Annotated in this window: 109 protein-coding genes and 3 tRNA genes (1 of these 112 running past the window's edge); 48 read left to right on the top strand and 64 right to left on the bottom strand. The window is 70.1% G+C overall.

All coding sequences use genetic code 11. The annotated features are described in order from the left end of the window. Positions 1-9 precede the first annotated feature (9 nt). Positions 10-426: a molybdenum cofactor biosynthesis protein MoaE gene (locus M1L60_RS32395; protein WP_308208573.1), complete on the top strand. Its 417-nt coding sequence runs from the start codon at positions 10-12 to the stop codon at positions 424-426. Here M1L60_RS32395 and M1L60_RS32400 read toward each other — a convergent pair. From M1L60_RS32400 to M1L60_RS32415, 4 genes are all read right to left on the bottom strand, one after another. Further along, on the bottom strand, positions 413-1627 hold the full coding sequence (locus M1L60_RS32400) for a glycosyltransferase family 87 protein (protein ID WP_253241359.1): 1215 nt from the start codon (positions 1625-1627) through the stop codon (positions 413-415). The genes M1L60_RS32395 and M1L60_RS32400 overlap by 14 nt on opposite strands. Positions 1628-1806: 179 nt before the next feature. Then, on the bottom strand, positions 1807-2370 hold the full coding sequence (locus tag M1L60_RS32405; RefSeq protein ID WP_253241360.1) for a DoxX family protein: 564 nt from the start codon (positions 2368-2370) through the stop codon (positions 1807-1809). A gap of 29 nt (positions 2371-2399) precedes the next feature. Continuing rightward, the gene (locus M1L60_RS32410) at positions 2400-3611 is read right to left on the bottom strand and encodes a DUF8462 domain-containing protein (RefSeq protein WP_253241361.1); all 1212 of its coding nucleotides are present in this window, start codon (positions 3609-3611) and stop codon (positions 2400-2402) included. A gap of 120 nt (positions 3612-3731) precedes the next feature. Further along, positions 3732-4391 carry an LppU/SCO3897 family protein gene (locus M1L60_RS32415; protein WP_253241362.1) on the bottom strand — a complete coding sequence of 220 codons (660 nt, stop codon included), beginning with the start codon at positions 4389-4391 and terminating at the stop codon, positions 3732-3734. A 134-nt stretch (positions 4392-4525) separates the two neighbouring features. On the opposite strand from M1L60_RS32415, the gene M1L60_RS32420 reads away from it, so the two are divergent. Next, positions 4526-5131: a prepilin peptidase gene (locus M1L60_RS32420; protein ID WP_253241363.1), complete on the top strand. Its 606-nt coding sequence runs from the start codon at positions 4526-4528 to the stop codon at positions 5129-5131. On the opposite strand, the gene M1L60_RS32425 is transcribed toward M1L60_RS32420, so the two are convergent. The 5 genes from M1L60_RS32425 to M1L60_RS32445 all read right to left on the bottom strand — a co-directional run bounded on the left by M1L60_RS32425 (position 5118) and on the right by M1L60_RS32445 (position 11875). Beyond that, positions 5118-8252 (bottom strand): UvrD-helicase domain-containing protein, encoded by a 3135-nt coding sequence (locus M1L60_RS32425; RefSeq protein ID WP_253241364.1) that lies wholly within the window; start codon positions 8250-8252, stop codon positions 5118-5120. The two genes, M1L60_RS32420 and M1L60_RS32425, sit on opposite strands and share 14 nt — an antisense overlap. A 75-nt stretch (positions 8253-8327) precedes the next feature. Then, positions 8328-9542, bottom strand: coding sequence for a metallophosphoesterase (locus M1L60_RS32430; protein ID WP_253241365.1), 1215 nt, complete (start codon positions 9540-9542; stop codon positions 8328-8330). A gap of 127 nt (positions 9543-9669) precedes the next feature. Continuing rightward, the gene (locus tag M1L60_RS32435; RefSeq protein ID WP_438862177.1) at positions 9670-9918 is read right to left on the bottom strand and encodes a MoaD/ThiS family protein; all 249 of its coding nucleotides are present in this window, start codon (positions 9916-9918) and stop codon (positions 9670-9672) included. A gap of 2 nt (positions 9919-9920) precedes the next feature. Beyond that, positions 9921-10943 carry a GTP 3',8-cyclase MoaA gene (gene moaA / locus M1L60_RS32440; RefSeq protein WP_253241499.1) on the bottom strand — a complete coding sequence of 341 codons (1023 nt, stop codon included), beginning with the start codon at positions 10941-10943 and terminating at the stop codon, positions 9921-9923. Positions 10944-10996: 53 nt separating this feature from the next. Next, complete coding sequence (locus M1L60_RS32445) at positions 10997-11875, bottom strand: fructosamine kinase family protein (protein ID WP_253241366.1); 879 nt, start codon at positions 11873-11875, stop codon at positions 10997-10999. 56 nt (positions 11876-11931) lie between these two features. On the opposite strand from M1L60_RS32445, the gene M1L60_RS32450 reads away from it, so the two are divergent. Then, entirely contained in the window at positions 11932-12435 is a 504-nt protein-coding gene (locus M1L60_RS32450) for a GNAT family N-acetyltransferase (RefSeq protein ID WP_253241367.1), read from the top strand. Between the two features lie 84 nt (positions 12436-12519). Then, a complete protein-coding gene (locus M1L60_RS32455; protein ID WP_253241368.1) occupies positions 12520-13500 on the top strand; it encodes a DUF4192 domain-containing protein in 981 nt (326 codons plus the stop codon). A 63-nt stretch (positions 13501-13563) separates the two neighbouring features. Here M1L60_RS32455 and fdhD read toward each other — a convergent pair whose 3' ends face one another. Next, positions 13564-14391: a formate dehydrogenase accessory sulfurtransferase FdhD gene (gene fdhD / locus M1L60_RS32460; RefSeq protein WP_253241369.1), complete on the bottom strand. Its 828-nt coding sequence runs from the start codon at positions 14389-14391 to the stop codon at positions 13564-13566. 138 nt (positions 14392-14529) lie between these two features. On the opposite strand from fdhD, the gene mobA reads away from it, so the two are divergent. From mobA to M1L60_RS32475, 3 genes are read left to right on the top strand one after another with little or no spacing between them, the layout of a single operon-like run. Beyond that, complete coding sequence (mobA, locus tag M1L60_RS32465; RefSeq protein ID WP_253241370.1) at positions 14530-15129, top strand: molybdenum cofactor guanylyltransferase; 600 nt, start codon at positions 14530-14532, stop codon at positions 15127-15129. Further along, positions 15126-15371, top strand: coding sequence for a DUF6457 domain-containing protein (locus tag M1L60_RS32470; protein WP_253241371.1), 246 nt, complete (start codon positions 15126-15128; stop codon positions 15369-15371). The genes mobA and M1L60_RS32470 overlap by 4 nt, the downstream gene beginning before the upstream one ends. A 58-nt stretch (positions 15372-15429) precedes the next feature. Beyond that, a complete protein-coding gene (locus tag M1L60_RS32475; protein ID WP_253241372.1) occupies positions 15430-16518 on the top strand; it encodes a T3SS (YopN, CesT) and YbjN peptide-binding chaperone 1 in 1089 nt (362 codons plus the stop codon). Positions 16519-16583: 65 nt separating this feature from the next. Here M1L60_RS32475 and M1L60_RS32480 read toward each other — a convergent pair whose 3' ends face one another. Together M1L60_RS32480 and M1L60_RS32485 are read right to left on the bottom strand one after the other, a co-directional pair. After that, positions 16584-18407 carry a beta-propeller domain-containing protein gene (locus M1L60_RS32480; RefSeq protein ID WP_253241373.1) on the bottom strand — a complete coding sequence of 608 codons (1824 nt, stop codon included), beginning with the start codon at positions 18405-18407 and terminating at the stop codon, positions 16584-16586. A gap of 39 nt (positions 18408-18446) precedes the next feature. Next, entirely contained in the window at positions 18447-18905 is a 459-nt protein-coding gene (locus M1L60_RS32485; protein ID WP_253241374.1) for an Lrp/AsnC family transcriptional regulator, read from the bottom strand. Positions 18906-18972: 67 nt separating this feature from the next. On the opposite strand from M1L60_RS32485, the gene ddaH reads away from it, so the two are divergent. Both ddaH and M1L60_RS32495 read left to right on the top strand, forming a co-directional pair. Continuing rightward, positions 18973-19800, top strand: coding sequence for a dimethylargininase (ddaH, locus tag M1L60_RS32490; RefSeq protein WP_253241375.1), 828 nt, complete (start codon positions 18973-18975; stop codon positions 19798-19800). Between the two features lie 69 nt (positions 19801-19869). Continuing rightward, positions 19870-20436 (top strand): bacterial proteasome activator family protein, encoded by a 567-nt coding sequence (locus M1L60_RS32495; protein ID WP_438862178.1) that lies wholly within the window; start codon positions 19870-19872, stop codon positions 20434-20436. On the opposite strand, the gene M1L60_RS32500 is transcribed toward M1L60_RS32495, so the two are convergent. The 4 genes from M1L60_RS32500 to M1L60_RS32515 form a co-directional block, all read right to left on the bottom strand. After that, the gene (locus tag M1L60_RS32500; protein ID WP_253241377.1) at positions 20433-21233 is read right to left on the bottom strand and encodes an HAD family hydrolase; all 801 of its coding nucleotides are present in this window, start codon (positions 21231-21233) and stop codon (positions 20433-20435) included. The two genes, M1L60_RS32495 and M1L60_RS32500, sit on opposite strands and share 4 nt — an antisense overlap. After that, entirely contained in the window at positions 21233-22045 is an 813-nt protein-coding gene (locus tag M1L60_RS32505; RefSeq protein WP_253241378.1) for an HAD family hydrolase, read from the bottom strand. Before M1L60_RS32505 ends, M1L60_RS32500 begins: the two co-directional genes overlap by 1 nt. 108 nt (positions 22046-22153) lie before the next feature. Next, positions 22154-23416 (bottom strand): serine--tRNA ligase, encoded by a 1263-nt coding sequence (serS, locus tag M1L60_RS32510; RefSeq protein ID WP_253241379.1) that lies wholly within the window; start codon positions 23414-23416, stop codon positions 22154-22156. Positions 23417-23472: 56 nt separating this feature from the next. After that, positions 23473-24258 carry a hypothetical protein gene (locus M1L60_RS32515; protein ID WP_253241380.1) on the bottom strand — a complete coding sequence of 262 codons (786 nt, stop codon included), beginning with the start codon at positions 24256-24258 and terminating at the stop codon, positions 23473-23475. Between the two features lie 66 nt (positions 24259-24324). On the opposite strand from M1L60_RS32515, the gene M1L60_RS32520 reads away from it, so the two are divergent. Genes M1L60_RS32520 through M1L60_RS32530 form a run of 3 tightly spaced genes read left to right on the top strand, consistent with a single transcriptional unit; the run spans position 24325 to position 25953 of the window. Then, positions 24325-24753 carry an OsmC family protein gene (locus M1L60_RS32520; RefSeq protein WP_253241381.1) on the top strand — a complete coding sequence of 143 codons (429 nt, stop codon included), beginning with the start codon at positions 24325-24327 and terminating at the stop codon, positions 24751-24753. A 49-nt stretch (positions 24754-24802) separates the two neighbouring features. Further along, complete coding sequence (locus tag M1L60_RS32525; protein WP_253241382.1) at positions 24803-25162, top strand: metallopeptidase family protein; 360 nt, start codon at positions 24803-24805, stop codon at positions 25160-25162. A gap of 53 nt (positions 25163-25215) precedes the next feature. Then, complete coding sequence (locus M1L60_RS32530) at positions 25216-25953, top strand: AIM24 family protein (RefSeq protein WP_253241383.1); 738 nt, start codon at positions 25216-25218, stop codon at positions 25951-25953. Here the strand turns inward: M1L60_RS32530 and pheA are convergent, their stop codons facing one another. From pheA to M1L60_RS32555, 5 genes are all read right to left on the bottom strand, one after another. After that, positions 25954-26901, bottom strand: coding sequence for a prephenate dehydratase (gene pheA, locus M1L60_RS32535; protein WP_253241384.1), 948 nt, complete (start codon positions 26899-26901; stop codon positions 25954-25956). Between the two features lie 31 nt (positions 26902-26932). Continuing rightward, entirely contained in the window at positions 26933-27547 is a 615-nt protein-coding gene (locus M1L60_RS32540) for a hypothetical protein (protein ID WP_253241385.1), read from the bottom strand. Positions 27548-27583: 36 nt separating this feature from the next. Continuing rightward, entirely contained in the window at positions 27584-27973 is a 390-nt protein-coding gene (locus M1L60_RS32545) for an ACT domain-containing protein (protein WP_253241386.1), read from the bottom strand. Positions 27974-28059: 86 nt separating this feature from the next. After that, positions 28060-28521: a PAS domain-containing protein gene (locus M1L60_RS32550; protein ID WP_253241387.1), complete on the bottom strand. Its 462-nt coding sequence runs from the start codon at positions 28519-28521 to the stop codon at positions 28060-28062. Between the two features lie 104 nt (positions 28522-28625). Next, positions 28626-29363, bottom strand: coding sequence for a hypothetical protein (locus tag M1L60_RS32555; protein ID WP_438862179.1), 738 nt, complete (start codon positions 29361-29363; stop codon positions 28626-28628). A 313-nt stretch (positions 29364-29676) separates the two neighbouring features. Between M1L60_RS32555 and M1L60_RS32560 the strand changes: the two genes are divergently transcribed. Continuing rightward, positions 29677-30876: an arginine deiminase gene (locus M1L60_RS32560; protein WP_253241388.1), complete on the top strand. Its 1200-nt coding sequence runs from the start codon at positions 29677-29679 to the stop codon at positions 30874-30876. A 1-nt stretch (position 30877) separates the two neighbouring features. Here M1L60_RS32560 and M1L60_RS32565 read toward each other — a convergent pair whose 3' ends face one another. From M1L60_RS32565 to M1L60_RS32605, 9 genes are all read right to left on the bottom strand, one after another. After that, entirely contained in the window at positions 30878-31627 is a 750-nt protein-coding gene (locus tag M1L60_RS32565; RefSeq protein ID WP_253241389.1) for a glycoside hydrolase family 16 protein, read from the bottom strand. Positions 31628-31630: 3 nt separating this feature from the next. Beyond that, complete coding sequence (locus M1L60_RS32570; protein ID WP_253241390.1) at positions 31631-32509, bottom strand: DUF5926 family protein; 879 nt, start codon at positions 32507-32509, stop codon at positions 31631-31633. 211 nt (positions 32510-32720) lie between these two features. After that, a complete protein-coding gene (locus tag M1L60_RS32575; RefSeq protein WP_253241391.1) occupies positions 32721-33914 on the bottom strand; it encodes a sensor histidine kinase in 1194 nt (397 codons plus the stop codon). Between the two features lie 46 nt (positions 33915-33960). Next, positions 33961-34752 carry a glycerophosphodiester phosphodiesterase gene (locus M1L60_RS32580; protein ID WP_253241392.1) on the bottom strand — a complete coding sequence of 264 codons (792 nt, stop codon included), beginning with the start codon at positions 34750-34752 and terminating at the stop codon, positions 33961-33963. An 11-nt stretch (positions 34753-34763) separates the two neighbouring features. Beyond that, complete coding sequence (locus M1L60_RS32585) at positions 34764-35099, bottom strand: rhodanese-like domain-containing protein (RefSeq protein ID WP_253241393.1); 336 nt, start codon at positions 35097-35099, stop codon at positions 34764-34766. 19 nt (positions 35100-35118) lie between these two features. Next, positions 35119-36321, bottom strand: coding sequence for an LCP family protein (locus M1L60_RS32590; protein ID WP_253241394.1), 1203 nt, complete (start codon positions 36319-36321; stop codon positions 35119-35121). A gap of 132 nt (positions 36322-36453) precedes the next feature. Beyond that, the gene (locus tag M1L60_RS32595; protein WP_253241395.1) at positions 36454-38127 is read right to left on the bottom strand and encodes a monocarboxylic acid transporter; all 1674 of its coding nucleotides are present in this window, start codon (positions 38125-38127) and stop codon (positions 36454-36456) included. Further along, a complete protein-coding gene (locus tag M1L60_RS32600; protein WP_253241396.1) occupies positions 38127-38507 on the bottom strand; it encodes a DUF485 domain-containing protein in 381 nt (126 codons plus the stop codon). Before M1L60_RS32600 ends, M1L60_RS32595 begins: the two co-directional genes overlap by 1 nt. Positions 38508-38633: 126 nt before the next feature. Next, on the bottom strand, positions 38634-39140 hold the full coding sequence (locus M1L60_RS32605) for a flavin reductase family protein (protein ID WP_253241397.1): 507 nt from the start codon (positions 39138-39140) through the stop codon (positions 38634-38636). Positions 39141-39229: 89 nt separating this feature from the next. Between M1L60_RS32605 and M1L60_RS32610 the strand changes: the two genes are divergently transcribed. Further along, positions 39230-39472: a hypothetical protein gene (locus tag M1L60_RS32610; RefSeq protein ID WP_253241398.1), complete on the top strand. Its 243-nt coding sequence runs from the start codon at positions 39230-39232 to the stop codon at positions 39470-39472. Here M1L60_RS32610 and M1L60_RS32615 read toward each other — a convergent pair. From M1L60_RS32615 to M1L60_RS32645, 7 genes are all read right to left on the bottom strand, one after another. Continuing rightward, on the bottom strand, positions 39456-41072 hold the full coding sequence (locus M1L60_RS32615; RefSeq protein WP_253241399.1) for an ABC transporter permease: 1617 nt from the start codon (positions 41070-41072) through the stop codon (positions 39456-39458). The two genes, M1L60_RS32610 and M1L60_RS32615, sit on opposite strands and share 17 nt — an antisense overlap. Further along, a complete protein-coding gene (locus M1L60_RS32620) occupies positions 41063-41842 on the bottom strand; it encodes an ABC transporter ATP-binding protein (protein ID WP_253241400.1) in 780 nt (259 codons plus the stop codon). The genes M1L60_RS32615 and M1L60_RS32620 overlap by 10 nt, the downstream gene beginning before the upstream one ends. Positions 41843-41885: 43 nt before the next feature. Then, complete coding sequence (locus tag M1L60_RS32625; protein WP_253241401.1) at positions 41886-43508, bottom strand: sodium/solute symporter; 1623 nt, start codon at positions 43506-43508, stop codon at positions 41886-41888. After that, positions 43505-43897 carry a DUF485 domain-containing protein gene (locus M1L60_RS32630; protein ID WP_253241402.1) on the bottom strand — a complete coding sequence of 131 codons (393 nt, stop codon included), beginning with the start codon at positions 43895-43897 and terminating at the stop codon, positions 43505-43507. The genes M1L60_RS32625 and M1L60_RS32630 overlap by 4 nt, the downstream gene beginning before the upstream one ends. 27 nt (positions 43898-43924) lie before the next feature. Then, positions 43925-45445, bottom strand: a complete 1521-nt coding sequence (locus M1L60_RS32635) for a DUF4153 domain-containing protein (RefSeq protein ID WP_253241403.1) — start codon at positions 45443-45445, stop codon at positions 43925-43927. A 70-nt stretch (positions 45446-45515) separates the two neighbouring features. Next, positions 45516-46601 carry a HAMP domain-containing sensor histidine kinase gene (locus tag M1L60_RS32640; RefSeq protein WP_438862180.1) on the bottom strand — a complete coding sequence of 362 codons (1086 nt, stop codon included), beginning with the start codon at positions 46599-46601 and terminating at the stop codon, positions 45516-45518. After that, complete coding sequence (locus M1L60_RS32645; protein WP_253241404.1) at positions 46598-47284, bottom strand: response regulator transcription factor; 687 nt, start codon at positions 47282-47284, stop codon at positions 46598-46600. The genes M1L60_RS32640 and M1L60_RS32645 overlap by 4 nt, the downstream gene beginning before the upstream one ends. A 132-nt stretch (positions 47285-47416) precedes the next feature. Between M1L60_RS32645 and M1L60_RS32650 the strand changes: the two genes are divergently transcribed. Next, positions 47417-51430 carry an NACHT domain-containing protein gene (locus tag M1L60_RS32650; RefSeq protein WP_253241405.1) on the top strand — a complete coding sequence of 1338 codons (4014 nt, stop codon included), beginning with the start codon at positions 47417-47419 and terminating at the stop codon, positions 51428-51430. 91 nt (positions 51431-51521) lie between these two features. Here the strand turns inward: M1L60_RS32650 and M1L60_RS32655 are convergent, their stop codons facing one another. Then, entirely contained in the window at positions 51522-52265 is a 744-nt protein-coding gene (locus tag M1L60_RS32655; RefSeq protein ID WP_253241406.1) for a LytR/AlgR family response regulator transcription factor, read from the bottom strand. Then, on the bottom strand, positions 52262-53455 hold the full coding sequence (locus M1L60_RS32660) for a sensor histidine kinase (protein ID WP_253241407.1): 1194 nt from the start codon (positions 53453-53455) through the stop codon (positions 52262-52264). The genes M1L60_RS32655 and M1L60_RS32660 overlap by 4 nt, the downstream gene beginning before the upstream one ends. Positions 53456-53602: 147 nt before the next feature. On the opposite strand from M1L60_RS32660, the gene M1L60_RS32665 reads away from it, so the two are divergent. Further along, positions 53603-54472 carry a poly(ethylene terephthalate) hydrolase family protein gene (locus M1L60_RS32665; RefSeq protein WP_256517604.1) on the top strand — a complete coding sequence of 290 codons (870 nt, stop codon included), beginning with the start codon at positions 53603-53605 and terminating at the stop codon, positions 54470-54472. A 598-nt stretch (positions 54473-55070) separates the two neighbouring features. Here the strand turns inward: M1L60_RS32665 and M1L60_RS32670 are convergent. The 3 genes from M1L60_RS32670 to M1L60_RS32680 all read right to left on the bottom strand — a co-directional run bounded on the left by M1L60_RS32670 (position 55071) and on the right by M1L60_RS32680 (position 58332). Further along, positions 55071-55709 carry a ribonuclease FAU-1 family protein gene (locus M1L60_RS32670; RefSeq protein ID WP_253241409.1) on the bottom strand — a complete coding sequence of 213 codons (639 nt, stop codon included), beginning with the start codon at positions 55707-55709 and terminating at the stop codon, positions 55071-55073. Between the two features lie 24 nt (positions 55710-55733). Then, positions 55734-57323, bottom strand: coding sequence for a sugar transferase (locus tag M1L60_RS32675; protein WP_253241410.1), 1590 nt, complete (start codon positions 57321-57323; stop codon positions 55734-55736). A gap of 148 nt (positions 57324-57471) precedes the next feature. Continuing rightward, a complete protein-coding gene (locus M1L60_RS32680) occupies positions 57472-58332 on the bottom strand; it encodes an Fpg/Nei family DNA glycosylase (RefSeq protein ID WP_253241411.1) in 861 nt (286 codons plus the stop codon). Between the two features lie 25 nt (positions 58333-58357). On the opposite strand from M1L60_RS32680, the gene M1L60_RS32685 reads away from it, so the two are divergent. The 4 genes from M1L60_RS32685 (at position 58358) to M1L60_RS48010 (ending at position 62515) form a co-directional block, all read left to right on the top strand. After that, positions 58358-59506, top strand: a complete 1149-nt coding sequence (locus M1L60_RS32685) for a glycosyltransferase family 4 protein (protein WP_253241412.1) — start codon at positions 58358-58360, stop codon at positions 59504-59506. 46 nt (positions 59507-59552) lie between these two features. Then, positions 59553-61052 (top strand): arylsulfotransferase family protein, encoded by a 1500-nt coding sequence (locus tag M1L60_RS32690; RefSeq protein WP_253241413.1) that lies wholly within the window; start codon positions 59553-59555, stop codon positions 61050-61052. 76 nt (positions 61053-61128) lie between these two features. Further along, a complete protein-coding gene (locus tag M1L60_RS32695; RefSeq protein WP_253241414.1) occupies positions 61129-61962 on the top strand; it encodes an alpha/beta fold hydrolase in 834 nt (277 codons plus the stop codon). Continuing rightward, a complete protein-coding gene (locus tag M1L60_RS48010; protein ID WP_253241415.1) occupies positions 61955-62515 on the top strand; it encodes a TetR-like C-terminal domain-containing protein in 561 nt (186 codons plus the stop codon). Before M1L60_RS32695 ends, M1L60_RS48010 begins: the two co-directional genes overlap by 8 nt. On the opposite strand, the gene M1L60_RS32705 is transcribed toward M1L60_RS48010, so the two are convergent. From M1L60_RS32705 to M1L60_RS32715, 3 genes are read right to left on the bottom strand one after another with little or no spacing between them, the layout of a single operon-like run. Beyond that, entirely contained in the window at positions 62512-63249 is a 738-nt protein-coding gene (locus M1L60_RS32705) for a CDP-alcohol phosphatidyltransferase family protein (protein WP_253241416.1), read from the bottom strand. The genes M1L60_RS48010 and M1L60_RS32705 overlap by 4 nt on opposite strands. Further along, positions 63224-64285 (bottom strand): iron-containing alcohol dehydrogenase family protein, encoded by a 1062-nt coding sequence (locus M1L60_RS32710; protein ID WP_253241417.1) that lies wholly within the window; start codon positions 64283-64285, stop codon positions 63224-63226. The genes M1L60_RS32705 and M1L60_RS32710 overlap by 26 nt, the downstream gene beginning before the upstream one ends. Continuing rightward, on the bottom strand, positions 64273-65004 hold the full coding sequence (locus M1L60_RS32715) for a phosphocholine cytidylyltransferase family protein (RefSeq protein ID WP_253241418.1): 732 nt from the start codon (positions 65002-65004) through the stop codon (positions 64273-64275). The genes M1L60_RS32710 and M1L60_RS32715 overlap by 13 nt, the downstream gene beginning before the upstream one ends. 113 nt (positions 65005-65117) lie before the next feature. Here M1L60_RS32715 and M1L60_RS32720 point away from each other — a divergent pair, with 113 nt between their 5' ends. Together M1L60_RS32720 and M1L60_RS32725 are read left to right on the top strand one after the other, a co-directional pair. Then, a complete protein-coding gene (locus M1L60_RS32720) occupies positions 65118-66212 on the top strand; it encodes an aminotransferase-like domain-containing protein (protein ID WP_253241419.1) in 1095 nt (364 codons plus the stop codon). Between the two features lie 152 nt (positions 66213-66364). Further along, positions 66365-67411, top strand: coding sequence for a magnesium and cobalt transport protein CorA (locus tag M1L60_RS32725; RefSeq protein WP_253241502.1), 1047 nt, complete (start codon positions 66365-66367; stop codon positions 67409-67411). A 58-nt stretch (positions 67412-67469) separates the two neighbouring features. Here the strand turns inward: M1L60_RS32725 and M1L60_RS32730 are convergent, their stop codons facing one another. After that, positions 67470-68063: a hypothetical protein gene (locus M1L60_RS32730; protein ID WP_253241420.1), complete on the bottom strand. Its 594-nt coding sequence runs from the start codon at positions 68061-68063 to the stop codon at positions 67470-67472. A 158-nt stretch (positions 68064-68221) separates the two neighbouring features. Here M1L60_RS32730 and M1L60_RS32735 point away from each other — a divergent pair, with 158 nt between their 5' ends. Both M1L60_RS32735 and M1L60_RS32740 read left to right on the top strand, forming a co-directional pair. Beyond that, complete coding sequence (locus tag M1L60_RS32735; protein WP_253241421.1) at positions 68222-68752, top strand: peptidylprolyl isomerase; 531 nt, start codon at positions 68222-68224, stop codon at positions 68750-68752. A 14-nt stretch (positions 68753-68766) separates the two neighbouring features. Beyond that, positions 68767-69681: a rhomboid family intramembrane serine protease gene (locus M1L60_RS32740; RefSeq protein ID WP_253241422.1), complete on the top strand. Its 915-nt coding sequence runs from the start codon at positions 68767-68769 to the stop codon at positions 69679-69681. On the opposite strand, the gene M1L60_RS32745 is transcribed toward M1L60_RS32740, so the two are convergent. Further along, positions 69667-70080 (bottom strand): PH domain-containing protein, encoded by a 414-nt coding sequence (locus M1L60_RS32745; RefSeq protein WP_253241423.1) that lies wholly within the window; start codon positions 70078-70080, stop codon positions 69667-69669. The genes M1L60_RS32740 and M1L60_RS32745 overlap by 15 nt on opposite strands. Positions 70081-70115: 35 nt before the next feature. On the opposite strand from M1L60_RS32745, the gene M1L60_RS32750 reads away from it, so the two are divergent. Together M1L60_RS32750 and M1L60_RS32755 are read left to right on the top strand one after the other, a co-directional pair. Then, positions 70116-71246, top strand: coding sequence for an acetyl-CoA C-acyltransferase (locus M1L60_RS32750; protein WP_253241424.1), 1131 nt, complete (start codon positions 70116-70118; stop codon positions 71244-71246). Positions 71247-71304: 58 nt separating this feature from the next. Further along, on the top strand, positions 71305-71742 hold the full coding sequence (locus tag M1L60_RS32755; protein ID WP_253241425.1) for a hypothetical protein: 438 nt from the start codon (positions 71305-71307) through the stop codon (positions 71740-71742). 4 nt (positions 71743-71746) lie between these two features. Here the strand turns inward: M1L60_RS32755 and M1L60_RS32760 are convergent, their stop codons facing one another. Both M1L60_RS32760 and M1L60_RS32765 read right to left on the bottom strand, forming a co-directional pair. After that, the gene (locus M1L60_RS32760; RefSeq protein WP_253241503.1) at positions 71747-72616 is read right to left on the bottom strand and encodes a transketolase family protein; all 870 of its coding nucleotides are present in this window, start codon (positions 72614-72616) and stop codon (positions 71747-71749) included. A gap of 9 nt (positions 72617-72625) precedes the next feature. Continuing rightward, on the bottom strand, positions 72626-73306 hold the full coding sequence (locus M1L60_RS32765; protein ID WP_253241426.1) for a thiamine pyrophosphate-binding protein: 681 nt from the start codon (positions 73304-73306) through the stop codon (positions 72626-72628). A gap of 45 nt (positions 73307-73351) precedes the next feature. Between M1L60_RS32765 and soxR the strand changes: the two genes are divergently transcribed. Further along, positions 73352-73792 carry a redox-sensitive transcriptional activator SoxR gene (gene soxR, locus M1L60_RS32770; RefSeq protein ID WP_253241427.1) on the top strand — a complete coding sequence of 147 codons (441 nt, stop codon included), beginning with the start codon at positions 73352-73354 and terminating at the stop codon, positions 73790-73792. 274 nt (positions 73793-74066) lie between these two features. Continuing rightward, the gene (locus M1L60_RS32775; protein WP_253241428.1) at positions 74067-74756 is read left to right on the top strand and encodes a hypothetical protein; all 690 of its coding nucleotides are present in this window, start codon (positions 74067-74069) and stop codon (positions 74754-74756) included. 300 nt (positions 74757-75056) lie between these two features. On the opposite strand, the gene M1L60_RS32780 is transcribed toward M1L60_RS32775, so the two are convergent. Beyond that, a tRNA-Ser gene (locus tag M1L60_RS32780) sits at positions 75057-75141 on the bottom strand. A 215-nt stretch (positions 75142-75356) separates the two neighbouring features. Between M1L60_RS32780 and M1L60_RS32785 the strand changes: the two genes are divergently transcribed. From M1L60_RS32785 to M1L60_RS32800, 4 genes are all read left to right on the top strand, one after another. Further along, positions 75357-77207: a ricin-type beta-trefoil lectin domain protein gene (locus M1L60_RS32785; protein WP_253241429.1), complete on the top strand. Its 1851-nt coding sequence runs from the start codon at positions 75357-75359 to the stop codon at positions 77205-77207. Positions 77208-77283: 76 nt separating this feature from the next. Then, positions 77284-78243, top strand: a complete 960-nt coding sequence (locus tag M1L60_RS32790; protein ID WP_253241430.1) for an NAD(P)H-quinone oxidoreductase — start codon at positions 77284-77286, stop codon at positions 78241-78243. Positions 78244-78503: 260 nt separating this feature from the next. Next, positions 78504-79013, top strand: a complete 510-nt coding sequence (locus M1L60_RS32795) for a DUF4352 domain-containing protein (protein WP_253241431.1) — start codon at positions 78504-78506, stop codon at positions 79011-79013. Positions 79014-79249: 236 nt separating this feature from the next. Next, positions 79250-80302, top strand: coding sequence for a C40 family peptidase (locus tag M1L60_RS32800; protein ID WP_253241432.1), 1053 nt, complete (start codon positions 79250-79252; stop codon positions 80300-80302). A gap of 28 nt (positions 80303-80330) precedes the next feature. Here M1L60_RS32800 and M1L60_RS32805 read toward each other — a convergent pair whose 3' ends face one another. After that, positions 80331-81527: a sensor histidine kinase gene (locus M1L60_RS32805; protein WP_253241433.1), complete on the bottom strand. Its 1197-nt coding sequence runs from the start codon at positions 81525-81527 to the stop codon at positions 80331-80333. 321 nt (positions 81528-81848) lie between these two features. Between M1L60_RS32805 and M1L60_RS32810 the strand changes: the two genes are divergently transcribed. Next, positions 81849-82379 carry a YbhB/YbcL family Raf kinase inhibitor-like protein gene (locus M1L60_RS32810; RefSeq protein WP_253241434.1) on the top strand — a complete coding sequence of 177 codons (531 nt, stop codon included), beginning with the start codon at positions 81849-81851 and terminating at the stop codon, positions 82377-82379. A gap of 69 nt (positions 82380-82448) precedes the next feature. Here M1L60_RS32810 and M1L60_RS32815 read toward each other — a convergent pair whose 3' ends face one another. Further along, the gene (locus tag M1L60_RS32815) at positions 82449-83165 is read right to left on the bottom strand and encodes a class I SAM-dependent methyltransferase (RefSeq protein ID WP_253241435.1); all 717 of its coding nucleotides are present in this window, start codon (positions 83163-83165) and stop codon (positions 82449-82451) included. Positions 83166-83471: 306 nt separating this feature from the next. On the opposite strand from M1L60_RS32815, the gene M1L60_RS32820 reads away from it, so the two are divergent. Next, positions 83472-85391, top strand: coding sequence for a DUF6311 domain-containing protein (locus tag M1L60_RS32820; protein WP_438862181.1), 1920 nt, complete (start codon positions 83472-83474; stop codon positions 85389-85391). A 178-nt stretch (positions 85392-85569) separates the two neighbouring features. Here M1L60_RS32820 and M1L60_RS32825 read toward each other — a convergent pair whose 3' ends face one another. Both M1L60_RS32825 and M1L60_RS32830 read right to left on the bottom strand, forming a co-directional pair. Then, complete coding sequence (locus M1L60_RS32825) at positions 85570-86073, bottom strand: hypothetical protein (RefSeq protein WP_253241437.1); 504 nt, start codon at positions 86071-86073, stop codon at positions 85570-85572. A gap of 49 nt (positions 86074-86122) precedes the next feature. Then, positions 86123-86923, bottom strand: coding sequence for an IucA/IucC family C-terminal-domain containing protein (locus M1L60_RS32830; RefSeq protein WP_253241438.1), 801 nt, complete (start codon positions 86921-86923; stop codon positions 86123-86125). Between the two features lie 292 nt (positions 86924-87215). Between M1L60_RS32830 and M1L60_RS32835 the strand changes: the two genes are divergently transcribed. Next, positions 87216-88745, top strand: coding sequence for a peptide deformylase (locus M1L60_RS32835; RefSeq protein ID WP_253241504.1), 1530 nt, complete (start codon positions 87216-87218; stop codon positions 88743-88745). A gap of 4 nt (positions 88746-88749) precedes the next feature. Here the strand turns inward: M1L60_RS32835 and M1L60_RS32840 are convergent, their stop codons facing one another. Further along, on the bottom strand, positions 88750-89862 hold the full coding sequence (locus M1L60_RS32840; RefSeq protein WP_253241439.1) for a globin domain-containing protein: 1113 nt from the start codon (positions 89860-89862) through the stop codon (positions 88750-88752). 95 nt (positions 89863-89957) lie between these two features. Between M1L60_RS32840 and M1L60_RS32845 the strand changes: the two genes are divergently transcribed. Continuing rightward, entirely contained in the window at positions 89958-90725 is a 768-nt protein-coding gene (locus M1L60_RS32845) for a CPBP family intramembrane glutamic endopeptidase (RefSeq protein ID WP_253241440.1), read from the top strand. On the opposite strand, the gene M1L60_RS32850 is transcribed toward M1L60_RS32845, so the two are convergent. Further along, positions 90686-91357: a hypothetical protein gene (locus M1L60_RS32850; RefSeq protein ID WP_253241441.1), complete on the bottom strand. Its 672-nt coding sequence runs from the start codon at positions 91355-91357 to the stop codon at positions 90686-90688. The genes M1L60_RS32845 and M1L60_RS32850 overlap by 40 nt on opposite strands. Before the next feature lie 1430 nt (positions 91358-92787). Between M1L60_RS32850 and M1L60_RS32855 the strand changes: the two genes are divergently transcribed. From M1L60_RS32855 to M1L60_RS32890, 8 genes are all read left to right on the top strand, one after another. Beyond that, positions 92788-92878 (top strand) — tRNA-Ser (locus M1L60_RS32855). Positions 92879-92914: 36 nt separating this feature from the next. Beyond that, a tRNA-Arg gene (locus tag M1L60_RS32860) sits at positions 92915-92987 on the top strand. A 279-nt stretch (positions 92988-93266) separates the two neighbouring features. Then, positions 93267-94079 carry a carboxypeptidase-like regulatory domain-containing protein gene (locus M1L60_RS32865; RefSeq protein ID WP_253241442.1) on the top strand — a complete coding sequence of 271 codons (813 nt, stop codon included), beginning with the start codon at positions 93267-93269 and terminating at the stop codon, positions 94077-94079. A gap of 484 nt (positions 94080-94563) precedes the next feature. Beyond that, positions 94564-95610, top strand: a complete 1047-nt coding sequence (locus M1L60_RS32870) for a hypothetical protein (RefSeq protein ID WP_253241443.1) — start codon at positions 94564-94566, stop codon at positions 95608-95610. After that, positions 95597-97846 (top strand): sensor histidine kinase, encoded by a 2250-nt coding sequence (locus M1L60_RS32875; RefSeq protein WP_253241444.1) that lies wholly within the window; start codon positions 95597-95599, stop codon positions 97844-97846. Before M1L60_RS32870 ends, M1L60_RS32875 begins: the two co-directional genes overlap by 14 nt. Before the next feature lie 14 nt (positions 97847-97860). After that, positions 97861-98307: a roadblock/LC7 domain-containing protein gene (locus tag M1L60_RS32880; protein ID WP_253241445.1), complete on the top strand. Its 447-nt coding sequence runs from the start codon at positions 97861-97863 to the stop codon at positions 98305-98307. A gap of 38 nt (positions 98308-98345) precedes the next feature. Then, positions 98346-98744 (top strand): DUF742 domain-containing protein, encoded by a 399-nt coding sequence (locus M1L60_RS32885; RefSeq protein WP_253241446.1) that lies wholly within the window; start codon positions 98346-98348, stop codon positions 98742-98744. Between the two features lie 89 nt (positions 98745-98833). After that, entirely contained in the window at positions 98834-100417 is a 1584-nt protein-coding gene (locus tag M1L60_RS32890; RefSeq protein ID WP_253241447.1) for a hypothetical protein, read from the top strand. Positions 100418-100433: 16 nt separating this feature from the next. Here M1L60_RS32890 and M1L60_RS32895 read toward each other — a convergent pair whose 3' ends face one another. Continuing rightward, positions 100434-100991 carry a type 1 glutamine amidotransferase domain-containing protein gene (locus tag M1L60_RS32895; RefSeq protein WP_253241448.1) on the bottom strand — a complete coding sequence of 186 codons (558 nt, stop codon included), beginning with the start codon at positions 100989-100991 and terminating at the stop codon, positions 100434-100436. 126 nt (positions 100992-101117) lie between these two features. Here M1L60_RS32895 and M1L60_RS32900 point away from each other — a divergent pair, with 126 nt between their 5' ends. Further along, positions 101118-102335: a WD40 repeat domain-containing protein gene (locus tag M1L60_RS32900; RefSeq protein ID WP_253241449.1), complete on the top strand. Its 1218-nt coding sequence runs from the start codon at positions 101118-101120 to the stop codon at positions 102333-102335. A 50-nt stretch (positions 102336-102385) separates the two neighbouring features. Here the strand turns inward: M1L60_RS32900 and M1L60_RS32905 are convergent, their stop codons facing one another. The 3 genes from M1L60_RS32905 to M1L60_RS32915 form a co-directional block, all read right to left on the bottom strand. After that, complete coding sequence (locus tag M1L60_RS32905; RefSeq protein WP_253241450.1) at positions 102386-102697, bottom strand: hypothetical protein; 312 nt, start codon at positions 102695-102697, stop codon at positions 102386-102388. A 139-nt stretch (positions 102698-102836) separates the two neighbouring features. Continuing rightward, on the bottom strand, positions 102837-103652 hold the full coding sequence (locus M1L60_RS32910; RefSeq protein WP_253241451.1) for a hypothetical protein: 816 nt from the start codon (positions 103650-103652) through the stop codon (positions 102837-102839). Further along, positions 103649-104293 carry a hypothetical protein gene (locus M1L60_RS32915; protein WP_253241452.1) on the bottom strand — a complete coding sequence of 215 codons (645 nt, stop codon included), beginning with the start codon at positions 104291-104293 and terminating at the stop codon, positions 103649-103651. The genes M1L60_RS32910 and M1L60_RS32915 overlap by 4 nt, the downstream gene beginning before the upstream one ends. Positions 104294-104438: 145 nt before the next feature. Between M1L60_RS32915 and M1L60_RS32920 the strand changes: the two genes are divergently transcribed. Together M1L60_RS32920 and M1L60_RS32925 are read left to right on the top strand one after the other, a co-directional pair. Continuing rightward, complete coding sequence (locus M1L60_RS32920; protein WP_253241453.1) at positions 104439-105500, top strand: glycoside hydrolase family 19 protein; 1062 nt, start codon at positions 104439-104441, stop codon at positions 105498-105500. A 169-nt stretch (positions 105501-105669) separates the two neighbouring features. Next, positions 105670-107232, top strand: coding sequence for a methyl-accepting chemotaxis protein (locus M1L60_RS32925; RefSeq protein ID WP_253241454.1), 1563 nt, complete (start codon positions 105670-105672; stop codon positions 107230-107232). Here the strand turns inward: M1L60_RS32925 and M1L60_RS32930 are convergent. Together M1L60_RS32930 and M1L60_RS32935 are read right to left on the bottom strand one after the other, a co-directional pair. Next, on the bottom strand, positions 107229-108170 hold the full coding sequence (locus M1L60_RS32930; RefSeq protein WP_253241455.1) for an aldo/keto reductase: 942 nt from the start codon (positions 108168-108170) through the stop codon (positions 107229-107231). The genes M1L60_RS32925 and M1L60_RS32930 overlap by 4 nt on opposite strands. A gap of 23 nt (positions 108171-108193) precedes the next feature. Continuing rightward, positions 108194-109060: a helix-turn-helix transcriptional regulator gene (locus tag M1L60_RS32935; protein ID WP_253241456.1), complete on the bottom strand. Its 867-nt coding sequence runs from the start codon at positions 109058-109060 to the stop codon at positions 108194-108196. Positions 109061-109181: 121 nt separating this feature from the next. On the opposite strand from M1L60_RS32935, the gene M1L60_RS32940 reads away from it, so the two are divergent. Continuing rightward, a complete protein-coding gene (locus M1L60_RS32940) occupies positions 109182-110192 on the top strand; it encodes an alcohol dehydrogenase catalytic domain-containing protein (RefSeq protein ID WP_253241457.1) in 1011 nt (336 codons plus the stop codon). Here M1L60_RS32940 and M1L60_RS32945 read toward each other — a convergent pair. Further along, positions 110152-111144, bottom strand: coding sequence for an FAD-dependent oxidoreductase (locus M1L60_RS32945; protein WP_253241458.1), 993 nt, complete (start codon positions 111142-111144; stop codon positions 110152-110154). The genes M1L60_RS32940 and M1L60_RS32945 overlap by 41 nt on opposite strands. A 92-nt stretch (positions 111145-111236) precedes the next feature. Next, positions 111237-111587, bottom strand: the end of a protein-coding gene (locus M1L60_RS32950) for an SCO2525 family SAM-dependent methyltransferase (protein ID WP_253241459.1). The gene runs 486 nt beyond the window's last position; 351 of the gene's 837 nt are visible here — the last part of the coding sequence; its start codon lies beyond the right edge, outside the window — the gene reads right to left on this strand; it ends in the stop codon at positions 111237-111239.

The following is a 111587-nucleotide window of genomic DNA, read 5'->3' on the forward strand; positions in this document are numbered from 1 at the left end:
GGAGCGCCCGTGATTGCCATCGCCGAGGTTCTCGACACTCCGCTCGACCTGGCCGCCCACGAGAAGGCGGTGGCCGACCCGCGGGCCGGGGCCGTCGTGTCGTTCCAGGGCGTGGTGCGCGACCACGACGACGGCCGCGGCGTGACCCTGCTCGAGTACGAGGGCCACCCCAGCGCGGCCGCCGTGCTGCGCGAGGTCGCGGCCGAGATCGCGGCCGACCCCGACGTCTACGCCGTCGCCGTCTCGCACCGGATCGGCACGCTGGCGATCGGGGACGTCGCGCTGGTGGCCACGGTCAGCACGGCCCACCGGGCGGCGGCGTTCGCGGCCTGCGCCCGGCTGGTCGACGAGGCCAAGGCCCGGCTGCCGATCTGGAAGCGCCAGGTGTTCGCCGACGGCACCGAGGAATGGGTCAACTGCCCCTAGGCCCGGGGATGGCCGGCACCCGCGCGGGCCCGGCCGGTCGGCGCACCGGCGTCCGGACCGGCACCACCGCGGGTCGCCACGGCAGCGCGTTCATCAGGACAATCACGGTGAAGGCGTACGCGTTCCAGCCGATCGTCCACTCTGGAGGAACCAGGACGAGCAAGTAGATGGCAGCGGCCCCCGCCGCATAGCCGGCCCCGGTGAACCGTCGCGGCCGTGGCCGCCGCCGGACCCGCAACCGGGCCGCCGCGTCGACCAGGATCAGCACCGCCGGCAGCACCCAGACCAACTCATGGCTGGTCGTCACCGGTGCGATCGCCGCCCCGGTCAGCCCGACCAGGGTGAACGCCGCGATCTCGTCACCGTCGGCATGCGCCGCTCGGGCCCGGATGAGACCCACCGCCAGCAGGAGCGCCGCGAACGACAGCCAGACCAGCACCGGGGTGCTGGTCGAGTCGTAGAGGCGGGCCAGCAGACCGGCGAGCGACTGGTTGGCCGGGTCGCCGATCGTCCGGGTGCGGTCGACGAGCGGGACGAGGAACCCGCGCGGGTCGACGAGCAGCCCGGCCAGCGTCAGCGTGACCGCCGTTCCGGTCGCGATCAGGGCTGGTCGCCACCGCCGGATGACGAGCAGGTACAGGATGAACAGGGCCGGGCCGACGGCCAGGGCGGTCGCGATCCCGATGCCGGCGCCGCCCCAGGCCCCGGTCGACCACCAGCGCCGCAGCAGGTCGAAGCGGCCGCGTGGGGGACCGGAGGCGGCCGGGCCGGGCCACCAGGCCGCTCGTCGGCGGGCCCAGGCCGCGCGGCGCAGGGCCACCACGTCCGCCACGATCAGGCCGAAGACCACCACATCGAGGTGTCCCAGGCCGAGGGCCGCGCGGACCGGCTCGGCCAGCAGGGCCAGGACGGCCGCCACCAGCGCGGCCGGGCCCCGGGAGCGTCCGTACCGGCGGGCCACCGGGCCGGCCAGGGCGAACGCGGCCAGCACGAGGGCGGCCAGGCCGACCAGGGCGAGCAGCCAGGCCGCCATCGGGACCGGGAGCGCGGACAGCGGAGCCAGCAGAGCAGCCGTCGACGGAGGATGGTCGGACGGCTCGGCCGGGAGCGCCTGACCCCCGTACGCCTGAAGGAACCACCCGACCGCCCACAGTGCCCCCAGGCACCCGAGCCCGACCACCGCGGACCTGTGATTCCGCATGTACTGCCCCAACGCCGGCATGGCGCGACCCCCGTCGCTCTCGTCCTCCGGGCACGGCGGAGCCATGCCGGCCACGAAGCCGGAGAGCGGCGTCGAGGCGGGACGGGCCGCAGCCTAGAAGGCGCAGGCCAGTAGCGCGGCCCCTCGTCCGCTTTAACGCAAAGATCGCAAGGAGGTTGTTAGCCGGGCAATCTGCGCGCGGCGGCCGCGCTCATCGCGGCGATCTTGGCCTCGCGCTTGGCCGTGCGGACGGCCCGCTTGACCGAACGCCGGGACCGCTCGATCGAGTGCTGCGAGCGGTCGACGGCGTGGCTCGCGCGGTAGCCGAGACCGGGCCGCCCTTCGGTGTCGACCGCGGCCAGCAGCAGACCGCCGAGCAGGCCGAGGTTCTTGAGGAAGTGGCCCTGCTGCTCCTTGGAGTCGGGACGCGAACGGTCCCAGAACGGGTGCTCGGCGATCGTGGCCGGCACCAGGTTGGCCGCCAGCACGAGCGCGGCGGGCCGGGTGAAGTGGCCCGTGGCCAGGGCGAGCCCGGCGATGACGTCGCTGGCGCCCTGGATGCGGACAAGCGTGCGGGTGTCGGTCGGGATGCGGGGGTCGACCTTTTCCAGGAACGGCTTGAGCGGCTCGGCGACCCGGGCCGCGGGCTCCTCGAACGCCTCGGGCTTCAGTAGGGACCGGACCCCCTGGACGACGAAGATCGACGCGAGCATCGCGCGGGCGGCAGTGCGTACGGGCTTCATGTCTATGGGTTATACCCGTCCGGCGCGGATCACACCGGCTGTGTGCGCAGGTAACGGCCGAAATGCGGCACGGTGAAAGCGACCGTGCCACGCTCCCCCGAGTAGATGAGGCCCTTCTTGATCAGCGCGTCGCGGGCCGGCGAGAGGCTGGCCGGTCGGCGGCCCAGGGCGGTGGCGATGTCGGCGGTGGGCACGGCCGCGTCCATGTCGTTGCCGGTGTCGCCCTCGCCCGAGAGCACGGCCATGGCCCGCATGTATTCGCGCTCGGCCGGGGTGGCCCGCTCGAACCGGGAGCCGAAGAAGCCCACGGCCAGTTCGGCCTCGGCCTCGGGGGCGGCCACGCGGACGTCGGCGTCGGTCACCGGGGACTGCGGCGCGTGGTCCCAGGTCGCCTTCCCGTACGCCTGCACGAAGTACGGATACCCGCCGGACTTCTCGTACAGCAGGTCGAGCGCCTTCGCCTCGTACTCCACCTCTTCCCGCGCGGCCGGCGCACAGAGCGCGAGGTCGGCCGCGACCCGGTCGAGCCGGTCGATGCGCTGGTAGCGGAAGAGCCGCTCCGAATACGACTTGGCCGCCGACAGCACCGCCGGCAGGTGCGGCAGCCCGGCCCCGACCACGATCAGCGGCGCCCCCAGCTGGGACAACTCGTGGCAGGCGGCGCACAGCGCGGAGACGTCGGCCGGACCCAGGTCTTGCATCTCGTCGATGAACAGCGCGATGCCGGTGCCGACGTCGGTGGCGAGCGAGGCGGCGTCGGTGAACAACTCGACCAGGTCGATCTCGATGTCGCCGGAGTCGGCCCGGCCCCGGGCCGGTGGCACGTCGATGCCGGGCGCCCAGCGGTCGCGCAGCTTGGCCGAGCTGTCGTTGGCCCGCAGCGCGAACGCCTTGAGCACGGCCAGCACGTCGTCGACCCGGTCGGGGTCGCGGTGGTGGGGCGCGAGCTCGCGGATGGCCATGTGCAGGGCGGCCGAGACCGGGCGGCGCAACGACTGGTCGGGCCGGGCCTCGATCTTGCCGGTGCCCCACAGGCGGCCGATGGCGGCCGAGCGGAGCGTGTTGAGCAGCACGGTCTTGCCGACACCGCGCAGGCCGGTGAGCACCAGGCTGCGTTCGGGGCGGCCGCGGGCGATCCGCTCGAGCACGACGTCGAAGGCGTCGAGCTCGCGGTCACGACCGGCCAGCTCGGGTGGGCGCTGGCCGGCGCCGGGGGCGTACGGGTTCCTCACCGGATCCACGCATTGCACCGTATCGGGTCGTCTAGCGAAATGGCTAGAGTCCGCTAGCAAGACCTCGCGAGGGGAGTCGAGGGCGGTCTACCGGTCTCTAGCAATAGAGCTAGAAAGGGCTAGAGCGAGCTAGGAGGCCCGGTGCTCCTTGAGGCACAGCACGAAGTCGAGGTCGTCGAGCGGGCTGTCGTAGAAGAACCACTTCGTGTAGCCGGTGACCTTCGAGCACTTGCGCTCGGCGTCCTTCTCGCCCGTGGTCTTGCCCTTGATCCGCTCGAGCACCTCGTAGGAGCCGCTCACACAGACCGTGGCCCGCATGTTGGGCTCGCCGTCGGTGCCCTCGTTGACCACGCAGTCGCCTTTTTTCACATAGAAGCGGGCGTCCTCGCTGCCCTGCGGGGCCGGGCCGGCGACCGGGGTGGTGGCCGACGGGTCGGGCGCGGCCTGCTTGTCCTTGTTCTGGTTGCGCTCGTTGAGCAGCCACGCCGTCGCGCCCAGGCCGACCACGATGAGCAGCCCCAGCGTCACCACCAGGGCGATGATCGGGGTGTTGCGTTTGGGCGGGGGCGGCGGCTGTCTGTCCCAGGAGGACTCGTGGGCGACCGGGCTCATGGGCGCGGAGTGGTAACTCACCGGCTGCTGCGGGATCGACGGCGGGTGACCGCCCCAGGAGGGCTGGTCGGACACGGGAGCGCCGTGATCACCCCAGGGGTCGGCCGGCTCCGCATACGGCTCGTCGGAGCTCCCGTGCGACCACGGTGGGCCGGAGTACGGGCCGTTCTGGGACATGAGGATTTCCTCCGGAAGCGGATGACGCTGCTGCCACCGTAGCGTGCGGGGCCGACACAAACCCGGACGGAATCGCCGCTGGTGTCGGTAACACGACCTGCGCACCGCTCGTCCGGCTACTACGGTGCCGATCCGTGTCCGTACCCCTGGTGATTCTCGCCGCCGTCTTCGGCGGTTCCGCGACCGCGTTCCTGCCCCGCCTCGCCCGTCAGTGGGCCGCCCCCGCCCATGACCGGCGTTTTGTGTACGCGATGACGACGCTCTCCGGCGCGGCCGCGAGCACCTTGCTGGCCGCCACCCTCGGCCCGTCGCCGCTGCTGCCGGTGCTGCTGCTCGCGGTGGTCCCTGGTCTGCTGCTGGCCCTGATCGACCTGCGCTGCCTGCGACTGCCGGACCGGGTGGTCGGCGCCCTGGCGATCGTTCCCGTGCCACCCCTGGCGGTGCTACGACCCGAGCGCCTGGGATCAGCGCTCCTGGGCGGGGCGCTGGTCCTCACGACGTACCTGGTGATCGCCCTGCTGCCGGGCCGGGGACTCGGGCTGGGCGACGTCAAGCTGGCCGCGGTGCTGGCGACGATCCTCGGCTTCCTCGGTTGGCCCGCGGTCCTGGCCGGACTGGTCGTGCCACACCTGATCAACGGGCCCATCGCGTTGGCCCTGCTGCTGGCCCGGCGCGGCCGCCCGCTCCCGTTCGGCCCGGCACTGCTGGCCGGCGCCCTGATCGCCGTTACAGCAGTCTGAGCTGACGGTCCTTGGGCCGGGAAGGCACCGTGTCGCCGAGCCGCTCGAACAGCCCGGAATCGATCACGTCGAGGAACGGGCTCGGCTTCTGCTCGCGCTCGCTGCCGTGCCGGAAACGGCGGGCCGCGTGCGTGACGTACAGCCTGTCCTGGGCCCGGGTCAGGCCGACGAAGAACAGCCGGCGCTCCTCGGCGATGTCGTCGTCGGTGGCCGGACTGCCCGGCCAGCGCAGCGGCAGCAGGCCGTCCTCGCAGCCGACCAGGAAGACCACCGGGAACTCGAGACCCTTGGCGGCGTGCAGGGTGAGCAGGTTGACCGCCTCGGCCCGCGGGTCGAGGGCGTCCACCTCGGCCCCGGTGGCGATCTCTTGCAGGAAGCGGGGCAGGTCGTCGCCGACCCGCTGGGCCAGCGGGCGCAGCAGGTCGGCCGCGGTCCAGATGTCCTCGGGGGCGAGCTGGTCACCGTCCAGGGTGGGCGCGGCGAAACGCTGGGCCAGCACCTGCGCGGTCAGCTTGAGCCGGGCCGCCAGCGAACCGCCCGGCGCGTCGGCGTGCTGCAACTCGCGGGCGATCTGCTGGACGCCGGGCCGGTCGCGCAGGCGGTTGTGCGAGCGCTTCTGCACCGGCACGCCGGCCCGCGACAGGGCGTCGACGATCACGCCCGACTGCGAGTCGGTGCGATAGAGCACGGCAACGTCCGAGAAGGACAGGTTGCCGGCCGCGACCGAGCGCGAGTCGACCCGGCCCGAGTCGAGCGACCGGTGGGACAGGCCGCCGACCAGGTCGTCGATCGTGCGGACGACGAAGTCGGCCTCGTCGGCCGCGCTCGCGGCCGGATAACGACCGACCAGCGGCGCCTCCGGATCGAGCCGGGCGGGGTCGAGGCGACGGCCGTTGACCAGCGAGGACGGGGCGATGGCCTGCACCGCCGCGGCCAGGATGGGCGCCGACGAGCGGTAGTTGCGGGTCAGCCGCACGAGCCGCGCGTCCACGAAGTCCTCGTTGAAGCGCAGGAAGTACTTGACGTCGGCGCCGCGGAACGAATAGATGGCCTGGTCGGGGTCGCCGATCGCGCAGAGGTTGCCGTCGGCCGGGCTGAGCAGGCGCAACAGCTCGTACTGGGTGTCGTCGACGTCCTGGTACTCGTCGACGAAGATCCACTGCCAGCGGCGGCGGTACTTCTCGACCAGGGCCGGCTCGTCGCGCAGCAGGTCGACCGGCATGGTGATCAACTCGTCGAGGTCGACCAGATCCTGCTGGCGCAACAGCTTCGCGTACGCGTGGTCGTCGTCGCCCGCCTGCTCCCGGGCCTCGGCCCGTTCGCCCTCGTCGGCGATCCGCCAGTGCGCGCCCAGCCCGGCCGCCCGCGCGTTCTCCTTCAGGATGGTCAGCCCGACCGAGTGGAACGTGCCGACGGTGATGTCCTCACCGTCCGGCCCGAGCAGCGCGTCCAGCCGCTCCCGCAGTTCACCGGCCGCGCGGCGGGTGAACGTGATGGCCAGGCACCGCTCGGGGAAGACGCCCAGCTCGGCGCAGAGGTAGGCGATGCGGTGGGTCAGGGTGCGGGTCTTGCCCGTGCCCGGACCGGCCACGATCAGCAACGGCCCGCCGGGCGCCGACGCGGCCACCCGCTGCATGGCGTCGAGGCGGTCGAGCAGCCCGGTGCCGACCTCTTCCATGCCGGCCAGCATCGGCTCGAACGGTTCGTGCGGGCTGGCGGGCGGGGTGATGGGCGGCGCTTTTTGCGGGGCCTTGGTGGGCTTAGCGGCCTTCGCCGGTTTTTGTTTCGCCGGTTCCGGCTTCCGCTGCTGCGGCACGTCGAACAACGTCTCGACCTGCGGCGCGCTCGCCCGGTTGCGCAGCTCGCCCTGGTCGAACAGCGTGATCATGCCGTACTCGCCGTCGTAGCCCGGCACCCGCCGCACGTCACCGCGACGCAGCCGGGTGATGCCCTCACGCAGCTCGTCCCCGCCGGCCTGGCCGATCGCGTCGACCGGCACCTTGCGCAGGATGTCGAGTTCCGAACCGAGCGTGGCCACCAGGTGGTTGAGCTGGGCCTCGACGGTCTTCGACTTCGGGCCGACGCCGTTGATCTCGCCCAGGATCTCGTGCAGCTGGATCAGGTGCTCGACGTGGTCGTCGCGCCGGAAGTCCTCGGGCCGGTCGGCCAGGTCCTCGACCCGGCTCAGCACGCCCACGGTGAGCGGCTTGCCGCACTCGGGGCAGCGGCCGCCGTGCTCCCGGGTGCGCTTCGGCTCCCAGTTCACGTTGCAGGCCCGGTGCCCGTCGGCGTGGTACTTGCCCTCTTCAGGGAAGAACTCGAGCGTCCCGGCCAGACCGAGCCCGTCGCGCACGGCGGCGTAGTCGGGTTCGCCGGTGAACAGCGTCGCCTCGCGGGCCAGCGCGGCCGGCGAGTGGGCGTCCGAGTTCGAGACCAGGCGGTAGCGGTCGAGGCTGGAGACCCGCCAGTTCATCGCCGGGTCGGAGGACAGGCCGGTCTCGACCGCGGTGACGTGCTCGGCCAGGTCGGCGTAGCAGTCGGCGATCGCGTCGAAGCCCGACTTCGAACCCAGGGCCGAGAACCACGGCGTCCAGATGTGGGCCGGCACGAGGTAGCCGCCCGCCTCCAGGGTGATCTCGAGCAGGTCGCGTGAGTCCAGCCCGAGGATGGGGCGGCCATCGGCGGTCAGGTTGCCGATGCGGCCCAGCGCGGTGTTGAACCGGGCCGCGGCCGCGAAGTCGGGCATGTAGATCAGGTGGTGCACCTTGCGCGTGCGGTCGTCGCGCTTGTAGATCGTCGAGATCTCGACGCTGAGCATGAACGCCGCCGCCGGGCTCGTCTGCAGCGAGCCCGGCAGGCGCTTGGTGACCTCGGCCTCCTCGGCGTAGCCGAACAGGCCGGTGCCCTTGTCGATCAGGTTCTCGCGCAGGTGGTCGAACCAGGCCGGGTGGGTGAAGTCGCCGGTGCCCAGCAGGGCGATGCCCTTGCGGCGAGCCCACCAGGCCAGGTTGGGCAGGGTCAGATCACGGCTGCAAGCACGCGAGAAGCGCGAATGAATGTGGAGGTCCGCGACGTACGTGTCCGCGGCAGAACCTGCGTGGTCCGAGGGCACGCGCTGCATCCTGTCACGCCCTCCACCGCTCGCACGAATCGCCACGCTTGACGAACTTACGGATCTTGATGCCTCCGGGCGCGCTTATTTCGTACGCAGCTCCAGCACGCTCACCTGAGGCGGCGCCCCGACCCGGACCGGCGGCCCCCAGAAACCGGCACCATTCGTGACATAGACCGGCACACCGTCGACCTTGCCCAGCCCCGAAACGACCGGTTGTTCCAGCTTGACCAGCAGGTTGAAGGGTGCCATCTGGCCGCCGTGGGTATGACCGGAAACTTGAAGATCAACCCCGAACGGGGCCGCGTCGCGGGCGGCGATCGGCTGGTGGGCCATGAGCACGACCGGCCGAGCCTGATCGCGGTCGCCGAGCGCTTTCGCGAAGTCGGGTGGGTCACCCGCGTCGGCCCCGCCCAGGTCGTTGACGCCGGCCAGGTCGAGGCCGCCGAGTTCGAGGCGCTCGTTGCGCAGCGGCCGGATGTTGAGGCGCGCGACCTCGTCGACCCACTCCTGGAAGCCCGAGTAGTACTCATGGTTCCCGGTCACGAAATACGCCCCCTGCCGCGACTGGATGTCGGCCAGCGGCGCTGCGAACCGTCCCAGTTCCGCCACGCTGCCGTCCACAAGGTCACCGACGACGCACACGATGTCCGCCTGCACCGAATTGATCACGTCGACGATCCGCCGGGCGTGATTGACGCCGGTCAGCGGCCCTAGGTGAATGTCGGAGACGACGGCCAGGCGGGTGCCGTCCAGGGCCCGGGGGAGTTTGGCCAGCGGCACCTGGACGCGGTCGATGCACGGACCGCCCAAGGCCGTCTTCACGCCGTAGCCGGTGACGCCGGCCGCGGTGAGCCCGGCGAAGATGGCCGCGCCGCGAGCCAGCACGAGCCGCCGGTCGATCCCCGGCTTGTCGTCGACCACCGGTGGTTTCTCGGCGGTCAGCACTGCCGCCGGCTCGGCCGGCGCCGGGCTGACGGTCGCGGCCGCTTTTTCCGTACGCCGCTGCGAGCGCCACGCCAGCGTCAGGGCGAGCCGGGGAATCTCGAGCACGGCCAGCGTGACCAGCAGGTAGAACATGAGCGCGATCCACAGGTAGCCCGGCCAGGCCAACCACGGAAGGGCCCCCGACCGCACACCGATCATGGTGGCCGGCGCCAGCACGGCCAGCCCGACGACGACCACGGCCCCGATCCGGCGGGCGCGCTTACCGGGCAGCGGATCCTTGACGAGCCGCTTCCACAGATAGAAATGAATCAGGCCGATGACCACAACGATCAGCCCGACGAATACCACCAAGACGTCCTCCCCCAGCCACTTTTCCCCGGTAAGTGTCCTGGTCCTTCCTGAGAGCAGACTGACGAACCCCGCGATTCAGCCGCGATGGTTCCGCAGAGCGGCATCTCGGGGCCCGTGCGTCCGGGCTTCAGCCGCCGGCGAAGGGCGGCAGGATGTCGACGGTCGCGCCGGTCGGTAGGGGTGCCGACTGGTCGTGGCAGGTCAGGCCGTCGACCAGGAAGCTGGCCGCCTTGAGCACCACCCCGAGCCGCTCGCCGTGCCGGTCGGTCAGCAGAACCTTCAACTCGTCGAGCGTGGCCGCGTCGACCGCCTCGTCGCGGGTGCCGTTGGCGGCCGCCCGCGCCCCGGCGAAGTAGCGAACAGTCAGGGTCGGCAACGTCAGCCTCCGATGGCGGACATGGGACGGGCCGGCTGCAGAAAGGTCGGGTCGTCGATGCCGTGGCCGGCCCGCTTGCCGCTCATGGCGACCCGCCACGCCTCGGCCACCTCGTCGTCACCGGCGTCCTCGCGCAGCAGCTTGCGCAGGTCGCTCTCCTCGGTGGCGAACAGGCAGTTGCGCACCTGGCCGTCGGCGGTGAGCCGGGTGCGGTCGCAATCGCCACAGAAAGGCCTGGTCACACTGCCGATGACCCCCACCCGGGCCGGTTCGCCGGCCGCGTCGACGTGACCGGGGACCAACCACGTCTCAGCCGGCGCTGTTCCACGTGAAACCGGGTCGGGTTGCAGATCGAACGGCGCGAGGCCGGCCAGGATCTCTTCGGCCGTGACCATCGTGTGCCTGTCCCACTGGTGCTGGGCATCGAGCGGCATCTGCTCGATGAAGCGCAGCTGATAGCCATGGTCGAGAGCGAACCGCAGCAGGGCGGGCGCCTCGTCGTCGTTGATGCCGCGCATCAGCACCGTATTGATCTTCACCGGAGTCAACCCGGCGGCGGCCGCGGCACTGAGCCCTCGCAGCACATCGGCCAGGCGATCGCGCCGGGTCAGGGCCTGGAACCGTTCCGGGTCGAGGGTGTCGAGCGAGACGTTGATCCGGTCGAGCCCGGCGTCGCGCAATGGCGCCGCGAGCCGCTCGAGCCCGATGCCGTTGGTCGTCAGCATCAGCGTCGGTCGTGGCGCCAATCGGGCCGCCGCCTCGATGATGCCGACCAGACCCCGGCGCAGCAGCGGCTCGCCGCCGGTGAAGCGCACCTCGCGGATGCCGAGTCGCTCGACCGAGACGCGGATGAGCCGGATCACCTCGTCGTCGGTCAGTTGCTGCTCACGGGGGAGCCAGGCCAGGCCCTCCTCGGGCATGCAATAGGTGCAGCGCAGATTGCAGCGGTCGGTCAGGGACACGCGCAGATCGGTCGCCACTCGCCCGAACCGGTCGGCGAGCGGGATCACGGCCCCACCACGCATGCTCACCGATCGAATCTATCCGCTGAAACCGATCTTGACCTCAACCGAATCCGTCACAGCGCGCGCAGAGCCGACGAAGCGGCCGAGCGGACCGAGTGGCGGTAGCTCTCCCCGAACGCCGCCGTGTGCACGAGCAGAAGGTGCAGCTGATGCAGCGGCACGCGCTCCGGCCAGCCCGAAGCCAGCGGATAGGCCTCGTTGTAGGCGCCCAGCACCGTCGTCAGGAACGGGGCCCCGCCGAACAGGGCGAGCTCGGCCAGATCAGTTTCGCGGTGACCCCCGTGTGCGGCCGGGTCGACCAGCCAGGCCCGGCCGTCGGCGCCCCACAGCACGTTCCCCGGCCAGAGGTCGCCGTGGGTGCGGCTGGGCTCACCTTCGTCGTACGCCTCGAGACTCTGGCAAACGCTCTCGACCACCTTGACCTCGGCCGAGCTCAGGGCACCCCGATCAACTGAGATCTTCAGGTACGGCCGGAGCCGTCGCTCGGCGAACCAGGGCCCCCAGGCGCCGGTCGTCGGGGTGTTGTCGAGCCCGAGCGGCCCGATGTACCCGTCCCAGTCGGCTCCGAACGACGCCGCGTCCGAGCGATGCAGCGCGGCCAGATCGCGTCCGAGCTGCTCGGCGCCCGCGCGGGTCGGCTCCCCGGGCTCGATCCACTCGGTCGCGATCATCGAGGGCAGTGCGACGAGGACCTCGGGCACCGGCGCCCCCGCCTCGGCCAGCCACCGCGAACCGGACGCCTCGGCCGTGAAGAACCCCGCCGGCGCCTCACCCGTGGTCCACGTCTTGGCGAAGACCGAGGTGCCGTCGTCGAGCGTCAGCCGGCTCGCGGTCGACACGCTGCCGCCGCCCACCGGCGTCTCACGAAGGCGCTGATGGGTGAGAAATGTCGGGAGATGCTCGGGGTGCGCGCGCAAGTACGCCTGGTCCACTGCCTTATCTTCCGCTTCGGCTTACGCCTGTCCGAAATCGGAGTCAAAATGTCGGCATGAGCCCTGTCACAGTCCGTTCGTACCGTCCGAGTGACCACTCCGCGGGCCGACGCCTGTGGTCCGAGCTGACCAACCAGCACAACCGGATGTACGGCGTGCCCGACGAGGACGCCGGCGAGGGCTTCGAGGAATACCTCACCCGGCTCGATCTGGGCGGGCTGTGGGTGGCCGACCACGCCGACGACGGGGTGATCGGGCTGGTCGGGCTCGTGCTCCGGGGCCGGGCGGGCGAGGTCGAGCCGATCGTGGTCACCGTGTCCCACCGGCACAAGGGCGTGGGTCGCAAGCTGCTGCGGCATGTGGCCGGCGAGGCCCGCCGCCGGAACATGACCGCGCTGACCATCTCACCCGAGTCGCGCAACGTCGATGCGATCCGCAGCCTGCACGCGGCCGGTTACGACGTCGTCTCGTCGTTCGAGCTCACCCTCGACCTCAACCGATCCCCCCACGAGTGGCAGCAGGAGGGCCTGGAGCTGCACGAGCTCCCGTTCCGCTCATAAGCCTGCTGTGGATAACCCGCGTGTCGTCCACAGGCCCGCGGCTTGGCACTCGCGGAAGGTCGCCGGTGGGCCACTCTGCCCGGCATGAACCCCGAGTGCACGATCGTCGTCCGTAGCCCCGCCGACCTCATCGCCGTCACGCCCTACCTGCTCGGCTTCCATCCGGCCGACAGCCTCGTGGTGATCGGCACGCAGGGCCGCGCGGTCACCTTCGTCGGCCGGCACGATCTGCCCCCGCCCGGCGTCGACGACAGCGACGCGATCGCGACGATGGTCGCCCGGCAGGCGGCCCAGTCCGTCTCGCTTCTCGGCTTCGGTCCGGCCGACCCGGTGAACCGTCTGGTCAGTTCGCTCGCCACCGCCCTCACCCGGGTCGGGGTGCAGCTGCGCGACCAATTGCGGATCACGGCCGGCCGCTGGTGGACGCTCGACTGCGCCGACCCGGCCTGCTGCCCGCCCGAGGGCCGCCCGGTGCCATCGCCGCACAGCCCGATCGCCGCCACCGCGGTGTTCCAGGGGCAGGTCGCGCTGCCCAACCGGCAGCAACTGGTCAGCCAGGTGGGCCCGGTCGAGGGCGACGAGCGCCGCCGGATGGCCGCCGCCACGGCCGCCCTGAACTTCCGGTTCGGCGACGGCCTGCCCCGCACCATGATGGGCCGGGCCGGGCGCAATGCGGTGATCAGCGCGGAGAAACGCCATGCGTCGGGCCGGTCCCTCACCTACGACGAGACGGCCTTGCTCGGGGCCCTGCTGGTCGGCCGGACGGCGTTCGACTTCGCGCTCAACCGCATCGGCGACGAACCCTGGCAGCTGCGGCTGTGGACCGAGACGACCCGCCGGGTCGAGGTCCCCTACGTGCCTGGTCCGGCCGCTCTGCTGGGTTACGCGGCGTGGCGGGTCGGGCTGGGCCCGCTGGCCCGGGTCGCGCTCGACCGTGCCCTGAACCACGACCCCTATCACCACTTCGCGATGATTCTCGATCGGTTGCTCGCCGCCGGCATCAGCCACGAGGCCGTCCAGGATTTCGAACCGCCGGCGGGTTCGATGCGGAGAAAGGCCGCATAAATGTACGAGCCATGGCCGAAAGCCGAAGGCGGTGCTCAGCCCCATCGCGCCGGGCCGGCCGGGTCAGACGATGATCCGCTCCGGCGCCGTGTAGACGTTCATGCTCTGGCCCCGCAGGAATCCGACCAGAGTCAGCCCCGCCTCGTCGGCCAGCTCGGCGGCCAGCGTGCTCGGCGCCGACACGGCCGCGAGCAGCGGGATCCCGGCCATCCAGGCCTTCTGGGTGAGCTCGAAGCTGGCCCGCCCCGACACGAGCAGCACGTGCCCGGTCAACGGCAGCCGCCCCTCGCGCAGCGCCCACCCGATCACCTTGTCGACGGCGTTGTGCCGTCCCACGTCCTCGCGCAGCACCAGCAGCTCGCCCTCGGCGGTGAAGAGCCCGGCCGCGTGCAGGCCGCCCGTGCGGTCGAAGGTGCGCTGGGCCGCCCGCAGCCGGTCGGGCAGCTCGACCAGCGTGCGCGCGGGAATGCGGAGCGGGTCGCCGGCGACGTCGAACTGCGAGCGCGTGCGCACGGCGTCGATGCTGGCCTTGCCGCACACCCCGCACGAGCTGGTGGTGTAGAAGTTGCGGCTCGGGTCGGTGTCCGGCGCCGGCACCGAGGCCCCGAGCACGATGTCGACCACGTTGTAGGTGTTGGGCGTGTCGGTGCCCGCGCACAACTGCGCGGTCACCACGTCGTCGGCGTCGCGGATGATGCCCTCGGTGAGCAGGAAGCCCATGGCCAGGTCGATGTCCTGCCCCGGGGTGCGCATGGTGACCGCGAGCGGCGCCTTGCGGACGCGGATCTCGAGCGGTTCCTCGGCGGCGAGGTCGTCGGGGCGGCGGCGCGGGTCACCGGTCGTCTCCAGGTTGATTTTCACGACCGGCCGCCGGGTCATCGTCCTCGCCATGTGTCGAGCGTAGGCCGTTCGGCGCGGTCCGGCCCGGGTCGCGTGGGGTGCGGCGATACCCGGGGGACACAGAGTGATCAACGACTGGTAACTGAGCGCGCGGTCACGCTCGACACGTGGTCGGGATACGGTACGTACGTGGGGGGATATGCGGCGGTGGTGCTGGCCGGCGGAGCTGCGCGGCGGATGGGTGGTGCGGACAAGCCGACCCTGACCGTGGCCGGGCAGTCCATGCTGACCCGGGTGCTGGCCGCGGTGCACGACGCCGACCCTCGGATCGTGGTCGGCCGGGTGCCGCCCGATCTGCCCGTGCAGGTGCACTCCACCAGGGAGGATCCGCCCGGCAGCGGCCCGGTGGCGGCGACCGCGGCCGGGCTGGCGCTGGTGCCCGAGGACGTCTCGTACACGGCATTGCTCGCGGCCGACCTGCCGCTGCTCACCGGCGAGGCCATCGACGTGCTGCGCCTGACCGCCGAGTCGGCGCCGATGCAGGGTGCGGTCTACCGTGACGCCGAGGGCCGGCGGCAGATGCTGTGCGGCGTGTGGCGTACGGCCGCCCTGCGCGAGGCGCTCGACCGCGTGATCGAAGACAGGGGCCGCCTCGACGGCGCCTCGGTCCGCGAGCTCATGAACCACCTGCGGGTGGCCGAGGTCTCGTGGCGGCGGCCGGGCCCGCCCCCGTGGTTCGACTGCGACACCGACGACGACCTGCGCACCGCCGAAGAGTGGGCTCGATGACCGACCTCCAGGCCTGGCTCGCGGCGGCCGGCCCGGCGGTCGGTGTCGATCCGGCCGAGATCCCGTCCGGCCTGGTGCTCGACCTGGCCCGTGACGTCGCCCACGGCGTGGTGCGGCCCGGCGCTCCGGTCACCGCCTACTTGCTCGGACTGGCCGTGGGCCGGGGCGCCGACCCGTCCGTGGCCGCGGCCCGGCTGAGCGAACTGGCCCTGTCCTGGCCGGCGGAACCGCCCATCCCCTGAGAGAGGGGCGAGGGGGCGGACGCCGCTCGATAGGGTGGGCGGAGCGGAGGTGACGATCATGACGGCACAGAGCGCCGAGGGCAGCGATTCCACCGAGGGCGTGCTCCTCGACGAGCCGACCACGGCCGACCTGCGGGCAAAGGTCGGTGAGGCGTGGCGGGAGTTCGCGCGGGCCCTGGCCGGCCTGCTGCCGACCCTGGCCCCGGGCGCGCACGTCGACCTGACTCTCGACCCGACGGCGTCGGGCACCGGCATCGCCGTGTACTCGGTGAGCATCCGGGTGCTCGAGGGCGGCGTCGTCGAGGCGCTCGCGATCGGCAACGCGGGTCTGCCCGAGGGCTACCGGATGGACCGCGGGTCGATCGCCGACCTGGTCGCGCTGGGCTGGTCGCCGCCGGGCGTGCTGCCCGGCTCGGGCGACTCGTTCGGTCTGAGCTCCACTCAGGACAGCTCGAACCGCCTGGCCACCGTGGTCGCCCGCACGTTGCGCGACGTCTACGGCGCGCCCCACCCGGCCTTCCTGGTCTACCTGGTGCACGACGAGAACGACGAGCCCATCGACACCGTGCCGCTGGCCACCGCCCGCCACGAGCCGAGCATCGACGACGAGCTGAGTCTCGACGACCTCGCTGAGGACGGCGTGCTCGCGGCTGCGCTGGCCGACGCGGCCGACGAGGTCGTCCCGCTCGACGAGCGGGTCCGCACGGTGGTCGCCACCATGTCCAAGACCACGGTCGACCAGCTGCAGGTGGATGCCGACGGCGACATCGGCATCCGGGCCGGGTCGGCCATGGTCTTCGTGCGGGTGCGCGACAACCCGCCCCTGGTCGACGTGTTCTCGCCGATCCTGACCGAGGTCGAGCCGACCGAGACGCTCTATGTGAAGCTGTCCGAGCTGACCAACCGCATGCCGATCGGCCGGCTCTACGCCGCGCAAGACACAGTGTGGGCGTCGATCCCGGTCTTCGGCCGCAACTTCCAGGCCACCCACCTCATGCTGGCCGTGCAGGTGATGACCGGGCTGGCCGACGAGCTCGACGACCGGCTGCACGGCGAGTTCGGCGGCAAGCGGTTCTTCGGCGAGGGCGACAAGCCGGCCCCGGCCAAAGAGCCGGTCGACGACCACCGCACCGGCATGTACCTGTAGCAAAGGCGGGGCCGGCCCAGCCGGGCCGCGGGGCTGAGTGCGGACCGGCCGGGCCGACCCCAGTCTCAGGTCAGGCCGACCCAGGCGACCTGGTCCAGGGTGGACAGGTTCGAGGCGAGCACGCCGCGGTCGGTGACCGACCACAGCACGCCGCCGACCACCAGCGCCCGGCGCATCGGGCCTGTGTTCTCGGCCGTGGGGGCGAGCCGGGTGGTCTGTTCGATCCGGTCACCGGTCACCCGCAGGGCCAGCGCGCCGTCGGCCCGGGCGTCGGCCACGGGCAGCACCATCAGGCCATTGTCGGGCCACCAGAGGATCGCGTGCGGGTCCGACTCGGCCTCCGAGTAACCGCCCGGCACCAGGTGCTGGTCGAGGCGCCGGGGGTCGGCCGGGTCGGTGACGTCGAACAGCGACACCTGCGTACCGGTCGGCCGGCCCTGGGTCGTCGCCTCCTGCCCGATGCCGATCAGCCGGTTCTCGCCCACCGGCTGCAGGTGGGCCGAGTAGCCGGTGATCTTCAGTTCGCCCGTGACCCGGGGCCTCTCGGGCACGGCCAGGTCGAGGCTGTACAGCGGGTCGGTCTGGCGGAAGGTCACGACGTAACCGCGGGGCCCGATGAAGCGGACGGAGTAGATGCGCTCACCCTTGCCGAGCCCTTCGGCCGCGCCGACCTCGACCAGCTTGCCGTCCTTCTCGCGCAGCACCCGCACCGCGGACGCGTCGTCGGTCCAGCTCGTGGTGGCCACCCGCAGGTGACCGTCGTACTCGGACATCGAGTACTGATTGAGCAGCCGCCCCGGCACCCGGCCCGACGCCACGTAGGCGGGCTGCCCGACGGGCGGCAGGCTGAACCGGTAGATGTCGGTGCCCTCCGGCGGGGCCCCGCGGCCGGTGGCGTTCATCCGCCACATCTGGTTGTTGGCGATGTAAAGGCTGCCGGCACTGCCATAGACAGCGTCCCCGTCCGCGACGACCGCGACCGGGTCGCCGTCGCCCAGGGCGGTCGCGTTGAGGTCGAACGAGAGCACCCGCAGCATCGACAGGCCCGAGAACGACTCCGGCCGGCTGACCGCCGAGCAGTCGAGCCGCCCGCGGGCCGTCGCCCCGCCGGTGGTGATCTGCCAGGTCGGCAGCCACGCCTCCATCGGCGCCCGCTCGATGTTGCCGCGGTCGTCCTGCATGACGTTCTCGGGCTCGGGATCGCCGCGGTACGGGAACTGGAAGTCGGGGCTGCTGCTGATCACGACGCGGGCCACGCTGCCGTGCTGTCGCGCGTCGACCAGGCGGCCGTCGCCGCGGTAGCGGCTGAGCAGCCGGGGCGTGTCGCCGGCCAGGTCGACGAGCAGCACCTCGGAGCGGCCGTTGCCGGGGCGCATGATCCGGGAATCGTCGCGCAGCGGATGATGTCTACCCCCGTCAGCCAGCACGAGCGCGTGGTCCCCGGACAGCAGCAGCTGGGGCTCGCCGAAGGCTTCGAGTTTCAGGTCGAGCTTGCCCGTCTGCTTGCGGGCCACCGTGTCGACCACACGCAGCACGCCGCCCGAGACGGTGACGATCCGCCGACCGTCGTTCTTCACTATGTCGGGTTCGTCGACCCCCACCTCGTGCACGTTGGTGCCGGAGGACTCGGACTTGGCGGCCTTGGGCGTCGAGGCCATGTCGCCGCGACCCACGGCGCGGGCGTTCTCGGGTATCGGCGGCGGCGCGACGTAACTCTTCTCGGCCGCCGTCCGCAGTTCCTTCTCGAGCTGGGCGCAGGAGTCGAAGGCGACGAGCTTCAGGGCCGGCGCGGACCCCGGCCGGGGCGGTTCGGCCGATGGGCCGGACGCGGTGCAGGCGGCCAGCGGCAGAACCGCCAGCGCGGAGAAGAGCCAGGATCGACGCGACATGTCCGGTTGGACGCGCCCGTCGGCGACCGGGTTCCCGGCCTATTCCAGGGCCGGCACGGGCGTGGGCGTCTCGACCAGCCGGGACAGAACGATCATGCTGCGGGTGGAGGTGACGAACGGCTCGGCCCGCAGGCGTTCCAGCACCTGCTCGAGGTGACCGATGTCGGCCGCCCGCAGGTGCACGAGGGCGTCGGCCTCACCCGAGACCGTGTACGCCCCCACCACCTCGGGATGGCGCCGGGTGGCCACGGTGATCTGGGCCGGGGTGGTGCGCCCGGTGCAGAACAGCTCGACGAACGCCTCGGTCGTCCAGCCCACGGCGGACGGCTCGACCACTGTCGTGAAGCCCTTGATCACCCCGCTCGATCGAAGCCGGTCGACCCGTCGCTTGACCGCCGGAGCGGACAGCGAGACCCTCGCCCCGATCTCGGCGTACGACGAACGTGCGTCGGCCACCAGCAACGCAACGATTCGCTGATCCACGGCGTCCAGTTGCAACGATTCGCCCCCAACAGACAAGATTTCTAGCTGTTTCGTGCATCGCAGCCTACCTACGCTCTAGCTCATGAACCACACGGAGCGCCAGCCGCGGAACCGGACATACCTCATGTGTCCGCCGCAGCACTTCACGGTCGAGTACGCGATCAACCCGTGGATGGACACGACCCTCCCGGTCGACGCCGCCCTGGCCCTCAAGCAGTGGGAGGTGCTGCGCGACACGCTGGGCGATCTCGGCCACCGCGTGCACGTGCTCGACGCCCGGCCCGGCCTGCCCGACATGGTCTATGCGGCCAACGGCGCCTTCTCGGTCGACGGCATCGTCTACGGCGCCCGTTTCCTGTACCCGCAGCGCGGGGCCGAGGCCGACGCCCACCGCGAGTTCTACACCACCCCGGGCTGGACCTTCGCCGGTCCGCAGCACGTCAACGAGGGCGAGGGCGACTTCGCCTACCTGCCCGGGGCGTACGGCGGTGTGGTCCTGGCCGGCTTCGGTTTCCGTACTGACCCGGCTGCCCACGCCGAGGCGCAAGAGGTGCTCGGCCGCCCGGTCGTCTCGCTGCGCCTGGTCGACCCGGCGTTCTACCACCTCGACACGGCCCTGGCCGCCCTCGACGACCGGCACGTCACGTACTACCCCGATGCCTTCTCGCCGGCCTCCCAGCGCGTGCTGGCCCAGCTCTTCCCGGACGCGGTGCTGGCCGACCGGGCCGACGCCGAGGCGTTCGGCCTCAACCTGGTCAGCGACGGGCGCCACGTCGTCCTCAACACCGAGGCCACGGCGATGGGCGACAAGGTGCGCGCGGCCGGCTACCAGCCCGTGCACGTCGACCTGTCCGAGCTCAAGCGCGGCGGCGGCAGTGTGAAGTGCGTCGTAGCTGAGCTGAGGCAGTGACCTCGGACACTGCCAAACAAGGCATGGGTGCTGGCGGATGAGTGGAGGCCGTGCGAGAAGATGGTTCGCATGACCGACGAACAACGCAGCGTCAAGCAGGACGACGGTTCCGTCATCGTGGTCGGCCCCGACGGGCGTCCGCTGGGAACCATGGACGCCGACGGGACGGTCAACCCGGAGGAGCCCGGCAACCTGATCGAGCAGCCGGCCAAGGTCATGCGGATCGGCAGCATGATCAAGCAGCTGCTCGAAGAGGTCCGTGCGGCCCCGCTCGACGAGGCCAGCCGGGGCCGGCTCCGTGAGATCCACCAGCGCTCGATCACCGAGCTCGAAGACGGCCTGGCCCCCGAGCTGCGCGAGGAGCTCGAGCGCCTGTCCCTGCCGTTCGAGGGCGAGACTCCGCCCAGCGAGCCCGAGCTGCGCATCGCGCAGGCCCAGCTGGTCGGCTGGCTCGAGGGTCTCTTCCACGGCATCCAGGCCGCGCTGGTCGCCCAGCAGATGGCGGCCCGCCTCCAGCTCGAGCAGATGCGCGGTGCTCAAGGCGGTCGCCCGGCCCTGCCCATGGGTGCGATGCCCGGCATGCCCGGCCCGCGCGACGGCGGCGCCGAGGGCGGCCGCACGGGGCAATACCTCTAGAGCTGGTAGAGCTCCGCGAGATAGTTGGCCACCCCGTCCTCGTCGTTGCTGAGGCCGACCTCGTCGGCCACGGCCTTGAGGGCGGGGTGCGCGTTCGCCATCGCCACCCCGTGCCCGGCCCAGCTCAGCATGGGGATGTCGTTCGGCATGTCACCGAAGGCGATCACCCCCGACTTGTCGATGCCGTGGCGCTCGCAGTGCCAGGCCAGACCGGCCGCCTTGGTCACGCCGGCCGCGCTGATCTCGACCAGGGCGCTCGACGACGAGTGGGTGGCCGTGGCGATGTCGCCCAGGGTGCGACTGACCAGCTCGAAGAAGTCATCGGGCCCGTGGTGGGCCGAGCGTGCGAGCAGCTTGACGGCGGGGGCCGAGGTCAGCTCCTCGGGGGTGGCGAGAACTCGTACCGACGTGCCGTCGCCCTCCCAGCGCACGGGCCAGGCCTCCTCGTACCAGAAGGCCCGTCCGTCCTCGACCTCGACCGCCAGCGCGACGTCGGGCACCGCCTCGCGCAGCCGCTTGGCCACGTCGAGCAGCAGCTCGACCGGGAGCGGATCGGCCCGCAGCACCTCGTCGCGGTCGGCGTCGTAGATCACCGCGCCGTTGGCGCAGATCGCCGGGACCGGCGCGGCCATCTGGTCGAAGAGCTGCCGGAGCCAGCGCACCGGGCGGCCGGTGACGACGACGAAGGGAACGGGGAGCGCGTCGAGCACCTCGATCGTGCGGGGGCTGAGCGTGCCGTCGGTGCGGATGAGCGTGCCGTCGATATCGCTGGCGACGAGCTGAAAGGGCGAGGACATCACCTCGACAGTAGCCGGTCGAGATAGATCGCCACGCCGTCCTCGTCGTTGGTCAGCGTGACCTCGTCGGCTACCGCCCGCAGCTCGGCGTGCGCGTTGCCCACGGCCACCCGGCCCCACCCGGCCCAGGCGAACATGGGCAGGTCATTGGGCATGTCGCCGAAGACCAGGACGTCGGCCGGGTCGACCCCGACGGCTTGGGCGACCACGCCCAGGCCGGTCCCTTTGTCCACGTTCGCCGGGCAGATCTCGACGTAGTCGAGGCCGGCCTGGGTGACGGATGCCACCTCGGGCGGGACGATCCGGCGGGCCACTGCCAGCAGTTCGTCGACGTCGTAGGCGAACGAGCGCGCAAAGGCCTTGATCACGTCGGTGGTGCAGCACTCGGCGCGGCTCCGGCGCTCCAGGACAACCGGGTAGCGCCAGGTCGGGTCATAGTCGCCCCAGAGCGGCGAGTCGTCGTGCTCGAGCGCCTCGACCATGACCGACAGCTCGCCCACCTCGGCCTCGAGCTCGGTCAGTACGCGCTCGAGCGTGGAGCCGGGCAGCCGCGACTGCAGCAGGTACGTGGAGTCGGCCTGGTCGAGCACCCAGCCGCCCTGGGCCATGACCAGGAAGTCGGCGTCACGGATGTCGTTGCGGGTGAGGGTGGTGAGCCGCGGGCCGCGACCGGTGGCGCCGACGACGCGGATGCCGGCCGCACGGACCCGGCCGAGCACCTCGTGGGTGTAGTCGGACACCGTGTCGTCGCTGCGGACGAGGGTGCCGTCGAGATCGGTGGCGATCAGCTTGGGGAGGCCAGGCTTGACCATCGTTACCTCCGAGGGTTTGCAAACCCCCGCGGAGGGCGGAAGGAGAACGGTACACCTGCGCGGCTACCAGCGGCTATGACTTCTGGTAGCCGCGCGGTGTATTGATAGTTAGCGCGCGGGCTCCAAGATGTCGCGCCCGCCAACGTACGGTTGCAGCGCCTTCGGAACCCGGACAGAACCGTCCGGCTGCTGGTGGTTCTCGAGGATCGGAATCAGCCAGCGGGTGGTCGCGAGCGTGCCGTTCAGCGTGGCCGCGGTCTGCGGCTTGCCGTCGGCGTCGCGATAGCGGATGTTGAGCCGCCGCGCCTGGAACGTGGTGCAGTTCGACGTCGAGGTGACCTCGCGGTAGCGGCCCTGCGACGGCACCCAGGCCTCGCAGTCGAACTTGCGGGCCGCGCTGGAACCGAGGTCGCCGCCGGCCACGTCGATCACCCGGTACGGGATCTCGACCTTGGCCAGCATCTCCTCCTCCATCGCGAGCAGGCGCAGGTGCTCGTCGGCCGCCTCTTCCGGCTTGCAGAAGGCGAACATCTCGACCTTGTCGAACTGGTGCACACGCAGGATCCCGCGCACGTCCTTGCCGTACGACCCGGCCTCGCGCCGGTAGCAGGACGACCAGCCGGCGAAGCGTTCCGGCCCGCCCTCGAGGTCGAGGATCTCGTTCGAGTGGTACGCCGCCAGGGCGACCTCGGACGTGCCGACCAGGTAGAGGTCGTCGGCCTCGAGCCGGTAGACCTCGCCGGCGTGGGCGCCGAGGAACCCGGTGCCCTCCATCGACTCGGGCTTGACCAGCGACGGGGTGATCGACGGGATGAACCCGTGCTCGACCGCCTGGGCGATCGCCATCTGGAGCAGGCCCAGCTGCAGCAGCGCGCCGACGCCGGTGAGGAAGTAGAACCGCGAGCCCGACACCTTGGCCCCGCGCTCGGTGTCGATCGCCCGCAGCGCCTCACCGATCTCGAGGTGGTCCTTCGGGTTCTCGATGGCCGGAATGTCGCCGACCTCGCGCAGCACGACGAAGTCGTCCTCGCCGCCGGGCGGAACACCGTCCTGCACCAGGTTGGGCACGGCGAGGTGGGCCTGGCGCAGTGTCTCGTCGGCCTGCTTAGTCGTGGCCTCGGCCTCTTTGACCTCGGCGGCGAGCTCTTTGGTGCGGGCGAGCAGCGTGGGTCGCTCGTCGGCCGAGGCCTTGGGCACCTGCTTGCTCAGCGACTTCTGCTCGGCCCGCAGCGCCTCGAAGCGCTGGGTGGACGATCGACGGGCCTCGTCGGCGCGCAGCAGGTCGTCCACCACCTCGGTGGACTCGCCGCGCAGGCGCTGGCTGGCACGGATCCGGTCGGGGTCTTCGCGAAGCAGACGCAGGTCAATCACGATTGCCGAGCCTACCGACCGCACAGTCCGGTCAGCACCCCGATATCCCCCGATGGTCAGTTCGGGCGATCGCGGTCGTCGTTGAGCGACGTGAACGGTTGCGAGGGCGCGACGGTGAGATCGAGCGACTCGTCGCCGGAGCGGTCGGCCTCGGCGCTCGACGGCCGGCGCCACGACCAGACCGGATCCAGCTCGGGCTCGCCGATCGGCGCCGCCTCGGGCGAGGGGGCAGTGGTGGCGGCGGGCAGGTGCCGACCGGCCAGGTAGAGCGCGGCCATGATCAGCAGCACGCCGGCGAAGGCGCACCACAGCCCCCGGCCGTACGCCAGGGTGGTCTCGGACTCGTCGACGGCGATGCGATAGACCGGGTCGATCACGTAGCTCTGCGAGCCGACCGCGGTGGCCGTGGCGACGAGCAGGCCCAGGTGCGTGCCGGCCACGCTGAGACCGGCCAGCCGGGCGTAACGGCGGCCGGCGGGCGGGCCGAACAGGGTGAGCACCACGGCCGGAACCAGCAGGAACAGGCCCACCACGTAGCCGATGCCGAACGTGCCCAGGTCGTCGAGGCCGATGGGCAGAATCCGCTCGCCCCCCTCACCGCCCAGGGTGCCCGGGTCGAGCGTGGTGACCTGCCACTCGGACAGCAGCGAGACGAGCGCGGCCAGGGCGGCCAGGGCCGCCGTCAGCGGCACCGTGCGCCGGTCGGCCAGCAGGTCGCGGCCGAGCCCGGACGAGCTCCAGCGGGACCGGCGGGGCTCGTCGGACGAGCCGAACTCGACCACCGCCTCGGGCGGGGTCACGTCGATCTCGAGCGGCGTCGGCTGCTGCTGCGGCGCGGGCATGGGAACCATGGTGCCCTGTGCCAGGTCGCCCGGCCAGCAGTCGTCGCATGGACTAGCGTTCTGGTCATGCCTATTCGCACCGCAACCGCTCGCTGGCAGGGGAACCTCACCGAGGGTTCCGGCACCATCAAGACCGGCAAGGGCGGCATCCAGGGGAACTACTCGTTCAAGTCCCGCTTCGAAGAGGGCGAGGGGACGAACCCGGAGGAGCTGATCGGCGCCGCGCACGCCGGCTGCTACTCGATGGCCTTCTCGAAGGCGCTGTCCGACGCCGGCTTCACGCCGACCTCGGTCGACACCGTGGCCAAGGTCCACATGGACAAGACCGACGCCGGCTTCAGCGTGACCCGCATCGACCTCGAGACCCAGGGCGACGTCCCCGGGGTCGACGAGGGCACGTTCCAGAAGATCGCCGAGGACGCCAAGGCGAACTGCCCGATCTCGCGGCTGCTCTCCCCGGGTGCCGAGATCACCCTGAGCGCCAAGCTCGCCTGATCCGCTCCGCACCACGTGCCCCGGCCGCTCGCTGAGCGCCCGGGGCACAATGGCATCTGTGCCGGTCGAGATGAGTCGGGAACAATTCGAGGAACTGGTCGGCGAGGCCCTCGACGAGGTGCCCGCCGAACTCCTGAAGGTCATGGACAACGTGGTGATCGTCGTCGAGGACGACCCGCCGGACGGCGAGGATCTGCTCGGCCTGTACGAGGGCACGGCGCTGACCGAGCGCGGCTGGGACTACGCCGGCGTGCTGCCCGACCGGATCACCATCTATCGCAACCCCACGCTGCGCGTCTGCGACACCGAGACCGACGTCATCGACGAGGTCGCGATCACCGTGGTCCACGAGATCGCCCACCATTTCGGCATCGACGACGCCCGTCTGCACGAACTCGGCTGGGGCTGAGAAAAACCTGAAAGGCTGACAACGCGTTTGTAACGCACTCCTACCCTGAGGCCATGCGTAGCGAGCTCTTCAATGCCGACAACCTCGAGAAAGAGTCGGCCCAGCCCGGACTCCGGCTGCAAAATTCCAAGCTGCTCAAAGCCGAACTGAACGGCGAGTTCATGGCCCGCGTCGGCTCGATGGTCGCGTACCAGGGGCAGGTGCAGTTCGAGGCGCTCGGCTCGGGCGGCATCGGCAAGTTCCTCAAGCAGAAGCTCACCGGCGAGGGCGTTCCCCTGATGCGCGTACGCGGTCACGGCGACGTCTTCCTGGCCGAGAACGCGGCCGACATCCACCTCATCGACCTCGAGCAGGGCGACGCGCTCTCGATCAATGGGGCCAACGTGCTCGCGTTCGACTCGTCGCTCAACTACGACATCAAGATGGTGCAGGGTGCCGGCATGATGTCCAACGCCGGCCTGTTCAACTGCGTGTTCACCGGTCACGGCCGCATCGCGGTCACCACCAAGGGCACGCCGGTGGTGCTCAGCGTCGACCAGCCCACGTACGTCGACCCGCAGGCCGCGATCTGCTGGTCGGCCAACCTGCAGACCGGCTACCACCGCGCCGAGCAGCTGGGCCTGGGCACGCTGCTGGGCCGCACGACCGGCGAGCGGTTCACGATGAGCTTCGCGGGTCAGGGCTTCGTTGTCGTGCAGCCCTCCGAGGAGCCCCCGGGCGGTCGCATGGCCGGCACCGGCAGCGGCGGCCAGCAGCAGGAAGGCATCCTGGGCAACATCTTCGGCAATTAGTTAAGCCAGCTCGCCCGCTCGGATCTGGGCGAGCCAGGCGGCGGAGTCGGCGAAGTCGGTGTTCGAGAGGCCCCGGGGGGATGCCACCGGGGCCTCCGGCGTGAGCCGGTGGCGGGGGTAGCTGCCCAGGAAACGCACCTCGGCGCAGATGCGGCGCAGGCCCTGCAGGGCCTCGCCGAAGCGGGGCTCGGCCACGTGGCCGGTGCAGTCGAGCAGGAAAACGTACGTCCCCAGCTGCTCGCCGGTGGGCCGGGATTCGATGCGGGACAGGTTGATGCCGCGCACGGCCAGTTCGGTGAGCACCGACAGCAGCGCCCCGACCTGATCGTGCCGGATCCACAGGGCCAACGAGGTGACGTCGTCGCCGGTTGGTTCGGCCGGCGGCCCGGGCCGGGTGAGTAGCGCGAACCTGGTCACCGCGTCGGCGCGGTCGGCCACCTTGTCGGCCAGCACGGTCAACCCGTTGCGGGGCACTCCGATCGGCGCGCAGAGCGCCGCGTCGTGCTCGCCGCGGGCCGCGCTGATGGCCGCGGTCGCGTTCGAGAGCACGTCGACGACGACCGCGTCGGGCACGTTGGCCGAGAGCCAGCCGCGACACTGGGCCGAGGCCTGTGGGTGAGCAGCGATCGACCGGATCGCGGCGAGCGGCGTCAGCGTCCGGGCCGCCAGCACGAACTCGACGGGGATCACGACCTCACGCGTGATGATCAGCGGGCTGCCGGTGATCAGTTCGTCGAGGGTGACCGGCACCGCGCCGCCGACCGAGTTCTCGAGCGGGACCAGCGCCGCGTCGGCGTCACCGGCGCGGACGGCCTCGAGCGCCTCGGGCACGCTGCGCGCGGGCGTCCGCAGCCCGTGCTCGGCGGCGGGGATGGTGCGCAGGGCGGCCTCGGTGAAGGTGCCCTCCGGACCCAGATAGACGTAGCGCGTGGGCGGCGTTCCCGGCATGGGACGAGTCTAGGGCGTACCCGCTGGATCGCTAGAAGCCACAGGCCAGCACCCTTATCCCCGGTGGGGCCGAGGTCTGCACCCGATCGATGCAGACGTCCGAACCGGCCGCGACCAGGGCCAGCGTGGTGCCGGCGCCGGTGGCGACGACCATCAGGGGATCCAGTTCGTCGGCATCCGTGCCGGTCACCTCGACCGTGGCGAACGACCAGGAGCCCGAGCAGAACGGCCCCTCCAAGACCCGGAGCGGCTTGTCCGGTATGCCGGGCCGGCCGGTGATCAGGGCCAGGATCTGGGGGCGGGTCGGCTGAGCGGCGCACCGGGCGGCGTGCGAGGGCGTCGGGGTGGCCGGCGTAGTCGTGGTCGGCGGTGTGGTGGTGGGCACCGTGAAGGTCGGCGTCGGATAGGTCGGATAGGCGGGGGTGGGATAGGCCGGACCGGTCGGGTACGGGACGGTGCCGGTGGGCAGCCCCGGGGTGAGCGCGGTGGGCAGCGGGAGGTCGAGTGAGGGCCCCAGCGAGATCGGGGCCGCGCTCGGCGACACGTAGGGCGGGGAGGTCGGCAGGGCGCGCGGCGGCTCGCCACACGCGCTCAGCAGAGCCGCGGCAGCGACCGTCAGGACCAACACGGATGTGCGGGGGGACACGCGGACATGCTATGTCCCGCTGGTCCCGATGTGACCCTAGGAAGCGATGCGGTGCCCGGCGGCACGCAGAGTGTCGATCGCCTCGCTGAGCCGCACCGTGGGCACGAGCAGGTAATCGGTCGAATACGTCGAGAACGTGACGATGTTGACGCGGGCGTCGGCCAGTGGCCCGATCAGCGAGGCCAGCACGCCGGTCAGCGCGAGGTCGAGCGGCCCGACCACTCGCAGGCAGCGCCACGCGGTGTCGACGTCCGCCCCCGCGGGCACCCGGTCGACCGGGCAGATGATCGAGAGCTCGTCGGCGTCCCAGCTGAGCGAGATCACGCTCTTGTCGTCCGGACCCGCGCTGAGCGAAGCCGGGATCGGGGAACCGGCCGGGAGCCGGCACACCGCGTACTCCGCGGGCAGCAGGTCTAGATCGAGCATGAACGCAGACTACGGTTCGAGATCAGGGTTGCCCAATGCCCCGGGGGTGCGTCAAACGCCACAGCTCGGACATGGGCCCGAAACCTTCAGTAGCGAACGGCGGAGAAGAAGGTCATCGAGCCGGCCACCCGCTCGTTGTCGAACAGCGGGGTGGCGATCGCATCGACGGTCAGCGGGGTCTCGCCGGGCGCCGGGACGACCCGCAGCAGCCCGCGGGCCAGGCGCTCGCTGCGCAGGGCCAGCAGCGGCGGGATCTTGTCGGCGTCCGATTCCTCGAGCTCGCCGGCGCCGGCCGTGAAATCGATGAGGTGGAGCACCGAGCCGAGCGGCTTGCCCAGCACCTCGGGCGGCTTGCCCAGGCCCAGCAGGTCGCCGCACGAGACCGAGACGGCGACGATCGCGGTCGTGGTGTCGATGATGAGGCAGGGTTCCGAGGCCGAGGCCACCGTCGAGGTCCACCGGTCGAGGCTCGGAACGAACTCGGCCTCGGACGGTGTGCGCGCCTGCGGCACGAACGCGCCCGAGAGTGAGAGTTCGACGTGAGCCACCCGATCCTCCTCGCACCTGCGGATCGACGGCCACGCCGCGGCGACGCCCGGATCTCCCGAGCGGGCCGCGGCGGTGAAGCCGTCGACTACAACCGGAAGGAACGTTACCGGCGTGCTGTCCGCTTGTCAGCGGCCGTTTGTCCGTCGGCGTGCCAACGGTAGTCGCCGGCCGGCCGGTACGGAGCGTTTGCCCAGGTAGCGGGATGGTTGGCCACGGCCGAAAGCTTGCCCGCGGTGGCCGGCGAGATGCGAGCGCCCCCCGCGATCAGCAGCCTGTCAAGCTCTTTGTCGGTGGCGACCAGGACCTCTTTCGGGAGGCCGTGCACGCTGATCACGCCGTTGCCCACGAACGTGAGCACGGGCGTCACCGGCACACTCAGGCCGACGGCGGCGGAGAGCGCCTTGCTCGCGCGGCGGGCCTCACGACGGGCCTCGGCGACGTAATGCGGGCGCTTACCGTTGATCTGCACCACGTCACCGGCGATGAGCACCCGGGCGCGGCCATGATCGGCGACGGTCACCGCGTAGACGCCGCCCGGACCGATGGCCAGGAAGCCGGCGCGGTCGTCGGCGGGGTCGGGCTCGTAGTAGCCCAGCGCGTCGGTGCGCGGCCAGTCCACGATGTGCCAGTTGGGTCCGAGACGGTCGAGGCGGGTGAGCGCGCGTGCGCCGGCGGCTTCGAGACGACGGGCGTCCTTCTCGGCGCGGCGGCGGCGGGCCCACTCGGCGGGTGTCGTGGTGCGACCGGGCGCCTCGAGAGCGGCGGGGCTGCCCAGGCGACGGTCGATCCGTTGACTGTTCGGAGTGGCGGGTAGAGCAGGGCGTGCTGGGAAGACAGTCACTGCGACCTCCGGCAAAAGGTCCTTCGGGCTCTCTTTTCACTACCGTAAGTGCTCGACCCCCTACGGAAGCAAGACACGGTGGTGGAAGAAAGTGGAATGATTAGGGGATGAATGCCGCATTCACGCATCGCTACTTCTTGCGGATGGTGCATCTCGGCGCCTGATCCCCTGTTCGACAGTTTCCATGGACAAAGTTAGTCCGCGCGCCGCGCTCGTGCACACATGTCTCATGATCTAGGCAGAACGTCATCGGCCGATCGCGTTCAGTGCCCGGTGGGTGCCGCGAGATCGACGGGTGGGCTACGGTCGCTTCGTGGTGCACTACGTCGACAGTGAAGTCGGACAGCTGCGTACGGTGCTGCTGCACCGCCCCGGCGCCGAGCTGGCCCGCCTGACCCCTCGGAACAACGACAGCCTGCTCTTCGACGGTATCCCGTGGGTGAGCCGGGCCCAGGAAGAGCACGACGCCTTCGCGGCCGCCCTGCGCGAGCGGGGGGTCGAGGTGCTCTATCTGGGTCAGCTGCTGGCCGAGACGCTGGCCGTGGCCGACGCCCGCACCGAGCTGACCGAGACGGTGCTCGCCGACCGCCGGCTGGGCGACACCCTGCGCGAGAGCGTGCGCCGCTACCTGGCCGACCAGGACCCGAAGCGCCTGGCCGAGGTGCTGATGGCCGGGCTGGCCCACGAGGAGCTCAAGCCCGGGCCGGGCGGCCTGGTCTACGAGATGATGGACAGGCTCGACTTCGTGATCGACCCCCTGCCCAACCTGCTGTTCACCCGTGACTCCTCGGTGTGGGTGCGCGACCGGGTGGCGGTCACCAGCCTGGCCATGCCGGCCCGCAGTCGCGAGACCACGCTGACCCGGGCCATCTACCGGTACCACCCGCGTTTCGCCGGCTCCGAGCTGCTGTACGACCCCGAGCTGGAACGGCTCGAGGGCGGCGACGTGCTCGTGCTGGCGCCCGAGGTGCTGGCCATCGGGGTCGGCGAGCGCACCACCCCGGCCGGGGCCGAGCGGCTGGCCCGCCGGGTCTTCGCAGCCGGTCTGGCCCGCACGATCCTGGCCGTGCCGATCGCCCAGGAACGCGCCACCATGCACCTCGACACCGTGTGCACGATGGTCGACGTCGACGCGGTCGTGATGTATCCGAACATCGCTGACACCCTGCGGGCGTACACGGTGACCGCCGACGCCGATGGTGAGCCCCGCGCTTCGGCGCCGCGCCCGTTCCTCGAGGCCGCGGCCGAGGCGATGCGGATCGACCGGTTGCGGATCATCGACACCGGGCTCGACCCGGTCACGGCCGAGCGCGAGCAGTGGGACGACGGCAACAACACCCTGGCCATCGCGCCCCGGTTGTGTGTGGCCTACGAGCGCAACGTCGAGACCAACGCGCAGCTCGAGCGGGCCGGCATCGAGGTCGTCCGGATCAGCGGCAGTGAACTCGGCAGCGGCCGGGGCGGCCCGCGATGCATGAGCTGCCCGATCGAGCGAGCGCCCTGGAGCGCGTGAATCACGCCGCCGGGCGACCCCTCACGTGTGAGACGACCAGCTCGGGGACGGGCGTGGCCCCGTCCACCAGATGGGCCCGGTCGGGGAAGTCGAAAACGGCGATCTCGAGCTGTACGGGGTAGTCCGGGGCCTGGCCGACCCGCTGCACCACCTCGCCGTCGATCGTGAACTCGAGAGAGTTGGGGCGCCATTTCACGCCGTACGTGTGAAAAGCGGCAACGTCGATCGGCCGGGTGACCGTCCCCCACTCCTCCGTGAGCTGTGGATCGCGGAAGCGGTGCAGCCCCATCCCGATCGCCTGCGGGTCGGTGCCGAAGACCTCCATGACGCAGATCTCGCCGGAGAGCTCGGGGGCGGTCTCGATGCCGGAGAGCCAGCAGGCGATCATCGAGCGCGGGGTGATCGTGCCGCGCATCCGGATCTCGATGTCCTCGTAGAGCGGGGTGTAGCCCCAGAACTCGCCCTGCTCCTCCCGCACCCGCTGATCAGTGAGGAACGGCTGGCCGCCGACGGTGCTGCCGGCCGGGCCCGAGTAGTTCGCGCTCTGGATCCCCGACACCCGCAACGGCGTCTCGTGCACCCCCTCGGCCCACAGCGGCTGGTCGACCGGGATGCTCAGCCGCAGCTCCCCGCCACCCACCTCGTAGGTGGCGGCCGACTGCGCCCGCGAACTCCAATGGGGCAAATACCACGGCACCCAGACAGAGCGGTCCAACTCGTCCGACTCGAACCGCTCGTCCAGGGTCGTCATGGCTCAGCGCAAAGTAAGTTGGCGGCCGATCAGGCCCTGCTTGGCGCGGCGGGCGTCGGCGTCGAGCGGGCCGGTCTCGGCCAGCGTGTCCGCGTAGCGCTTGGCGAAGTCGGCCAGCGGCGCCTCCCAGTCGGCCGCCTCGGTCTCGCCCGGGATGTCCCACACCGGCACCAGCAGGCCGTGGGCCCGGAACATGCCGGCGAACTTGGTCTGCTCGCCCAGCAGCAGCTCCTGGGCGGCCGAGAGGCGCGCCAGCGCGTCGAGCGCGCGGTCCTCGGTCTCGGGCAGCACCCAGCGCACGTGGCCCTTGTCAGGGGCGACCCGGCACCAGTACGCGGCCCGGCCCGCCGACAGCCGCGCGGTCGGATAGATCGACGCGTTCGCCCGTTCGAGTGACGCCTTCACAGTCGGGTCCTCGGCCTGCTCGGCGTCGAGCCAGTACTCGAAACCCTCGTGCATCGTGATCTCGAGCGGGCTGTCGACCAGCACGTCCTGCAGGCGCGGGCCCGCACCGGGCAGGGCGGGCACCGAGACGGTGTCGCCGGGCTCGGTACGCAGGGCGCTCAGGATGGCCACGGCGAGGTCGCGCGAGACGTCCCCCGACTGCACGTGCCGCTGCAGGCCGATGAAGACCCGGCCGTCCTGGCGCGTCATGGCCGGCCAGGCCATGGGCAGCACGGTCGACAGCGTGACGGGACGATCGCCGTACTCCTCGATGATCTCGGGCCGGAGCGTGAGGGGCGCGCTGGCCGCGGGCACCAGCTCGCGCAACGCGATCCACTCCGGTTCGTCGGCCAGGCCCTCGAAGGGCCGGGCCACGAAGATGTCCCGCACCTTCTCGCGCTTGGGTGCGGACGGGCGTTGGTTACGACGCTTGCTCACGGCGAGACAGCCTAGCGCTTGCTTTGGATCAGGGGTGGGAGCGAGGCGCGGTCCAGATTTCGTCTGGGGGTGGCCCGGGGAAGCTCGGCTCCCGGGTTTGGAACCGGGCTTCCCCGGGACATCGCCAGACGGGATCTGGGCCTCGGCGCAGCCCCGGCCCTGATCCAAAGCAAGCGCTACCTTGGGCGGCCGAAAGGGACACTCCGGTGTCCTACGCGCGTGGCAACCGCACCTCGGCCGTGGTGCCGCCACCCTCGCGGGGACGCAGCGACACCCAGCCGTGCTGACGCTCGACCAGCCGGCGGACGAGATAGAGCCCGAGCCCGGCCCCCGGGTGGTGCCGCCGGTCGCCGCCCTCGGCCTGCCAGTAGCGCTCGAAGGCCTGCTCGACGTGCTCGGGGCGGATGCCGGCCCCGCGGTCGGAGAGCCGGAAGCGCAGCGTCTCTTCGTCGACCCCGGCGCACAGCTCGACCACCGACTCGGGCGGGGAGTGCTTCTCGGCGTTGGTGGCCAGTTCGGTCAGGATCGTGGCGATCGAGTCGCGGTCGCCGTACGCCTTGGGCATCTCGCCCGGCAGGTTGTCGAGCACGATGCGACGGCGCAGGTCGGCCGGCAACTCGTCGACGGCCGCGCGCAGCGCCTCGGCCAGGTCGAATGGGCCGGCCGGGGTGGCGCCGATCTCGCCGTCCTCGGTGGCCGCGGAGAGCAGGCGGTCGACCAGCCGGGCCAGCTCGCCGGCGCGGGTGCCGATGATGTGGACGGCCTCGTGGCGGCCGGTGTCGCCGAGCGATTCCCAGTGGTTGGTCAGCGTGTCGGCGTACCCCTTGATGACGGTGACTGGGGTCCGCAGCTCGTGGCTGGTGACGGCCACCCAGAGGTCGCGGCCCTCTTGCCGGCGGGCCTGCTCGGCGCTGTGCACGGGCAGGCCGTCACGGGCCGCGTAGAGGCGCCCGGCGTGGCTGGCCAGCAGCTCGAGGACGGCGTGGTGCTCGGGGCCGGGCTCGCCGTCACCGTCGCCGAAATAGACGTGCAGCGAGCCCACGATCGTGTCGCCGACCTCGCACCGGGCGCCCAGCATGCGCCGGACGTCGCCCCCCTCGACCTGCTTGGCGAACTCGTCGTTGAGCGAGTCGAGCGGGATGAGCAGGGTGCGCCCGTCGCGCAGGCGGCCGTCGGCCCGGTCGACCCGGCGGCCGATGGCGGCGCTGCAGACGCCCGTGGCGGCGATGATGCGGCCGTGGTCGGCCGCGTACTCGGCGAAGCCGGCGCCGCGGCCGCCCAGCGTCTCTTGCGCCAGGCGCACGATGTGCTGGAGCACGGGCAGCCCCGCCTCGCCGGAGTTGATCCGGTCGAGGATCGCGATCTGACCCCGGGTCAGCGCGCTGTAGTCGGGACGGTCCGGCATGCTTGCGAGTCTGCCTCGCTTCCCGACCGCAAGAGAGTGACTCACGTCACAAAGTTGCGAGGTGATCGAGCACGAAGCGGGGGCGGTCGGTGATGACGCCGTCGACCTGGTGCTCCAGGACCATGTCAAGATCGGCCTTGTCGTTGACGGTCCACACGTACGCCTGATGCCCGGCCGCCCGGATGGCTGGGATCAGCCCCGGCCGCGACCGCACCAGCGCGACCCCGGGCCCGGCTATGCGCGCGCCGAACGGCAGCTTGCCCCGGCCCACCCCGGGCGGCAGCATCTCGACCAGATAGACCGTCGGCAGCGTCGGCGCCTGGGCCCGGATGCGGCGCAACGCCAGTGCGGCGAACGACATCACGGTCACCTGCACGGCCTGGTCCGGCTGCGGTTCGGCCAGGCCGAAGCGCTGGAGCGTGCGCACGAGGCGACGCTCGACCTCGGCCCCGTACCGGGTGGGGTGCTTGGTCTCGATCAGCAGGCGGACGTTCCGGCCGCTGTCGCACACCGTCTGCAGCAGCCGGTCGAGCGTCAGCAGGCGGGAGAGCGCCGGCAACGGCTCGTCGTCCACCGGATAGCCGGGGTGCCAGGAGCCGAAGTCGAGCGAGTCGAGCTCGGCCAGGGTCTTGGCGCTGACCTTGCCGCGCCCGTTGCTCGTACGGTCGAGCCGCCGGTCGTGCACGCAGACGAGGTGACCGTCGCGGGTGAGCCGGACGTCGCACTCGAGCCCGTCGACGCCGTCCTCCAGAGCGCGGAGGTAGGCGCCGAGCGTGTGCTCCGGAAGTGCGTCGGCGCCACCACGGTGCGCGAATACCAAGGGACGGTAGTCACTCACAGTTGTGCTGCCTAGATGACCCGGGGCTGCTGCCCGCCCTCGTTGACGACCTCGCGACCGGCGGCGGCCCAGGACATCATGCCGCCGTCGAGGTTGCGCACGTTGTCCCAGCCGTTGCCCATCAGATAGGACACGACCTGGCCCGAACGGCCGCCGGACCGGCAGACGACGACCACTTCGACGTCGGCCGGCACCTCGGCCGTACGGGCCGGGATCTCCATCATCGGCACGTGGTGGGCGCCGGGTGCATGCCCGGCGGCCCACTCCTCGGGCTCGCGCACGTCGAGCAGGTAGGCGTCGTCGCCGACCTCGGCGGGGGTCACGCTTGGTACTTGGGGTCCGAACACGAGCCCTAGCGTACGGCGGTCACTTGCCGGCCGCGGCGTCCGTCCCCTTCTTGAGGTTGTCCGCCATCCAGGTGTCCATGTCGTCGGCCGCCACCGCCTTGAAGAGCGCCAGGGCCTTCTCTTTGTCCGAGACCACCACGGACTGGCCGTCGATGGTGTCGCTGCCCTTGTTGGGGCTGGTGATGAACGTGAGGTTGCTGCCCCGGACGCCGCGCATCTCTTTCGCCATGTCGGTCAGCGAGAAGTCGTTGTCGACCGTGACGGCCGCCGTGACCGCCTTGAGGAACGAGTTCAGCTTGGCCGGGTTGGTGATCGTGCCGCTGCTGGCCGCCTTGTCCATGAGCGCCTTCAGGAAGTCCTGCTGGTGCTGCATGCGGGCGAAGTCGCCGCGGGCGAACTGCTTGCGCTGCCGCACCCAGTCGAGCGCCGTGGCGCCGTCCATGTGCATGGTGCCCTTGGTGAACGTGCGGTACGGCTTGTGGATCGACTTGACGGTCTTCTCGACCTTCAGGTCGACGCCACCGAGCGCGTCGGTGACCTCTTTGAAGCCGCCGAAGTCGATGGCCATGACGTGGTCGACCTTGACGTCGGTGAGGCACTCGACGGTGTGCACGGCCCGCGGCAGCCCACCGAAGGCGAACGCCGCATTGATCTTGGCGCGGCTGCCGTCGCCGCACTTGGCGTCGTTGCTGCGCGGGATGACGACCCACAGGTCACGCGGGATCGAGATCAGCTGGGCGCTTTTGTGGTCCTCGGGCACGTGCATGAGGATCAGCGTGTCGGCGCGCCACTTGCCGGCTCCGTCGTCCTGGGCGTCGGGGTCGCGGGAGTCGCTGCCCACCAGCAGGATGTTCTGCGCGCCCTCGATGGCCTTGGCCGGCCGGTCGGGGTTGATGCCCGAGAAGGCGTCGGTGCGCTTCAGGTCTTTGTCGAGGCCCGAGGCGTAGCCGTAGAGCGAGATGCCGGCGATGAGCGCGATGATCAGAACGGCCAGACCGGCCAGCAGGGCGATGCGCCCCCAGCGCGGCTTGGGCCGGCGCCCCTTGTACGAGGTGCCGCGGCCGGGACCATCGGGGCCGACGGGACCGCCGCCGCCGTAACCGCCACCACCACCCCCGCCGCCGCGGTAGGCACCAGAAGGACGGGCCGACGCCCGGCCCGAAGACGGGACTGAGGCTCGACCGGAACCGGAACCCCCGTAGGGGGACGTGGGCGCTGACATGAAACCTAGGTTACGTACCCGTCGCACCAACTCCCTGCCATCAAACCGACACGGCACGAAGTAGGGAGACGCTCCAACAGGTGAAATGCGGGGCCGGCGACAGCCGGCCCCGCATGTCGAATTAATCGAGACTTAGTGTGCGCCGTGTCCGGTCAGCGACCGGACTTCGAGCTCGGCGTACTTCGCGCTGTCGTCCTCCTTCGAGATCACGGTGCCGATCCAGCCGCACAGGAAGCCGATCGGGATCGAGATGATGCCCGGGTTGGAGAGCGGGAAGAAGTGCCAGTCGCTGTCCGGGAACATGGCCGTGGCCGAACCCGAGACGACCGGCGAGAAGAACACCAGCACGACCGCGGCGGTCAGGCCGCCGTAGATCGACCACAGCGCGCCGGAGGTGTTGAACCGCCGCCAGAACAGGCTGTAGAGGATCGCGGGCAGGTTGGCCGAGGCGGCCACCGCGAAGGCCAGGGCGACCAGGAAGGCCACGTTCAGGCTCTGCGCGAAGATCGACAGGGCGATCGCGACCGCGCCGATGACCAGGGCCGAGATGCGGGCGACCCGCACCTCGTCCCGCTCCGAGGCCTCACCGCGGCGCATCACGTTGGCGTAGAAGTCGTGCGCCACGCTGGACGAGGAGGCCAGCGTGAGTCCGGCCACCACGGCCAGGATGGTGGCGAACGCGACCGCGGCGATCACGGCCAGCAGCACCGCGCCCCCGGTCTCGCCGCCCAGATAGTCGACGCCGAGCGCCTGGGCCAGCTGGGGCGCCGCGGTGTTGCCCGCCTTGTCCTGGGCGGTGATGTTCGCGCCACCCACCAGGGCCGCCGCGCCGAAGCCGAGGGCCAGGGTGAACAGGTAGAACGTGCCGATGATGCCGATCGCCCAGAGCACGCTCTTGCGGGCGATCTTGCTGGTCGGCACGGTGTAGAACCGGGTCAGGATGTGCGGCAGGCCGGCCGTGCCGAGCACCAGCGCGATGCCCAGCGAGAGCAGGTCCATCTTGCTGTAGAAGGTGGCCGACGCGCTGGCCGACTCGACGCCGTAGCGCAGGCCCGGCTCGAGGAAGGCATCACCCTTGCCCGACTGGGCGGCGGCGTCGCCGAGCAGCTGGGACAGGTTGAACTTGTAGTGGGCGAGCACCAGGATCGTCATCAGCAGGGCGCCGGTCATGAGCATGAACGCCTTGACGATCTGGACGTACGTGGTGCCCTTCATGCCGCCGACGATCACGTAGATGATCATCAGCGCGCCGACCAGGATGATCGTCGCCACCTTGGCCGTGTCGGCGTCCATGCCCAGGAACGTGGTGTCGGGCTTGATGCCGAGCAGCAGCGACACCAGGGCGCCCGCGCCGACCATCTGGGCGATCAGATAAAAGATCGAGACCACGATGGTGGAGGCGCTGGCCGCCGTGCGGACCGGGCGCTGACGCATCCGGAAGGCCAGCACGTCGGCCATCGTGTAGCGGCCCGCGTTGCGCAGGTACTCGGCGACCAGCAGGAGCGCTACGAGCCAGGCGACCAGGAACCCGATCGAGTAGAGGAAGCCGTCGTAGCCGTACAGCGCGATCAGGCCGGCGATGCCCAGGAACGACGCCGCCGACATGTAGTCGCCGCCGATGGCCATGCCGTTCTGGAAGCCGGAGAACTGGCGGCCGCCGGCGTAGAAGTCGGTGGCCGTCTTGGTCTGGCGGCTGGCCCAGATCGTGATGGCCAGCGTGACCGCGACGAACACCAGGAACAGGGTGATGGTGAGGCCGCGGGACGTCGAGGTGGAGACCTCGGCGGCAAGGAAGTGGGGTTCCATCAGTCCTCGCTCTTCTTGTCGTCCGTGGCGGCGGTGGTCGTGGTCGCGGTGTCGCCGGCCGTGAGGTCGGCGTGGACCTTGTCGGCCAGCGGGTCGATCTTCTGGGCCGCGTAGCGCGAGTAGTACCAGGCGATCAGGAACGTCGTGACGAACTGGAGCAGGCCGAAGATCAGCGCGACGTTGATGTTGCCGACGATCTTCGCGCTCATGAAGCCGCGTGCATATGCGGAGAGAAGGACATAGAGCGCATACCAGAGGAAGAACGCGACCGTCATGGGGAAGACGAAACTGCGCACAGTGCGGCGCAGGCGGCCGAATTCCTCGGAATCCTGGACGGCCCGGTACCTCTCGGTGGAGGACGAGGGCACTTCGGTTGTCACCGGAGTTCACCACCTTCGGGGTGGGGCGGACTTTCCGGCAACGTACGAAGACCTGGGGCTGCCCGAGGGCGACCGGGCAACCCTTGCGCCGAGTGGCGGTCTGAGTGCGCTGAGCGGGGGGTGGTGTCACTCCCTCAGCACGTGATATCGACCGCGATAGTGCAGGAGCGGGCTCGGCGCGGGCCCGGCCTCGACCTTCTCGATCACCGCTTCGACCAGAAGTGCCCAGCCCAGCACCCGCGAGGACTCGAGCCGGCACCCGGCCCACGTGTCGGCGTCGGCCGGCACCGGGCCGTAGTCGGTGTCGGTCCAGTCGTCGCCGGCGAACAGCCCGCCCGGCGCCGGCATCAGCCCGGCGAACCGGTCGGCCCGCTGCCGGTCGCCCGGGGCCAGGGTGGACACCGCGAACCGGCCGCTCGTCTCGAGCGCGGCCCAGAAGTCGCTCTCGTCGTCGATCAGTCCGAGCACCCGGCCCGGATCGCCGTCGGCCACCATGATCGACGACACCGTGAGCCCGGCCGGTCCGGCCGTCGTCCAGAGCGTGACCGGGGCGGCCAGCCGCCCGCGCAGCCGCCGCACGGGCGACTTGTCCCCCTCCGGCGTGGCGAAAGGGTCGGTGGAGTGGATTGTCACCTGGCCATTCTCGCTTTCTGCACAGATAGTGCACGACTCTGGTCGCCCGCATTGATCCAGAACTATCTTCGTTCCGGGAGGGAGGTCCCGTGCATCAGCATGTGCAGCTGAACCCGGGCGAGGTGCTGCACATCGGCGGCGAGGCGAGCGTTCAGTTCGCGGGCGCCCGGGCGCTGACCTTCCGGCTGATCCGGGTCGACCCGCGCAGCACCTACGACGGGTGGCTCTGGCTCGAGGGCTACGTGCTCGGCCCGACCGGTGTCGCGACCCAGCGCCGGCGCATCTTCGTGCTGCGCGAGGGCATCCGGCTCGCTGCTAGCGGCCCGGCGTGACCGCGGCCAGCACCTCGGGCATGCGCCGGTCGAGCGAGTCACCCGCGACTCCCGAGCCGATCAGGTAGGCCGCGCCGGCGAAGGCCACCCCCACCGGCAACCCGATCCACAGCCAGATGTCGCCGAGCAGGAAGGCCAGGATCTGCAGCGGCGCGGTGGCGATCACGATGCCGAGCATGACGGCCACCGTGAGCAGGCCCTTGGCCATCCCGCCGCCCGACGACATCGCGAACGGGCTGGTCGACGGGGGCAGCGCGAAGGCGGCCCGCACCGAGACGGGCAGCACCAGCCCAAGACCGGCGCCGTAGGTCGCGATCATCAGGCCCAGGTCGCCCGGGATGTGCTCGGCCCGGCCACCGGTCACGCCCGCGGCGATGGCGATGAGCAGCAGCAGGGGCAGGGCGAAGAGGGCGTGCGCGGCCGCCCGGGAGTGGATCTCGGTGCGGCCCGGCACCCCGATGATCATGTTGGCGGCGTACGCGTTGCCCTCGTACCCGAACTGGTTGGCCAGCGCGATCACCGCGATCAGCCCCACGAAGGCCGCCGCCGGACCGGCCGAGCCGCCGTTCACCGTGATCGACAGGGGCAGGAAGAACCCGGCCACCGTGAACGTGATCAGCGCCGCCCGCCGCCGCGTCTCGCGCCACCAGTACCGCACCTCGCGGGCCACCAGCGCGCCGAAGCGGGTGCGGGGCAGCCGCCGGCCGAGCAGCAGGCCGGTCGGCGAGCCGACGTCGCCGGCGCCGGTGCGGCCGGACGACCCGCTCGAGGCGGCGCCGACCATCGCGCTCTCCAGCGTCGCGCTCCACCACCAGAGCAGACCGGCGAGCGTGCCGGCCACGATCAAGAGCTTCAGCGGTACGGCCCACAGCCGCCCGTCGGCCACGTCGAGGCCCACGGACCAGCCCGCGGCCAGGGGCGTCCAGCCCAGCACGTCACCCAGCACGGCGAACGCGTCCCAGTCGGCGCGCTCGGCCCCGGCCAGCAGCGCCAGTTGCAGCGGCCCGAGCAGCGCGGCCACCACCGCGAACAGCACCACGGCCAGGTCACGCGACCGCCGCGACCGCAGCCCGGTGGCGAACGCGCTGGTCACCGCCCGGCTCAGGGCGACGCAGGTCAGCAGGCCGCCGATCACGCCGGCCAGCTGCGCGAAGCCCGCCCCGGCGCCACCCAGGTCGGCCGCCGTGCTGACCATGCCGAGCGTGGCGGCCAGTGTGGACAGAGCGGGCAATCCGGCCAGCGCCGCGGTGAACATGCCGAGGATCAGCGTGCGGCGGGGCAGCGGAAGCAGGGCGAATCGGGCCGGATCCAGCGACTCGTCGACCCCGAAGAACAGCAGCGGCAACACGACCCAGCCCACGACCAGCGCGGACCCGCCCAGCTGGAGCAGCATGCCGGCGACCCGGTCGTCGTCGACCACCCCGGGCACGGCAAAGACCGCATACCCGCCGATCGCGAAGAAACCGGCCATGACCACGCCCAGCACGAACAGCACGATCCGGGCCGGGCGGCCGCGCAGCCCGCTCGCGATCAGGCGCAGCTTGAGCTTGACGAACGGCCACGGCGAGACCGGCGGCCGCTGCGGGACGGTCAGAGCCACGCCAGCTCCGAGCCGGTGCTGACCCGGCCGCCGACGACCTGGACGAAGACCTCTTCGAGGGAGCGGTCGCCGCGCACCGAGGCCAGCGTGCCGTGCCGGCGCAGCACCCCGTCCGAGATGATCGCGACGTGCGAGCAGAGCCGCTCGACGACCTCCATGACGTGGCTCGAGAAGATGACCGTGCCGCCGCCGGCCACGTAGCGCTGGAGGATCTCGCGGATGCGGGCGGCCGAGACCGGGTCGACCGCCTCGAACGGCTCGTCGAGCACGAGCAGCCGCGGCGCGTGCAGCAGCGCGCAGGCCAGGCCGATCTTCTTGCGCATGCCGGCCGAGTAGTCGACGACCATCGTGCGGTTGCCGATGCCGAGCTCGAGCACGTCGAGCAGTTCGCGGGAACGCTGGTCGACCGTCGCGGCGTCCATGCCGCGCAGCAGGCCGTGGTAGGCCAGCAGCTCGGGGCCGGTGAGGCGGTCGAAGAGGCGTACGCCGTCCGGCAGCACACCGAGGCGGGCCTTGGCCGCCGCCGGGTCGGCCCAGACGTCGTACCCCAGCAGGAAAGCGCGACCAGCGTCGGGCCGCAACAGGCCGACGGCCATCGACAACGTCGTGGTCTTGCCGGCGCCGTTGGGGCCGAGCAGGCCGTAGAACGAGCCCGCGGGCACCTCGAGACTCACCTCGGACACCGCGAGCTTGGTGTCGAATCGCTTGACCAGGCCGTACAGCGACATCGCCGCGGCCTGTTCCCCCTCGCGTGGCGCCGGCACCGTCATGGGTCCGAACCTAACCGTTCGGTGCCCCCGCTGACCAGGTCATTCAGACGCGCAGAGCCTCCGGCGAGTGCAGCCGCAGCATGGTCGCGCCGACGTCGGCGGGCACCCGGCGGCTGGTCAGCAGCGAGCCGACGACCATGACCAGGAAGGCGAGGGGAACGGTCCAGGCCGCGGGCTGGCCCACCGCGTCGGCCACCCAGCCGTCGAGCGGCGGACCGAGCACGGTGATCAGCACGGCCGCCATCGAGGCCCCGCCACCGGCCAGGACGCCCGCGATCGCGCCGACGTCGGTCAGCCGTCGCCACCAGATGCCCAGCACGAGCAGCGGGCAGAAACTAGAGGCGGCCACCGCGAAGGCCAGGCCGACGACCCGCGAGACGTCCATGTTGGAGACGTAGAGCGACAGCAGCACCGGCACCGAGGCGGCGAGCACCGTGGCCAGCCGGAAGTCGCGGATCGAGCCGCTGCGGCCGGCCCGCAGCACGTCGGTGAAGACCACCCCGGCCACGCTGGTCAGCAGGCCGGACGAGGTCGAGAGGAAGGCGGCCAGTGCCCCGGCGGTGACCAAGGCGCCGAGCAGGCGGCCGAGATGACCGCCGCCCAGCGCCGCCTCGGGCAGCAGCAGGACGACAGCGTCGGTGCGGCCGGTCATCAGCAGCTGCGGGGTGTAGATGCGACCAAGCACGCCGTACAGGGTGGGTAACAGATAAAAGGTGCCAACCAGACCGAGCACTACCAGGGTCGTGCGCCGGGCCGAGGCGCCGTCGGGATTCGTGTAGAAGCGCACGAGCACATGGGGCAGGCCCATGGTGCCCAGGAAGGTGGCCAGGATCAGCGAGTACGTGACGAAGAGGCTGCCGTCGCCGCCGGGCAGCAGCCAGTCGGCGTCGAACCGGGCATCGACCGTGCTCACCACCGGCACCGCGTCGCCCGCCTCGAAGCTGAGCTGCTGACCCTTCTCGACCGGCACCCCGCCGACGGTCGCGTCCTGCTCGATCACCACGGTTGTCGCGACCGGGAAATTCGCCCCGGCCTCGGGGGTGACCAGCGGGCGGCCGTCGGACTGCCACTGCAGGGCCAGGAAGATCACCGGTACGGCGAGGGCGGTCAGCTTCAACCAGTACTGGAAGGCCTGGACAAAGGTGATGGCCCGCATACCGCCCAGGGCCACGTTGGCCGTGACCACCACACCGACCAGAAGGGCACCCCAGGCGTACGAACCACCGGCGACCGTCGTGAACGTCAGCCCGGCCCCCTGCAACTGCGGCACCAGGTAGAGACAGCCGATGAAGACGACAAAAACACTGGCCAGGCGGCGCAACGTAGGCGAGCCGAGGCGCACCTGACAGAAGTCGGGCAACGTGAAGGCGCCCGACCGGCGCAGCGGCGCGGCCACGAACAGCAGCAACGCGAGGTAGCCGGCGGCGAACCCGACCGGGTACCAGAGCACGTCGACGCCGTAGCGCAGGATCAGCCCGGCCACGCCCAGAAAAGACGCCGCCGACAGGTACTCACCGCTGATCGCGGCCGCGTTCCAGGCCGGGCTGACCGACCGCGACGCGACCAGGAAGTCCGAGGTGGTGCGGGCGAACCGCAGGCCGTAGACGCCGATGCCCACCGTCACCAGGATCACGACGATCAGACCCGGGACGAGGTACGGGTTCACTGCTCGGGCCTGCGGATCAGCGCGATGAAGTCCTGCTCATTGCGTTCCGCCCACCGCACGTAGGCCCAGCCCACGCCGATCAGGAACGGGAACGACAGGACGCCGAGCAGCAGCCAGGGCAGGTAGATGCCGAAGACCTTGACGCCGGCCACGCCCGGAGCCACCGCGAACAGCAGCGGCAGGGCGCCGAGGGCGATCACCACGACCAGGGCCAGCCGCAGCGCGAGCGCCAGTTGGGCCCGCATCAGCCCCTTGACCAGCGCCTCCCCGACCGGGGTCTGTTCCGCCAGGTCGGAGCGGGTGCGGTCGGCGGGGCGGCGGCGGGCCGCCGCTTCGCCCAGGACCACCCGCGTACGCCGGGGGGTGGCCCTGGGGTCGTCGGCGGTCATGCCCGGGAGTCTGGCAGCCGTCCCAGCTCAGCACCAGCCTTGCCCGCTACCGACCTGGCCGTTCACCAGCGTGCGGGCCCGGGCGCTGCCCAGGTTCCACGTCCGCCAGTCGCCGGGCCGCAGGTCGTCGCTGATCGCCCGCAGCACGCAGGCGCGCTGGTCGTCCGGCAGCTTCATCAGCGCGGGCACCGCGTCCGGCGACAGGTTGCTCAGATAGGCCAGGTCGATCGGCTGGTTGCTGTGCCGCAGGTTGCGCTCGGCGATCACCCCGTCGGGGTTGGCCACGGCCAGCCCGAGCAGTGCCAGCACGCCGGCCGCGATCGCCACCCGGGGCAGCCAGGGCGCCCGCAGCTTCCGGCCCGCGACCAGGATCAGCAGCAGCACGAAGACGAACCACAGCTCGCACCAGAAGACCAGCAGACGCAGCCGGGTCAGGCCGTACTCGTCGGTGTAGAGGTTGATCCGGTGCAACGCGGTCGCGGCGATGACCAGGGTGAGGCCGGTCAGCACGCCCAGGATGACCCGGATCAGGATCCGGTCGGCCGGCTTGTCGCGCGGGGCCCAGCGGGCGGCGCCGGCCAGCACGAGCAGGGTCAGGCCGACGACGAAACTCAGCTGCCAGAAGCCCTGCCGGGCCTCGTCGGCGAAGGCGCGTACGGGTTCCTGGCCCGTCGCCTGCACGAGAACGAACGCCCCGAACAGCAGCGTCAGCAGGCCGAGCGGGACGGCCCACTCCCATCGGTGCACCTTGCGGCCCTCCGTCCCGTCCAAATTGGACAAATTGGGCGGCGCCGAGCGGAGGTAGGCGGCGGCGCCGACCGAGAACACGGCCAGGCCGCCGACGAAGACCCACCGGAAGACCGTGTCGACGCCCAGATCGGGGACGAGACGCTCCAGGGCCTCCGCGAAACGCAGGTCGGCCGAGGCCAGCAGGCCGCCGAACGCGCCGAGCAGGACCACCGAGACACCGGCGGTGGCGACGATGCGTACGCCGGCGCCGCCGTTCGGCCGGTTGATCCGGGTCAGGCCGCGGGTGAGCCAGGGCAGCGCGCGGAAGGCGGCGACGAACGGCATCGTGTACGCGGCGAAGATGCTGCGCATCGACCGGCCCCCGGCCAGCGCCAGCGCGCCGGTGAGGGTGGACACCAGCAGGCACAGTACGAACAGCCAGCCGGCCGAACGGAACGTGCCGACGGCGAACAGGGCCAGGGTCGCCGTGCCCCAGGCGACCCGCTCCGGGCCGGGGCAGTAGCGGGGACGGACCACCAGGGGCGGCGGGCCGCCGGTCGCGGGGGCCGGGGCGGCCACGATCGCGGTGGCCAGGCCGGCCAGGGCGGTCAGCAGCCAGCCGACGCCCGGGCGGTCGAGCGGCAGGCTCAGCGCGGCGACCACGGCAGCCCCCGCGACCGCCGCGACCGTCAGGGCCGACGCCGGGCGGACGGGTCCGGGCCAGTGCTTCGCCCAGGGCGCGGTCGACGGCCAAGGGCCGTGCAGCACCGGGAGCGGCTTGGTCTGCGGTGCGGGTATCGGTGACGGTGCGAGAGACATCGGAACACCTCCGGAGGGCAGGGTTCATCGGGCCTCGACGGTCTTCGTCGTGGCCTCTCTTACGGCTTGATCAACTTTTGCTGGTCAGGGGCAGAGTCACGTGGATCAGGCAGCCCGGGTGCTCGGGGTCGACGGCGGCGATCGTGCCGTGGTGCAGCTGCACCACCCAGCGGGCGATGGCCAGCCCCAGGCCGGTGCCGCCGCCACCGGGCCGCTCGCCGCGGGTGAACCGCTCGAACACCCGGTGCCGCTCGTCGGGCGGGATGCCCTCGCCCTCGTCCGAGACGGCGATGAGCAGGTGGTCGTCGCGGCGCTCGGCCCGCACCTCGACCAGGCCGCCGGCCGGGCTGTGCCGGGCCGCGTTGTCGAGCAGGTTGGCGAACACCTGGTGCAGCCGCTCGCGGTCACCGGTCACGACGACGTGCGGGCAGGCGACCTTGAAGTGGACGTCCCGCCCCGAACCGGCCACGTTGACCTCGGCCTCGCGGACCACGTCGTCCAGGAAGGACGGCACGTCGATCGGCCGCCGGATCAACGGGGCCACGCCCGCGTCGATGCGGGACAGGTCGAGCAGTTCGGTGACCAGGCGGCCCAGGCGCTCGGTCTGCGCGAGGGCGGTCTGCATCATCGCGGGTTCGGCCGCCGCCACCCCGTCGACGATGTTCTCGAGAAGGCCTTGAAGAGCAGTGATGGGCGTACGCAATTCGTGCGAGACATTCGCGATGAGCTCGCGCCGCTGCCGGTCGGCCGCGGCCAGGTCGGCCGACATCTGGTTGAACGCGACCGCGAGCTCGCCCACCTCATCGGCCGAGGTGGCCCGGATCCGCCGGGTGTAGTCCCCTTGAGCCATGTCACGGGCGGCTCGGGTCATCTCGCGCAACGGTGAGGTCATGCCCCGGGCCAGGAACTGCACGATGGTCACGCCGATGACGGTCGCGGTGACGCCGGTCCAGAACGGGAACCAGCCCAGCCACAGATAGAACCAGATCAGCCCGCTGCCCCCACCGGCCAGCAGCACCATGATGATCTTCATCTTGATCGACCGCACCGGGTCGAGCGGCCGCGGCAACCAGGCCAGCGCCCGCGCGACCCGCTCGCGTATCGCCGCCCGTCTCTCGGCGCGTCGCCGCGCGATGCGGACCAGATCGCGGGTCACCGCTCGACCTCCAGCGCGTAACCCACCCCGTGCACGGTGCGAATCAGGTCGGCGCCGAGCTTGCGGCGAAGCCCCTTGATGTGGCTGTCGACCGTGCGTGTGCCGGAGGCATCGGCCCACCCCCAGACGTCGGCCAGCAGCCTTTCCCGCGGGAGGACGGTTCTCGGGTGCGCCGCGAGATGGACGAGCAGATCGAACTCGGTCGGCGTCAGATGAGCCTCGACCCCGGCCCGTACGACCCGGCGTTCGCTCTGATTGATCTCCAGATCCCCGAACCGCAGCGTGGGCGGCCCGGCCGGCACCACGGCCACCTTGGCCGCCCGTCGCAACAGCGCATGCACGCGGGCCGCCAGCTCCCGCATCGAGAACGGCTTGACCATGTAGTCGTCGGCGCCGACAGCCAGCCCCACCAGCAGGTCGGTCTCGTCGTCGCGGGCAGTGAGCATGAGAATCGGAACGGGCCGCTCGGCCTGCAGCCGCCGGCACACTTCCAGCCCGTCGAAGCCCGGCAGCATCACATCGAGCACAACAGCATCGGGCGGCGTGCGCTTCGCAGCCTCGACGGCGGCCGGCCCGTCCCCCGCCACCTCAACGGTGAACCCTTCGGCCCGAAGCCGAGCCGCCACCGCCTCAGCAATGGTCCGCTCATCCTCAACGACAAGAACGCGCCGCTCCGTCTCCACGCCACACCTCCGCCCACCGATCCAACCCCGCCCCGACGACAGCCGATGGCCCCCCGTGGCCCATCGACCTGGTCGGCAGCTTATTGATCGGGGGTGCAGGGGCGGCGGTGACCTTGTGAACAAGTTGTGCAGATGGTCGGCTCGTCGGGTTCGCGCCGTCGCCCGGACGAACCCGGAAATGTGAAGTTCTTTCGCTGGATCTTCCGGTGTGACAAATCGAAGATCGAAAAAGCGTTGATTGCGCTGTTGCCTTATTGTCATCCGGTGCGGTCAGACGAGCTCTTGGAGCTTCTCGACAAAGTCGGATCAATTGTCGGTGCAACCTTCGCTGTTCTTTCCTTTCTCGTCATGATCGGTTTTATCGTGCGATTCAAGCGAGGTGCGCGAGGATTCTTCGGGTTGCTGCTCCCGGGTACATCCGTGAGCCCGGCTGTCCGCAAGCTGCTGGAAGCTCAACGGGTGGCGGCCGAGGACTCCGCCTATCGGCCGGGGACAGCAGTGCAGCCTTTGGTCGGCGACATCTATGTGGAGCAGCAGGCCGAGCCCGTCGGGCCGGCCGGTCTCGGCGTGCTGACCGTCCTCGAAGTGCACGAGATCCTGCGGCGCGACTTTCCCGATGCGATGGTGCTCGGTGGTCCGGGCACCGGAAAGTCGACCATGGCCAAACACCTGGTGCGGGAGTCCGCCACGAGTTGGCTCGCGTCCGGCCGGTTGCGCCGGCCCGATGGGAACTTTCATCACGCGGTGGTGCTGCGGGTGCCGGCATCCGGGTTGGCGCGGGCCGCGGGCGACAGCATCGCGGAGGCGTTGCACACTTTCTTCCAGTCGGAGATCGAATCGCTGCCCCCGGACACTTTCCGCCGACGGGTCGCGCGCGGGGTCAAGTGGATGATCATTATTGACGGCACCGATGAGCTTCATTCCCCGACTCTCAGAACCCGTCTACTGGCTCTGATCCACGCCGAGCTGTCCCGGTCCGACCGCGCACTGCGATTGATCGTCACGAGTCGCGCACCACTCGAAACGGTACTCACCGACCTGACCGAGTTGCGGCTGAAGGTATTCGACAAAGAGCGTCTCGACCTGTTCGCCCGGCGATGGTTCACCTCGCGGCGCAGCAATGATCCGGCCGGAAACGCCCGGCGCTACCTGAATCGGATATCGACCGGACCGCTCGGCAGCCTGGTGCGCGTTCCGCTGATGGCGACCATGGCTGCCGTCATCTACGAGTCCGACAGCTCCGCCCGCCTCCCCACCTCGCGGACCGAGCTCTATGCCCAGTTCATCCAGGTCGTGCGGCAGTCCCGCGCCATGGACGCCGTGCTGGCCAATCTCAGCCCGTCCACGGTCGCCTGGCTCGGCGAGCGGCTCGACGACCTCTTGGCCGCCGTGGCCGCCCACACTGTCGAGCACGGGTCGAGTGGCTTGATGGACGTCGCGGCCGGCTTCTGTGCCACCGAATCGCCGGCATCAGTGCGTTCGGAACTCACTTACGGCGGCTGCCGTCCGCTGCGGGATGTGCTCCTGGGAACCTCCCTCGTGGGCACGGACGGCATCACGCTCAGTTTCATCCACCACAGCATCGCCGAGTATCTTGCCGCCGGTTCGGTCCGCAACCTGACCGCACATGTCGAGCGGCTGATGGACCCGGACAAGCGAAGCTTGGCCCTGTTCTGCGTCGCGCGGGCCGGTCGAGCCGCGCGAACCGTGGCCGATCTGCTGACCGCCCGGCCCCCGGATCCTCTGCGGGCCGGCTACCTGCTGCTCGACGGGGTCGACCTTGACCGGGTCACCAGGCAGCGGGTGGTGCTGGGTCTGGGTGGCTTGCTGGCCGATGAGAGCGACTGCGCCGGTGAGGTTCTGACTATCCTCACGGGTCTGGCCATTCACGATGCGGCCGTGGCTCAGATGCTGTTCTCGTGGGCGGGATCGTCCAAGGCGTCGCCCTGGGTGCGGGCGTTGGCCGCGGACAAGGTGGCCGACTTCGACCCCGACCGCGGGCATCGCCTGCTCGTGTCGCTGGCCGCGGATCGGGGACCGCTCAGAACCCATGAATGCCGGCTGTGGGCCGCGCGTCGCCTCGTCAGCCGGGGCCACCCCCTCGGTATCTATCTGCTCGAAGGTATCGAGGTCTGGAAGGCTCCGGCGAGCGGCGACAGGGCCATCGGCACCGCCCGGGTTCAGGTCGCGGGCGGCGCGCTGGTCGCCATCGCCTACCGCGAGATCGCCGTCGATCCGAGACAGAGTCTCATCGTCCGGGCCGAGTCGGCCCTCGAATTGACCGGCGACGATCCCGCAGTTCTCGAGGTTCTGCACAACATTTGCCTGGATCCGTCGGCTCCGGCCGATGTGCGCCGCAAGGCCGCCGGCTCGCTGTGCACACGACCCGGCACCGCCGGTGTGGCGGCGATCAGCAAATTTCTGCGCGAACCGGCCGTACCCGAGGACACCCGGGCGATCGCCGTGCGAGCCATCGGCCGGCGGACCGACGAGCTCTGCGGCGAGATCCGGACTGTGCTGAGAGACGTGCGCGTCAGCGGCACCACCAAGCGAGCCATCCTCAATCAGATGCAGTGGCGGGGGAACGCGGAACTGTCAGTGGAAATCGTTCTTGATCGGACTGCGGCCCCCGTCCTGCGCATCGAGGCGGCTCGCTTCCTGAGCACCCGGGGCGGGGTGACCGAAGCGATGCGCGTGCTGTGCATCGACGGAAGCGCACCGGCCGAGGCGCGGATTTTCGCTGTCACGTCGCTGCAGAGCTCCGCCGGCCGGGCCGATCTGGCCCGGCTGGCTCAGATGGCGACCAACCGGAACGAGGACAAGCGGCTTCGCTATTACGCGGCGATGGCGCTCCGGTCCTGCCAGGATCCGACCGGGAACGCGGTGTTGCGCCAGCTGGCCGAGACAAAGCACGACGATCCCTGGCTGGCGACGATGATCGCCAAGGCGAGCGGCCGCTCCGTGCCTCGTGCGCGCACGAGCCAGGAGGTGCTACTGCCGGTCGGTTCCTCGTCGGCCCTGACCGCCCGGTCGGCGGGAACGGCGGACGGCCCGGTACCACCGGCACGTCGGCCACCTCTCACCGACAACCCGGCCAAGCTCCGGCGAATCGTCCGGAGCCGGACGGCGGACACCGGCCGCCGTGAGGCGGCGGCCGCTCGTCTTCTCGAACTGGGTCCCGAATTCCTCTGGTGGCTGGTCGACCAGGCCGCGCCCTTCCGCGGCCACTGGTTGCAGGACTTCCTGATCGCGGCCCTGACCGCCGGTCAGAATCAGGACGACATCGAGCGATGCCGGATCCTGGTCACCGACGATTCGGTCAGCATCGAGCTCCGGCAGCGGCTCGCGGCCTACCTGGTCGAACGGGGCGACCCGGACGACCTGTCCCGGATACGGCCGATGGTGACCGAGCCGTCGGTCGACACCAGGGTCCGGGAGATGCTCGTCGAGAGCTTGCTGGCTCGCCGCGAACCCGAGGACGTGGCGGCGCTGGTCAAGCTGGTGCGATCACCGATCGACTCGCGATTGGCCAAACGGGCCGTCGAGCAGCTCATGGCCGCCGATGAATACGACGCCGTACGCCGGTTGTGGCCGACCTTGTGGGACGACGACTGCGCGGAAAGTGTGCGGCTGACCCTGGGCGAGACGCTGGCGTACGTCGGGACCCGCGCCGATCTCGACGAACTGGGCCGACTGGTCGCGAACGCCGCCACCGGGCCCTATCTGCGGCTGCGGGTCGCCGAGATCCTCAGCCTGCGAGGCGACGCTCTCGGCCGCGAGGTGCTGCGAATCCTGGTCTGCGACCGGTCGGCCGACACCCGGTTCCGAATGCTGGCGCTCGCGCGCATCGCGACGGTCCGGGAGGAGGCGGACCTCCGGACGATTCGCGAGGTGGCAGACAGCCGCGACAGCCCGCTCGACCTGCGGATGGCCGCTCTCTCGGCCCTCGCGGTGGTCGGCGCCACCGAGTTCGACCGGATCCTCGAGATCGGTGCCGACCCCGGCAACCCGGCGGCGCTGCGTGAACAGGCGGGGCGGACACTGGCCCAACTCGGCGACGAGCGAGGACTGCAGGTTCTCGAGATGCTGCAGCCATCGTCGGCCACACCCCGTGTCTTCCGCGCGATCTTAGGCCGATCCGACTAGCGAGATCCCACAGGGCCTGCCTGAGCCTGTGGATAACTCTGTGGACAAGCCTGTGAGGCTGTGGATAAGTGTGTGGATGGGTGTGCCAGGGTCAGCGGGTCCAGTCGTGTTTTACGGCTCTGATCAGGCGATCCTTTAGTTCTCGGGTGTGGCGGCGGCTCACCGGGAGTTCTATGCCGTCGACGGCGACCACGTAGCCCGAGCCGGTCAGGCGTAGTTCGGCGATGAGGCGGATCTGGACCAGGTAGGACCGGTGGATGCGGACGAAACCCGCGTCGGCCCAGCGCTCGGCCAGGGTGGCCAGGGAGACCCGTACGAGGTGGGAAGCATCTGAGGTGTGCAGGCGGGCGTAGTCGCCCTGGGCCTCGACCCAGCGGACCGAGCTGCGGGGCAGCATGCGGGTCGTGCCGGCCAGCTCGACGGGGATGGTGGGCTCGTCGGCGGGCTGGGTGGGGGCCGCGGCGGGCACGGGGCGGGAACCGGCCACGCGGCGCAGGGACTCGCCCAGGCGTTCGGCGCGGACGGGTTTGCGCACGTAGTCCGTGACGCCCAGGTCGAAGGCGTCCACCGCGCCGTCGTCGTACGCCGTCACGAAGACGATCGCCGGTGGGCGGGCGAAACGGCGCAGGATGCGGGCCAGCTCCATGCCGTCCAGGCCGGGCATCCGGATGTCGAGGAAAACCGCGTCGACCTCGGTGTCGCGCAGCACGCGCAGCGCCTCGGTGGCGTCGCCGGCGCGGTGCACGTGTGCGACCCGGCCGTCGGCGTTGAGCAGGTAGGCGAGTTCGTCCAGGGCGGGTGGCTCGTCGTCCACGGCCAGCACGACGAGGCTCATGCCCGTACCCCGGGATGGAATTTCGGCACTCGCATGCTCACCTTCGTTCCGGCGCCGGGCGCGGTCTCGACGACCAGGCCGAAGTGGTCGCCGAAGACCGAGCGCAGCCGCTCGTCCACATTCGCCAGGCCCACGTGCTGCCCGTCGTCGGTCTCGGGCATGCCTGCGGCGAACACCGCCGGGTCGATGCCGACGCCGTCGTCCTCGACCGTGATGTGGCATTCGGCGCCGGCGTCCTGGGCTTCGATGCTCACCATACCGACGCCCGGCTTGCGGGACAGACCGTGCCGGATGGCGTTCTCGACGAGGGGCTGCAGGCACAGGAACGGCAGGCCGACCGGCAGCACCTCGGGCGCGATCTGCAGGCGTACCTGAAGGCGGTCGCCGAACCGGGCGCGCTCGATCGTGAGATAACGGTCGATCGAGCGCAGCTCCTCGGCCAGCGTGGTGAAGTCGCCGTGGGCCCGGAACGAGTAGCGGGTGAACTCGGCGAACTCGAGGATGAGCTCGCGGGCGCGTTCGGGGTCGGTCCGCACGAAGGACGCGATGGCGGTCAGCGCGTTGTAGATGAAGTGCGGGCTGATCTGGGCGCGCAACGCTCGCACCTCGGCCCGGGCCAGCCGCTCCCGCGACGAGTCGAGCTCGGACAGCGCCAACTGCGATCCGGCCCAGCGGGCAGCTTCCAGAGTCGCCTGTACGAGGCCCGGCGCGGGCTGGTCGTCAGCGACGGCCACGAGGACGGCGGTGGCCTGCCCGGCCAGCCCGGTCAGCGGCGCGACCACGGCCCCTCGGACCACGCAGTCGACGCGGTCGCAGGGCAGGTCGGACGAGCCCAGCACGATCGAGCGGTGGCTCTCGAGGGCCCGGGTGGCGGCCTCGGTGAACTGGTCGCTGTGGTGGCTGCCGCGGCCGTCGAAGGCCAGGCACTGCTCGCCGTCGGAGATCGTCAGGCCGGCTGCGCCGACGAGCGTACGCAGGTGCCGGGCAGCCTTGGCGGCCGTGCTCGGGCTGAGTCCGGCCCGCAGCGGGTCGGCGGCCAACGCGGCGGTGTGCAGGACGTCGTACGTGGCCCGCTGCATGGCCGTGGCAATACCGCGACGAGCCCTCAGCCGTACGACGGCCACGACGGCCGCGGCCAGGGCGGCCAGCACAGCAAGGACCGCCAGCACGCTGCCCACCTGTCCGGCCACGCAGCAGATAGTGGTCGTTCCGGGCGCTGCCGTCCAGCTGTCATACCGTATTGGCAGGGTGCCAATTGGGATTACCCGTGAGTAACGAGTGGATCAAAGATTGGCTCACATCGATACCCAGGCTCACCCACATCCCAGGGAGTGCCCATGTCCGTTCCCAGAATCCGCACCGGTCTGGCCGCCGTCCTCGCGGCCGTCACCCTCGTCGCGGCGTCGCCGGCGGCACCGGCCCTCGCGGCCAACCCGTACGAACGCGGCCCCGCCCCCACCACCAGCAGCATCGAGGCGTCCCGCGGCTCGTTCGCGATCGCCCAGACCACCGTCGCCCGCTCCGCGGTCAGCGGCTTCGGCGGCGGCACGATCTACTACCCCACCAGTACGGCGTCGGGCACGTTCGGCGCGATCGCCATCTCACCCGGCTTCACGGCCTCGCAGTCCAGCGTCTCGTGGCTGGGCCCGCGCCTCGCCTCCCAGGGCTTCGTCATCATCACGATCGATACCCTGAGCACGCTCGACCAGCCGGCCGCGCGCGGCACCCAACTACTGGCCGCCCTCGACTACCTGACGAGGACCAGCAGCGTGCGTACGCGCATCGACGCCACCCGCCTGGGCGTCATGGGCCACTCGATGGGCGGCGGCGGCAGCCTCTCGGCCTCGGTATCGCGGCCGGCCCTGCAGGCAGCCATCCCGCTCACCCCGTGGCACGGCACCAAGAACTGGTCGTCGGACCGGGTGCCGACCCTGATCATCGGGGCCGAGAACGACACCGTGGCGTCGGTGTCGGCCCACTCGGAGCCGTTCTACACCAGCCTGCCGAGCACCCTCGACAAGGCGTACCTGGAACTGAACAACGCTTCCCACTCGGCGCCGACCTCGACCAACGTGACCGTCGCCAAGTACAGCATCAGCTGGCTGAAGCGCTTCGTCGACAACGACACCCGCTACGAGCAGTTCCTGTGCCCGGCCCCCTCGGGCTCGGCCATCCAGGAATACCGCGACACCTGCCCCCACTCCTGAGCTTCACGCACCACGCGGCGCCCGGCAGCCATCGGCCGGGCGCCGCGTGGTGCGCTCTTCCGGCGTGCCGCCGCCTCCTCCACCCATGGGGGAAATCGGGGAATACGTTGTCTTCGCGGTTTCGCCGGTGCCCGGCCATGAGGCGTCAGCGACGGCGTGGCCGAAGGCCGGCAAGACCATGGCCTCCGTTGACGACGTACCAGTTCAGATGCTTGCGGCGGCCGGTCTTGGAACCGGTAAGACTTCTCGTGGCTTCGAATTCCACGCACGCCCTCCGCCATGAAAGGCCAGTTCAGCGGGTGTGCCGGGTTACGCGGGTACGGGTAGCTGCTCGATCGGGACGACGACGTCGGCGAGGGCCGGGTGGCTCTTCTCCTGCACGGGGGGCCCTTCGCGATGTCCGGGCGCGAACACGATCGGACCGGGCATCCCCCGCCCGGTCCGATCGTGTTCTCCACTTACTTGGACAGCGAAGCCAGGGTGTCAGTGGTCTCGAGCACCTTATGTGCTCTGCGACTACGAGCCGAGCGTGCATCGGGCCGCACGAGCCGGCGCTTCAACTGGGACCATCCTCCAGCTCGGGCCAAGCGCGGCCAGCCTAGTTATCCACAGGCGGGCGGCTGTCCACAGGCTCGACCTGCTCGATCGCCGGCCAGGCCGGGTCGGGGTGGAAGTCGCACCAAGTGCCGTCGAACGGGAAGGCGCCTGCTTCGACCAGGTCGACGATTTCGTGGCCGGCCTTGCGGACGCGGTGTTCGTCGTCGACCCAGTAGGCGTCCGGCATGGCCAAGCGGGCGACGAACTCGTCCTCGTCCTTCCACTGCCATGTGCGGTCGGGCTGGACCACCACGTCGAGATCCCAGTCGACCGTGTCGACGAAGCGCCCACCCGAGATCGAGGCAGCCGCTTCCAGGTTCGCGTACCACTGGTAGAACTCGCCCTCGGGGCGAAAGAACCAGCGGACCGAATAGTCCCGGCCGTGCGGGTGCCAGCTCAGCAAACCGTGATCGACGGTGTGGGGGACCGGGACGCGCTGAGCCGCCGACCACTCCGTCAGCGGCGTCTGGGCCATGCCGCGTCCGTCCGGCATGTTGAAGTGCCAACCCTGGGCGCCCGCCGGGGACCACAGCAGCAGCCCGTCATCCCGATGGTCCGCGACCTGCATGGGAAAGAACATCCCCAGCTGGTCGCGCTGCCAATGGCGGAGATAAACGGTGGTTCCGGACACCAGTGACATTCCGCGAGCCTATCGAGGCGATTCTCAGTAGGCGCCTTTGCGCTTGAGGACGACCCAGATCGTCCGCCACAGGATGCTCAAGTCGTACGTGAGCGACCAGTTGTCGACGTAGTAGAGGTCCAGCCGTACGGCCTCGTCCCACGACAGGTCCGAGCGGCCCGACACCTGCCACAGGCCCGTGATGCCAGGGCGTACCAGCAGCCGCCGGCGGACGTCACCCAGGTAGTCGCCGTCATCGGCCGGCAACGGGCGCGGGCCGACCAGCGACATCTCGCCCTTCAGCACGTTGATCAGCTGGGGCAGCTCGTCGAGGGACGTCGCCCGCAGCTTCGCGCCGAACGAGAAGATCCGCGGGTCGTTCTTCATCTTGAAGAGCATGCCGTCGGACTCGTTGAGCTCTTCCAGCGTGCGCTTGCGCTCTTCCGCGTCCACATACATCGTGCGGAACTTCCACACCCGGAACGTACGGCCCTCGTGCCCGACGCGGGGTTGCCGGAAGAACACCGGACCGGGGTCGGAGAGCCGGATGCCGAGCGCGATGAACAGCAGGATCGGGCTGATCAGCAGCAGGCCGAGGCCGGCCGCGACCCGGTCGAGCAGGTTTTTGGCCAGCCAGCCGGGGCCCGACAGGGTCGGCTCCTCGACGTGCAGCAGCGGCAGGCCCTCGATCGGGCGGATGTGCACGCGGGGGCCGGCGATGTCGGTCAGCTGGGGCGCGACCACCAGGTCGACCCCGGTGCCCTCGAGCTGCCAGGCCAGGCGGCGCAGTTCGCCGGGTTCGGCGCTGGCCGAGCCGCAGACCGCGATGGTGTCGGCGCCGACCTCGCGCACCAGCGACAGCACGTCGCGGGCGGCGTAGACCGGGACCGGGGTCTCGATGCCCCGGGCCGCCGCGTAGCCATCGGTTATGTGGATGGCGACCGGGATGAGGCCGGCGGCGGGGCTGCGGGTGACCGCGGTGTAGACCTCGAGCGCCTCGGGCAGGGTGCCGACCAGGATCATGCGGTGGGCGCCGTGGCCGGTCTTGCGCCGGGCGAAGTGCAGCACCTGGCGCGCGATGACCCGGCCGCAGACCAGGAACAGCAGCGCCATGATCGAGACCGCGGCGACCGTGCCGCGTGACAGCGGCGCCTTGGTGGCGAAGGCCAGCAACGACACGCAGGCCACCACGGTGACCGAGGTGCGCACGACGCGTTTGAACTCTTCGCTGCCCAGGCCCAGGTAGCGGCGGTCGTACGCACCGTTGGCCCAGAGCAGGATCAGCCAGCCCAGCGGCAGCACCACGTAGGCGAAGAAGAGGAACAGCTCTTCGCCGTGCAGGAAGCCGAGGCTGCGGCCGAGGAAGCCGGAACGGGACTTCTCGATGTACGTCGCGGCCAGGTGGCTCGCGGCGACGCCGGAGATGAGGTCGAGGATGAGGAGGATCAGCGTGTACGGGCGGTGCCAGCGCGAGAGGCGCTTGTGCTGCCGGTTCCAGGCTGATCGGGGTACGCCGTTGCTCGGTGGCGGCTCTTGCTGCCACTCGAAGCTGTCGTACGGCACGGGTTTGCTCCGGCTGCTGTCGGTAACCGGGCGATGCAGGCTAGCGGTCACCTCGCCTACGTCCTCCCGCATCCGGAAAAGATTACGCACCGCCACGGGACCGAGGGACGACCGCGTCGCGGAAACGTGGGACCGGGCCACTATACCGATGGATCGGGCGGAGAGAAGCGGACGTTGTGCCCGCTTTCCGAACCGTGTACGCACCGTGACCGTTTGGCACCTATCGGATCAACTTGGACAGGCGTCGATCGGCCAGCGGCTTGCCGCCGGTCTGACAGGTGGCGCAATATTGCAGGCTCTTGTCGGCGAACGAGACCTCGCGGACGGTGTCACCGCAGACCGGGCAGGGCAGCCCGGTGCGCGCGTGGACCCGCATGCCGGCCCGTTTCTCGCCCTTGAGCTCGGCCGCCTTCTGCCCGACGGATCGGGCCACGGCGTCGGTCTCGACCTCGCGCAGGGCCGCGTAGAGCGCGTCGATCTGCTCCTCGGTCAGCTTGCCGGTGAGCGCGAACGGCGACAGCTTGGCCACGTGCAGGATCTCGTCGGAGTAGGCGTTGCCGATGCCGGCCAGCACCTCCTGGTCGACCAGAACGCCCTTGATCTGCCCGTTCCGGCTCTTGATCAGCGAAGCGAACTCGTCACGGGAGACGGCCAGCGCGTCGGGGCCGAGCCTCGACACGCCCGGGACCTCGGCCGGATCGCGTACCAAATAGGCCGCGAGGGATTTCTGGGTGCCGGCCTCGGTGAGGTCGAAGCCGGAGCCGTCGTCGAGCCGCATGCGGAGCGCGATCGGGCCGCTGCCCGGCTTGAGCGGGTTGGGCGACTTGAACGCGTCGCGGTAGTGCAGCCAGCCGGCCCGGGCCAGGTGGACGACGAGGTGGATGTCGGGACCGAGGCCGATGTCGAGGAACTTGCCGTGGCGGCCGGCCGAGGTGACCTGGAGGCCGGCGATGGCGGTGGCGGGCGGGTCGAAGGTCTTCAGCGCGCTGAACGAGGAGACCTCGAGGCGTTCGACGGTGTGGCCGACCGCACGCTCACGCAGGTAGGCCGCGAGCGCCTCGACCTCGGGAAGTTCGGGCACATCGTCAACGGTAGCGTTTAAAGCCGTGAAGGTCGTCGTTGCGCACAACCGGTATCGGGAAGCAATGCCGTCGGGCGAGAACGTCATCGTCGACACGGAGATCACCCAGCTGCGGGCGGCCGGGGTCGAGGTGCTGCCGTTCCAGCGCAGCTCCGACTCGATCGGGGCGCTGCCGCCGGCCCAGAAGGCACTGCTGCCGCTGTCGCCGATCTATGGCCGGGCCGCCCAGCGCGACCTGTCGGAGCTGCTGAGGGCGGAACGGCCGGACGTCTTTCACCTGCACAACCCGTACCCACTGCTGTCGCCCTGGGTCGTTCGCACGGCCCACGCCCAAGATGTGCCGGTGGTGCAGACCGTGCACAACTACCGGCAGGTGTGCTCGTCGGGTCTGTATTTCCGCGACGGCCACAACTGCCAGGACTGCCGCGGCAAGATCGTCGGCTGGCCGGCCGTACGGAACAAGTGCTACCGGGGTTCGGCCGCCCAGAGCGCCCTGATGGCGACCACGCTGGCCGTGCACCGGCCCACCTGGCGCTCGGTCGACCGGTTCATCGCGCTCACCGACCGGATCGCCGCCCACCTGCACGACTACGGCATCCCCGACGATCACATCGTGGTCAAGCCCAACGGCCTGCCCGATCCGGGTGAGCCGACGCCGCCGGGCGACGGTTTCCTGTACGGGGCCCGCCTGTCCCCCGAGAAGGGCCTGGCTCTGCTGCTGGCGGCCTGGCGGCAACACCCGGACGGCTCGCTCGGCCCGTTGCGCATCGCCGGCGACGGCGAGCTGCGCCCGCTCGCCGAGCAGGCCGCGGCCGAGCGCTCCGACGTCGAATACCTGGGCATTCTCGACCGCGACGGGATGCGCAAGGTCCGCGACGAGTCGGCCGTGGTGGTCGCCGTGCCGACCTGGAACGACGTGCTGCCCACGGTGATCCTGGAGGCGATGGCCTCGGGCCGCCCGGTGCTCGGCACGGCTGTGGGCGGCATCCCCTACCTGGTCGGCGACGACGCGGGCTGGGTCGTCGAGCCCACTCCGGCCGCGGTGGCCGCCGCCCTGCCGCTGGCAAGGGCCCAGGCCGCCACCGTCGCGCCTCGAGCCCGCGCCCGTTACCAGCAGCACTTCCACCCGGATGTGCTGACCCCACGGCTGATCGAGATCTACAGCGAACTCTGATCATTCACTCAGGTAGATCATGTGATCCGACGGGAACGCACAGTGGGTGAGTATCTCCCGCAGAAATGTCCTGCTCGGGGTGGCCGGCGCCGCAGTGACCGGAGGCGCCGGCTACGCGATCGGCCGCACGAACCAGCCCGCCCCTGAGCCAGCCGAACCAGCGGTGGCCGAGCCGAAATACCACTCCCGGCCCGACTTGAACACGCTGCCCGACGTCACGATCACGACGCCCGCCACCGGCACGGTGGCGGGCTCGATCTTCTTCACCCCGGCATCCGGCGCGGGGTTGTGGGGCCCGCTGGTCGTCGACGAGAAGGGCGCGCCGGTCTGGTTCAAGAAAGTGCCCGACCCGGCGACCGTGGCCATCGATCTGAAGGCCCAGACCTACCGCAACCAGCCGGTGCTGACCTGGTGGGAGGGGACCATCGGCGGCACCGGGGGCCAGGGCGTGGGTCAGGGCGAGTTCGTGATCGCCGACCGGTCGTACCGGGAGATCACCCGGGTCCGGGCGGCCGGCTCCGAGCAGGCCGACCAGCACGACTTCGTGATCACGCCGCGGAACACCGGCCTCTTCTGGGTCTACGACCCGATCCCGTACGACCTGAGCAGCCTCGGCGGGCCGGCGGACGGGGTGCTGCACGACGGGGTGATCCAGGAGATCGACATCGCGACCGGGCGCAAGGTCTTCGAGTGGCGGGCCAGCGACCACGTGGAGCTCGACGAGTCGTATGCGCCGCTGCCGGTGGGGGATTCAGAGCATCTTCCGTACGACTATTTCCACGCCAATTCGGTCGGGCTGGCCGCCGACGGGCAGATCATCGCGTCGGCCCGGCACACGTGGGCCGTCTACAAGATCGATCGTAGGAGCGGCGAGGTCAGCTGGCGGATCGGCGGCAAGAAGTCCGATTTCGAGGTTGACGAGCGGACGAGGTTCTCGTGGCAGCACGACTTCCGGCAGCGGCGGGACGGGTCGTACGGGCTCTTCGACAACGGCGCCGGGGTGACCAAGGAGAAGGAGTACTCACGCGGCGTGGTCTTCAAGGTGGACGAGGCGGCCCGCCGGACCACGTTCGTGGCCGAGTACGTGCACCCGGATCGGCTCTCGGCTCCGACCCAGGGCAGCTTCCGCGAGCTGGCCGACGGCGGCTCGTTCGTCGGCTGGGGTCAGATGCCGCACTTCACCGAGCACAACGCGGACGGCTCGGTGCGGCTGGCCGGCCACCTGCCGCTCGACAACCAGTCCTACCGCGCCTACAAGGCCGAGTGGACGGGCACGCCACCGGACCAGCCCGCGCTGGGCCTGCGGATCGAGGACGGCAACGTGGTCGTGGCGGCCAGTTGGAACGGCGCGACCCGGGTGGCCCGGTGGCGGGCGCGTTGGGGCACGCAGCCGGGCGCGCTGTCCGGCGGCACGGTCGAGGCGGCCCGCACCGGCTTCGAGACCACGCTGACGGTGACCGGCCTGCCCGAATACGTGGTGGCCGAGGCGCTCGACGCGAGCGGCCGGGTGCTGGGCTCCTCGTCCGCGATTCCGGTGCGAGTGTGATCGGTCACAGTTGACATCGTTGGCTAACGCCATTAGCTTTTAGCTAACTGAATTAGCCAATGCTTGGGAGGCAGAGATGACCGAGTTCCTCACCGTCGACGGCGGCACCATCGCGTACGAGATCACCGGTGCCGGTCCGCTGGTCGTGCTCGCGCACGGCATGGGTGACAGCCGTGAGTCCTACCGGTTCGTCGTCCCGCAGCTGGTCGCGGCCGGTTATCGCGTCGCCGACGTCGATCTGCGGGGCGCCGGCGAGTCGAGCGCGGTGTGGCCGTCGTACACCCGCACCGACATCGCCGGGGACCTGATCGCCCTGGTGCGCCACCTCGGCGGTCCGGCCGTGCTGGTCGGGCAGTCGATCTCGGGCGGCGCCGCCACCGTCGCCGCCGCGCAGGCGCCTGATCTGATCGAGGGCATCGTCGAGATCGCGCCCTTCACCCGCAAGCTCTCCTTCAAGCTGGGTGACCTGCGGTCCAAGACGTACCGCCAGGGCATGACGCGATTGGGGATGATGGCCGTGCTGGGCAGCGTGAAGTGGTGGCACAAATACCTCGACCTCGCCTTCCCCGGGCGCAAGCCGGCCGACTGGGCTGAGCAGCTGCAGCGCAACGCGGCCATGCTGGCCGAGCCGGGGCGGATGAAGGCCCTGCAGAAGATGGGTCAGACGCCGGCCACCGACGCCGGGGCGCAGCTGGCCAACGTGCGCTGCCCCGTGCTGATCATCGAGGGCTCACTCGATCCGGACTGGGTCGACCCGCGGGCCGAGGGCGAAGCGATCCTGGCCGAGCTGCCGGCCGGGCTGGGGCAGCTCGAGGTGATCGAGGGCGCCGGCCACTACCCGCACACGCAGTACCCCGACGAGACCGTCGCCCGGCTGCTGCCGTTCCTCAAGGCGTACGCCCGTGCCTAGGGCGGGGCTCGACCCGGCCGCGGTCACCGCGGCGGCGGCCGGGCTGGCCGACGAGGTCGGACTGGCCAACGTGACCATGGGCCTGGTCGCCGAGCGGCTCGGGGTGCGCACGCCGTCGCTCTACAAGCACGTGGCGAGCCAGGCCGACCTCAACCGGCGGATCGCGGTGCTGGCCCTGGTCGAGGTGGGCGACGCCCTGCGTGAGGCCCTGCAGGGGCGGGCCGGCCGCGACGCACTGGCCGCGGCCGCCCACACGCTCCGGTCGTACGTGGTGGAACATCCGGGCCGGTACGCCGCCACCCTGCCGCTCAATCCGGAGGGGCCGGACGATCCGATCGCCGTCGCGGGGGCCCGGGTGCTCGACTCGCTGGCGGCGGTGCTGGCCGGTTACGCGATCGATCCGGCCGACACCGTCCACGCGATGCGGTTGTTGCGCAGCCTGTTCCACGGCTTCGCCACGATCGAGGCGGCCGGCGGGTTCGAGATGGACACCGACGTCGACCAGAGCTTCGAGTGGCTGGTCGACTTCATCGACCGCGGCCTCAAGGCCTAAGGCTGACCGCGCAGCGCCTCGCGGGCCGAGAACATCACGCTGGCCGCCAGGAAGGCCGCGTTGACCAGCGTGAACAGGCCGATGAACCAGATCGTCCACTGTGGCGCCACGATCAGCACCAGGCCGGCCAGCGCGATCACCGCGCCGTAGTCGCGGACCAGCTTGATCAGGCGCACCGGCAGGGAGCGGCTGGTGACCATGCTGGACGCCTTGTCGCCGGACTGCATGACCGAGGTGACCAGGTTGACCATCCACGTGCCGGCGAACGCGGCCAGCAGCCAGGCCGGGGTGTCCGGCACCTGGGCCTCGGCCGTCGCGGCCAGGGCGGCCACCAGGGAGATCTGGACGGCGACGTCGCACAGCACGTCGAGCCGGGCCCCGGCCGCGCTGGTCTGACCGGTGACCCGGGCCAGTTGTCCGTCGGCGCAGTCGAACGCGTACGCCAGCTGCCAGCCCAGCAGCGCGAGCAGGCCGATCGGCCAGGCCCAGAAGTCGCCGCGGGCGACCGGCTCGGCCGCGGCGATCACGACGATCGAGGTCAGGCCGCCCAGGCCGAGGTTGAGCACGGTCAGCACGGTCGGTGACAGGTGGTACTTGTGCGCCCGGACCGCGATCCGGGCCCCGGCGTGCTGGCTCACCGCCTCACTGAACAGGCCGCCACCCCGGTTGACCGCGTAGTAGTCGGCTGCCGTGGGCGCGGCAGGATGGTCAGCGGCCGGCGACGGCGTCGACATAGTGCGCCAGCTTTCCGTTGATCTCGTCGGGGCTCATGGCGAGGTGTTCCAGAATCGTGTAACGGTCGGGGCGGGTGCGCGGTGCGAACGACACGGCCTCGACGAACTGCTCGGCGCTCAGCCCGACGTCGGCCGGAACCCGCGGCAGCTGGTGCCGGGCCAGGCAGTCGGCCATCTGGGCGAAACGCCGCTCGTCGCCCCGCAGGAACGTGCAGAACAACGCGCCCAGCCCGGCCAGCTCGCCGTGCGAGGCGGTGCCGGGATAGAGCGAGTCGATCGCGTGCATGATCTCGTGGCAGCCCCCGCTGGCCGGCCGGCTGCTGCCGCTGACCGCCATGGCCAGGCCGCTCGAGATCAGCGCCTCGGCCAGGACCGTGACGAAGGCGTCGTCGTGCAGGTCACCGGGCATGGTGAGCACCGCCTCGGCGCCCATCCGGGCCAGCGAGGCGGCCAGGCCGTCGACCGGCTCGCCGCGCATCTCGCGGGCCAGCTCCCAGTCGGCCAGCGCGCTGATGTTGCTGATCGCGTCGCCGATGCCGCCGCGGTTGACCCGTTCCGGGCCGGTCTCGACGAAGTCCAGGTCGACGATCACGCCGAACGGGATGTGCACCCCGTACGAGTTCTTGAGTCCCTGGTTGATCAGGCTGGCCACCGGTGAGGCGAAGCCGTCGTTGGCCAGGCTCGTGGACACCGAGACCATCGGCAGTCCCCACCGGTTGGCCGCGTATTTCGCCGTGTCGATCGTCGTGCCGCCACCGATGCCGACCACCGCGTCGTACGGGCGGGAGCGCAGCTTGTCGGCCAGCTCCAGGGCCGCGTCCAGGGTGCCACCGCTGGCCGTGAAGACATCGGCCGTCTCGAGGGAGGGCCGGATGAGATCGGCGATCCGCTCGCCCTGGCCCGGGCCGACCACGACCGCCACATCGCCGCCGGCGGAAATGCGCCCGTCGGCCAGGATCCGGCCCAGGTCGGCCACGGCGCCCCGGCGAACGTGGATGTACAGGGGCGCCTGGACCGTGCGGGCTAGTAGCGGCATGCGATGTCCCGGGCCTTGGCCAGGTCGTCGTGGTTGTCGACCTCGACCCAGTCGACCGAGCCGATGGTGGCCGCGCGGACCTGGCCGCCGCGCTGCGCGAACTCCTGGAAGCCGTCCTCGTAGTACAGGTCGGGGTTGCGCTCCCAGGTCGCCTGGAGGGCGTCGGCCAGCTCGGCCGCGGCCGAGGCCTCGATGATGTTGGCCCCGATGTACTCGCCGAACGCATCGGCCGGGTCCATCAGCTTCGTGATGCTGGTGAGCTGCCCGTCCTCGTCGAAGATGGTCTTCATCTCTTCGTCGGCCAGCTTCTTCACGTTGTCGATGGCGAGCAGGATGCTCGGGCCGCGCTGGGCCAGCAGGGTCTGCTCGACGCTGACCGGGTGCACGGTGTCGCCGTTGACCATCAGGGCGCCCTGCGCGAAGTGGTCCCGAGCCAGCCACAACGAGTACGCGTTGTTCCACTCCTCGGCCTTGTCGTTGTGCACGAGGGAGATCTTGACGCCGTACTTGCTCTCGAAGCCGGCCTGGCGCTCCTCGACCGCGCCGGCGCGGTAGCCGACGACGATCGTCACGTCGGTCAGCCCGGCCGCGGCCAGGTTGCGCAGGGAGATGTCCATGATCGTGGTCTCGCCGTCCACGGGGACGAGAGCCTTGGGCAGGGTGTCCGTGTACGGACGAAGCCTGCGTCCGGCTCCGGCGGCGAGAATCAGACCGATCATCGAGCTTCTCCATCTGTTGGGTGAACTCCGCGAGAATAACGGGTGCTGTCCCACAGCCCGGACCGCACGAGCCGAACGGAAATTCCGTAGAGGCGGCTCGTAAGCTGGTGGCCATGACCGCTGAGCAGCTGATCTCTTTCGCCCGGGGCGCTCCGTCGCTGGACATCATCGACGTCGAGGGCCTCAAGGCCGCCGCCGCGCGCGCCTTCGACGCCGATCCCGCTGGTGTGACCGCCTACGGCACGTCCGTCGGCTATGTCCCGCTGCGCAAGTGGATCGCCGAGAAGCACGGCGTCTCGGCCGATCAGGTCATTGTGACGAACGGCTCCCTCCAGGCCGACGCGTTCCTGTTCAACCACCTCGTGCAGCCGGGCGACGACGTCGTGGTCGAGAAGCCGACGTACGACCGCACCCTGCTCAGCCTGCAGAACCTCGGGGCCAAGGTGCACCAGGTGACGCTGCAGTCCGACGGCATCGACGTCGACGAGCTGCGGACGCTGCTGGAGTCGGGCGTGCGTCCCAAGCTCGCCCACATCATCCCGAACTATCAGAACCCGGCCGGCATCACGCTCTCGGTCGAGAAGCGCCAGGCCCTGCTCGCGCTGGCCGCCCAGTACGAGTTCACGATCTTCGAGGACGACCCGTACGTCGACATCCGCTTCCGCGGCGACGCCCTGCCCTCGATGCTCTCGCAGGACAGCGACAACCTGGTCGTGCACGCCTCCAGCTTCACCAAGACGGTGTGCCCCGGTGTTCGCGTGGGCTACCTGGTCGGCCCGGCCGCGCTGATCGACGCGATCGCCAAGAAGGCCACCAACCTGTACATCTCGCCCGGCATGGTTTCCGAGGCGATCGTGCACCAGTTCTGCGTCTCGGGCGACATCGAGCGCTCCGTGGCGACGGTCAGCGCCGCCCTCGGCGAGCGGGCCCGCGTGCTGGGTGAGTCGCTGCGCAAGCACATCCCCGGCGCGACCTTCACCGAGCCCGACGGCGGCTACTTCCTCTGGGTCGACCTGCCGTCCGACGTCAACGTCGACAAGCTCTTCCCGGCCGCGATGAAGAAGGGCGTGGCCATCGTCAAGGGCAGCGACTTCCTGCTCGAGGGCGGCCACAACTCGGTCCGGCTGGCCTACTCGGCGGTCACCGTCGAGCAGATCGACGAGGGTGTGCGCCGCCTGGCCGAGGCGATCGAAGAGGTTCGCGGCTGACCCGTCCGCGCGGAACGGACGCCCGGTGGGTCGGCTACTACCCGCCGGGCGTAGCCTCTGGCGGTTTTGAACGTCCGTGTGGGGAGGCAAAGGTGAGCGATCGTTCCCGGAACAGGCCGCTGTCGCGGGCCTTCGCCGCGCCGGTCCGGGCGATGAACCGTATCCTCGGCACGACCGACGGGCGCCCCGACCCGAACTCCGGTCAGGTGGGCAGCGGCGTCGTCGACTGCGCGGTCTACGCCGGCGGCCGGCGACTGCCCGGCGATTTCACCCCCGACGAGGCGCTCAAGACGGCCTGCTCGCGCGATGACGCGTACGTCTGGCTCGGCCTGCACGAGCCGAGCCAGCCCGAGATGGCGGCCATCGCGCACACCTACGGCCTGCACGAGCTGGCCGTCGAGGACGCGGTCAAGGCCGAACAGCGGCCCAAGCTCGAGCAGTTCGGCTCGGTCCACTTCCTGGTCATGCGCACCGCGCGTTACGTGCCGCACGGCGAGATCACCGAGAACTCGCAGGTGGTCGAGACCGGCCAGATGATGATCTTTGTCGGTGAGCAGTTCGTCATCACCGTGCGCCACGGCGACGCGTCCGAGCTGGGCTCGGTGCGGGCCGACCTCGAGACGGAACGGGCCGACCTGATCGAGCAGGGCCCGTGGGCCGTGGCCTACGCGGTGACCGACCGGGTGGTCGACCACTACGTCGCCGTGGCCGACCAGGTCGAGTCCGATCTCGACCTGATCGAGGAGGGCGTCTTCTCGCGCGACCACGCCAGCCCGATTCCGGCGATTTATCAGATGAAACGCGAGCTCGTGGAGTTCCGGCGCGCGGTGGTGCCGTTGCAGCGCCCGCTCGCGATGATCATGGCGATCGTGCCCAAGCGGATCGGCAAGTACTTCCGAGACGTGCAGGACCACCTGACCCGTACGGTCGAGCAGGTCTCGTCCTTCGACGACCTGCTCAACTCGATCCTGCAGGCCCGGCTGGCCCAGGTCACGGTCGACCAGAACAACGACATGCGCAAGATCGCGGCGTGGGCGGCCATCGCCACGGTGTGGACCGCGGGGGCCGGCATCTACGGCATGAACTTCAGCTTCATGCCCGAGCTGACCTGGAAGTACGGCTACGCGTCGTGGTGGCTGATCATCCTGATCGTCTCGGTGTTGCTCTATCGAGTGTTCAGGCGCAGCGGCTGGCTGTGAGCACCACAGTAGGGCGGGTCACCGAAGTGAACCCGCCCTATCGGGCGTACCCGTCGCTCTACCGAGGGGTGTGCGGCGCGGTGTTGGGCACCGTGCCGTTCTGCGAGACCTCCGGCTCGAAGGCCGCGTCGTCGACACCGGTGGCCGGGGTCGTCGAGGCGATCGGGGCGGCCGGGTCGTACTCATCCCACTGCGCGGCCTGACGGCGCTTGGCCGCGTAGGCGGCCCCGATGCCGATGGCCGTGCCGAGCAGGGCGAAGCCGAGCAGCTTGGAGCCGCGGCCCTTCTTCTCCTTGCGGCCGACCGCCTTGCTGGCCCGCTTCTGCAGCTTGAGGGCCGCCTTCTGGTTCTGCTTGGCGGTCTTCTTGGCCTTGCGCTTGCTCACCTTGCCGGCCTGCCGCGCGTTCTCGCTCGCGGCCGTGACCAGCGGAGTGATCGTTGCCACCGCGCTGTCCCACCCGGACGAGGCCACGTCCTTGGCCTTGACCGCGGCCGGCTGAACCCGGTCGACCGCCGCCGTCAGCGTCGGCCCGACCGTCGCGCTGGTCTCGGCGGCCGCGAGGGACGCGGCCCGCTTGAAGTGGTCAACGCTCTGTCCGAGCTCGTTCTTCATCCGCGTGCTACGGCTCTTGCGGCGCATCGTTGCGAACACCAGTGCCCACCTCCTGAGGTTCTCTCCCGACAACATCGTGCCCTCTATCGGTACCCCCGCGCTGCCGCTTCTGACACATGGGGGAGGATCCGAACTGCAAGGAACTGTCCCATCGCCCCCCAAGAGGTACTGCGGGGCGCGACACAGGAGGAGTACCCGTGGCCGAGAAGCTTTACGCCACCCTGCACACCAACCACGGCCCGATCCGGCTCCAGCTGTTCCCGGATCACGCCCCGGCGACCGTGCGCAACTTCGTGGAGCTCGCTGAGGGCACGAAGGACTACACCGACCCGCGCACGGGCCAGAAGGGCAGCGGTCCCTACTACGACGGCACGATCTCGCACCGCGTCATCGCCGGCTTCATGATCCAGCTCGGCGACCCGACCGGCACCGGGCGCGGTGGCCCGGGCTTCCAGTTCGCCGACGAGTTCCACCCGGAGCTCTCCTTCGACCGCCCGTACCTGCTGGCCATGGCCAACGCGGGCCCGGGCACCAACGGCTCGCAGTTCTTCGTGACGGTCGCGCCGACCCCGCACCTCAACCGCCGGCACACGATCTTCGGTCAGGTCGCGGACGAGCAGTCGGCCAAGGTCGTCGACTCGATCGCCACCACGCCGACCGGCCCGGGCGACCGTCCGCGCGAGGACGTCGTCGTCGAGCGCGTGGAAATCGAGCGCGCGAAGGACTGAAGTACCTTTGACACATGAGTGAGGCTCCCTCGACGGTCCCGGTCTGCTACCGCCACCCGTCCAAGGAGACTTACATCCGGTGCACACGGTGTGACCGGCCGATCTGCCCCGATTGCATGAACGAGGCGTCGGTCGGTCACCAGTGCCCGGAATGCGTCGCCGAGGGGCGACGCACCCAGCGCCAGGCGCGCACCGCGTTCGGCGGCAGCGCGGCCGGTCGCGCCGGTTACGTGACCCGGGTGCTGATCGGCATCAACGCGCTCTTCTTCATCGTGTCGGCCGTCGTCGGCGGCCCGCGGGCCATCGCCGGCGCCGGTGGGTGGTTCGGCCTGATGGGCCAGGGCACCGACGTCACCCGTTGGGGTTCGGTGCTGGGCTACGCGCCCTACATCCAGGGCGGCGACCCCCACGGCATCGCCGCCGGCGAGTGGTATCGCCTGGTCACGGCCATGTTCCTGCACTACGGCATCCTGCACCTGCTGCTCAACATGGTGCTGCTGTGGCAGCTCGGCCGCTATTTGGAAGAGAAGCTGGGCCCGCTGCGCTTCGCCGGGCTCTATCTGCTGGCCGGCATCGGCGGCAACGTCGCGGCCTACCTGTTCACCCTGCCCAACGCCCAGGCCGCCGGGGCCTCGACCTCGGTCTTCGGGCTGGTGCTGGCGATCATCGTGGTCAACCGGCGGCTGCGGCTCGACATCAGCCAGTTCATCCCGCTGCTCGTGGTCAACCTGCTCTTCACGTTCAGCGTGCCCAACGTGTCGGTGGCCGGGCACATCGGCGGGCTGGTTGTCGGCGGGATCGTCGCACTGATCCTCGCGTACGCCCCCAACAAAAGACGCAGTCTGATCCAGGGGCTGGGCTGCGCGGCGGTGTTCGTCATCCTGCTCGCGGCGGCCATCGTGCGCACGCAGACGTTACTGGGGGGCTGACACCCGCAGGTCGGCCAGCGCGGTGGCCACCTCTTCGGGCAGGGCGCCCAGGTCGTTGGCGCTGAACAGATAGATGGCCTCGCCCGCGTCGAGCTCCAGCATCTCGCTGCGCAGGCCGCGGTGGGTGCGGCGGTCGACCCGTACGCGTTCGATCTGGTCCCACGCGAGCCGCCGCCGGCTCGCATAACCCGTGACGACGGTGACCCCCTCGGCGTCGGCCGCCAGCCGCACCGGCCGCAGCAGGTCGCGCAACGCCCAGCCCAGCAGCCCCACCACGACCACGGCCGCGAGCACCCAGCGCACCGGGTCGCGCCCGGCGAAGGCGAACGCCAGCACGACGACGGCGACCACACCGATGAGTTTGCTGACCGGCAGAACCGGCTTGATACGCCACTGCATGCACTAACTATGGCAGTGAGAGATACCGTCGATCCATGCGTGATGCGGTGATCGTCGGAGCGGTCCGGACCCCGATCGGCCGGCGGGGCGGCGGCCTGGCCGGGGTGCACCCGGTGGATCTGTCGGCCCACGTGCTGCGGGCGCTGGCCGAGCGCACCGGCTTCGACCCGGCCCTGGTCGACGACGTGCACTGGGGTTGCGTGTCCCAGGTCGCCGAGCAGTCGTGGAACATCGGGCGCAACGCCGTGCTGGCCGCCGGGTGGCCCGAGACGATTCCGGGCACCACCATCGACCGGCAGTGCGGTTCGAGTCAGCAGGCGCTGCACTTCGCCGCGGCCACGGTGATCTCGGGTCAGGCCGACCTGGTCGTGGCGGGCGGTGTCGAGTCGATGACCCGGGTGCCGATGGGCTCGAGCGGGCAGGGCGCCGACCCGTACGGCGAAAGCGTGCGCACGCGCTACGGCGTCGACTCGTTCAACCAGGGCGTCGGGGCCGAGATGGTGGCCGAGCGCTGGGGCTTCTCGCGGGCCCAGCTCGAGGAGTACGCGCTGTCCAGCCACGCCGCCGCGGCCCGGGCCCAGGATTCGGGCGAGTTCGACGCCGAGATCGAGCCGCTGGCCGGGGTGAAGCAGGACGAGGGCATCCGCCGCGACACCTCGCTCGAGAAGCTGGCCGGGCTCAAGACCCCGTTCAAGGAGAACGGCGTGGTCACCGCGGGCACGGCCTCGCAGATCTCGGACGGCGCGGCGGCGCTCGCGGTCACCACCTCGGAGTGGGCCGCCGCGCACGGCCTGACGCCGCTGGCCCGCGTGCACACGGCCGTGATCGCCGCGGCCGACCCGGTGATCGTGCTGACCGCACCCATGCCGGCCACGGCCAAGGCGCTGGCCCGGTCGGGCCTGTCGATCGGCGATCTGGGCGTGTATGAGGTCAACGAGGCCTTCGCCCCCGTGCCGCTGGCCTGGCTGGCCGAGACCGGCGCCGACCGCGCCCGGATGAATCCGCGCGGTGGGGCGATCGCCCTCGGTCACCCGCTCGGGGCATCCGGCGCGCGCATCATGACGACGATGCTGCACCACATGCGACAGTCCGGAATCCGATTTGGCCTGCAAACCATGTGTGAGGGCGCCGGCATGGCCAACGCCACGATTGTCGAGGCTTTGTAATTCGACATTCATCGCCCCGGGGCAGCGACTTCACGGCAAGTCGGAAGTTAAACGCCACATGGACGTGTTTTCGCGTACGTTCCTCCCCGCTGCCGCCGAGGCCGGTGTCGCCATCCCGACCGTGAGCCGGCACCTGCCCGTCGTGCGCCGCTGCGTCGAGTCCGACGAGACCACCGTGCTGGTCGGCCGATGTCTGCGCCCCGAGGCTCCGCTGTCCGGCGAGTTCATGCTGGTGCTGACGCACCGGCGGCTCGTGGTGACGCAGGAGACCAAGGTGCTGCACCGCCTGCGGCTGCACCTGAATGCCAACCTGCGGCACCTGAGCAACGTGAGCTGGAGCCCGACGGCGTCGCGGACCGCGCTCGACATCGCGGCCACCGCCGTGGACGGGGTGCGCGAGCGGTTCCGGATGCGGCTGAGCAGCCCGGACACGGTGTGGCACGCGGACGGACTGCTCCGGCAGGTCTTCCACAAACAGCACGCGCTCGCCGCCTGACGCTCTAGCCCAGGAAGTCGACGATCGACGCGCGCAGGCCCGGTGCGTCGAGGCCGTGGGCCCGTGCGTGATCGCGCCACGAGCCGTACCGGCGGACCTCGGTGCGGCCGACGCCCAGGTGAAGCACGCGGTGCGGCAACCCTTCCAGGGCCGCGCTGACCGCGGCGGCCGACGTCCCGGCCAGGTACGGCTCGACCAGGACGACCTCGCGGCCGGCCAGCGCACGCAGCCCTTCGGCGTCGAACGGGCGCGGCCGGTTCGTGTAGGCGACGGTCACGTCGAGACCGGTGGTCGCCTCGAGCACCGGGTCGAGCATCGGCCCGACCGCCACGACCAGTGCTTTTCCGCGGCGCAGAGCCTGCAGCCGGCCCGCGTCCCGGTGCGCCCGGCTGTTCTCCTGCACTCCTAGGCGTACGTAAACCCGGTCGTCATGCCGGGCCGCGTCGCGCAGCATGTCCGGCACCTCGTCGTGATGCCCCGGCACGTGAATCGTCCAGCCCTCGAGCGTGTCGAGCAGCGCCACGTCGCCCGGCGACTGATGCGTGTAGCCCTCCTCCGACGCGTCGTACGAGCCGCCGATCGTGACCACGACCGCGCCCGCGTCCTGGTGGCCCAGGTCGAGCTTGAGCTGCTCGTAGGCCCGGTCGACGGCGAACGGGGCGTAGGAGTGCAGGTAGGGCCGCATCCCGGTCAGGGCCAGCCCGCCCGCCACACTGGCCATCAACTGCTCGCGGATGCCCACGTTGAGCACCCGCTCCGGATGCCGGTGCCGGGCCGGAGCGAACGATTCGGCGGAGATGTCGGCCAGCACCAAGGCCGTCCGCGGGTCCTCGTCCAGCAGCTCGGTGGTGGTGGCGATGAAACTCTCGCGCATCATCTTCGATCAGCTCCCCTTGCGTTCGACGGTGGCGACGATCAGGTTGGGGCGGTCGTGCCGCGGCTCGAGCACGCGTTCCAGGCGGTCGCGATCGCGTCCATTCACGACGGACGTGTCCCAGCCCGGGAACCGCGCGGCGATCCCGCCCGGCCAGCCGTGGGTCGAGGACTGGTTGTCGATGACGATCGCCGTGATCGGCAGGCGGGTCGCGGCCGCGTAGGCGATGCCCTCGTGGTTCGACCCCTCGTCGAGCTCGGCGTCGCCGAGGAGCACGAAGGTTCGCGTACGCGAATAGCCTTGAGCCCGCAGGCCGAGCGCGACCCCCACGCCCAGCCCGAGGCCGTGCCCGAGCGAACCGGTGCCGACCTCGACCCCGGGGATGCGGACGCGGTCCGGGTGATGGCCGAGCGGGCTGTCCCAGCCGCCCAGGTCGTCGAGCCACCGTTCGGGAAAGAAGCCCTTGGCCGCGAGTACGGCGTAGTAGGCGGCCGGCCCGTGCCCCTTGGAGAGCAGGAAGCGGTCGCGGTCGGGCGCGTCGACGGTCTCGGGGCTGATCCGCAGCACGCGGTCGTAGAGCACCCAGAGCACGTCCAGCGTCGAGTGGGCGCTCGGCGCGTGTTTCTCGTCCCCGGTGATCCGGTGCAGCAGGGGACCGAGCTGGTCGGGTAGCACTGCTGTCGCTGTCATGGGGATAGGCTGCAAGTTGAAGTGCACTTCAACTCAAGGGAAACGATGGAGACGCTCACCATAGGTGACTTCGCCGCCCGCAGCGGGGTGGCGCCGTCGGCCCTGCGCTACTACGAGCGCGAGGGCCTGATCCACTCCACCCGCACGTCGGGCAACCAGCGCCGGTACGAGCGGACCGAGCTGCGGCGGGTCGCCTTCATCCGGATCGCGCAGCAGGTCGGGGTCTCGCTCGACGAGGTGCGCGCGGCCCTGGCCGAGCTGCCCGAGAACCGTACGCCGACCCGGGCCGACTGGGCCCGGCTGTCCGATCGATGGCGGCACCGCCTCGAAGAGAAAATCGCCCTGATGCAGCGCCTGCGGGACGACTTGTCCGGCTGCATCGGCTGCGGCTGTCTCTCGCTGCACCGGTGCAAATTGATCAATCCGGGCGACGCGCTGGCCGACGAGGGTCCGGGCGCCCGCATCCTGCTCAACCCGCCTTCCTGACCGTCCCCGGCGGGTGACATCATCCTGCGCTATGCGGCGTTGGGGTGCGATCCTGCTCGCGGTGGGAGTTCTGGCCGGCGCCGGTCTGACGTGGACGTTGCAGCCCGAACCCGAACCCCCCATCGTGCCGGGCGTGATGACGGCCGTGCGCCCCGGATCGTCGTTTCGGTCCGCTGCCTGAGCTGAGTTTGTTCAAAGGTCGACGGGCTACTTTGAACCTGTCCGGTGAGCCGGCTCCGGTGATGAGGAGGCCCGCATGGCCAGTTGGATTCTGGTGCCCTGCCTGGTCAGGCTGCGTTCCGAGTTCAACACGATCGCCCCGAACCGGGACAAGTCGAGCGACGGTTCGGTCGGCGACTCGGCTCACCAGGACAGCCAGTCGGATCACAATCCCGACGAAACCGGCAACGTCCCGATCCGCGATGCCGACCGCGTCAACGAGGTGCATGCGATCGACGTCGACATCGACCTGCGAGTCCCCGGCCTGTCGATGGAGAACGTCGTGCAGTTCCTGCTGACCCGATGCCGCTCGGGCGCGGAGAAACGGTTGCGCTACATCATCTTCAACCGTCGCATCTGGTCAGCCAGCAACGACTGGCGGCAACAGCGATATACCGGCTCGAACGCCCACGACCACCACGCGCACTTCTCATCGTCATACACATCCGCCCACGAAGCCTCAACCGCTTCCTGGCACCTGGAGGACGTCCCCGTGGCCCTGACCGCCGACGACAAGAAGTGGATAGCCGCCGAAATCCGAGCCGCCGTTAAGGCCGAGCTCAGAGCCGCCCTACCCGACGTACCAACCGCCACCGAAAACGCCGACGCGGTATGGAAAAAGACCCGCAGCGATCCTCGCCCACCGTGGTCCGACACCGCCCGCAACCTGCTCGGCGCCGAAATCACCGAGGCCGTCCGCGACGGAGTGGCCATCGAACGCTACCCAGCCAATGAGGGTAAGTAGCGGCTGTTTACGGCGCGATTACCTTCTCCGGATCAGCTGGGTGCTGCTCGATGTCTCGAACCCCGTGAAAGTCCGTGATCATCGCTCCCACTCAAGCGTGATCTTGGCCTTGCGACCGCAGCGCCTCGAACATCGGGGCCCGGACGAGGCTCTGGAGCGCCTCTTGCATCTTCTCGACCGGCACAACCCCGGCCCGAAGACAGCGCGATGAGATCGAATGAGACTCGACAGGTAAGCACAGGACCCCGCCCGGGCCTGCCGTGCGCGCAGGTCAGCGGGGGCCTTACTGAGCAGGGTGTGCGGAGGGCGTGGGATTCGAACCCACGAAGAGTTTCCCCTTACCGGTTTTCAAGACCGGCGCCATCGGCCACTAGGCGAGCCCTCCCGATGTTGCCGTCCCAGTGTGCCAGACGGCCTGCGCGGGTCGGCGAGGAGTCGTACGGAAACTTTATTTAACACTCTTTACATAGTTCTGAGCTGGTGAAACATATGAACTGGAACATTTACAGGCGTTGACACAGTATCGATGGACGTGGTTATGGTTCAGAGCCTTAACCCATCCCGGCCAAGGCCCCCACCTCAGGCAAGGGAGTCCCCTGTATGACCATCGGAAGGAAGATCGGGTGGGTCGCCGCGGCGACCTCGGTCGTGTCGGCGACCGTCCTGATCGCGCCGGCGGCGTTCGCCGCCAACGAGTCGGTCAACGTCTATCTGACGACGACCAGTGACAGCGGCGGCCGCACCGTCACCCGCGGCCTCCAGCAGCAGTCGCCGACCGCGTTCGCGAGCAGCAGCGGGTCGGCCAACCAGACCATCACGGTCAACGAGAACACCACCTACCAGCAGTTCGAGGGGGCCGGCGCGTCGATCACGGACACCGCCGCCTTCAACATCCGCGGGAGCGGCGCGCTCTCCGCGGCCACCCAGAACGACGTGATGACCAAGCTGTTCAGCCCGACCGGCGGCATCGGGGTCAGCGCGATCCGCAATGTCATCGGGTCGTCCGATCTGGCTCAGAACAATTTCTCGTACGACACCACGTGCTGCGACGTCAACGACTTCTCGCTCGCGCGGGACGCCGATGTCATGGCGCTGACCAAGCAGGCCGTCGGCCTCAACCCGGCCGGCTTCGTGATGGCCTCGCCGTGGACCGCGCCGACCTGGATGAAGGACAACAACGCCTACAGCCAGGGCTATCTGCAGGCCCAGTACTACAAGACGTACGCGCAGTATTTCGTGAAGTACATCCAGGGCTACCAGGCGCAGGGCGTGCCGATCCGGTACGTCACGTCGCAGAACGAGCCGGGCTGCTGCCCCGGTTACCCGTCGATGCAGTGGCCGGTCTCGGGTCTGCAGTCGTTCGCCAAGAACGACCTGATGCCGGCGCTGCAGTCGGCCGGGCTCAACACCAAGCTCCTCATCGGGGACTGGAACTTCGACACGTACGACCAGTGGGTGGCCCCGCTCGTCGGTGACACCGCGATCCGCAACCACCCCAACTTCGGCGGCATCGCCTGGCACGACTACGGCGGCAGCCCGTCGGTGTCGAGCACCGTACGCAACCAGTACCCGAACGTGAACATGTACATGACCGAGCACTCCGGCGGCACCTGGGTCAGCAACCAGCACGCCGAGGACATGGGCGACCTCATCGAGTACTTCCGCAACTGGGGCCGGGCCTGGACGAAGTGGTCGCTCGCGGTCGATCAGAACATGGGTCCGCACAACGGGGGCTGCGGCACCTGCACCGGCCTGGTCACCGTGCAGCGCGGAGGCAGCCGGAACGGCCAGGTCGACTACACCGTCGAGTACTACACGATGGGGCATCTGACGAAGTTCGTACGCCCGGGGGCGGTTCGGATCGACTCGAGCGCGAACGGCACCGTGCCCAACGTGGCCTTCCGTAACAGCGACGGTTCCAAGGCGCTGATCGCGTACAACACCACCACCGGCAACCAGAGCGTCAAGGTGAACTGGGGCGGCCAGTCCTTTGTCTACAACCTGCCGGGTCGGACGTCGGCCACCTTCACTTGGAGCGGCAGCCAGTCAGGCGGTCCTTCGCAGCGGACCGGCACCATCACCGGGCTGGGCGGCAAGTGTCTCGACGTGACCGGTGGCTCGACCGCGAACGGCAACCAGCCCCAGCTGTGGGACTGCGGTTCGGGCAACACCAACCAGCAGTGGACCGTCGGCTCCGACGGCACGATCCGCGGCTTGGGCAAGTGCCTGGACGTGGCCAACAATTCGGCGGCCGACGGCGCGGTGGTCCACCTGTGGGACTGCATCGGCTCGGTGGCCAGTCAGAAGTGGACGGTCACCGCGAGCCGGGACATCGTGAACACCGCCACCGGCAAGTGCCTCGATGTCACAGGAAACAGCACGGCGAACGGGGCCAAGCTGCAGCAGTGGGCCTGCACGGGCGCGGCCAACCAGAAGTGGACGACGCCCTGATCCTTCGTTGACCGAAAACGGCGGGGCCTTCGCGGTCCCGCCGTTTTTCGTCGTACGCCTCGGGCAAGCTGGACCCATGCAAGCGATCGTGATCGAGGACAAGCAACTGGTCCGGCGCGAGGTGCCCGACCCCGAGGCCGGCGAGGGCGAGGTCGTCGTCGACGTCACCGCGGCCGGCGTCAACCGGGCCGATGTCGCGCAGCGCCAGGGCCACTATCCGCCCCCGCCCGGCGCTTCGCCCTATCCCGGGCTCGAGTGCGCGGGTGTGATCAGCGTGGTCGGGCCCGGGGTGACCGGCCACCACGTCGGCGAGCGGGTCGCCGCGCTGCTGTCCGGCGGCGGCTACGCCGAGAGGGTCGCGGTGCCGGTCGGGCAGCTGTTCCCGGTGCCGACCGGCCTCTCGCTGACCGAGGCGGCCGCCCTGCCCGAGGTCAGCGCCACGGTCTGGTCGAACGTGGTCGACCGCGACCGCCTGCGCAAGGGCGAGACGCTGCTGGTGCACGGCGGCGGCAGCGGGATCGGCACGTTCGCGATCCAGCTCGGCCGGGCGCTGGGCGCCTCGGTCGTCACCACCGCCCGCGCGGCCAAGCACGACTTCCTGACCGGGCTGGGGGCCGACCTGGTGGTCGACTACACGACTGACGACTTCGTGGCGGCCACCCACGACTTCAACGGGCGCGGGGCCGATGTCATCCTCGACATCGTCGGCGCGAAGTATCTGAGCCGCAACATCGAGGCGCTGGCCCCCAACGGCCGGCTCACGGTGATCGGCATGCAGGGCGGGCGCAAGGCCGAGCTCGATCTCGGCGCTCTCATGGCCAAACGGGCCTCGGTGTCGTCGACGAGCCTGCGGGCGCGCCCGGCCGCGGACAAGGCGCGCATCGTGGCCGGCGTGACGCGGACGGTGTGGCCGTTGATCGAGGCGGGCGCGATCCGGCCGGTCATCGAGACCACCATGCCGTTGGCCGAGGCGACCGAAGCGCACCGGCTGATGGAATCGAGTAGTCACATCGGCAAGATTTTGCTAACTCCGTGAGTCAAACTCACACTTTTGAGTGATTAATCCTCGGCGTTACTCCTATTTTGTCCGCTTTTTGCGGCGTGGTGTGGCCGTTTGCGTGATCAAACCTCCCAGCATGGTGGAACTCCGGCCGAGTGATCGGCCGAGCGACACCAGGAGGTCTCGTGACCAATACGCCGCTGCGCCCCGCGCGGACCGCGCCTTCGGCGCCGGCCCCGCGTGCTCCCCGGCGCGGGAATGCGCCGTGGGTCGCGACCGGGGTGTTTGTTCTGCTGATGGCCGGGGTAGGGACATATTTCGCGTACGGGACAAGCGAGGAGACGGTCGCGCCGGTGACGCCCACCGCCACGGCCGGCGAGATCGCCGCGGCGACGGTGGAAGCTGCCCCCGCGCAGCCGGTCGTCACCGCCTCCGAGGGAACGCTTTTCGTCTCGATCAGCAAAACCGAATGCGGCGCGGCGACAGTCGGCCCGGCCGACCTGCCGCTGGCCGCCGAGGGTGAGTTCTGCCTGGTCACCATGGCCGTGCGGAACACGGGGAGGGAGCCTCGCCTGCTCGACCCGGGCGCTCAGCGCGCGGTCGACGAGCACGGCCGCTCCCATAGGGTGGCCGAACAGGCCGCGGTATTCGTCAACGATCAGGATCCGTCGCTCCTCGACCGGATCCCGCCGGGTGCGACCCGGTACGGCGTGCTCCCGTTCGACGTGCCGAAGGGGGCTCGGCTCGCAGTTTTCATGCTGCACAAGTCGCCGCACAGTACGGGTGTCCGGGTGCCGTTGTCCTGATCACAGGCATATATCAAAAATCCACCGTCACCGATCGAGTGCGTAAATCGCATTCTTTTCGCCGATGGGCGAGGGTGATTGTGCGATTTCGGCCCCGAAACATTCCGGTCGTGTGTTGGCATGGTCGTCGGAATTAACGAGTAGTCCGGGTTCCCCATGCTGCCCTCCCGAGGGTGGCGCCGGCGCGGCGCACGCTATTGCCACGCCGAAGGGATTCGCGCGAGTGCCCCGGACCGATGTCGGAGGCAACACTGCACTGTCCGTCCCCGAGCCGGGCCCTGACCGCCGGCGCGATCGCGCTGGCCGTTATTTCACCGGCTCTAGACCCTGTTGAGCACGCCGCCGAGGCTGTGCCGCCCGCCAACCCGGTCGGTCCCGAGAACTTCCGTCTGGAGGAGCGCACCAAGACTGCCGAGCGTGCTTCCCGCGCCACCCCCCGGCGCTTTTCGCTGGCCCGCCGGGCCGCGCCCGAGGCCCGGCTCCGGGCCAACCCGTTCGCCGCTCCCGACGGCGGCCAGGCCCTGCGTACGGCCGTGGAGCTGGCCGTCGTGGACGAGCGGGAGGCCCTGCGTCTGCCCGAGACACAGGCCGCGGTCGACGTCCGGAACAGCCTGCGGGGCGATCCGGCCCAGGTCGACGAGGCCCTCCCGGTCGAGGCCGACACGGACGCCCTGCTGGCGGCGGCCGAGCGGACCGCTCGCGAGCTCGCCGCCCGCCGGGCCCTGAAGGAGCGCAAGGCCAAGCTGCGCGCTCTGCGGGACGCTCAGCGGGTCGCGGAGCTGGCGGCCGAGAGCCCGGGAGCTTTCGACCGGACCTACAGCCGGAGTTTCGACCGGACCTACAACCGGAGCTACAGCCGGAGTTACGACCGGAACTCGTCGCGCCAACTGCGCTCGGTGACCGTCCGGCACGCGCAGTCCAAGCCCCAGGGGCAGCGGGTCATGCAGCTGGGCAGCGGGATGACCGCGGTCATCGCATTCGCCCGGTCCCAGGTCGGCAAGCGTTACGTGAGCGGCGGCATGGGGCCGGGTGGCTTCGACTGCTCCGGCTTCACCAAGCGGGCGTACGCCCTGGCCGGCATCCGCCTGCCGCACTCGTCCGGCGCGCAGGCGGCCCGTTCACGGTCCGTCTCGCGGGCCCAGGCCCGCGCCGGCGACCTGGTCGTCGGGCCCGGCCACGTCGGCATCTACATGGGCCGCGGCATGATGATCGACGCCGGCAACCACCGTACGGGCGTGGTCTACCGCAAGGTGTACTCCGGCCTGCGTACGGCGCGCATTGCCCGCTGACCGTACGAACTGACCCTGTCCTGCTGTCTCAGCGGGGCAGGGTCAGTCGCACGGAGGTACCCTCCCCGGGCTCGCTCTCCAGGTGCACGCTGCCGTGGTGCGCGTCGACGATCGACTTGACGATGGCCAGGCCGAGACCGGGGCCCTGAGCCGCCATCACCTCGGCCGCCGTGCACCGGTAGAACCGGTCGAAGACGTGCGGCAGCTCCTCGGCCGCGATGCCCACCCCGGTGTCGGTGATCAGCAGCTCGGGCTCGCCCTCGGCGATCGAGTCGACCGTGATCTCGCCGTCCGGCTGGGTGAACTTGATGGCGTTGACCAGCAGGTGGTTGAGCACCTGGGCCAGCCGCTTGGCGTCGCCGCGGGCCGGCACCGGGTGGGCCGTGCGGTCGCGCAGTTTGACCCCGCGGTGCTCGGCCAGCGCCCGGCAGGCGGTCACCGCCTGGTGCGCGAGGTCGGCCAGATCCACCTCGGCCAGGTCGAGCTGGATGCGGTCCTCGGTCATCTTGGCCACCATCAGCAGCTCGTCGATGAGCCGCAGCAGCCGGTCGGAGTTGCGCGACATCACCGACAGGAAGCGGCGCGAGGTCTCGGCGTCGAAGTCGTCCTCGAGCAGCATCTCGAGATAGCCGCGGATGGTCGACAGCGGCGTCCGCAGCTCGTGGCTGACGGTGGCCAGGAACGTGTCCTTCATCCGGTCGACCTGACGCATCCGGTCGGCGATCTCGCCCGCGTGCCGGGCGTATCGCCGCAGCTCCAGCTGCACCGACGCGTGCCGGGCCAGGCTGCGCAGGGCCCGCCGCTGCGCAGTGGTGAGCACCCGGGGCTCCCGGTCGAGAACACAAACCGTTCCCACCGCGTACGTGCCATCGAGCACCACCGGCGCACCGGCGTAGAACCGGATGCCGAGCGACTCGATCCCCGGGTTGTCGGCGAACCGGTCGTCCTGTCTCGCGTCCGGCACCTCGAGCAGGTCGTGCGAGGTGATCGTGTGCGCGCAGAAGGAGAGGTCGCGGGGCATCCCGACGAGTTCCGTGCCGACCTTGGCCTTGAGCCACTGCCGGTCGCGGTCGACGAGGCTGACCAGACCCACCGGCGTGCCACAGATCTGCGACGCGAGCAGGGCGATGTCGTCGAAGTCCTCTTCCGGCCCGGTGTCGAGCACCTGAGCGTCGTGCAGGGCCGCGAGCCGGCCGGGCTCATCGGGAGGCAAAGGAGCCCTCATCTCCCGATCGTCTCACTCCCCGCACCCGATATGGCCTGATTCGTCGGACAGCTGCGGGCGTACGTCCTGGAACAGCAGTCGGCACCCGCATCGAGTGCGGGTGCCGACTTGCTATCTCGACCAGACGCGGGGATCTCTGCCGCTCACACCCGGTCGGATGTCAGACAGAAGCATCACCCGGCCCCCCGGTTTACGTACGCACCAGCTGTGCGTCCGCCCGATCGGGTGACAGCGCGCCGTCACGTGAGCGAAAGGCGGGCGATACGTGGACGGACTACTGTTCGTGCGGAGAAGGTCCGAATCTCGCCGGAGGACATCGCCATGAGCCTCGACCGCGCCGAAGCCCCGGATCCGTACGACATCCTGCCTCCGGTCCCGGCCTTCACGCTGACCAGCACCGATGTGACCGACGGGCGGCCGCTCGACGAGTTGTTCGCGCACACCAGCGCCGGCGGCAAGAACCTCTCGCCCCAGCTCGCGTGGTCCGGTTTCCCGGCCGAGACCCGCGGATTCGCCGTCACCTGTTTCGACCCGGACGCGCCGACCGGCAGCGGCTTCTGGCACTGGGTGCTGGTCAACCTGCCGGCCTCGACGACCGAGCTGCCACGCGGCGTCGATCCCCTGCCCGACGACGCGTTCTGCGTCCGCAACGACTACGGCGAGCGCACTTACGGCGGGTCCGCCCCGCCGCCCGGCGACCGGCCCCACCGCTACGTCTTCGCGGTGCACGCCATCGACGTCGACAAGCTCGAGGTGCCGGCCGAGGCCACGCCCGCCTACGTCGGCTTCAACCTGGCCTTCCACACGCTGGCCCGCGCCACCGTGCGGCCGACCTTCCAGGTCAAGGCCTGATTTCCCGTACGACAGTGAGGCGCGCGAAAAGGCCGCCGGAGTGACCCGGCGGCCTGGTGCGGTGTCGTGTCAGGCGGAGGGCGTGCGCGCCACGACGAAGACGGACTGCCCGAACGGCGGCTTCATGATGCTCTCGGCCGCCTTGGTCACCGGCAGCACGAGCGAGTCGTACACCTTGACCATCGGGCCCTCCTTCGGCGCCAGCTTGAAGATGCTGGTCGCGCCGTAGTAGCCGATGAGGCCGAGCGCGTTCGCGTAGTGCAGCTTCTCGATCTCGAGACCGGCGTCGCTCATCGCCGCGCGCATCGTCTTCTTGGTGTAGCGGCGGATGTGCCCGGTCGCGATGTCGACGTTGCTCATCGCGAACATGAAGGCGGGCACGATGATGATGACCCGGCCACCGGGGCGCACCAGGTCGGCCATGCTGCGCAGGGCGCCGACGTGGTCCTCGATGTGCTCGAGCACGTTGTACGACACGGCGGCGCTGTACTCGCCGTTCGCGTCGGGCGACGGCAGCAGCATCTGCCGCACGTCGATGTTCGGGTAGTCGGCCATGCGCTCCTTGAGCAGCACGAGCCGGTCCGGGTCGGCTTCGGTCGCCGTGAACCGCGGGAGGTGCTCCGCCCACTCGATCGCGTAATCCCCGAGACCGCTACCGATCTCGATCGGGTTGTCCCCGAGGTACGGAAGAGCGAGCTCGACGAACCACCGGCGGTGGTTCACGGCCGTGGCGAGGCCTTCGAGCACTTCGGACTGGATCCGCTGGTCTCCAGTGATGTCTGCCATATGTAAGGTTCCCTCGTCTTGCCGATCCGAGCTGACAGCGGGACCGGACGAGTTAACCATCCGGCGCGCGTATCCGAAAGTTGAGGCCGTCCTCGGCCCGCATTATTTGCCTGATTGATACATGGCGAACCTGGGTACTCCCGCCGGTTCGGCCCCGAATACGACGTTCATATCGGCTCGATCACGCGTGGGCAGCTCGTCACAGCAACGTTACCAACCTCGGTTAGGCTCGCCCACGCTATGACGATTACGGGTATTGACTCGACAGGCCAGCCGGCTGGCGGGAACGTGCTGCCGCCCCGTCAAGTGACCGAAGCCGACGAGCTCGAAGCCGAGCTGATCGCGCTCGGCGCAGACGCTCCGACGACCTCTCCGACCACGGTCGAGCCCGACGTCGAAGCGGCTCCGGAGCAGGTCGGGAGGCCTGCTAAACCCTGGTGGCGGCGCCGGCCGGACTGGCGCGACATGGTGGCGGCAGCGACGTTCGTCGTTGTCGCGTTCTATCTCACAGCGCCGTTGTGGCTGAATCTCGATCATCAGTTGCGCGACGATCCGCAGGATCAGGCTTTCTTTGAGTGGATGCTGGCGCATGGTGCCCGCGTGCTCACCGATGGCGCATATCCGTTCTTCTCCGATCGCATGAATTACCCCGATGGGGTGAACATGATGGCCAACACCTCGGTGTTGGCCATATCGCTGCCGATGACGCCGGTCACGCTGTTGTTCGGCCCCCATGTGTCGTTCAACTTATTTCTCACTCTGGCGTTGGCACTCACCGGTATCTCGTGGTATTTCGTGCTCTCCCGCGCGTTCGTCTCATCGCGACTCGCGGCCTGGGTCGGCGCTCTCTTCTGCACCTTTGCCCCGAGCATGGTTTCGCACGCCGGCGGTCACCCGAACATCGTCTCGCAATTCCTGGTCCCGCTGATCATCTGGCGCACGCTGCGCCTGCGGCAGCCCGGCCGGGCCGTGCGAAACGGCCTGATCATGGCCGCGCTGCTGATCTGGCAGGCGTTCATCAACCTCGAGATCCTCTTCATGACGGCGGTCGGACTGGGCGTGTTCTGCCTGATCCTGGCCATCTCGCGGCGCAAGACGCACCCCGGCGAGACCCGCCGGTTCCTGCGGGGCCTGGCCGTGGCCGGCACCGTCACGCTGGCCGTCCTGGCCTACCCGTTGGCAGTCCAGTTCTTCGGTCCGCAGAGTTACCACGGCCTGCCGCAGTTCGTCCGCAACTTCGGCGCCGACCTGGGCTCGTTCACCGCCTATTCGAGCCACTCCATTGCCGGTAATGCGGTGATCGCCGAACGACTGGCCCAGAACCCGGCCGAGGAAAATGCGTTCTTCGGCTGGGGTCTGATGATTCTCTTCGTCGGTCTGCTGGTCTGGATGCGCCGTTCGGTGGCGGTTCTCACGTTGGGCGGGATCGCGGTTCTGTTCGCGGCGATGTCGCTCGGACCGCGTATTTTCCTGAACGGCATCAACACTGGCATCCCCGGCATCTGGGCTGTTCTGCACAGCGTTCCGGTGCTCAACTCGGCCGTGCCGACCCGGTGGGCCATGGCCATCGCGCCGATCGTGGGCATCCTGCTCGCCCTCGGGGTGCAGCGCGCCATCGACCTCATCCGCGCCCAGCCGGCCGCCCGCGGCCCGGTTCGGGTCGCGATGATCACGGCCGTCGCCATGGCGCTCGTGCCCCTCGTACCGGTGCCGCTCAAGACGGCCCCGATGGCGCCGGTCCCCGAGTTCGTGACGTCGGGCGCCTGGAAGCAGTTCGTCGACGACAACCACACGGTCGTCGCGTTGCCGCTGCCCGACTCGAGCTACCCCGACCCGCTGCGCTGGACCGCGGTGACCGGCCAGGACATGCGCATCGCCGGGGCGTACGCGTTGCTGCCCAACCAGAACCCGCTCAACCCGGGCGACCGCACCGCGCTGTTCGCGCCGCCGTGGCGCCCGACCAGCGGCCTGATGGCCTCGATCCGCCAGGGCAACCCGATCCCCGAGATCAACGACACCCGCCGCGAGATGACGCTGGCCGACCTGCGCTATTGGAAGGCGGGCGCGGTCGTGCTGACCCCCCAGGTCCGCGACATCGAGATGCTGCGCACCATGACCGGCCTGCTCGGCTACCAGCCCACCTGGACCGGCGGCGCCTGGGTCTGGGACGTCCGCCACCTGGTCGACGACCCCGACGCCGTCTTGACCGGCCCCGACATCGGCTGAAAACCCTCGTACGGCGTCATGCCCCCAGTCGGGCGTGACGCCGACCAGGGTGCCGGAATGGCGAGCCGCATTGGGGACATGGTGATCGACTGCGGCGATCCCGAGGTCATGGCCCGAGGGCAACGAGTTCTGCCTGATGTCCAAGCGGATCCCGGCCGAGCCCGAGCCCTTCCGCGACTTAAAAGGCCTCGATGGGGCCGTGGGAGCCGGCGGCGTAGGCCAGGTCTTGCATCAGGCGCAGGATGCGGGGCCAGTGCCGCTGGACGATGAGGTCGGCTTCGACCAGCAGTTCGTCGCGGGACTTGGTTGCGTCGACCAGGGCCTTTTCCAGGGCGCCCTTGTGGTTGCCGGTCAGCCAGTCGAGGTTCTCGTCGCTGTCGTGGCCCAGCGCCTGCAGGTAGCGGACTGACGCCGAGAGTGAGCCGAGCTCGGTCAGCGCGGCGAAGTCAGGGCCGGCCGAGCCGTCCTTCTCGTACAACACAGAGCCCATGAAGATGCCGGGCGGCGCGGGCTGGATCTCGTGGACCCTGGCGCCCAGATGCACGCTGACGATGCTGCGCCCGGCCAGGCCCGCGAGCAGGATGCCGGTCGAGATCTCGTCGACCTTGGCCGGCTGCAGGACGTCAGCCGGGTAGGCGACGACCAGGGGGCCGGCGCCACCCACGAATTGGAAGGGTCTCACGCAAGGCACTGTAGAACTATCGCCGAACCGCTTCGACGCCGGAGGCCTGTCAGCTTTTGATGCAGCAACCCTTGCAGACCTTGGGCTGGGGGAGGGTGAAGGCCAGGCAGCAGGTCTTGCGCTGGACGTCGAGCTTGCCGGTGGCGTCGGGGAACAGTTCGATCAGGTCTTCGACGCCGAGGGCGCGGTTCAGCTGGGCGATGGTCTCGACCGAGCGGCCGGGCAGGACGTCGGCCGAGCGCAGGACCCCGTACGCGACGCCGGACGAGAGCGAGCCCAGCAGCGTGCGCTGGCCCAGGCGGACCTGGCCGTGGAGGGCGTCGAGCAGCGGGGTCAGGTGTTCGTCGAGCAGGGAGCGCCGCAGTTCGGCCAGCAGCTCGGTCTCGTCGGCGACGACCCGCACCTGGGGGTGGCCGGCCAGGGCGATCGGGTCGCCAGGGAGCACTGCGACCGGGATGTCGGCCCGCAGGCCCAGGGTGACCAGCGGGCGCGGGTCGGCGAAGTGCACGAGCACGTCGTCGGCGGTGAGCAGCGGGACACGGCGGGCCGAGGCCCAGCCCAGCACGGCCGGCAGGGCCAGCCAGTACGTGTACGCCTTCCAGGCCAGCGCGGCCGCGGCGTGGGGCTGCGCGCTCCAGCGACGGCGGGCCGAGTCGAGCAGGGTGGTGAGGTTGTCGCCGGTGAGGGTGCGGGCCGGGAGCCAGCCGGTGGTGTCGTGGACGAGCAGGTCGGGCGCAACCCCGGGCAACTCGGTGCTGGTGCCGAACATGGCGCGCAGGGTCGCCGTGACCGGGCCCAGGGGCTGGGGTGCGGTGACGGTGCGTGTCGCGCGGTCGAGAGCAGTGGTCACAGTGTGTGTCCGCTCTGCGGCGCCAGCGTAACCGTGGTCACCGCATTCACCTCGCCGAATAGATAGGGACCACGGCGGCCGATACGCCTCCGTGACGACGACCAACCGTACACCTCTTAGGCTAGCCTAACCAAGTAGAACTTTCGGACGAATACCCTACGCAAGGGTTACCTAACCCGCCGCGCGTACGTTGCCTGGTTCGTCAAGGTATCTGTCGTGTACTCGCTACTAGCACCATCCGGACACCAGCGGCGGCGACACTGAAATTCTCGTCGCGAAGGGGACATCGATGATGACCACCTCGCCCGTCGAGCGGGCCGCTGATCAATTTGTGACGGCGTTGGCGCACTGGCGGGTCGAACGCGGCATGAGCAAGAAGCAGCTCGCCGCACGCATGGGCTTCGACCCTTCCTATGTGAGCCACGTCGAGGGGCGGCGACATAAGCCGACCGAAGACTTCGCCCGGCGGGCCGAGGCGGTGCTCGGCGCGGGCGGGGTCATCTGGCAGCGCTTCCAGGAGTATGACGAGCTGCGGCATGCGCGCGGCACGGCCCTGCACCGCGATCCCCCCGTACCGGTGCAGTGGTTGCCCCCGGGCACCGGGCTGATCGTCGAACGGGAGGTGGCCGAGCTCCGGTACGCCGACGGCACCTACCGCTGCCGGGTGCGGCGTGCGCTCTACAACGCCGGCTCCGAGCCCGTCACCCGCTACCTGGTGAAGATCGCGGTCGACCGCTACCCGAACGACCCCAGCGGCTCGAACCGCCATCACCGGGAACACCCGCTGAGCTTCGACGAGATGGCGTTCAACGCCTGCGCCGGCGAGGGCGACGCGGTCGAGCCGATGGACTGGCGGATCAAGCTCGACCGGGACGCCAGCAAAGAGGTGTGGCTGCTGTTCGCCAACGAGGGCGGCCAGTTCGCGCTCTATCCGGGCGAGCGGACCACCATCCAGTACGAATACACCGTCGGCGTGGAGAAGTGGGGCCAGTGGTTCCAGCGGGCCGTGCGGCTGCCCACCCGCCGCCTCACCGTCCGCCTCGACTTCCCCGCGTCGTTCGACCCGCAGGTCTGGGGCGTCGAAACGTCCCTGGCGGCTGAAGTTCCCGTGCGTACGCCGATGGAGCGCCACGACGACAGCGACCGCGCGGTCTTCGAGTGGTCGACCGACACGCCGCAGCTCAACGCCCGCTACCGGCTCGAATGGCGGTTCCGCGGGGTCGGCGCGCCCCCCTTCCCGGCGCTGGCGCCCGCGAGCAACGGCAACGGGCAGCCCCGCGCGTCGGGCCAGATGCGCGGCATCGGCATCGTGCAGCGCGGCTCCGAGCTGCTGCGACAGCGGGCCCGGCACTACCAGCTTCCCCGCGAGGAGCTCGAGGCCCGCGAGGTGGTGGCGGCGCTGCGGGCGGCACTGGCCCGGCTCGAGCAGGTGCACGACTTCACCAAGGGCGTCGGGCTGTCGGCGCCGCAGATCGGCCGCTCGGCCGCCGTGGCCGTGGTGCGTTCGGCCGAACTCGACGCCGAACCCCAGGTGCTGATCAACCCGCGGGTGGTCGGCGAGTCGGCCGACCGGGACGAGCAGTACGAGGGCTGCCTGTCGTTCTTCGACTACCGCGGTCTGGTCCGGCGGCCGCTGCGGCTCGACGTGGAGCACGCCCGGCCCGACGGCACGCGGGTGACCACGACGTTCGAGCGGGCGATGGCCCGGCTGGTCGCGCACGAGATCGACCACCTCGAGGGCCGGCTCTACGTCGACCGGATGAACGCCGAGTCCAGCCTGGTGCCGGACTACCACCAGAGCGGGCGGCCCTGGGTCTACTAGCGCCTCAGAGGTCGGAGAAGCTGTCGTACTTCACGCGGATCGACGGCACCTGCAGTTCGGTGAGCGTCTTCAGGGTGGCCTTGACCATCGGGCCCGAGCCGCTCACGAAGAAGTCGTGCTCGCTCCACGGGCCGTAGCGGGCCACGACGTCCGAGATGTTGCCCTGCTCGCCAGGGAAGGTGGGGTCGTCGCTGCACGCGGTCACGACCGACAACCACGGGTAGCGCGCGGCCAGCCGGTTCAGCTCGGCCAGGTCGTACAGATCCTCGCGGTTGCGGGCCCCGAAGAAGACGTGCACCCAGCGGGTCCGGTTGTAGCGGGTCAGCTCCTCGAGCAATGACTTGACCGGGGCCAGTCCGGTGCCGCCGGCGACGAAGACGGTGTCGCGGGTCGAGCGGCGGTCCAGGTTCATCGTGCCCATGGGGGCGGCCAGACGAACCATGTCGCCGACCTCGAGGCGACGGACGAGAGCACTGCTTACCCAGCCGGCGCCGATGGCTCGTACGTGAAATTCCAGGGTGTTGTCCCGACGGGGAGCGTTGGCGATCGAGTACGGGCGCCACAGCCGCGGTTGTATTCGGGGGCATTCGATGCTGACGTACTGGCCGGCCCGGAAGTCCAGGGGTTGCATGGGTTGAACGGTGAAGACCGAGATGTCGGTGGCGCGGCGTTCGTGGGCCACCACCTCGGCGTACCAGTAAGGGGGCTCGCTGTCGGAGTCGGCGCCCTGAATCATGACCGAGGCGATCTTGGCGTACGCGTCGGCCCAGGCCTGGTCGTACTCGACGCTCCACTGCTCGCCGGCGTACGTCCGCATCGCCTCGATCAATGCGCCCCCCACGACCTCGTAGTGTTCTGGTTCCACGTGGAACTTGCGATGATCACGACCGAGCCCGCGCAGGTACGCGGTGAACTTGTCGGCGTCGTCGATGGATTGCACCGCGGTGACGATCGCGTTCAGCAGCCGCGACCGCTGCACGTCCATGTGCACCGGGAAGAGATCCCGCAGGTCCGGGTAGGACAAAAAGATGCGCGCGTAGAAGTAGCCGGCGACCTTGTCCTGTTGCTCCTCGACTAGGCTCCAGCTCTCTTTGAGCAAGCGTCCGAGGTCTCCCATGCATTCAGGGTGGTCAGATCAGTCAGATTGACGACGCACGGCTCGTGCGACTCATCTCAATTCATCCGCGGGAGACCGTTCCCTAGAGTTGGCGGGTGACCCTTGATCGCCAGCAGGCCACTCGGCCGATCCTCACCGCCGAGATCATCATCGTTCTCCTGCTGTCGCTGGGGCAGAGCGCGATCTACTCGGTTGTCTCGATCATCGCGAAGCTGACGGCCGACCAGCCGCTGTCGCAGCAGGCCGCGGTGCTCAACGCGTCCCGCTCGGCCCGCCCGTATCTCGACCTCACGTACCAGTTGCTGGGCATCGCCTTCGACCTGATGCCGGTCGTGCTGGTGCTCTATCTGTTGCTGCGCGACCACATCTCGCCGCGCCGCGAGCTCGGCCTGTCGTTCAACCGGCCGGGTTTCGACTGGGGCTGGGGCGCGTTGCTGGCCGCGGGCATCGGCATTCCCGGGCTGCTATTGGTGTACGTGGCCAAGCTGCTCGGCATCAACGCCGACATCGTGCCGGCCGCCCTTCAACCCGTGTGGTGGGCGGTGCCGGTGCTGATCCTGGCCGCGGTGAAGAACGCCGTACTCGAAGAAGTGATCGTCGTCGGCTACCTGATGACCCGCCTGCGGCAGTGGGGCATGTCGACGGTGGCGATCATCGCGTGCTCGGCGCTGCTGCGCGGGTCGTACCACCTTTATCAGGGTTTCGGGGCTTTTATCGGCAACGCGGTTATGGGGGTGGTGTTCGCCCTGTTCTTCCTCAAGTACAAGCGCGTGATGCCGCTGATCGTGGCGCACACGCTGCTGGATGTGGTGGCTTTCGTGGGTTACACGGCCCTGCCCGAGTCGTGGCTGAGCTGGGTCTGACCCTTCCGGTAGTACGAGGTGGCACGGGCGGTGGTGGCCTGGGCGGCCGTGGTGCTCGAGAGGAACGCGGCCAGCAGGCTGGCGCCGGGATAGGCGCGGTTGATCGACCGCAGGGCCGTCCAGGCGGCGGCCTGCGGGATGACCAGACGGCTGAGGCGCCAGACGGCGTCGCCGCTGGGTGCGCCCTGAGTGTCGCGAGCGGCGGCTTTGAGGGCTGCTTCGGCTTCCGCGGCCGTCTCGTGCACACCGGTGATCACCAGCAGGTCGACGGCCCGCCGCGGGTCGGTCGGGTCGAGACCGTAGGCGGCGGCCAGATGCAGCACCAGCTCGGCGTCGGTGAGCGCTCGGCCGGCCAGAAGAGCAATTGCCGCGTACGAGCCTGAAACCGCCCCGAAGACGCTCGTGAGCGCGCCGAAGCGGGTGAACTGCCGACCGGCCAGCCGCGCCAGGGCGGCCGGTCCCGCGGTCGGGTAGTCGGCGCTGGTGGCCGCGGCCCACTGCTGAGCGCGCGGCCCGATGATCTCGACCGCGGCCAGCGCGAGATGCTCAGGCGCGTGCACGGGGTCGGACACGAGCTTCGCCCACCGATCCCCACCCCACGTCTCGACCTGCGACTCCCTTACCGGCCGCACCTCCGCTTCCTGCGGCTTGGCTGCTGGTGCCTTTGTCGGCTGCGCCTCCACTGCCTGCGACCTGGCCGCCGGTGCCTCCGTTAGCTGTGCCTCCAGTGCTGGTGCCTGTGTCGCCTGCGCCATCACCGTCGGCGTCTTGGCCGCGGGTGCCCGAGTTGGCTGCGCCTCATCTGACGGGGTCTGGGCCTCGGTGGCTTGGCCCTCTGTTGCCTGCGTGCCTGCTGCCGGGGCCTGTGTTGCCGCCCGGGCCGGCGCTTCAGCGAGCTCGGCGTCCGCTTTCGTGGCGTCGTTCTCAAGATCAAGATCCGAGGCGTTCTTGTGCCCGTCGGCTGGCCTTGTGTGCTTGATCACCGAAGCGTCTTCCGCCGTCCTTTCCTTTTCTCTGGGCGTAGGGACAGCAGAAGCGCTGGTTGCTGCCGTTGCCTCGGGCCGCGCGGGCTCAACAGGAGTGACGTCACCAGTCGACGGCCGCACCGTCGGCGCCGGCGCGGCGGGCGGCACGTTCACCGCACTTGCCGCCGGGCGTTCCGCGCCTGTTTTCGCAGACCCAGGCCCCACTGAAGGCGCGGCATCCGCAGCCCTCTTCGCGGGCCGGGGCCGGGCCGTCTTCGGCGGCGCACCCTTGGCCGGGGCCGGCCTCGCTGCTGCCGCCGTCGCCGGGGTAGCGCCCGCTGGGGCGGCCGGCTTCGCCGCGGCAGAGCCTGACTGTGCTGTCTTCGATGGGCCAGTTCGGGCCGAAGGCGTGCTTGCCGGCGTGCTTGCCGGCGCCGTCTTGGCCGGGGGCGGACTCGCTGTGGTTACTTCTTTCGGAGCGGAGTCGGCCGGGGCTGTCGTGGCCTGGGTGTTTTGTGCCGGAGACGGATCGGCGGGCGCAGGGTCGGCCGGCCTCGGGGGCGCTGCCTTGGCCGGGTTTGCCCTGGGGGGAGCGGCCTTCCTCGGCGCTGCCTTACGCGGCGCGGACTCCGGCGGAGTGGCCTTGACGGGATTGGCTCTTTTAGCGCGCGGCGGCCTCTTCGCCGGCGGCATGGTTCCCTCAGACGTGGGCGAACTTGGCTGCGGCGAACCCTTGCGCGGCGGCTGCGGGGAAGACTCCGTACCCGCTTGAGGGTGATTTTCGGCACCCGGCGGCTGGAACGTGACCGGCGGCGGCGCCTTGGCCGGCCGGCGCGGCGCACGCTCACCGGGAGACTTGTCCGGCGGCGTCTCGCCCGCCGTCTCGAACGGCGCCCGCGACGGCCGAGCGCGCGAAGCCTTGCGAGGATCAGTGGGCGAGATCTCCTCCATGCCGCAGCAGCCTAGCCTCCAAAGCGTCATTTCACCTGTTGGAGACACCTCCGACCCACCCGCCGCGCGCAAGGATGGCAACCTCTTTGTGCGGCGCCGAGCGGGTCCGGTATCCTCAACCGTCGGTGGCCTTCACGGGCCGCCGGGGAGACTTCGCCTAGTCTGGTCTATGGCGCCGCACTGCTAATGCGGTTGGGGTTTTAAAGCCCCTCCCGGGTTCGAATCCCGGAGTCTCCGCGTGCAGAGCCGGTGTGTATGCTGGCAAAGCACCGAGCGCCCGTAGCTCAATGGATAGAGCATCTGACTACGGATCAGAAGGTTAGGGGTTCGAGTCCCTTCGGGCGCACAGCAACATTGGAAGGCCTGAGCTGCGGAAACGCGGTTCAGGCCTTTCCTGTTTTCCGTCGTTTTCGGACGGTGGGTGCGACGTGGTGCAGTACCAGAGACGGCGTCCCGCCTGGCCTGGAGTGACCCCTTCGAATTGCCGTTCGGCCTTCGGAAATTTTGCGACGCTCAACCGCGCCGAGGGATCATGCGTCGTGATCACCCGTGGTACGGGTTCGGGTGTTAAGGGGGCTGCGGTTGTGGCGGGCGGGGTCGAGGTGGGCCGGTCCGGCAGCGTGCGGTGCGGCTCAAGCCGGTGGGGGACGGGTATCGGCTGGGCCAGGACGCGCAGATCTCCGATCTGGGGGCCTTCTTCGCTTTGGCCGCCGAGCCGGCCGCCGTCGACCGACTCGTCGAACTCTGCGCCGGTCAGGGCCTCGACGCCGGGCTCCCGGAGAAGGCGACGAAGACTAGGGTGATCTATATGCATCGTTTCCGATCCATGGCTTTCGTCGTTGCTCTGCTGGCCACCCTGGCCGTCCTTCCGGCTCCTGCGCATGCCGCGGCTGCTACCGGCGGCGTGATCGAGGGGACTCTGACCACCGCCGACGGCAGCGCTCCGGTTGCTGGCGCGCGCCTGCAGATCAAGGCCTATTCCGGTACGCCCAGCTACCTGCTCCCGGAGGCCGTGACCGACGAGTCCGGGCACTACCGGCTCGAGCCTCTGCCGGCCGGTCGCTACCGGATCGGCTTCTTCTTCGCCGAGACCGGCGACCAGCAGTGGGCTCCGCGTATGACTCGTGAGACCGCCGCCACGTGGTACTCGGTGACCGATGGTGGCACCACCGTTGTCAACGACTCGCTTTTCCCGACCGGCGACCTCGACGTGACCTTCACGAACGCCGACGGCCCGATCGCCGCGTTCTGCGCCGACGCGTCCGGTGGCTACTTCCTCCGCTCCGGTTGCACCACCACCGGCACCCTGAACCTGAGGGGCCTGCGCAGCGGCCGCTATGCCGTCCTGGTCTGGGCCGAGGGCGAGACCGCCGTATCCCCGGCCTGGGCCACCATCACCACCGGCAACCTCACCGCGCTCACCGTCACCAAACGCTGACGCGTCAGCCCGAGCACAAGGTCGTGACCTGAGGAAACAAGGGTCACGGCCTTTTTGCGCGGGCTCGAACACGGTCGCGGATCGGCGCCACCACGTCAGGGTCGGTGCGCAGTTTGGGCCGGTAACCGGACCGGCCGAGTGCGCCCGCGCAGCGCGTCGCGGGCTGCGGCCGGCCACTCCTGCCGGCGTTCGAACAGGACCAGCGTCTGGGTCAGCCGGGCGGCCAGGTCGTCCGGCGAGGTGAGCACGACCGTCCGCGGGCGGGACGCGGAATTTTATGACTCGGCCCTGCGTACTGCAAGGACTACGCCCCGTTGCCGTCTGAAAGCGGAGTAACTCCTAACTGGACGGAGGCAACAACGGATCGATGATCCAAGATTCCGGGTACGCCAACGCCAGTAGGTTCGCCTCGTCCGGCCCTTCAGCTGTCACAGACGCAGGGGCTCAAACGGTAGCGCGGCACTCGGGTTGAGGCAGAGTGATCATGACAACAGGAGCGGGTCGACGGAGCCGGATCGGATGGCGGCTGTTTCCGCTGGCGTTGATTCTGCCGGTGGTCCTGCTGTTCGGCATGGTGTGGCAGTCGATCGGTGAACAGGTGGACTTCGCCGACTTGGAGCGGGACGGCGTCCGCTACATCCAGGCGCTGGGGCCGCTCGAGATCGCGTTGACGAACGCCGGGTCGGCCGCTGTCAGCAACAGCGAGGCCCCGCGGAAACCACTGGCCGACGCGGTCGACGCGGTCGCCGCTGTCGACAACGAACTGGGCGAACGACTGCGAACCCAGGAGCGGTGGGCGGGGCTGCGGGCCAAGATCGAGTCTCTGCCCGACAGCGGCACCGCGACATCGGTCATCGCGGCCTATGGCGGCGCCAACGACCTGTTGCTGGCTCTGATCGAGAAGGTGCGCAACAACTCGAAGCTGATCCGGGACCCCGAGGCCGACAGCTACTACCTACAGGACGGCGCGGCCCAGGAACTGCCCGAGGGGATCGTTGCCGCCGCCCGCTACACCGACCTTCTGGTCGGCACGGCCGGATTGCCCGCGGCCGATCGGGCCAAGGCGGTGGTCGACATCAACTCCGCGCACTCCGACCTGGTCAGCAACGCGCGTGACCTGTCGGACGACGTCCAGCTGGCCGTGGAGGGCACCGGTAGCCGGAGTCTGGGCGGCGCGCTGCTGAGCAAGCTCGACCGCTTCAACCGATCGATCGACAACCTTCTGCCCCTGATGTCACCGGTGCTCGCGGGCACGGGCGGCATCGACGTGGCTCGGGTCGTCAAGGCGCGGGCCGAGATGCAGTCGGCCGCGGCGGACCTGTCGGCGGCGCTGCTGGCTCAGATCGACATCGCGCTCGAGGACCGGCTTTCGTCGCTCAGCCTCCGCCGCCTGCTGGCGATCGGGACGCTGGTGGTGTCGGTGCTGCTGGCGGCGGCGCCGATCGGTGCCGCTCTGGCCGCCCGGCGAAAGCCGGCCGTCCACCAAGACCAACCGGAGCGACGACGGGAGCCGGTCGGTGCTGCTCGGTAGGCTCCGCATCCGCGGCAAACTGACGCTGCTGGTGATGATTCCGCTGCTCGCCATGGTCGGGCTCGTGCTGCCGGTGGTCCGTGGTCTGGTCACCGACGCCGGCCGGGCGACCGACATCGACAACGTGGCCACCGTGGCCGGCCGGGTCGGCGCACTGCTGCAGGACATGCAGCGCGAACGGTTGCTCTCGGTCGGCTACCTGCTCGATGTCGTCAGCGAGGACGCGCTCGCGCTGCAGACCGCGTCGGTCATCGACCGGATCGTCGACGTGCGCCAAGACCTGAGCGACAAACTGCCACCGGTCGTCCGGACCGAGATCGACGGCGCGAGCCGGCTGGCCACCGTCCGCAAGCAGGTGCGGTCCCGGAACATCCCGCCCCAGCAGGTGCTCGACGGGTTCACCCCGGTGCTCGACGGCATGATCGATTCGCTGGGGCTGGTGCAGCGGGCCGATGCCGACACGGCGGCCGGTCAGCAGCTCATCGCGCTGGATGCCGTGCTGCGCATGGACGATTCCAACACCGAGAGCACCGCGCTGCTGGCCATCATGGCCGGAGGCGACGTCGGCCGGCTGTCCGTCCGCTACCACGAGGAAAGGGCGGAGTTCGGCACGTACCAGGCCCGGTTCGCCACCTTCGCCACCCAGCCCCAGCGTGATCTGAACGACCTGGTCGCCGCGGCCTTCCGGGATCGGGTCGGTGACGACTTCGACGCCCGGTTCGCGGCCGACCCGGTCAGGACGATGGCGGCGCTGCCGATCGCCACGCTTTTCCCCGCGCTGCAGTCGTTCAGCGCTCTCGGCGGATTCGTCGAGAAACGCCTGGTCGACGACGTGACCTCGTTGGTCGCCAAGCAAAGACAAGAGCAACTGACAATTGCGTACGGGTTGGGCGCCCTCGCTTTGGCCGTGCTTTTGGCGGTGTTGATTCTCGCGGCGATCGTGGCCCGTTCCGTCGCCGTGCCCCTGACCCGCCTCAGCCGGTCGGCCGCGCGGGTGGCCGACGCCGGCGAGTCCGAGTTGCGGCGGATCGCCGACGACGACAGCGAACCGGTCGAACCCGTACGCATCGAGGTCCTCGACGTCAATTCCTCCGACGAGATCGGCGACCTGGCGCGCGTCTTCGAACGCGTGCAGAGTGCGGCCTCGCAGCTCGTCGAGCGTCAGGTGCTGAGCCGGCGCAATGTCGCCGAAATGTTCGGACACATCGGACGGCGTACGCAAAATCTGGTCGGCGGTCAGGTCGGCCTGATCGACGAGTTGGAGCACGAGGAGGCCGACCCGGCCCGCCTGGCCAAGCTGTACCAGCTCGACCACATCTCGAACCGCCTGCGGCGCAGCGCCGACAGCCTCGTCGTGATCTCGGGCGCCGAACGGGACCAGGGCCACTCCACGCCGGCCCGGCTGGTCGACGTGGTGCGGCTCGCGCTGGCCGAGATCGAGGAGTACAACCGCGTCGACGTCGAGATCCCGCTCGACCTGTGGGTGGCGCCGGCCCTCGTACGCGATCTGGTGTTGATCTGTGCGGAGCTGCTGGAGAACGCGACAACCTTCTCGCCTCCGCACACTCGGGTCCGGGTCAGCGCCCGGCCCGGGCCGGACGGCACCCGGCTGGTCGTCGCCGACCGGGGCATCGGCCTGCCCGACGAGCGGCTGGCCGAGGAGAACGCTCGGATCGCCCGCCGAGAGCGCCTCGACCTCGTACCGAGCCAGGTCCTCGGCCTGTTCGTGGTCGGCCGCCTGGCCCGGCGCCACGGGCTGACGGTCGCCCTGTCGCATACGGACGGGGGCGGCGTCACCGTCGACGTGACCCTCAGCGGGCTGGCTCCGGCCAGCCCCGCGCCGTCGCTGTCGCCGCCCGACGGGGGCGCTCCCCGGGTCGAGATGGTTCCGACCGCGTACCGATCAACGCCGGCGCCCGCCTCCGAACCGCGGACCCATGAGAGCCGCCGGGCGATGGCCCGGCTCAGCGAAGTGATGCAGCGCGACAGCCGTACGTGGAACGGCTTCGAGATCAGCCCCGGACAGCCGAGCCCGGCGCCCGAGCCGGAGGGCCGCGTCCTCAGCCGGCGAGTACCCGGTGCGTCGCTGCCCCAGCTGGAGCCGCCTCCGCCACCCCGGGCTGCCGGGCCGTCGGCGGCCGCCCAGGATCCGGACGCGGCCCGCGCCCTGGTCGAGCAGCTCGACCTGGGCGTGACGCGCGCGCTCCACGAGGTCACCCACCGGAGCGGACAGTGAAGGAGAGCAGCGCGATGGACAGCACCCACACCAGGCCCGTCGCCGAGTTCAGCGAAGAGGCGAAGACGTTCAACTGGCTTCTCGGCTCGTTCACCACCAGAACGGCGGGGGTCGAGCTGGCGATCGCGGTGTCCTCCGACGGCCTCTTGATGGCGAAGGCCGCCAAACGGGACCGGGGCGACGCCGACCGCCTCGGCGCGGTGGTGTCCGGGATGACCAGCCTGGCCGCGGGCACGGCCAACTGGTATCGGCTGGGCGACCTGACCCGGATCGTGGTCGACCTGGAGGACGGCTATCTGCTCGTCACCACGATCAGCCGGGGTTCGGTACTGGGCGTGATCGCGAGCCGGTCGGCCAACCTCAGCACGGTGGCGTACGAAATGACGCTGTTCGGCAGCCGGGCGGGAGCGACCCTCACCCCGGGGCTGATCGCGGAACTCAATAGCGCCGTCCAGATGTGAGCGGCCAGTGGAGTGACAGAATTCCGCCGTACCTTCGGATGCCCCCGAGCGGCGCCGCACCCGCCGCAACCCCGGGCCCGCCCGGCGACGATCTGCGGCAGCGGCCGTTCATTCTGACCGGCGGCCGGGTGGGGGCCGACGATCGCGAGATCGACCTCGAGACTCAGGTCACCGTCCGGCCGCACAGTCCGTACGTGGGCCGGGTTCCGCTCGAGGCGCTGGGGCCGGAGATGCAGGCGATTGTGGCCCTGTGCGCAGAGCCGATCTCGGTCGCGGAGATCTCGGCCCGCATGCGCCTGCACCTCGGCGTCACCAAGGTCCTCGTGGCTGATCTGCGTGCTGTGGGCTACCTCGACGTGCACGTCGCCGACGTCGTCAGCGGACACTCGGCCGACACCATCCTGCGGGTGATGCAGCGACTGCGGGCGATCTCCTGACGAGCCGGCCGAGAAGGGGACGACACCGTACCGTCGTCTATGTAATGATCTCGGCTCCGAACCTCTTTCCTTCGCCGCAGGGATCGCCCATGCTCTCTTTCCTCAAGCGTTCCCGTTTCGGTCGCGGGCTGGCTGTCGCCGTGGTCCCGGCCCTGCTGCTGGGTGTGGGTGGCGCTGCCGCGGCCGCTACGCACACGCTCACCGTGACCGTGGTGAACCGCAACGGCGCCAAGGTCAATGCCGGCGTACGCCTGGTCGAGGTGTCGACCAGCTCGAGTTACACGATGCGCACCGGCACCGCCAAGAAACTGCCCAAGGGTACGTACGCCGTTCTGACCTCGGTGACCACCAACGGCACGATCACGTTGGCCGGAAAGACCGTGAAGGTGTCCGGCTCGTCCAAGCTGACGATCGACGCCCGGCAGGGCAAGCCGGTCGGGCTCGGGCTGAGCCCCGTTCCCAAGGGCCTGCAGCACTCCCTCACGATGCGCATCTGCACCCGGACCAGCGCGAGTGACGACATCGAGGCGTCCAACTTCACCGCCTCGAAGCTGTACGTCGTGCCGAACAGCTCGAAGTACCTCAGCTTCGCCGCGCTCGGCACGTGGAGCGACCTCTCCGGCACCACCGACAGCTACGCGGTGTTGCACCAGACCACCGGCGTGCCGGGCGGGCTGGGCAAGAAGTTCAACTCGACCAAGCTGGCCAAGATGCGGGTGGTCCAGAAGCGCGGCCCGTCCGGTTCCATCTACTCCGACCTGGCCGTGCAGCCGCAGACGAGCGGGTGCGGCAACGACCTGTACGCCGGTCTGGGCAACACCGACAAGCCGACCATCACCACCGTCCACGTCACGCCGGGCACGTGGGACTTCCGGGTCGGCTCGTCGGCGACCACGAAGACGAACGAGACCTGGGTCATCGGCAACTACTTCGCGAAGCGCACGGTCGCCGCCGGCAAGTCGTACAACCTGAGCTTCTTCAACTCCGCGTGGGGTCCCGGTTCGCAGCTGCCGGTCACGATCCGCGGGGTGGTCCAGTTCGGTCTGAACGACATGTTCGCCGATCCCGCGTTCCCCGGCGCCGGCTCAGTCGAGGGCGGCGACAAGGCGTCGGCGGCCCTGTCCTTCGGAGGCAAGGCGGTCGCCGTGAAGCAGGACAAGGGCTGGGAACCCGAGGCCACCCACATGTACTACACGGTCAAGAAGGCCGGCTGGTACACCCTCACCAACACCGCCACCCGCTGGTACCCGGAGATCACCTTCCCGTCCGGGATGCTCTCGACGACCAGCCGGGTGACCTACCGGTTCCAGACCAAGCCGAACGCCAGCGCGCTGGCCGGCGTCTACTCCGTGCACCTTTCGCCCACCGGCCTGAGCATGACCAACAAGGCCAAGCCGGGCACCACCACCAAGGTCGCGATCAAGCTGCTCCGGGGCGCGGTCGACCCGGACGCCAAGCGCGGCACCGACCCGAAGCTGAGCAAGATGACCGCGCAGATGTCGCCCGACAGCGGCAAGACGTGGCGCACCGTCCCGGTCGGCAAGGTCGGCGGCACCTGGTACGCGACCGTCACCAACCCGAAGACCAGCGCGGTGGCCCTGAAGGTCCGCGCCACGGTCGCCGGCGGCGCCTACACCGAGGCCACCGTCTTCCGGGCGTACGGCATCGGCTGATTTTTCGGTACGGCGGTCAGCTGCTCAGCGTCTCGACGATCTGCTTGCCGAAGGCCGGCAGGTCGTCGGGGTTCCGGCTGGTGATAAGCGTCCAGCCGCGGGCCGGGCAAGCGAAAACTTCCTCGTCCCGCCACTCCCCGCCGGCGTTCTTGATGTCGGTGCGCAGGCTGGGCCAGCTGGTCAGCGTCTTGCCTTGGAGGACGCCGGCCTCGACCAGGGTCCACGGCCCGTGGCAGATCGCGGCGACCGGCTTTCCGGCGGCGACAAAACGGCGTACGAAATCAACGGCGTCGGTGTCGAGCCGGAGCTGGTCCGGATTCGTGGTGCCGCCGGGCAGGACGAGCAGGTCGAACGCGCTCGGGTCGGCGTTCTTGACCGCCTCGTCGGCCGGGAACGTGTCGGCCTTTTCGACGTCGTTCGTGAAGGCCTGGATGGTGCTCTTCTCGGGGGCCAGCAGGGTCACCGTCGCGCCGGCCTCGGTGACGGCATCGCGCGGCTCGGTGAGCTCGGGCTGCTCGACGCCGGAGTTGCTCATCAGGAACGCGACCTTGCGGCCGGTCAGGGGGCCGGACATGGCAAACCTCTTCCGTCGACGGTGTGATGGTCGAGGGATGCCCGCGCTCTTGGCCTCCAAACTCGGGTGGATGAAATGCGGCGAACCGCCCCGAAACTCACCGGGGGCCGTCGTTACGGTGCCGGAGTGACTACCAAGAGAGATCGTAAAGGCACGAGCAGTGACTGTACGGTCGGTGGCCGTCGGCGCCGGGCCGGGTGGGCCGCCGCCGTGGCCCTGATCGGGCTGTTCGCGCTCAGCGCCATCACCACGGCGAAGCCGGCCCTCGCCGTGAACTCCGAACTCACGCAGAATCAGGCGGCCGGCGCCGTCCGGCCCCGGGCCGCGGTGCCCGGCACGTCCGGCATCATCGCCCTGCGTCCGGACGGCAAGGTGTTCGCCACCGTCAGCCGCGGCACGGTCCGGCAGTGGGCCACGGCCACCGGCCGCCGGGGCGGAGCGCCGCTCACCGGACTCGCGGGGACCGTCAACTCGGTCGTGTTCAGCCCCGACGGGGGGCAGCTAGCAGTCGCCACCAACCGTGAGGTCGCGCTGTGGGACGCCGCCACCGGGCAGCGCTCCGGCCAGCCGCTGGCCGGCCACGACGGTTCCGTACGCTCGGTTGCCTTCAGCCCCACCGGCCAGCTCGTGGCTACCTCTGGTGACGACGGCACGGTCCGGCTGTGGAACCGGGTCACCGGCAAGCTTGTGTACACGATGAACGGCCACACCGGCGCGGTCCGCCTCGTCGTGTTCAGCCCGAACGGCGCCCGGCTGGCCACCGTCGGCGCGGGCGACAACAGCGTACGGCTGTGGCAGACCAGCACCGGCCAGCCGATCGGCCCGGCCCTGACCGTGAACCCCGGCCCGGTGTACGCGATGAGCTTCAGCCCCAACGGCCGGCTGCTGGCCGCCTCGGGCGCGGGCAAGGTCGTACGCGTCTGGAACACCGCCACCGGCCGAGCCGCCGGCAAGCCGCTGACCAGCAGCGCGGGCCCGGTCTACGCGCTCACGTTCAACCGCGGCGGCAAACTGCTGGCGACGTCCTCGGGCGGCGACAACACCGTGCAGTTGTGGACCATGGCGACCCGCAAGGCGGCCGGCGAGCCTCTGGCCGGTCACGCCGGTCCGGTGCGGGCCATGCGCTTCAACCCGTCGGGCAAGGTGCTGGCCACGGCCAGCGACGACGGCACCGTACGACTGTGGAACGCCACCACGGGTGCCGCCGCCGGCCCGCCGCTGATGGGCCACACGGCCCCGGTCTGGGCCCTGCGCATCACCCCGGACGGCAAGCGCCTGATCTCCGCCGGCGCCGACAACAAGGTCCGCCTGTGGCGCATCCCGGCCCCGACCCCGGCCGCCTGACCTGATTCACCGGGCCGCCACCGCACACCCGCGGTGGCGGCCCGTCGCGATCACCAGGTGCGGGCCCAGTCGGGCGGGGGAAGCACCGGCAGTTCCGGTGCACCGACTATGGGTTCGAGGGCGTGGAGAATCGTGAGGTCGTCACGGTCGGGGTCGATCATCACTCGCCCGTAGCTGCCGTCGGCGGCCACGAGGAACCAGTAGTCAGGGGCGGGCCCGCCGTCGTCGAGCAGAGCCCGGGTTCGGGCGACCCGGCAGATCGCCTGGGCCAGCTCGAGCGGCGTGGCCCGGTTCAGCTCCCGCTGGACGGCTCCGCCGGTGAGCTCGTGGCCGAACGGTCCGTCGACCGGCGTGATGAGCACCGCCGGGTCGGGGCCGGGTAGGCGTTGAGTTCCTCGTGCGGCCCGACGTAGATCAGCTCGAGGGCAACGTCGTAGATCGTGTGCAGCGCCTGTCGCAAGCCGCCCGCGGGCACCCTGCTGTCGAAGTAGATGCCGTAGCTCATGCCCGTCCAGGGGTGTCTTGCCACGGCAGTGGGTTGGGAATGCGGCGCCACCACCAGCCGGTCGGAATGGGGCCGGTGGCGGCGGTCAGGGCTTGGCCGCCGTCGTCGGTGGTGAGCTCGACGAAGCGGCTGTCGACCTCGGCCAAGGGCTCAACATGGGCTTCGGCCGCCAGTTCGTCGCGAATCTTCAAATCTTCTCGGTAGTACTCGGCTGGGTACCAGCCGTCGGGTGCCCAGCCTTCGGCCAGCCGGCTGACCATGCTCTCCCAGGCGCCGAGCCGCATGGCGAAGTCGCGGGCCTCGGGCGCCGCATCGCGCACCCGGTCGGTGACCGGGGTTGGCATGCGGTATTCGCGAATCACCTCCGGTATGGGGGCCACCGGCAGGCCGGGAAAGGCTGCGAGCGGCTTCTCGACGGCGTCGATGCGCAGGATTGTGGGCCCATCGCTGTCCTGTTCGTAGATGCGGGCCCGGGTGCGGGTGCCGTCGGGTCCGACCAGATAGAACGCGCTGGGCGGAGCCGGCAGAGCCTGGTAAGCCACGACCGTGCGCAGCCGGTTGGCCAGCCAGGCGGCCGCGATCGGCTCGGCCGATGGGTTCGTGATCGCCGCGCCGGCGTAGACGTCCAGGTACCAGTGAAGGTCGCCCGACACCGGGGAGACCGTGCAGCTGACCGGCGCATCCCAATTGCGGTCGTCGTCCCCGTCGTCGCCCACGTCGACCTGGTCCGGCGTCACCGCGAGCAACTCGGCCAGCGCGGGCGCGAGCCGTTCCCGGTCCAGCTCGCCGTGGATCCAAAATCCGTAGTTCACGGCTCGTACGTCCCGTCGTAGATGGCCTGGGCTTTCGCCACCGCTTCAGGGTTGGCGGTGAAACGCGGGTTCCTGGTGAGTTGCGGCGCCGCGCTCGCATCGCCGCCGGCTCGGGCTATTTCCTTGAGCGCCGCGTATTCGTTGCGGTCCAGTTTGACCATACCGTCGCCGGAATCGGGGAAGACCCTTCCGCTGGGCTCCACGCCGTAGGAACGCCCGTTGATCTCGTACCGCTGGCTGGTGGGATTCCAAGTGCCCTCACCGGCCGCGATCGCCTGCACGTCGGTCGCCGCGACGCTCTCGTACCCGCGCAGGTAGACGGTGTTCTCCTGGTCGATCATGCCGCTGCGGGAGCCGGCGATGGTGTGCCGCTGATGCGGGGGATTCAGATCTCGGCCGCGGGCGCTTCCGGCAACCCCGTCGGCGGTCGGCCACGGCGGCCCGCTGCTGCTGTCCGCGGAGCTGCCGGATCCGGGCCGGGCGGTGCCGCGGCCGAGTCGGCCGTCTTCCGAGCGGTTCTGGGTGCGGGCCTGGGCGGCGGCGATGTTGTCCGGGTCTCCGCCGGTGGCGCCGGGGCGGGGGCGGCGAGGCGGAGGTGGATCGCCGCCGTTGCCGCCGCCGTGAGGGCGGGACCTGGGCATGCGGTCAGGGTATCGACGGGTGTCGAGGGGGCGTGTTTGCCCGAATGACTAAAGTTTCTTTACAGATGTTGACTTGCGGATCAGATATTTGGTCTTGTCGATGTGTCGCGCGGCTTTCATCCCCTCGGCGCACGGAAGGTCCGCCATGAAGAGAAAACGTCTGCTGACGATGCTGGCTGCGCTCGGGCTGGGCATCATCGGCGCGCTGGTGCCGGTGATGACGGCCGAAGCGGCCGCCGCGTGCGTGACTCCGTACAACAACAATGCGGTCTACACCAATGGCATGACCGCCTCCTACAACGGCCACAACTGGACCGCCAAATGGTGGACCCAGTACGAAGCGCCCAGCACCGGTGGCTCCAACGTCTGGCAGGACAACGGCGGCTGCGACGGCAACAGCGGCGGTGGCGGTGGCGGCGGCACCGGCAACTACCCGAACTGGGTGGCCGGGCAGTTCTACGCGGCCGGCGCAATCGTGCGCTACACAAACGGTCAGTGCTACCAGGCGTCGCACGAGAATCCGGGGTACGACCCGGTCATCAGCACCTGGTACTGGTCGCCCTATTCGTGCGGCGGCGGGAACACCGGCGGTGGGTTCGTCGTCAGCGAGGCCCAGTTCAATCAGATGTTCCCGAGCCGGAACGGCTTCTACACGTACACCGGCCTGACCGACGCCATCAGGAAGTTCCCGGCCTTCGCGACAGCCGGCAGTGACATGGTCAAGAAGCAGGAGGCCGCCGCCTTTCTGGCCAACGTCGGCCACGAGACCGGCGGGCTCATCTACATCGACGAGATCAACCAGGCCAACTGGCCGCACTATTGCGACTGGTCCCAGCCCTACGGCTGCCCGGCCGGTCAGTCGGCCTATCACGGTCGCGGGCCGATTCAGCTGAGCTGGAACTTCAACTACTACGCGGCCGGCAACGCCCTCGGTGTCGACCTGCTCAACAACCCGAATCTGGTCGCCACCAACTCGTCAATCTCGTGGCAGACCGGCCTCTGGTACTGGATGACCGGCACCGGCGCCGCGGGCACGACCTCGCACAACGCGATGGTCAACGGCAACGGCTTCGGCACGACGATCAAGGCCATCAACAGCATCGAATGCAACGGCGCCCACCCCGACCAGGTGCAGAGCCGGGTCACCAACTACACCCGCTTCGCCGGAATCCTGGGCGTGCCCACCGGCGGCAACCTGTACTGCTGATTCATCCCCGGAGACGGGGTGTCGCCGATTCGGCGGCACCCCTGTTTCTCGATTTCCGGGGCGTGTGAAACGGGATTCGTGTTCGCTGGAATGAGTGAGCAGCGGACCGGGGCCTGGTGTGGCGGCTGAGAACAGAAGTGGCCTATTGCGACTGGTGACGGACCGGCGCGTGGGCACGAAAATCATGATGGCGGTCGTCGCGGTGACGCTGTTCAGCGTGCTTGACGGCGTGATCGCGCTGCGCAGCCTCGGAGAGACCAACGACCAGGTCGCCGCAGGCTATCAGCACAGCCTCGAACTCGAGACCGTCGGGAACCTGCGGGCGGCGGTCAATCGCACCTGGCTCGCGGCCAACGAGTATCTGCTCGCCGTTGACGACGCGGGACGTACGCAGGCGAGGTCGGCCCTGACCACGGCCGAGGGTGAGGTCGAGAAGTTTGCCGGTGCCTTCGAGGCGTACCCGGTCGGCACGGGGATGCGTGGGGCCGAGGCCGATTTCAAGAGTGCCTGGGGCGAGTACGTCGAGGTGCTGAACACCCGCATCCTGACGCCCGAGGCTCTGCGCGACCGGGCGGCGCTGCAGACCGCCCGGACCGGCCCACTGGCCGACGCCATGACCGCCGTCCGCACCCCGCTGACGAAGCTGGCCGAGCTCACCGTCCAAGCTGCGGCGGCCCAGCAGAAGAGCGCGCAGAGCCGCTACGAGTCGACCAAGTGGCTGGTCGTGGCGATTCTGGTCGGGGGTGGCCTGCTCGGTATGGCGCTCGCCGTGGGTATCACCCGGCTCATCGTGCGGCCGCTGTCCACCTGCGTACGGGCTCTGAAGCAGGTCGGAACGGGCGATCTCACCGTACGCGTGAAGGTCGACAGCGCCGACGAGGTGGGCGACATGGCCCGCACGCTCAACGCGACCGCCGAGGCGATGGCCGGCACGGTCGGCCGGGTGCACGCGAACTCGGACCTGCTGGCCTCGGCCTCGGAGGAGTTGTCGTCGGTCTCGTCGCAGCTCGCGGCCTCCGCCGAGGAGACGTCGGCCCAGGTCAACACGGTCTCCGACTCGGCCGGGATGGTCTCGCAGAGTGTGCAGGCGGTCTCGGCGGGCGCCGAGGAGATGGGCCTGTCGATCCGCGAGATCTCCAACAGCGCCAACGAGGCGGCCGGGGTGGCCGCCGACGCCGCCCGCAAGGCCGAGTCGACCAACACCAGCGTGGCCCGGCTCGGCGACGCCTCGGCCCAGATCGGCACGGTGGTCGCGCTGATCACCTCGATCGCCGAGCAGACCAACCTGCTCGCGTTGAACGCCACCATCGAGGCGGCCCGGGCCGGCGAGTCCGGCAAGGGCTTCGCGGTTGTCGCGTCCGAGGTCAAGGACCTGGCCCAGGAGACGGCCCGCGCCACCCAGCAGATCACCGAGCAGGTGGGAGCGATCCAGGACGAGGCCGGTAACGCGGTCGAGGCGATCCGGCAGATCGCCGAGGTCATCGGCACGATCAACGACTACGCGACCACGATCGCGGCCGCCGTCGAGGAACAGACGGCGACCACGGCGGAGATCGCGCGCAGCGTCGGTCAGGCCGCGCAGGGATCGTCGAGCATCGCCGACACGATCACGGGCGTGGCCGAGGCCGCCCACCAGGTGACCTCGGGCGCCACCGAGACCCAGCGGACAGCCTCCGAACTGGCCCGCACAGCGGCCGACCTGCAGAGCACGGTCGCGACCTATCGCCTCTAGAACGACACCTCGTCGAGCGCGGCGATCTCGTCCGCGGTCAGCTCGAGCGTGGCCGAGGCGATGAGGGCCGGAAGCTGCTCGACCGTGCGGGCGCTGGCGATCGGGGCGGCCACCCCGGGTCGCGTACGCAACCAGGCCAGAGCCACCGAGGCCGGCTCGACCCCGTGGGCGTCGGCCACCTCGGTCAGCACCTTGATCACAGCCAGGCCGTCCTCGTTGAGGTAGGCCTTGGCGCCACCGCCACGCGGACTGCTCGCCAGGTCTTCGGTGGTGCGGTACTTACCGGTGAGGAAGCCGCTGGCCAGCGCGTAGTACGGCAGCACGGCCAAGCCTTCCTCGGCCGCCACGGGCGCGATGTTCTGCTCGTAGGCCTGCCGCGCGACCAGGTTGTAGTGCGGCTGCACGGCCACCGGCAGCACGAAGCCGTGGCGCCGCGCGACCTCGAACCACTCGCGGATGCGCTCGGCCGTGTAGTTGGACACCCCGACGGCCCGCACCTTGCCCGCCTTGACCAGCGCGTCGAAGGCCCCCGCGGTCTCTTCGAGCGGGGTCGAGGCGTCGTCGTAGTGCGCGTAGTAGAGGTCGATGTAGTCGGTGCCGAGCCGCGCGAGCGAGGCGTCGGCCGCGGCCGTGACGTTGGCCGCCGAGAGCCCCCGGAACTGCGGGTGCTGGCTGACCTTGGTCGCGAGGACGACGCTGTTGCGGTTGTTCCGGCTGGTCAGCCACTTGCCGATGATCGTCTCGGACTCGCCGCCGGAGTTGCCCGGCACCCACGCCGAGTAGCCGTCGGCGGTGTCGATGAAGTTGCCGCCGGCCGCGGTGAAGGCGTCGAGGACCTGGTGCGAGGTGGCCTCGTCGCTGGTCCAGCCGAAGACGTTGCCGCCGAGGTTCAGCGGGAAAACCTCGATGCCGCTGCTGCCCAGAGTGCTCATGGTCATCCCTTCGTCATTTGTCTGACCAATCAGATACCCGCCACCTGGGTCTGTGGCGCGTGAGCTTTCTCGCTTTGACTCAGCCGCAGCAGGCGCAGCGCGTGCTGGTCGGGGGTGCCCGCGGGCGCCGTGTAGACGAACATCGTCTGTTCGGCGTCGCCGGGCAGGGCCAGCGCCTGGTAGCTGATGGCGAGGTCGCCGACGATCGGGTGGCGGAACCGTTTGCGGCCGCTCGTGCGGGCCAGCACCTGGTGGTCGGCCCACCACCGGCGGAACTCCTCGCTCTGCACCGACAGCTCGCCGACCAGGGCCGACAGGTCGGGGTCGTCGGGGTGGCGACCGGCGTCGACCCGCAGCGTGGCCACCGTCTCGGCCGCGATGACGGCCCAGTCCGGATGCAGGTCGCGGGCGTTCTCGTCGAGGAAGATGAACCGCGCGTAGTTGCGCTCGCGGGCCGGCAGCGCGTTGAAGTCGCAGATCAGGGCGCGGGCGGTGAGGTTGACGGCCAGCACGTCCATGCGCCGCCCCACGATGAAGGCGGGCGCGGCGGCCTCGTCGAGCGTCTCGAGCAACTGGTAGGTGGCCGGGGCGACCCGCTGCGGGCGGCGGGGCGGCCGGCGACGGGTCTCGCGGGGGCGGGCCAGCTCGAAGAAGTGCGCCCGCTCGGTGTCGTCGAGGCGCAGCGCGCGGGCGATCGCGTCGAGCACCGCCTCGGAGGGGTTGAGGTTGCGGCCCTGCTCGAGGCGGACGTAGTAGTCGACGCTGACCCCGGCCAGCGCGGCCAATTCCTCACGCCGCAGGCCGGGCACGCGGCGGACGCCGATCGTGCCGCCCTCGGGCCGCAGACGCGCCCGCCGGGACCGCAGGAACTCCTTGAGGTCGTCGTTGTGCGCCATGTAACCAAGTATCGACGCGGCCGGGGCAGCGCCAAGGGTCCAGCCTGGTACCGCTGATCCTAGGGAGAGCCATGCCTGTCAAGGCCGCTCAACAGGGGTGCCCGACGGGTCGTATGGGGGCATGACCACATTTCGTTCTGCCCAGGTCACCGCGCCGGGCGCCCCGTTCCGCATCGTCGAGACCGAGCTGCCCACCCCGGGCCGCGGCCAGGTACGTATCGCCGTCGAGGCCTGCGGCGTCTGCCGCACCGACGCCGCCTTCGTCAACGCCGCCTTCCCCGTGTCCTTCCCCCTGGTCGCCGGGCACGAGATCGCCGGCCGGGTGGATGCCGTGGGCGACGACGTCACCGGGTGGGCGCCGGGTGACCGGGTCGCGGTCGGCTGGTTCGGCGGCCACTGCGCCGTCTGTGCGCCCTGCCGCGCCGGTGACTTCATTCATTGCGTACGCCTGCAGGTGCCCGGCTGGGCCTACCCGGGCGGCTACGCCGAAGCGCTGGTGGTGCCCGTGACCGCCCTGGCCCGGATCCCCGACGGGATCAGCGCGGTCGAGGCCGCTCCGATGGGATGCGCCGGCGTGGCCACGTTCAACGGCCTGCGCCGCAGCACCGCCCGCGCCGGAGACCTGGTCGCCGTGCTGGGCCTGGGCGGTCTGGGCCACCTCGCGGTGCAGTTCGCCGCGAAGATGGGCTTCGAGACCGTGGCCGTCGCCCGCGGCGCGGACCGGGCGTCGCTGGCGGCGGACCTGGGCGCCCACCACTACGTCGACAGCGCGGCCGGCTACGTGGCGGCGCAGCTGCAGGCTCTGGGCGGCGCCCGGGTCGTGCTGGCCACGGCCGGCGACTCGGCGGCCATGAGCGCCACCGTCGACGGCCTGGCCCCGGCGGGCGAACTGGTCGTCGTCGGCGCCGATCCCGCGCCCATCGCGGTGAGCCCGTTCCAGATCATCTCGACATCGCGGACCGTCCACGGGCACCCGTCGGGCACCGCTCATGAGGTCGAGGAGACGTTGCGCTTCGCGGCCCTGACCGGAATCCGCCCCCGCACCGAGACGCGGCCGCTGGCCGACGTGCAGGCCGCCTACGACCGAATGCTCAGCGGCGAGGCCCGTCACCGGATGGTTCTGACGAACTGAGCAGGCCGACCACGTAGCGGGCGCACCCCCACGAAACGCTCACGCCGGAACCGCCGTGGCCGTAGTTGTGCAGCACCACGGCGCCGTTGAGGCTCGTTCGCTCGGCCCGGACCCTGTCCCGGGCCGGGCGGATGCCGACCCGGCACCCGAGGACCTGCGCGTCGCGCAGCCGGGGTTCGAGCTCGGTGCAGCGGGCGATGATGCCGGCCACGGCCTTGTCGTCGGGTTCGACATCCCAGCGCTGCTCGTCGGCTGTGCCGCCCAGCACGACCACGTCACGGTGAGGTAGCAGGTAGGTGAGCTCGCGATCGGCGTCGGAGTGCTCGGCCAGGAACCGGTCGATGCCGGGGTTGCTCATCACCACCAGCTCGCCGCGGATGGGGCGCAGGGCGGGATCGGGTACGAGTTCCCGGGCGCCCATGCCGGTGCAGTTGGCCACCACGTCGGCCTCGGTCGCCGGTTCATCCAACGTGGAGATGCGCCGCTGTTCGACGATGCCGCTGTGCTTTGCGACGAACAGAGTCTGCAGATACTGCAGATAAATCGGCATGTCCACAAGGGGCACCCGATAGCTCCACCCCGTCGTGAAACCGCGGGGCAACTCCGCTCCGTCGCAGTACCGGAAGCCGGTCACCTTGGTCGCCCAGTCCGGGGCCTGAGCTGGGCCGCGAGATACCTCCTGCCCCTGGACCATGGCGACACCGGTGTCCTCACCGGGTTGGAGCGCCATCGCTTCCAGCTCGGTGAACGTCTGCTCAGCCCACTGCGAGGCGCGCTCGTCGTTGAGGAGGAACGGCGAATAGATCGCGCCGCCGGCATAGGACGTCGTGTCCGCCGCCTGGTCGGCCGACCAAACTCGAACCGAATATCCCGCCTCGGCCAGGCACAGGGCCGTAGTGAGGCCGGATACGCCACCACCGACGACAATGGCGTCCCCTGAGCGGTGAGTCATCGGTTGAGCGTAACGGCATGTCCCAGCATCGTGAATATCTGGCCACGGTAGGGAGAATTGCCATGGTCAACGCTTGCCGTTTGGAACGGGTCTTATCTTGCGTGCCCGAGCGCCAGTATCATGCCGTCGTAATCGTCGCGCAGGCCCCACGTCGGCACAGTGTCCGGCACATTGTCGGCATTGATGAACTGGCCGCGCTTGTCGACTGCGACGATCAAGCGCACGTCGGCCTTGGACTCTAAATACTCGCTGATGCCGTCCTCGTCCACACGGAATGCCGGGTATTCCTCTGCCGCGACACGGTAGCCGGTGGAGTTACGCATGAAGGCCGCGGCGAAGGGCGCCCCGGGCAGCAGCGATCCGAGGAACGCGTCCATGGCCCGCCGGAACTCGTCCGGGTCGTCGGTAATGGATTCCGCGACGAAAAACATGGTGCCCACGTG

The organism is Paractinoplanes aksuensis, from assembly GCF_024137025.1.
Classification (GTDB): domain Bacteria; phylum Actinomycetota; class Actinomycetes; order Mycobacteriales; family Micromonosporaceae; genus Actinoplanes; species Actinoplanes aksuensis.

Excerpts from the sequence above, each read along its gene's own strand:
- fdhD (WP_253241369.1), bottom strand. The coding sequence starts at position 14,391 with ATGGCGAGGACGATGACCCGGCGGCCGGTCGTGAAAATCAACCTGGAG.
- M1L60_RS32635 (WP_253241403.1), bottom strand. The coding sequence starts at position 45,445 with ATGTCTCTCGCACCGTCACCGATACCCGCACCGCAGACCAAGCCGCTC.
- M1L60_RS32520 (WP_253241381.1), top strand. The coding sequence starts at position 24,325 with ATGCCTATTCGCACCGCAACCGCTCGCTGGCAGGGGAACCTCACCGAG.
- M1L60_RS32695 (WP_253241414.1), top strand. The coding sequence starts at position 61,129 with ATGACCGAGTTCCTCACCGTCGACGGCGGCACCATCGCGTACGAGATC.
- M1L60_RS32425 (WP_253241364.1), bottom strand. The coding sequence starts at position 8,252 with ATGCAGCGCGTGCCCTCGGACCACGCAGGTTCTGCCGCGGACACGTAC.
- M1L60_RS32870 (WP_253241443.1), top strand. The coding sequence starts at position 94,564 with ATGACAACAGGAGCGGGTCGACGGAGCCGGATCGGATGGCGGCTGTTT.
- M1L60_RS32810 (WP_253241434.1), top strand. The coding sequence starts at position 81,849 with ATGAGCCTCGACCGCGCCGAAGCCCCGGATCCGTACGACATCCTGCCT.
- M1L60_RS32480 (WP_253241373.1), bottom strand. The coding sequence starts at position 18,407 with ATGTCGCGTCGATCCTGGCTCTTCTCCGCGCTGGCGGTTCTGCCGCTG.
- M1L60_RS32805 (WP_253241433.1), bottom strand. The coding sequence starts at position 81,527 with ATGAGGGCTCCTTTGCCTCCCGATGAGCCCGGCCGGCTCGCGGCCCTG.
- M1L60_RS32725 (WP_253241502.1), top strand. The coding sequence starts at position 66,365 with ATGAACCGTATCCTCGGCACGACCGACGGGCGCCCCGACCCGAACTCC.
- M1L60_RS32750 (WP_253241424.1), top strand. The coding sequence starts at position 70,116 with ATGCGTGATGCGGTGATCGTCGGAGCGGTCCGGACCCCGATCGGCCGG.
- M1L60_RS32940 (WP_253241457.1), top strand. The coding sequence starts at position 109,182 with ATGACCACATTTCGTTCTGCCCAGGTCACCGCGCCGGGCGCCCCGTTC.
- M1L60_RS32705 (WP_253241416.1), bottom strand. The coding sequence starts at position 63,249 with ATGTCGACGCCGTCGCCGGCCGCTGACCATCCTGCCGCGCCCACGGCA.
- M1L60_RS32450 (WP_253241367.1), top strand. The coding sequence starts at position 11,932 with ATGAGCCCTGTCACAGTCCGTTCGTACCGTCCGAGTGACCACTCCGCG.
- M1L60_RS32815 (WP_253241435.1), bottom strand. The coding sequence starts at position 83,165 with ATGGCAGACATCACTGGAGACCAGCGGATCCAGTCCGAAGTGCTCGAA.
- M1L60_RS32455 (WP_253241368.1), top strand. The coding sequence starts at position 12,520 with ATGAACCCCGAGTGCACGATCGTCGTCCGTAGCCCCGCCGACCTCATC.
- M1L60_RS32405 (WP_253241360.1), bottom strand. The coding sequence starts at position 2,370 with ATGAAGCCCGTACGCACTGCCGCCCGCGCGATGCTCGCGTCGATCTTC.
- M1L60_RS32470 (WP_253241371.1), top strand. The coding sequence starts at position 15,126 with ATGACCGACCTCCAGGCCTGGCTCGCGGCGGCCGGCCCGGCGGTCGGT.
- M1L60_RS32935 (WP_253241456.1), bottom strand. The coding sequence starts at position 109,060 with ATGGCGCACAACGACGACCTCAAGGAGTTCCTGCGGTCCCGGCGGGCG.
- M1L60_RS32765 (WP_253241426.1), bottom strand. The coding sequence starts at position 73,306 with ATGACAGCGACAGCAGTGCTACCCGACCAGCTCGGTCCCCTGCTGCAC.
- M1L60_RS32800 (WP_253241432.1), top strand. The coding sequence starts at position 79,250 with ATGTCGGAGGCAACACTGCACTGTCCGTCCCCGAGCCGGGCCCTGACC.
- M1L60_RS32885 (WP_253241446.1), top strand. The coding sequence starts at position 98,346 with ATGCCCCCGAGCGGCGCCGCACCCGCCGCAACCCCGGGCCCGCCCGGC.
- M1L60_RS32715 (WP_253241418.1), bottom strand. The coding sequence starts at position 65,004 with ATGATCGGTCTGATTCTCGCCGCCGGAGCCGGACGCAGGCTTCGTCCG.
- M1L60_RS32760 (WP_253241503.1), bottom strand. The coding sequence starts at position 72,616 with ATGCGCGAGAGTTTCATCGCCACCACCACCGAGCTGCTGGACGAGGAC.
- M1L60_RS32590 (WP_253241394.1), bottom strand. The coding sequence starts at position 36,321 with ATGTCAGCGCCCACGTCCCCCTACGGGGGTTCCGGTTCCGGTCGAGCC.
- ddaH (WP_253241375.1), top strand. The coding sequence starts at position 18,973 with ATGAACCACACGGAGCGCCAGCCGCGGAACCGGACATACCTCATGTGT.
- M1L60_RS32495 (WP_438862178.1), top strand. The coding sequence starts at position 19,870 with ATGACCGACGAACAACGCAGCGTCAAGCAGGACGACGGTTCCGTCATC.
- M1L60_RS32880 (WP_253241445.1), top strand. The coding sequence starts at position 97,861 with ATGGACAGCACCCACACCAGGCCCGTCGCCGAGTTCAGCGAAGAGGCG.
- M1L60_RS32630 (WP_253241402.1), bottom strand. The coding sequence starts at position 43,897 with ATGACCGCCGACGACCCCAGGGCCACCCCCCGGCGTACGCGGGTGGTC.
- M1L60_RS32890 (WP_253241447.1), top strand. The coding sequence starts at position 98,834 with ATGCTCTCTTTCCTCAAGCGTTCCCGTTTCGGTCGCGGGCTGGCTGTC.
- M1L60_RS32595 (WP_253241395.1), bottom strand. The coding sequence starts at position 38,127 with ATGGAACCCCACTTCCTTGCCGCCGAGGTCTCCACCTCGACGTCCCGC.
- M1L60_RS32920 (WP_253241453.1), top strand. The coding sequence starts at position 104,439 with ATGAAGAGAAAACGTCTGCTGACGATGCTGGCTGCGCTCGGGCTGGGC.
- M1L60_RS32785 (WP_253241429.1), top strand. The coding sequence starts at position 75,357 with ATGACCATCGGAAGGAAGATCGGGTGGGTCGCCGCGGCGACCTCGGTC.
- M1L60_RS32545 (WP_253241386.1), bottom strand. The coding sequence starts at position 27,973 with ATGCTCGATCTAGACCTGCTGCCCGCGGAGTACGCGGTGTGCCGGCTC.
- M1L60_RS32740 (WP_253241422.1), top strand. The coding sequence starts at position 68,767 with ATGAGTGAGGCTCCCTCGACGGTCCCGGTCTGCTACCGCCACCCGTCC.
- M1L60_RS32835 (WP_253241504.1), top strand. The coding sequence starts at position 87,216 with ATGACCACCTCGCCCGTCGAGCGGGCCGCTGATCAATTTGTGACGGCG.
- M1L60_RS32575 (WP_253241391.1), bottom strand. The coding sequence starts at position 33,914 with ATGCCGGACCGTCCCGACTACAGCGCGCTGACCCGGGGTCAGATCGCG.
- M1L60_RS32530 (WP_253241383.1), top strand. The coding sequence starts at position 25,216 with ATGCGTAGCGAGCTCTTCAATGCCGACAACCTCGAGAAAGAGTCGGCC.
- soxR (WP_253241427.1), top strand. The coding sequence starts at position 73,352 with ATGGAGACGCTCACCATAGGTGACTTCGCCGCCCGCAGCGGGGTGGCG.
- M1L60_RS32415 (WP_253241362.1), bottom strand. The coding sequence starts at position 4,391 with ATGTCCCAGAACGGCCCGTACTCCGGCCCACCGTGGTCGCACGGGAGC.
- M1L60_RS32525 (WP_253241382.1), top strand. The coding sequence starts at position 24,803 with ATGGCATCTGTGCCGGTCGAGATGAGTCGGGAACAATTCGAGGAACTG.
- M1L60_RS32565 (WP_253241389.1), bottom strand. The coding sequence starts at position 31,627 with ATGACGACCCTGGACGAGCGGTTCGAGTCGGACGAGTTGGACCGCTCT.
- M1L60_RS32840 (WP_253241439.1), bottom strand. The coding sequence starts at position 89,862 with ATGGGAGACCTCGGACGCTTGCTCAAAGAGAGCTGGAGCCTAGTCGAG.
- M1L60_RS32745 (WP_253241423.1), bottom strand. The coding sequence starts at position 70,080 with ATGCAGTGGCGTATCAAGCCGGTTCTGCCGGTCAGCAAACTCATCGGT.
- M1L60_RS32475 (WP_253241372.1), top strand. The coding sequence starts at position 15,430 with ATGACGGCACAGAGCGCCGAGGGCAGCGATTCCACCGAGGGCGTGCTC.
- moaA (WP_253241499.1), bottom strand. The coding sequence starts at position 10,943 with ATGCGTGGTGGGGCCGTGATCCCGCTCGCCGACCGGTTCGGGCGAGTG.
- M1L60_RS32675 (WP_253241410.1), bottom strand. The coding sequence starts at position 57,323 with ATGCGGGAGGACGTAGGCGAGGTGACCGCTAGCCTGCATCGCCCGGTT.
- M1L60_RS32620 (WP_253241400.1), bottom strand. The coding sequence starts at position 41,842 with ATGACGGTGCCGGCGCCACGCGAGGGGGAACAGGCCGCGGCGATGTCG.
- M1L60_RS32670 (WP_253241409.1), bottom strand. The coding sequence starts at position 55,709 with ATGTCACTGGTGTCCGGAACCACCGTTTATCTCCGCCATTGGCAGCGC.
- M1L60_RS32665 (WP_256517604.1), top strand. The coding sequence starts at position 53,603 with ATGTCCGTTCCCAGAATCCGCACCGGTCTGGCCGCCGTCCTCGCGGCC.
- M1L60_RS32505 (WP_253241378.1), bottom strand. The coding sequence starts at position 22,045 with ATGGTCAAGCCTGGCCTCCCCAAGCTGATCGCCACCGATCTCGACGGC.
- M1L60_RS32755 (WP_253241425.1), top strand. The coding sequence starts at position 71,305 with ATGGACGTGTTTTCGCGTACGTTCCTCCCCGCTGCCGCCGAGGCCGGT.
- M1L60_RS32650 (WP_253241405.1), top strand. The coding sequence starts at position 47,417 with ATGGTCGGCTCGTCGGGTTCGCGCCGTCGCCCGGACGAACCCGGAAAT.
- M1L60_RS32795 (WP_253241431.1), top strand. The coding sequence starts at position 78,504 with ATGGCCGGGGTAGGGACATATTTCGCGTACGGGACAAGCGAGGAGACG.
- M1L60_RS32500 (WP_253241377.1), bottom strand. The coding sequence starts at position 21,233 with ATGTCCTCGCCCTTTCAGCTCGTCGCCAGCGATATCGACGGCACGCTC.
- M1L60_RS32945 (WP_253241458.1), bottom strand. The coding sequence starts at position 111,144 with ATGACTCACCGCTCAGGGGACGCCATTGTCGTCGGTGGTGGCGTATCC.
- M1L60_RS32930 (WP_253241455.1), bottom strand. The coding sequence starts at position 108,170 with ATGACCATGAGCACTCTGGGCAGCAGCGGCATCGAGGTTTTCCCGCTG.
- M1L60_RS32790 (WP_253241430.1), top strand. The coding sequence starts at position 77,284 with ATGCAAGCGATCGTGATCGAGGACAAGCAACTGGTCCGGCGCGAGGTG.
- M1L60_RS32655 (WP_253241406.1), bottom strand. The coding sequence starts at position 52,265 with ATGAGCCTCGTCGTGCTGGCCGTGGACGACGAGCCACCCGCCCTGGAC.
- M1L60_RS32515 (WP_253241380.1), bottom strand. The coding sequence starts at position 24,258 with ATGCCCGCGCCGCAGCAGCAGCCGACGCCGCTCGAGATCGACGTGACC.
- M1L60_RS32720 (WP_253241419.1), top strand. The coding sequence starts at position 65,118 with ATGACCGCTGAGCAGCTGATCTCTTTCGCCCGGGGCGCTCCGTCGCTG.
- M1L60_RS32400 (WP_253241359.1), bottom strand. The coding sequence starts at position 1,627 with ATGCGGAATCACAGGTCCGCGGTGGTCGGGCTCGGGTGCCTGGGGGCA.
- M1L60_RS32710 (WP_253241417.1), bottom strand. The coding sequence starts at position 64,285 with ATGCCGCTACTAGCCCGCACGGTCCAGGCGCCCCTGTACATCCACGTT.
- pheA (WP_253241384.1), bottom strand. The coding sequence starts at position 26,901 with ATGCCGGGAACGCCGCCCACGCGCTACGTCTATCTGGGTCCGGAGGGC.
- M1L60_RS32915 (WP_253241452.1), bottom strand. The coding sequence starts at position 104,293 with ATGCCCAGGTCCCGCCCTCACGGCGGCGGCAACGGCGGCGATCCACCT.
- M1L60_RS32895 (WP_253241448.1), bottom strand. The coding sequence starts at position 100,991 with ATGTCCGGCCCCCTGACCGGCCGCAAGGTCGCGTTCCTGATGAGCAAC.